The organism is Enterococcus sp. DIV1375a (assembly GCF_051712205.1).
Taxonomy (GTDB): domain Bacteria; phylum Bacillota; class Bacilli; order Lactobacillales; family Enterococcaceae; genus Enterococcus; species Enterococcus faecalis.
This window is the reverse complement of sequence record NZ_JBIOOM010000001.1, coordinates 2,122,991-2,238,333: the sequence shown is the minus strand read 5'-3', so window position 1 is coordinate 2,238,333 and position 115,343 is coordinate 2,122,991. Positions and strand designations below refer to the sequence as shown.

The window sequence follows — 115,343 nt, the reverse complement described above, 5'->3', positions numbered from 1 at the left end:
GAAACAATCGTGAACGATTAAAACTAACCACAAAACCAGAGCCTTACTCTTTCCAAAGGACACTAAACTGGCTATCTCATCAAGTCGCCCCGACCTTAAAGGTTGCTATTACACTTGATGAAATTAACCAGACGCAGGTTGTGAAAGACATTCTCGACCATGCGAAACTGACAGACCGACACAAGCAGATTTTAAAGCAACAGTCGGTAAAAGAACAGGACGTGATAACGAACAAAAAATAACTTAAATACAAATTTACTGAATACAGAAAGGAGAACATTTTTATGAATTTTGGACAAAACCTTTATAACTGGTTTCTATCAAATGCTCAATCACTGGTACTTTTAGCAATCGTTGTAATTGGCTTGTATCTTGGCTTCAAGCGTGAGTTTAGTAAACTGATTGGCTTTCTCATCATTGCGATTATTGCGGTGGGCTTGGTGTTCAACGCTGCTGGAGTAAAAGACATTTTATTAGAGCTATTTAATCGCATTATCGGTGCTTAAATTAAACCGTTATTTTGTGGAATATAAGTGGTTTTCTTATGTTCCGCAAAAGAATGGCACACCAAACGAAGTGCGGTAGGGATTTTTGAATCTCTACACAGAAAGGACGTGAACACATGGACGATATGCAAGTCTATATTGCCAACTTAGGTAAATACAATGAAGGAGAATTAGTCGGTGCTTGGTTTACCTTTCCCATTGATTTTGAAGAAGTCAAAGAGAAAATCGGCTTGAATGATGAATACGAGGAATACGCCATTCACGATTATGAGTTACCCTTTACGGTTGACGAATACACTTCTATTGGCGAACTCAATCGCCTATGGGAAATGGTATCGGAGTTGCCAGAGGAACTACAATCCGAGCTATCTGCTCTGCTCACTCATTTTTCAAGTATTGAGGAACTAAGCGAACATCAAGAGGATATTATTATTCACTCGGATTGTGATGATATGGAAGATGTTGCCCGTTACTACATTGAAGAAACTGGTGCTTTAGGCGAAGTACCAGCCAGTCTTCAAAACTATATTGATTACGAATCCTATGGTCGTGATTTAGAACTTTCGGGAACATTCATTTCTACCAATCATGGGATTTTTGAAATCACTCATTAAGTCTGTCGGTACATTACTACTGGCAGAGTTTCTTGTTTGCGGGGTAGCTTAAACAGCTATCCCTATTTTTATGAAAGGATTGATTCTATGAAGAAAATACGAAGCTATACCAGTATTTGGTCTGTTGAGAAAGTGCTGTACTCCATAAACGATTTTAGACTTCCGTTTCCCATAACCTTTACGCAAATGACGTGGTTTGTCGTGTCACTGTTTGCGGTTATGATACTTGGCAACGTGCCACCTCTTTCCATGATTGAGGGAGCATTTCTCAAATACTTTGGGATTCCTGTCGCTTTCACATGGTTTATGTCTACAAAAACCTTTGATGGTAAAAAGCCTTATGGATTTTTAAAGTCTGTCATTGCTTATGCACTGCGACCAAAGCTGACCTATGCAGGGAAAAAAGTAACCCTTGGCAGAAATCAGCCACAAGAAGCCATTACAGCAGTTAGGAGTGAATTTTATGGCATATCCAATTAAATACATTGAAAATAATCTGGTCTGGAATAAAGATGGCGAATGTTACGCCTATTATGAGCTTGTTCCTTACAATTACTCATTTCTAAGTCCAGAACAGAAAATACAAGTGCATGATTCTTTCAGACAGCTTATCGCACAAAATCGTGATGGCAAGATTCATGCCTTACAAATCAGTACAGAATCCAGCATACGTTCAGCACAAGAGCGTTCTAAAAATGAAGTCACTGGCAAGCTCAAAGCGATTGCCTATGACAAAATCGACCAACAGACAGACGCTTTAATATCCATGATTGGCGAAAATCAAGTGGATTACCGTTTCTTTATCGGCTTTAAGTTGCTTCTCAACGATCAGGAGTTTTCCATGAAAAGTCTTACCGTTGAAGCCAAAAATGCTTTGTCTGATTTTGTCTATGATGTGAACCATAAGTTAATGGGAGATTTTGTCAGCATGAGTAATGATGAAATCCTGCGTTTTCAGAAGATGGAAAAGCTCTTGGAAAATAAAATCTCTCGTCGTTTCAAAATCCGCAGACTGAATAAGGACGACTTCGGCTATCTGATTGAACATCTTTACGGACAGACAGGTACAGCTTATGAAGATTATGAGTATCATCTATCAAAGAAGAAGCTGGATAATGAAACCTTGATTAAATACTATGACCTCATCAAGCCTACTCGCTGTTTAATAGAAGAAAAACAGCGATACTTGAAAATCCAGCAGGAAGATGAAACCGTCTATGTGGCTTATTTTACCATTAACAGTATTGTCGGAGAGCTGGACTTTCCATCAAGTGAAATTTTCTATTACCAGCAACAACAATTTACCTTTCCCATTGACACGTCCATGAATGTGGAAATCGTGGCAAATTGTAAAGCATTAAGCACCGTTCGCAATAAAAAGAAAGAGTTGAAAGATTTAGATAATCACGCATGGCAAAGTGATAATGAAACCAGCTCCAATGTGGCAGAAGCCTTGGATAGTGTAAATGAGCTGGAAACCAATTTAGACCAATCCAAAGAATCTATGTACAAACTCTCTTATGTGGTTCGGGTTTCTGCTAATGATTTGGACGAGTTGAAACGTCGCTGTAATGAAGTGAAAGACTTTTACGACGATTTGTCTGTGAAACTGGTTCGACCTTTTGGCGATATGCTGGGCTTACATGAAGAATTTCTGCCAGCAAGCAAAAGATATATGAATGACTATATTCAATATGTAACTTCTGATTTCCTCGCTGGACTTGGCTTTGGTGCTACGCAAATGCTGGGCGAAAATGAAGGGATTTATGTTGGCTATAGCTTAGATACAGGACGCAATGTGTATCTCAAACCAGCGCTTGCCAGTCAAGGGGTTAAGGGTTCAGTAACCAATGCGTTAGCGTCGGCTTTTGTTGGCTCGCTGGGTGGTGGTAAATCCTTTGCGAATAACCTTATCGTCTATTATGCAGTGCTTTATGGAGCACAAGCAGTGATTGTTGACCCAAAGGCGGAACGTGGCAGATGGAAAGAAACGCTTCCAGAAATCGCTCACGAGATTAACATTGTGAATCTCACTTCTGATGAGAAAAGCAAAGGACTGCTTGACCCTTATGTAATTATGAAAAATCCAAAAGATTCTGAATCACTGGCTATTGATATTCTGACATTCCTTACAGGGATATCCTCACGAGATTCTGAACGTTTTCCCGTACTACGGAAAGCGATTCGTGCAGTAACCAATAGTGAAGTGCGTGGACTTCTTAAAGTCATTGAGGAATTGCGGGTCGAGGGAACACCAACAAGCACCAGTATCGCTGACCATATCGAGAGCTTTACGGATTATGATTTTGCACATCTCTTATTCAGTGATGGCTATGTCGAACAATCTATCAGTCTTGAAAAACAGCTCAACATTATACAGGTGGTGGATTTGGTATTACCTGATAAGGAAACAAGTTTTGAGGAATACACGACAATGGAACTATTATCCGTTGCTATGTTAATTGTCATTAGCACCTTTGCGTTGGATTTTATCCATTCAGACAGAAGCCTTTTCAAGATTGTAGACCTTGACGAAGCATGGAGTTTCTTACAGGTGGCACAAGGTAAAACCTTATCTATGAAGTTAGTAAGAGCTGGACGTGCTATGAATGCAGGTGTCTATTTTGTTACTCAAAATACAGATGACCTTTTAGATGAAAAATTGAAAAATAATCTTGGTTTGAAGTTTGCCTTTCGTTCCACTGATATCAACGAAATTAAAAAGACCTTAGCTTTTTTTGGAGTTGACCCAGAGGACGAAAACAATCAGAAGCGACTTCGTGACTTAGAGAACGGACAATGCCTTATCAGTGATTTATATGGTCGTGTCGGTGTGATACAGTTCCACCCAGTCTTTGAAGAATTACTTCATGCTTTTGATACCAGACCGCCTGTGAGAAAAGAGGTGTAATGATGGTACAGAAATTAAAATCAAACTGGACTCTGAAGCGTCTAAATAAAGTGGCAATGACAGTGGTTTTATCACTCGTGATTGCCATTTTTCTTTTAGCAATGTTGGGAACAGTGGTTCAAGCTGCGGGCTTGGTAGATGATACGGTCAATGTAGCAAATGAATACAGCCGATACCCACTTGAAAACTATCAACTGGATTTTTATGTTGATAATAGCTGGGGCTGGCTACCGTGGAACTGGTCGGACGGGATTGGAAAACAGGTCATGTATGGACTATATGCTATTACCAATTTTATTTGGACAATCAGTCTTTATGTTTCCAATGCGACTGGCTACTTAGTTCAAGAAGCCTATTCCCTCGACTTCATTTCTGCTACAGCAGATTCCATTGGCAAGAATATGCAGACCCTTGCAGGAGTTACGCCTAGCGGACTATCAACAGAGGGATTCTATGTTGGATTCCTCTTACTCTTGATTTTGGTTCTTGGGGTTTATGTTGTCTATACAGGACTGATAAAAAGAGAAACTACAAAAGCGATTCATGCCATTGTGAACTTTGTCATGGTATTTATCCTATCAGCTTCCTTTATTGCCTATGCTCCCGACTACATTAAAAAAATCAATGATTTTTCATCAGACATCAGTCAAGCCAGCTTATCATTAGGAACGAAAATCGTCATGCCCCATTCAGACAGTCAAGGAAATGACAGTGTGGACTTGATACGTGACAGCCTATTTTCCATACAGGTTCAACAACCGTGGCTACTGCTTCAATACAACAGTTCAGACATTGAAAGTATTGGTGCTGACCGTGTGGAAAGTCTACTTTCAACCAGTCCAGACAGTAATAATGGAGAAGACAGAGAAAAAATTGTAGCAGAAGAAATCGAAGACAGAAACAATGTGAACATGACGATTACAAAAACTATTAACCGTTTGGGTACAGTCTTCTTTCTCTTTGTATTCAATATCGGGATTTCTATATTCGTATTCCTACTAACAGGAATCATGATTTTCTCGCAGGTACTTTTTATCATCTATGCCATGTTTCTACCTGTTAGCTTTATTTTAAGCATGATTCCGTCCTTTGATGGTATGTCAAAACGAGCCATTATCAAACTCTTTAATACCATTTTGACACGAGCTGGAATCACGCTGATTATTACGACAGCCTTTAGTATTTCAACCATGCTCTATACCTTATCGGCTGGTTATCCGTTCTTTTTGATTGCCTTTTTACAGATTGTGACCTTTGCAGGAATCTACTTCAAACTGAGCGATTTAATGAGTATGTTTTCGCTTCAAAGCAACGATTCTCAAAGTGTGGGAAGTCGTGTGATGAGAAAACCTCGTATGCTTATGCACGCTCATATGCACCGCCTACAGCGTAAACTTGGACGCTCCATGACAGCTTTAGGTGCTGGCTCTGCCATTGCCAGTGCTACAGGAAAACAAGGACAGTCGGGTAGTTCTGGTAGGACACAAGCAGATCACACCCGTCCAGACGGACAGGAAAAATCAACACTTGGAAAACGTATCGGACAAACAATCGGAGCAGTTGCTGATACCAAAGATAAAATCGTTGATTCTGCTGGTAATCTCAAAGAACAGGTTAAGGATATTCCGACCAATGCAAGATATGCAGTGTATCAAGGAAAATCCAAAGCAAAAGAAAATGTTCGTGACCTAACTTCCAGTATTTCTCAAACCAGAGCAGACAGAGCCAGCGGACGCAAGGAACAGCAGGAACAAAGACGCAAAACCATTGCAGAGCGTCGCTCTGAAATGGAACAGGTCAAACAGAAAAAACAGCCAGCTTCTTCCGTTCATGAAAGACCAGCTACTAAGCAAGAACAATCTCATGATGGACAGACCGCAAAACAATCTTCTATTCAGACTTCACGCATGGAATCTCAACAAGCCAAACAGGAGCGTCCAGCAGTTAAGTCCGATTCTTTAAGTTTAAAAGCGGAACGACAAAACCGTACTACACAAGAAAGAACAGTTCAAAAGCCAGCAACTTCAACTACACCAGCAGACAGAGCTTCACAACGTCCAGTCACAAAAGAGCGTCCGTCTACTGTTCAAAGAGTTCAAAGCCAAAACCTTAGAAATAGACCACCAATAAAATCCGCCACTATCAAGAAAGGCAGTAAGAAACCATGAAACTGAAAGCTTTAGTGATTGGTGGTTCTGGGCTATTCTTGATGGTCTTCTCACTACTTCTGTTTGTTGCCATTTTATTTTCAGATGAACAAGATGGCGGTTTTTCAAACATTCACTATGGCGGTGTGAATGTTTCCGCAGAAGTGCTGGCTCATAAGCCTATGGTAGAAAAATACGCTAGAGAATATGGCATTGAAGAATACGTTAATGTACTGCTTGCTATTATACAGGTGGAATCGGGCGGTACTGCCGAAGATGTTATGCAGTCCTCGGAATCCCTTGGTCTACCACCCAATTCATTGAGTACAGAAGAATCTATCAAGCAAGGTGTGAAGTATTTCAGTGAATTATTAGCCAGTAGAGATAGGCTCGGTGTGGATTTGGAATCGGTTATTCAGTCCTACAATTATGGCGGTGGCTTCTTAGGGTATGTGGCTAATCGTGGAAACAAATATACCTTTGAACTGGCTCAAAGTTTCTCTAAGGAATATTCAGACGGCGAAAAAGTGTCCTATCCCAATCCAATAGCCATACCCATCAATGGGGGCTGGCGATATAACTATGGCAATATGTTTTATGTTCAGCTTGTTACGCAGTATCTTGTCACAACTCAATTTAATGATAATACGGTACAAGCCATCATGGACGAAGCACTGAAATATGAGGGTTGGAAGTATGTCTATGGCGGAGCTTCCCCGACTACTTCATTTGATTGTAGCGGACTGACACAATGGACGTATGGCAAAGCTGGGATTAAATTACCACGAACCGCACAACAACAATATGATGTGACCCAACATATCCCACTATCCGAAGCAAAAGCTGGCGATTTGGTTTTCTTTCATTCTACCTATAACGCTGGCTCTTATATTACTCATATCGGGATTTATTTAGGCGATAATCGAATGTTTCACGCAGGAGACCCTATCGGCTATGCCGACTTAACAAGCTCCTATTGGCAACAGCATTTAGTAGGAGCAGGACGAATCAAACAATGAGAAAGGAAGATTCAATGATGAAATTCAGAAAAAATCAGAATAAAGAAAAACAGATACCAAAGGAAAAGAAACCTCGTATCTACAAAGTCAATCCTCGTAAAAAGGTTGTGATTGGCTTATGGGTGCTTTTAGGGCTTAGTTTCAGCTTTGCAATATTTAAGCACTTTACAGCCGTTGATACCCACACCATTCACGAAACAACCATCATAGAAAAGGAATATGTTGATACTCATAATGTAGAAAATTTTGTAGAGAACTTTGCGAAAGTTTACTATTCATGGGAACTAAACGACCAGTCCATTGATAATCGTATGGAAAACTTAAAAGCCTATCTGACAGAGGAACTTCAAGCTCTCAATATTGATACAGTCCGAAAGGATATTCCTGTATCGTCTTCTGTAAGAGGGGTTCAGATATGGATGGTAAAAGCAGATGGCGAAAACCAGTTTGATGTGACCTATAGTGTAGACCAGTTGATTACAGAGGGGGAAAATATAAAGACCGTCCATTCTGCTTATGAAGTGACAGTCTATGTAGATGGTTCTGGAAATATGGTACTGACTAAAAACCCGACCATTACCAGCATACCTAAGAAATCAGACTATAAACCAAAAGTCATTGAAAGTGATGGTACAGTTGATTCCATTATGACAAATGAAATCATTGAGTTTCTAACGACATTCTTCAAGCTCTATCCTACAGCAACAGCGAGTGAACTTTCTTACTATGTGAATGATGGTATTTTGAAATCTATCGGAAAAGATTATATTTTTCAAGAACTCGTGAATCCTATCTACAATCGTAAAGATAATCAAGTCACGGTATCACTGACAGTAAAGTATCTCGACCAGCAGACCAAAGCAACGCAAGTATCTCAATTTGATTTGGTGCTAGAAAAAGTAGGAAATAACTGGAAGATTATAAAATAACTTTTAGTACATGGTTATAGCTATTTTGTAACCACGTTCTCCTTTGACAAAAAATCGGATATATCTTTACAAATATACTCTTATGTGCTAATGTTAATATAAGTATATAAAAGGAGTTAATAAATATGCGGCAAGGTATTCTTAAATAAACTGTCAATTTGATAGTGGGAACAAATAATTAGATGTCCCTTTTTAGGAGGGGTTAGGAGGGGTTAGTTTTTTGTACCCAGTGATAAGAGTATCTGTCACTGGGATTTTTTATGCCTTTTTGGCTTTTGAATGGAGGAAAATCACATGAAAATTATTAATATAGGTGTTTTAGCTCATGTTGACGCAGGAAAAACTACTTTGACAGAAAGCTTACTATATACTAGTGGAGCGATTGCGGAGTCAGGAAGCGTGGATACAGGCACAACAAGAACGGATACTACATTTTTAGAACGTCAGCGAGGAATTACAATTCAGACAGCAGTAACCTCTTTTCAGTGGAAAGATATTAAGGTAAATATCATAGATACTCCAGGACATATGGATTTTTTAGCAGAAGTATATCGCTCGTTATCAGTTTTAGATGGGGCAATCCTACTAATTTCTGCGAGAGATGGAGTACAAGCACAAACTCGGATATTATTTCATGCACTAAATAAAATGGGTATTCCCACAATCTTTTTTATCAATAAGATTGACCAAAATGGGATTGATTTATCAACGGTTTATCAAGATATTAAAGAGAAACTTTCTATGGAAATTATAATCAAACAGAAAGTAGAGCTGCACCCTAATGTGTGTGTGATGAGCTGTACGGAACCTGAGCAATGGGATGTGGTAATAGAAGGAAATGATTATCTTTTGGAGAAATATACACTTGGGAAATCATTGGAGATATTAGAACTCGAACAAGAGGAAATCAGAAGATTTCAGAATTGCTCCTTGTACCCTGTTTATCATGGAAGCGCAAAAAGCAACATAGGGATTGAGCAGCTTATAGAAGTGATAACGAATAAATTTTATTCATCAACATACAGAAAGAAGTCTGAACTTTGCGGAAATGTCTTCAAAATTGAATATTCGGAAGAAAGACAACGTCTTGCATATGTACGCCTTTATGGCGGAATCCTGCATTTGCGGGATTCGGTTAGAATATCGGAAAAGGAAAAAATAAAAATTACAGAAATGTATACTTCAATAAATGGTGAATTATGTAAAATTGATAAGGCTTATTCCGGGGAAATTGTTATTTTGCAAAATGAGTTTTTGAAGCTAAATAGTGTTCTTGGAGATACAAAGCTATTGCCACAGAGAGAGAGAATTGAAAATCCGCTCCCTCTGCTGCAAACAACTGTTGAACCGAGCAAACCTCAACAAAGGGAAATGTTACTTGATGCACTTTTAGAAATCTCCGACAGTGACCCGCTTCTACAATATTATGTGGATTCTACGACACATGAAATCATACTTTCTTTCTTAGGGAAAGTACAAATGGAAGTGACTTGTGCTCTATTGCAAGAAAAGTATCATGTGGAGGTAAAAATAAAAAAGCCTACAGTCATTTATATGGAAAGACCGTTAAAAAAAGCAGAGTATACCATTCACATCGAAGTGCCACCGAATCCCTTCTGGGCTTCCATTGGTCTTTCTGTAGCACCGCTTCCATTAGGGAGCGGTGCTACAGTATGAGAGCTCGGTTTCTCTTGGATACTTAAATCAATCGTTTCAAAATGCAGTTATGGAAGGGATACGATATGGCTGTGAACAAGGATTGTATGGTTGGAATGTGACGGACTGTAAAATCTGTTTTAAGTATGGCTTATACTATAGCCCTGTTAGTACCCCAGCAGATTTTCGGATGCTTGCTCCTATTGTATTGGAACAAGTTTTAAAAAAAGCTGGAACAGAATTGTTAGAGCCATATCTTAGTTTTAAAATTTATGCACCACAAGAATATCTTTCACGAGCATATAACGATGCTCCTAAATATTGTGCGAACATCGTAGACACTCAACTGAAAAATAATGAGGTCATTCTTAGTGGAGAAATTCCTGCTCGGTGTATTCAAGAATATCGTAATGATTTAACTTTCTTTACAAATGGACGTAGCGTTTGTTTAACAGAGTTAAAAGGGTACTATGTTACTACTGGTGAATCTGTTTGTCAGCCCCGTCGTCCAAATAGTCGGATAGATAAAGTACGATATATGTTCAATAAAATAACTTAGCACATTTTATATTGTTATATAAATGTGGCTTCTTGTTAAACGAAACGAGATGAAATATTCTTTAATACAGATTTGAATTAAATGTAAAGGAGAAGATAATTATTATAAACTGTGAGTGGGTACTGTGTCCCATCTGTGGAAATAAAACACGTTTGAAAATAAGGGAAGATACTGAATTGAAGAACTTTCCTCTCTATTGTCCTAAATGTAGACAGGAAAATTTAGTTGATATAAAGCAGTTCAAGTTAACTGTGATTACAGAGCCAGACGCAAAGACGCAGAGCCGATAATCTGAGATTAGCATTCTCATTTTATCGGCTCTTTCTGTTTTATGTATTGTTATTATGATTAGTTTTTGATGTTTCTTGATTCATTGATACCACTAGCTAAGGCTTCAATCAACGATAGTTCTTTATCTGTGAAGTTATCCAGTAGTTTTTCTACCTGTAATCTTCGGGTACTTTTCGTCAGATCATTATGAGGTAAGAAAAACTCATCAACGGACACATCAAGTAATGATACAAGGTCATAGAGGACTTGTATGCTTGGGTGTTGCCCTTTATTTTCAATATTAGTTAGGTAACGTGGGTCAATCTCAATCAATGCTCCCACTTGTTCACGAGTTAAACCTCGCTTCATTCGAGCTTCTTTGATTGCTAAACCAAAGGCTCTAAAATCGAATTTATCTTCTTTCTTACGCATAATAGACCACCTCTATACATTTTACTGTTCCTGTTGAATTTGAAACAGGTATAGAAAAACGTGTTAAATAGTTTTTCAGTTCCTATTAAATTACATTCTTAAAAGCACTACTCAACTTCAATAAAAAAACCGTTGTTTGGAAATGCTATTCGTGCTGTAAAAATATAAATCTCACTTTCAAATGGCGGTTTAATGGAGATAAACGTCGCCATGAGATATATTACATATAGTCTGATTCCTAGGTTGTTATCAAAAAAAGTTATCCACCAGCAATAGACAAATACGTCTATCGATGTGGTTTTATACATCATATAACAAGAATAATTAAAGCATATAAACAGAGAAATCAATCTGTCTATGTGCTTTTTTTGTATCTCTGGATATTTTTTAATGTTTTTTCAATTCTTAATGCAACAAATCGCCCTTTCACATTGGGAGTAAGAGTGAAAGGAGATAAAAGAGCAAAGCTCACTTCCTTTCCAAAGAAAGGGGGTGAGAAACATGAAACCATCTTCTTTTCAAGAGAGAATTGAACATCAGTTTGATTTTATCTGTATGCGAGCTATGGACGACGAGCGGAAGAATTATTTCCTTTATCTTTCAAGGCTGGCAAAGCGTGAAGTGTCCTTTTCGGATATTGGCGATTATCTCGTCAATCAGTTTGCAACGACAGACAGCTATTCATCTGATTTTCAAATTTTTACGCTCAATGATATTTCTGTTGGTATCGAAAATGATTTATTGAGTGAAGCACTAAAAGAATTGCCAGACAAGAAGCGTGAAATCCTACTGCTGTTCTATTTTATGGACATGAGTGATTCAGAAATAGCGGATTTACTGAAATTGAACCGCTCTACTGTCTATCGACATAGAACCAGTGGACTAGACTTAATCAAGAAGTTTATGGAGGAGGAAAATGAAGAATGAGAAAAGAATATTCCAGAATTCCGTTTCCAATGATTGTAAGGGCTTGTGATGGCGATACAGAAGCGATTAACCAGATTCTTCATCATTACAGAGGGTACATTACAAAACGCTCTCTTAGACTGATGAAAGATGAGTATGGCAATCAAAGTATGGTCGTTGATGAAGTTTTACGTGGACGAATGGAAACCAGACTGATTACAAAAATCCTGTCATTTGAAATTGAGTGACACTGCCCTATTTCTTTGTTCCTTGAAAACTGAATAATAGCAGTCGAATACATTTCGATAAGAAAAGAGCCAGCGGAGCTGACCGCCATGACCTATCCCCTAAAGATAGCGAGCGATTCAGTCAATGATCCAAGAAGCAATCTTTAGCAGGATTGCCAGCGAAGACATTCCTATCGTGATAATGATACTCCTGTACAGTCACAGTCCGAGCGTTCAAAGCGTCGCAGGCAATGAGTACAGTTGGACGAGAACCGTGCAAGGGTGAAATTCCCGTGAGCTTTGCTAAAGCTGTTCGATTGCTTGTAAAACTCCATGCTGTTTCTGTTTTATGTAGAAGCAGTATAACCGTGATTATCTTTGCAACAAAGTGAGGTGAAGCTATGCAAGAGAATAGTCAAAATAAAACTATGTGTATTGATAATACAAAATTTTATGTGATTTCAAAATTTATAGGAGCTGTAACACTTCAACATCTTATAAAGAGATTGATAAAAAATGAGGTAGGACAGGTCGTTAAATGACACTAAAACAGTCAAATAAATAGCTGAAACCCCTATGAGGGCGTGGTATAATGGAATGGATATGAGTTGTTTGTTTGCTGTGGAAAGGAGCTTACATTGTTAAAACAGCAAGCAAATAATAAAGAAAAAGTTGCATTATACTCTCGCCTTTCACGAGATGATGGGTTGGACAAAGAAAGTAATAGCATTGCTAATCAAAGAGAAATGTTGAAGCGATATGCGAAAGAAAACAAGTTTTATGTATATGATGAGTACATTGATGATGGATTCAGCGGAACAACTTTTAACAGACCTGCATTGAATCGAATGTTTGAAGATATTGAAGCAGGAAAAGTTAATGTAGTTCTGGTCAAGGATATGTCACGTCTAGGACGGAACAATGCACTATTCATGTACTATGTGGAAGAAGTTTTTCCAGATTTAGATGTTCGCTTTATCGCTATCAATGATATGGTTGATACTGCACAAGATGATAACGAAATTATGCCCTTCAAATCTGTCTTGAACGAATATTATGCTCGTGATATATCAAAGAAAATCCGTAGTTCAATACGAACAACAGCTTTGACTGGCGGTTTTACAGGTGCATTTGCTCCTTATGGTTATTTAGTTGACCCAGAGAACAAAAAGAAATTGATTGTTGACCCTGAAACAGCGCCGATTGTGAAGCGGATTTTTGAATTATCACAACAAGGTACAAGTACACATCAAATCGCAAGGATACTTTGTAAAGATGGAATTTTAGTTCCTAGAGCCTATCGAGCAAAGAAAAAAGGGATTTTGGAGCAAAGCAAAGGATTTACGTTTCCTACTGATTGGGTTGGAAAGAATGTTAAGATGATTTTGGAAAATCAAGTTTATCTAGGACACATGGTATCTCATAAATCACAAACCAAATCATTCAAGAACAAGAAAATCGTTCCTGTGCCAAAAGAAGATTGGATAGTGGTTGAGAATACTCATGAAGCTATTATCGATAAGGAAACTTTTGAGATAGTACAAAAATTTATTAGTGTAAAGAAACAGCCTAACAAAACAGGGAAACCCAATATCTTTGTGGGATTGGTTAAGTGTCCAGATTGTGGAAGAAATTTAGCGTATTCCAATCCAAACGGAAATGAACCAAGATTCCGTTGCAGAACATACGCAAGAAATACCGAACTTTGCACTACTCACGCAATTTCATACAAAGCTTTATATGAAATTGTTCAAAATGATATTAAAAATCATGTAAATAGTATGGAAGAACTAGGAGACCATTTTATCAAAGAAATGCGAGAGCTAAGTGAAACGAGCGGAAGTCAGAAGATTCATCAATTCAACCAAGAATTAGTTTCCTTAGAGAAACGGATTGATGAAATAGACAGTATTTTTACCAAACTTATAGAGCAAAATGCTTTAGGGAAAATAACTGATGAAAGATTCTCTAAAATGTCTATGAACTATGAAACTGAACAAGCAGAGGTAGTGCAAAGCTATAGAGAATTAAAGTCAAAAATAAAATCCGAAGAGGAGAAAGTACAGGGTACGGATAGATTCCTTGAAACTATTAGTAAATACAAAGATGTTACAGAGTTAAACCGTTCTATGCTGTGTGAGCTGATTGATTCAATTTACGTGTATCAAGCAGAGGGAATCGGTAAAGAACGTACTCAAAAAGTAGAAATCAATTATAGGTTTCTAGCAGTGTCTCATTGATACATTCTCTGAAGTGAAAAGAGAAATTAATGATTTAAAAGAAGCGAGCCTACTCCGTGGCAAAACGTTTCATTTTTGGTCGCCGATGCTTTATGTTAAAACACTGCTCGTTGCTGTTTCTTGGCGAGATAAATATACGGAAGCAATGTCCGCCCATGGCTATGAAGAAGGAGCCACCAGAAGTCGAAAAGAGCATTTTGTGTCAGCAAAAGTCAGTCTTGGGCTTGCTATTTTGATCATCATTTTTACAAATTTGTTTATTTTTCTAACGTAAAGGAGAAACCTATGACATTTACAGAACAAGCCAAAGAACAAGCGCAAGCTTCTTGGCAAGGAAGTTTTCAGCATCCTTTTATCACAGAGTTACATGAAGGAACCTTGAGTCCAACGATTTTTCGCTACTATTTAATTCAAGATCATTACTATTTAAAACACTTTAGTCAACTTTATCGCTTGATTGCGGCACAAACGCAACAACCTCGATTGAAAAAATTACTCTTAACAAATGCGGAAAATCTCGCGTTGGGCGAATTAGCTATTCGTGAAACTTTTTTTGAAGAACTAGCGATTACGGAAGAAGAGGTTGCAGCGACACCGATTGCACCAACCGCGTATCACTATGTTTCTCATATGTATCGCCAACTTATTGAAGGAACGCCTAAGACGGCCGCAGCAAGTATGTTGCCTTGTTCTTGGCTCTATCAAGAAATTGGTGCACAGTTAGTCAAACAACACTCACCAGAGCCACTGTACCAACGTTGGATTGAAACCTATGCTGGGGAGGAAGCGTACCAACACGTCCAAGAGGAACGCCAACTGTTAGACCAATTATATGAAGAAAGTTCACCACAAGAACAAGCAGCTATGATCACCGCTTTTGTTATCAGCAGTGAGATGGAATACGCTTTTTGGGAAATGGCCTATACACACGAAACCTGGATTGGTTAATACAAAAACAAGTCGTTTAGTGCTCGTAACTAACGACTTGTTTTTGTATTAGAAAGCAGTAATTGTCAGTTGCTTTTTTGACAGGGCGTGATAAGATATTCAGTGACGCAAAATCTGTTGTAACTCGCTCAGTAATAACAGAAACGCCTTGCTAAGAAAGGACTGTAGAAGCCTCATGAATTATCCAGAACCGATTGCAAAATTGATTGAAAGTTATATGAAATTACCAGGAATTGGTCAAAAAACAGCGACACGGCTTGCTTTTTATACAATTGATATGAAAGAAGAAGATGCTAATGCTTTTGCAAAAGCGCTAATTAGTGTCAAGAGAGATCTCCATTTCTGTAGTATTTGCGGAAATATTACTGAAGAAGATCCTTGTGAAATTTGCCAAGATAAAAATCGTGATCGTAGTATTATTTTAGTAGTGGAAGAGCCAAAAGACGTTATGGCAATGGAAAAAATGCGTGAATATCAGGGCTTGTATCACGTGCTCCACGGGGTGCTTTCACCGATGGAAGGAACAGGACCAGAAGATATTAATATTGCCTCTTTGATCAAACGATTGCACGATGATGAAGTGAAAGAGGTCATTATAGCAACCAATGCTACCACTGAAGGAGAAGCGACGGCGATGTATTTATCACGGCTCATTAAACCAGCTGGAATCACCGTTACTCGTTTGGCACACGGCTTGTCTGTCGGCAGCGATATTGAATATGCAGACGAAATAACCTTGCTAAAAGCAGTCGAAGGGCGTCGAGAAATTTAAAAGAAACATCGTTGGAAAAAGAGGTTGAAATCGAAGTAGGTCGTTTCTGTGAGAAAATGTCGCAGTTCAAGCTTTTCCGTACTTCTTTTTCAGTTTCTTTTTTTCAGCGGATGTATCACTTTAAATAGGACATAAGGATTTCAATTAGACTGATAGAGCAAGATGAAGTATAATAGATACAAGTAAAAATTGATTGGAGTTTTCGCACGTGCAGGGTATTTTTATCACATTTGAAGGTCCAGATGGCGCTGGCAAAACCAGTGTTTTGAAGGAAGTTTCTGAAAGATTAGCTAAAGAGTCAAAACGAAAAATTGTCACCACAAGAGAACCAGGCGGCATACCGATTGCCGAAAAGATTCGAACAGTTATTTTAGATCCAAGAAATGACAGAATGGATGAGCGAACAGAAGCTTTACTTTACGCAGCTGCTCGTCGTCAACATTTAGTGGAAAAAATCTTGCCAGCTTTGGAAGCGGGTCATTTAGTCCTATGTGATCGTTTTGTTGACAGCTCATTAGCCTACCAAGGCGCTGGGCGTAGAATTGGGATTGCCCCCATTGCTTCAATTAATGCGTTTGCGACAGAAGGTGTCTCACCAGATTTTACAATTTATTTAGACGTTGACTCAGATACTGGCTTACGGCGGATTCAAGAAAATCGAACACAGCAAATTGATCGCTTAGATTCAGAAGGATTAGAATTTCATCAACGTGTTCGTCATGAATATTTGAAATTAGCAGAAGAAAATCCACAACGTATCAAAAAGATTGATGCACGGATGAGTTTAGAACTTGTCGTAGAAGCAACGTATCAGGCGATTATTGAACGTTATCCAGAAAACTTTTAATTATAGGAAGGTGTAGACCATGAAGATTATTTTAGCCATTGTACAAGACAAAGATAGTAACCGATTAGCCAACGAATTTATTGATGCCAATATTCGTGCTACAAAATTATCCTCAACAGGTGGATTCTTAAAAGCGGGAAACAGCACATTTATTATTGGGATTGATGATGAACGTGTCGACGAAACATTAGCTTTAATTAAAGAAACATGTCAATCAAGAAAACAATATGTTTCAACACCTGTGACTTTAGATATCACAATGGATGGCCAAATTCCTTATCCTGTGGAAGTTGAAGTAGGCGGCGCTACTTGCTTCGTCTTACCAGTTGAAGGATTCCATCAATATTAAGATGAATGAAGCGCAACAGCTACAGCAAATGCAACCTTTGCTGTACAAGCAACTCCAAAAAAGTTTTGAGCATGGTCGTCTTGCCCATGCTTATCTTTTTGAAGGAGATACAGGAACTGGAAAACAAGAATTTGGCTTATGGATGGCGAAACATGTCTTTTGTACGAATTTAGTAAATCAACAGCCTTGTAACGAATGCCATAATTGTGTGCGGATTAATGAAAATGAACATCCAGATGTTTTAAGAATTGCGCCAGATGGGCAAACCATCAAAGTGAACCAAATCCGTGAATTAAAAGCGGAGTTTTCTAAAAGTGGGGTCGAGACTGCTAAAAAAGTTTTCTTAATTCAAGAAGCAGATAAAATGAGTACCGGCGCAGCCAATAGTCTCTTAAAACTTTTAGAAGAACCAGAAGGACAAATTTTAGCTATTTTAGAAACCACTTCGCTTTCTCGAATTTTACCAACGATTCAATCACGATGCCAAACCTTACATTTTCAACCATTAGTCAAAAAAACATTAATTGATCGCTTAATCAAACAGGGGATTGGTGAAAAGACTGCAACCCTTTTAGCTGAGCTGACAAATAGTTTTGAGAAAGCAGTTGAAATCTCTCAAGATGAATGGTTTAATGAAGCTAGGGAAATCATTTTGCAATGGTTTAATTATCTAAAAAGTAATGATTTACAGGCATTTATCTACGTTCAGAAGAAAATGGTCAAAGTATTTAAGGAAAAAGAACAACAAGCGCTTAGCTTTGACTTGCTCATGGTTTATTACCGTCAATTATTGGAAGAAAGTGTTGCGACACAGCAAGCCAAAAAAGTAACGGAAGAGCAGGCGGAACGGTTGGCGCTAATTTTGAAAGCACGCCAAAAATGGACTGCCAATGTTAGTTGGCAAAATGTTTGTGAACAATTAGTTATCCAAATGATTCACCCTAAATCATAAAGGAAAAAAGTGCCAAGTGGCATTCAGTTTCATAATATAGTAGGAACTTAGTTGTTTCAGCAAGTTCCTTAACCGATTGAAGCGACGTTCACTTGAACTAGATTAGGAGGAATAAAATGGTAGAAGTAGTAGGAGTTCGCTTCCGTGAAGCCGGTCATATCTATTATTTTGCTCCTGGAAAATCTGAGTATATTTATAATGAGAAAGTACTCGTTGAATCTCAACAGTCAAAACAATTAGCTACTGTTGCTATTCCTAAAAAAACAGTCGATTCAGACGATTTACCAGAGGACCTAAAACCCATTTTAAATAAAGCAACAGCCAATGATTTAGAAAAAGAACAAAAAAATTTGGCTGATGCAGAAGCTGCCAAAAGCATTGCCAATGAAAAAATTCGAGCTCATGACTTAAAAATGAAATTAGTGCGAGTAGAATATACCTTCGATCGTAGCAAAATGATTTTTTACTTTACGGCAGATGGGCGAATTGATTTTCGTGAATTAGTCAAAGACTTAGCGGCTATTTTCCGGACGCGAATTGAGTTACGTCAAATTGGTGTCCGAGATGAAGCGAAAATATTAGGTGGCATTGGCCCTTGTGGCAGACAACTATGTTGCTCAACATTTCTAGGAGATTTTATGCCAGTTTCAATCAAAATGGCTAAAGATCAAGGGTTATCTTTAAATCCTGTCAAAATTTCGGGATTATGTGGCCGCTTAATGTGTTGTTTGAAATACGAAAACGACGAATATGAAGCCGCTAAAAAAGAATTACCAGATTATGGAAAAGAAGTAATAACACCAGATGGCAAAGGCAAAGTCGTCGGGTTGAATCTATTAAGTCGGATTGTCAAAGTTCGTCTGCATGGTCGTGAAATCGCAGCGGATTATGATTACGAAGAAATCAAAGAAGCTACTGCGAAAGTTGCTGCTGAAAAAGGTGATCAAAATGGATAAACGTTCGCTCTATGATGGATTAAATTCGTTGGAAACTGATTTAGACAGTTCAGTGACACAATTAAGAGAAATTAAAGCAGCACTCCATGAGTTGGTAGAAAAAAATACCACGTTGGAAATCGAAAACCAACGCTTACGAGAGCATCTCCAAGAACTGAATAAGTTAGCAGGAAATACAACTGAAACTGAAAAACAAGAGCTATCAAAATCACGTATGAATTTGGAAAAACTTTATGAAGAGGGCTTCCATGTCTGCAATATTTTATATGGTTCAAGACGTGAAAATGATGAAGAATGTGCCTTTTGTCTTGATGTTATTTATGGGGAACGTACGCGTTAAGTCTAGTGGACACTGCAAATAAAAAGGAAAGGTTTGGTTTGACAGTCAATCGATTGTCAAATCAAACCTTTATCTATTTATAGAACGAAAAAGGAAAATGAGGGATGCGCTATGCAAAAACAGAAAAGTTTTGATAAGCAAACAACAAAAGGAAAATTGTATCTTGTCCCAACACCGATCGGCAATTTAGAAGATATGAGTATTCGTTGTTTAAACATATTGAAAGAAGCAACGGTGATTGCTAGTGAGGACACAAGAAACACACAAAAATTGCTAAATCATTTTGAGATTACAACACCACAAATTAGTTTACACGAACATAATTACAAAGAGCGAATTCCTCAACTGATTACACGATTGCTGAATGGTGAAACGATTGCCCAAGTTAGCGATGCAGGTATGCCTTCAATTAGTGATCCTGGCCATGAATTGGTTACAGCATGTCTTGAAGAAGAACTGGCAGTGATTGCCTTGCCAGGACCTACGGCAGGAATGACCGCTTTGATTGCCTCGGGTCTTTTACCACAGCCATTTACGTTTTATGGTTTTTTACCAAGAAAGAAAAAAGAACAGAAAGACGTGTTATCAGCATTAAAAGAAGAACGGCCGACACAGATTTTTTATGAGTCCCCCTATCGGATTGCTAAAACGGTAGCAACGTTTGCTGAAGTCTATGGTCAAGAACGCCCCGCTGTGATTTGTCGGGAATTAACGAAACTTCATGAAGAGTATTTGCGTGGTACCTTAGGAGAACTAACAGAATATTTAGCAGAAAATACGCTAAAAGGCGAGTGTTGTTTATTAGTTAGCGGGTTTACTGGTGAGAAAGAGACAATAGCAGCAATGCCAGCTATTTCCCTCAAGGAACATGTGCAAGTTTTAATGGAGGAAGAGGGACGGAGTTCAAAAGAGGCAATCAAAGAAGTGGCTAAATTGAGAAATGTAAAAAAACAAGAAGTATATAAAGAATATCATTCCATTTAAAAAAGGAGAGAAACATGAGTAATTTATTGCGAGCAGAAGGCGTGTCTTATCAAGTAAATGGTCGTAGCATTCTTTCTGATATTGATTTGTCATTTGAAACAGGCAGCAATACAACAATTGTTGGTCCTTCAGGTAGCGGGAAAAGTACATTTTTAAAAATTTTATCTTCATTATTAAGTCCTACAGAAGGCGAAATTTTTTATCAAGAAGCGCCAATTACTACAATGCCAATCGAAACATACCGCCAAAAGGTTTCTTATTGTTTTCAGCAGCCAACTTTATTTGGTGAAACCGTGTATGATAATTTGTTATTTCCATTTACCGTCAGACAAGAAGCGTTTAATCAGGAAAAAGTCGTGGCATTACTCCAACAAGTGAAATTGCCCGCTGCTTATCTTGAAAAGAAAATAGCCGAACTCTCTGGTGGTGAGCGACAACGGGTTGCTTTGCTACGAAACATTATTTTTGTACCAGATGTTTTATTATTAGACGAAGTTACAACGGGATTAGATGAAGAAAGCAAACAGATTGTCAATCAATTGTTAAACCAATTAAACAAAGAGCAAGGAGTCACGCTGGTTCGTGTCACGCATGATACCGAAGAAATTCAGCAAGCACAGCAAGTGATTCGTATTGTAGCAGGAAAGGTGGCGCCGACAGATGGATTTAGCAGTTAATAATTTATCCTTATTTTTTTCAGCCATGCTAGTGGTGGTCGCATTAATTATTAGTACTAAAGAAAAATTAGGTTTTACCAAAGATATTATTATTAGTGTGATTCGAGCAGTCATTCAATTAGTCGCAGTCGGCTATTTATTAAAATATGTTTTTCAAGTCAATAACCTGATTTTAACGCTCATCATGGTTTTGGTGATTGTTTCCAACGCAGCCTTTAATGCAAAAAAACGCAGCCAGCAATTACAAAAGGGCTTTTTGATTTCTTTCATTGCAATTGGTTGTAGTACAGGAATTACCATTGGTATTTTGATTTTTTCTGGTTCTATTAAATTTATTCCTTCTCAAATCATTCCTATCAGTGGGATGATTGCCAGCAATTCGATGGTGGCAATTGGTTTATGCTATCGCAATTTAGATACTCTTTTTCAAAACCAACGGCAAGCGGTAATGGAGAAACTAGCATTAGGTGCAACTATCAAACTCGCCTCTTTACCAATCATCCAACAAAGTGTGAAAACCGGGATGGCGCCGACGATTGATTCTGCCAAAACTGTCGGAATTGTTAGTTTACCTGGGATGATGTCAGGCTTAATTTTTGCGGGCGTTGATCCTGTCCATGCGATAAAATATCAGATTATGGTGACTTTTATGTTGCTATCAGCAACAAGTATTGGTTCAGTGATTGCAACTTATCTTGCCTATAAAGGCTACTATAATCAACAAAAACAATTGGTCGTTTAATTAAAAAGCTGGAAATCTGTGTTTATAACTTCACGGATTTTCAGCTTTTTCTGGTTGAAATAAAGAAGTTTCAATTTGAAAAAGAACGGACGTTCGTATATAATGGAGGGAGGAGGCGAATCAAAATGATGAGCGAATTACGTTTTCCCTTAAAAAAAGATACGTCGAGAAAAATTATACATATAGATATGGACGCGTTTTTTGCTTCAGTTGAAGAACGAGATCATCCAGAGTTAGTAGGACATCCGTTAGTTATTGCGCGCCATCCAAGTGATACTGGGGGCAAAGGAGTGGTGACCACAGCGAATTATATTGCTCGACAGTACGGTATTCACTCGGCTATGAGTGCTCAAAAGGCGTATGAACTATGTCCAAGTGCCATTTTTAAGCCAGGTAATTATCAGAAATATAGTGAAATTTCTCAAGAAATCCGTGAAATTTTTCGCCGCTATACAGATGTGATTGAACCGGTATCTATTGACGAAGCGTATTTAGATGTAACTGAAAATAAGGTCAACAGTAAGTCGGCTATTAAAATTGCGAAAATGATCCAATATGATATTTGGCATGAATTGCAGTTAACTTGCTCGGCAGGTGTTAGTTACAATAAGTTTTTAGCCAAGTTAGCATCAGATTTTCAGAAACCAAAGGGCCTGACGGTTGTCTTACCAGAAGAGGCCGAAGATTTTTTGAAAGCATTACCGATTGAAGATTTCCACGGAATCGGGAAAAAAACAGTGCCTAAAATGCATGAACTAGGGATTTTTACTGGAGCAGATTTATACAAGCAAGATGAGATGACGTTGATTCGGTTATTCGGTAAAATGGGTTATTCATTGTATCGTAAAGTCCGCGGTATCCATGATGCGCCAGTTCAAGTGACTAGAGATCGTAAGTCGGTAGGCAAGGAACATACTTACGGCACCCCTTTAACGACGGAAGAGCAGGTTACGGCTCAATTGAGACAATTAGCAGCAGGGGTTGAGCGTGCATTGCAACGAGTGCAAAAGCATGGCAAAACAGTAGTCCTGAAAGTTCGTTATACTGACTATACGACGATTACGAAACGTGTGACATTACCTGAATATATTTCTAAAAAAGAAGAACTTTTCTATCAAGCGAATTTAATTTGGGAAGATATTTTAGGTTTAGAACAAGGAATCCGTTTATTAGGCATTACTTTAACGAATTTAGATCCACTAGCGTATGAAAACATTGTTTTACCTTTATGGGAAAAAAGTTAGCCCTTTAGACACATCCTCAAGAGATGGCTAAAGGGCTAACTTTTTTAAATTGATTTTTTGATTTGTTCATAAGACGTTTCGGCGTCATGACATTTTTCCCAAATAACAGCTTTGCCAGCAGCAAGTGATTTGGGTACATCAATAATCCGTTGATTACTACTGCCACGAAATTGTAAATTTAAATTACGTTTTGCCAGTTCAAAGCGCCCATCAACTAAAATGTCAATTGAATGGAGTAGTTCAAGCTTATCAGGCGTTTCTAAAAGTAGTTCTTCAAAGGTATACCCAGACCAAGACCAGATATCTTTGGCTGAGCCAAATGTTTCCCGCACACGTTTGACTACACTAAGACAAACATCTGTATTCAGAAAAGGTTCACCACCCAAAAGAGTCAAACCTTGGACATAGTCATGGGACAAATCTTCAATAATTTGATTCATTAAAGATTCTGTAAACGGCGTACCGTAATTGAAATTTTGGACAGCTTTGTTAAAACAACCTTCACAAGCAAAGAGACAGCCGCTCACATATAAACTATTGCGTACACCTTCGCCATCAACAAAGTTGAACGCTTTGTAATCGGCAATCTTTTTTTGGCTGTAGTCTTCGGTTTTCCATTCTTGTGGTTTCGGATTACGCATCAGCAAAACTTCTTTCTATAGAATAATCGAGTTTAATTTTTTAAATGTTTCACACGAGAGGAAATTTCTTTGTGACGACCATGTACCATTGGGCGAGCTTGCGGGTTACCTAAATAACCACAAGTCCGTTTAACGACATCACAAGTCTTAGGATCATGATTGCCACATTCTGGACATTCAAAGCCACGTTCAGTTGGATGGAAGTCCCCTTCAAAACCACAGGCATAACAATGATCAATTGGCGTATTGGTTCCTAAATAGCCAACTTTGTCATAAGCGTAATCCCAGACAGCTTCAAGTGCTTTGGGATTTTGCTGTAACATGGGGTATTCACAGTAGTGGATAAAACCACCAGAACAATATTTTGGATAATCCTTTTCAAAATCAAGTTTTTCAAAAGGCGTTGGATTTTTGCGTACATCATAATGGAAACTATTTGTGTAATATTCTTTATCTGTAATATTTTCGACGATGCCAAATTTTTCAGTATCTAAACGGCAAAAACGGTCAGTCAAGCTTTCGCTCGGTGTAGAGTAGACACTAAAATGATAGCCGTATTCGTTGCCCCAGTTGTCGGCATTTTTTTTCAGTTCTTTTAAAATATCCAGTGTAAAGTTTTTGGCCTCTTGATTGTCCTCCCAAGCACCGCCGTAAAAGGCAGAAGCCACTTCATACAAGCCAATATAGCCAAGCGAAACCGTGGCACGTTTGTTTTTAAACAGTTCATCTACGGCATCCTGTGTAGCTAAACGTTTTCCAAATGCACCATACATGTATAAAATCGGTGCATTCGCTGGTTTAGCTTCTTTAACACGTTCAACCCGATAAACCAAAGCATCTTTAACGATCGCCAAACGTTCATTTAAAATTTGCCAGAACTTTTCTTGGCTTCCTTGCGCTTCTAAAGCGATTCTTGGTAAGTTCAAGGTCACAACGCCTAAATTCATTCGGCCAACATTTACTTCTTCACCTTGTTCGTCTTTCCAGCCTTGTAAAAAGGAACGACAGCCCATTGGTACCTTAAAACTACCTGTTAGTTCAACGATTTTATCATAGTTTAAAACATCAGGATACATGCGTTTCGTTGCGCATTCCAGTGCCAGTTGTTTAATATCGTAATTTGGATCAGTAGGTTGCGCATTGACGCCGCGTTTAATTGTGAAAATCAGTTTTGGGAAAATAGCTGTTCGTTTTTCAATCCCTAAACCATTAATTCGGATTTGTAAAATCGCCCGTTGAATTTCTCGCTCAAACCAGTTGGTACCTAAACCAAATCCCAGAGAAGTAAAAGGGGTTTGTCCATTGGAAGTAAATAAGGTATTAATTTCATACTCAAGACTTTGCATGGCATCAAAAATATCTTTTTTCGTTTTCTTCCGAGCGAATGCTTTTTGGCGTTCTTCTCCTTCAATCCATTCTTGCGCATCTGCTAAATGTTTTTCATAATTACGTTCCGCAAAAGGCGCTAATAATTCATCAATTCGATCGGCAGAGCAACCACCATATTGACTGGAAGCTACATTGGCAATAATTTGAGAAATTTGTGCAGTGGCCGTTTGAATTGATTTTGGTGATTCGACATCAGCGTTCCCAATTTTAAAGCCATTGTTTAGCATGCCTTTAAAATCAATTAAACAGCAGTTTGTCATGGGAGTATATGGATGATAATCTAAATCGTGGTAATGAATGTCGCCTTTTTGATGGGCATTAGCCACGTGTGAAGGCAACATCTTTAAACCAATTGATTTTCCAACAATCCCAGCGGTTAGATCACGTTGCGTATTAAAAACGTCACTGTCTTTGTTGGCATTTTCGTTCACGACAGTCTGATCTTTATTAATTAATTTGCCGATAGATACATTAATATCAGTCGCTTTACTACGCTCAAAATCACGTTGAGTTCTGTAATGAATGTATTCTTCGGCTAAGGCATATTCGTTGTTGGATAGCAGAGTATGTTCCACAATATTTTGAATTTCATAAATTTTTACGTTATTGGTAAAACGTTCGGCAATTTCTCGATTGACATCGGCAACAATCGATTGGACTTTTTGATGTGTCAAAGGAGTGACTTGGTCATGTATTTTTTGTTCAGCTTTGATCAAAGCGTCGTATATTTTTTGATCATCGAAAGTCACTAAACGACCATCCCGTTTGACGACTTTAATTGTTGAGAGATTAACATCCTCGGCTTTTTCATCAGTAATCTTCATCATTTTATCCAGCTCCTTATATCTCGTTAGTAACTATCCTAATACAAAGGTCGGCTAAATTCAATCGATATATTGCGTATTTTTAGTAAAATATCACTAGACAAACACTATATATTGTGCTTGCGCTGTTTTGAAAAAATATGAAAACAAATGAAGAAAAGGATTGAGCAAATTTTTTTGCGTGAAAAAAATTCTTTGTCCAAATTAAAAAACAGCAAAGATTTTTTTGCCAAATTGCTAAAAGCAACACTAAAAAATAACAATTATTAAATAATAATTGTTTGCGGATTTATTCACGAAATGCCAATTATTCTTTGACTACCGAACGATATTGTAAGATAAAACGATGTTCATTCAGATTTTTTCTTGGTAAAATAAGAGTAATAACAAAACGTTGGAGCGAGAAAAATGAAAAAAATTGTAGAAGTAAACCATGTCAGCAAGACATATGGTCGTTTAAATAATAAAACAGAAGTATTAGATAATATTTCGTTTACCGTTGATGAAGGCGAATTTGTGGGGATTATGGGTCCCAGTGGTGCTGGGAAATCGACACTGTTGAATGTCTTATCCTCGATTATTTTGCCAACCGCAGGAATCGTGCGCATCGCCGGACAAGATATTTTAAAAATGCGAGATAATCAATTAAGTGATTTTCGAAGAAACGAAATGGGGTTTATTTTTCAATCGTTTAACCTAATTGATACGTTAAATGTGAAGGACAATATTCTGTTGCCTTTAGCTGTAGAAAAAGTTTCATTAGAAGAAATGGATAAACGTTTGTTACATGTGACTTCGATTTTGGGGATTCAGGAGCTTTTATCTGCTTATCCACCAGAGATATCTGTGGGACAAAAACAACGGGTAGCAGCTGCTCGTGCTTTGATTACGAACCCTAAAATTATTTTTGCAGATGAACCAACTGGCTCGCTGGATTCAAAATCAGCAACAGAATTGTTGAAATATTTAGCTGAAATTAATCTACATGATGATGCCACAATTTTGATGGTGACACATGACCCGTACACGGCCAGTTTTTGCAATCGCATCTTATTCATTAAAGACGGTGCGATTTTCTCAGAAGTTGTTCGTCAAGGATCACGTAAGGAATTTTTTAATCGTGTGATAGATATGCAAGCAACGATTGGTGGAGGCGGGCGCGCAAATGATTTTTAAACTATCATTAAAAAATTTAAAAGCTCATGTACCTAATTATCTGGTTTATTACATTAGTATGACTTTTGCAGCGGTCGTTTATTATTGTTTCCGTGCGATTGCTTACAACCAGCCTCTTGTCGCAGGTGCAGGCCGTGATATCGAAATTAAGCGATCTTTAGGACTCGGTAGTACCTTAGTCACCATTATTATTTTGGGCTTTATGTTGGCAGCAAATCGTTTTTTTATAGGAAAACGTAGCCAAGAAATTGGCTTGTATCGATTAATTGGCTTGAGAAAGAGCCAAGTTTCACTAATTTTTTTAGTGGAAAATTTAGTTTTAGGCTTTGTTTCACTAATTAATGGGATTATTTTAGGAGTGATTTTCACCAAGTTGTTTTCAATGATTTTAGCCAAAGTTATGTTTTTAGAAGTCCCCAGTTTCTTCTATATTTCTTGGCGTTCCGTTATTGAAACCGGTGTAGCTTTTGCATTTATGATTTTGATTGTCTGCTTAAGAAGTATTTGGATGATTTATCGTTATCCATTGTCGCAGCTTATGCACCAAGAAAAAATTGGTCAAATTAATTATAGTCGTTTAACGAAACGGCGGCAGTTTCTAGGTATTTTAGGACCTATTTGTTTACTGGCTGGTTATTTTATTGCGTTTGATTTTCGGAATTTAGCGACAGGTATTGTGTATAAACAATTAAATGATTCATTGGATATCTCGATTCCGATGATTATTACATTGACGCCTTTTATCATTTTGGGTCTCTGTGTGGTGGGAACTTATTTATTTTTCCGTTATACCATGTATTTTATCATTCGCTTATTTAATCATAGAAAAAAATGGTATTACCAAGATTTACGCATGATTACTTTAGGCAATGCCAAACGCTACTTATTTAAAAGTAGCAAAACACTCACTGGTTTGACCTTGTTAATTGCGACAGCCTTGAGTGGGATTGGCGTGATGGTTTTTGTGTATACGATTAGTATGCACACGGTCAACAGTGATGGCCCCGTGGACTTTTTAGTTTCACAGGAAAGCTATCCTAAATTGAAGAAAGTTCTCGATGAAGCGAAGGACACCAAAATAAAAAATGAAGTGACACTTTCTTATAAAATTACTGGAATTGAACGAAGTTTGCGAATTGGTCAAGCGCAAGAGGAACAAGAAACGATTGAAGCAGTTAATGTTTTATCCTTCTCAAATTACCGCAACTATCAAAAAATTAATCCTTATTTAAACGATTTACATTTAAAAAATGACCAAAGTGTTATCTATATGGATAGCTTTACCAATATTTTAAGTGGTATGTCTCGTTATGAATCGAAACTGCAATTTGTTGAAGGAGAGAAGGCACAACTGCAACAAGTGCTGCCTAACTATCTAGGCAATTTTTTATTGCAATATTCCTTACCAACGATTGTCGTTTCCGATGCCCTTTATCAGAAAGTGACAAAAAATTCCATTCAGTATCAGATTAACGCCGTAAATGTTGACACGAAAAGCCGTGAAAAACTTTATGAAGCCGTAAATAAACAGATTGCCACAGAATGGCAAGCGCCAATTTTGTATAAGTATGAAAAAAATAACCAGCAGTTGAGTGGTTTTGCCAAACAAATGCCTAACGAAGAGGTAAAGAATACGCAAGATGATGTCACAGAAACTTGGCGGCTAAATATGAATGATCGCTACGCCTCTTTACGCTATGAACGAAAAATTAACGGCTTGACTTTATATGTCTCCATGTTTGTGGCAATTTTAGCGTTGTTTATTACGGGCAGTATTTTGATGTTACGACAACTCTTTTCAGCTGTAAGTGAGCGTCAAGATTACGTGACTTTAAAACGGATGGGTGTTTCTAGTAAAGCGATAACTAAGCAAATTTATCGACAGAATAGTTTGATTTTCTTTCCGCCGATGGTCATTGGGATTTTGCATACTACCTTTGCCATTTATTTGCTAAGCCAATTTATTAAGAGTCCAGGATATTTGTTAGTATATCTTTCTTGTGGAATCTTAATAATTGTTTATCTAATTTTTTATATTTTAACATCTGCCATTTATGCGCGGATGATTCGACACATCCATTTTTAAAAAACTGTAAAAGCCGTTGTGAAGCGGTTTTTACAGTTTCTTTATGCGAAAAAATTATGAGAGTTCCGTTTATGAAAATCATGAAAATTTAAGAAGTGACGAAATTGTTAGTTTTTTTATTAAATTGTAAGAAATTTCAATGGACTTTGCTGAAATATAGCATAAAATAATGGATAGCGATTAACCTTAGGAGGTGAATGATAATGAAAACAACTTTTCAGAAAATTCTCAATAACGAAAGTCTTAAATTCATCGGTAAAACGTTATTTTATTCTTTCATTGTCATTGCATTAATTTATCTTTATCATTACAAGAATATCAATGGAGGAACCTTCATTTATAACGAGTTTTAAGGAGGCGGCTATACATGGAAAAAGTAATTAATATGATTCAAACGATTGATGAATGGGCACGTAAAGAACCCCAACGTCCTGTTTATTTAACCGAAGAAAAAGTCTCTACGTATGGAGAGTTAAAAGAAAAGTCAGACAATCTAGCCGCTTATTTAGCTGAGCTGAAAACGGACAAGTCAGCGATTGTCGTATACGGAGAATTAGATTTTGAAATGATTGTGAGTTTTCTAGGCGCATCGAAAGCTGGTTTTAGCTATATCCCCATTGATGCACATACACCAAAAGAACGCATTGAACTAATTCTAAACGTAGCCAAACCAACCGCAGTGATTGCTGTGCATGAATGGCCTGAGTTAGCCACCGAAGTGCCAGTAATTACGGCGGAAGAATTAACAGAAATGATGATGCATGCACCTCGGCATGCGCCTGCGTTAATACCTGTCACAGGAGCAAGTAATTACTATATCATTTTCACTTCAGGGACAACTGGCGTACCAAAGGGTGTGCAAATCAGCCATGATAATTTAGTTAGCTTTACGAATTGGTTGTTGCAAGATTTTGGTTTAGAAGAAGGGGCCCGCTTTTTAGCACAGGCACCTTATTCGTTTGATTTATCGGTGATGTCTATTTATCCCGCATTGGCGTTAGGTGGCTCATTAACTCCGTTACCCAATGAAATCATTAACGATTTTAAACAATTATTTACGCGTTTGCCACAATTAACAATCGACGTCTGGGTTTCAACACCGTCCTTTATTGAATTGTGTCTAATGGAACCAAGCTTCGATGGTGAACATCTACCAGCACTGCGCACGTTTTTATTCTGCGGAGAAGAATTACCAAAACCAACGGCTGAGAAATTAGCCGCTCGTTTCCCAACTGCGCATATTTATAATACGTATGGGCCGACAGAAGCGACTGTAGCGATTAGTGCCATTGAAATCACTCAAGAAGTTTTAAAAAGTGTCCAACGTTTACCAATTGGGTATGTGAAAGAGGATACGCAAATTTATATTATGGAAGGCATGTCAAAATTACCTGCAGGTGAAATTGGTGAAATCGTCATTGCTGGACCAAGTGTTTCCAAAGGATATCTAAATAATCCTGCGAAAACAGCTGAAGCTTTTTTCCAATTAGATGGCGTACCAGCTTATCGCACAGGCGATGCTGGAAAGTTAGTCGATAACCTATTGCAGTATGAGGGACGCTTAGATTTTCAAATTAAATTGCATGGCTACCGCATTGAGTTAGAAGAAGTGGATCATCACTTAACGAATGTTTCCTACGTGAAACAAGCAGTCGTTGTGCCGAAATATCAAGGAAATAAAGTCCAACAATTAATTGCCTATGTCGTTCCGCAAGCACATGAATTTTCAAGTGATTTTCAATTAACTAAGGCAATTAAACAAGAATTAGCCACGTTGACAATGGACTATATGATTCCGCAAAAATTTGTATATGTTGAACAATTACCTTTGACAAGTAATGGCAAAATTGATCGGAAAGGGTTGATGAATGAGGTGAATGCCACATGATGAATTTTCCTCATATGATTCCCTATAATGCACCGTATTACTTTGTTCTGCTAATTGCGGCTCTGTTGCCAATGATTTTAACTTTAGCCATTAAAGGGACACGTTGGCCTTGGTACCAAACACTCGTGACACTGGTCTTTCTATATATCAGTTTTGGTGGCGAATTTTGGCAACAAGGAGTCGCTCTGATTGTATATGTTATTTATCAGACGTTACTAACGTGGGGCTATGCGGCTTATCGAAAAAATAAAAATGCAGGTTGGGTCTTTTATCTGGCTGTCTTTTTAGCTATATTACCGCTTGTTTGGGTGAAAGTTTCTCCCTTCATGACAGGCAAAACAACCTTACTTGGCTTTTTAGGGATTTCTTATTTAACCTTTAAAGCGGTCCAAGTGGTCATGGATTTACGGGATGGCGTAATGAAAGAATATCATCCGTTTCGTTACATTCAGTTTCTCTTGTTTTTCCCGACTATTTCTTCAGGACCCATCGATCGTTATCGGCGCTTTGAAAAAGATTTGAAAAACCCGCCGAGTGCGGAGAAATATTTAGACTTTTTAGAAAAAGGAATTTTCTATTTATTTCTAGGATTTTTATATAAGTTTATTATCAGTCATTATCTTGGTGGTGTCTTTTTACCACATGTGGAAAAAATGGCCTTGGCACAAGGTGGTTTATCCTGGTGGACAGTCGGCTATATGTATAATTACAGTTTGTATCTATTCTTTGATTTCGCAGGCTATAGTTTACTGGCCGTTGGCACAAGTTATTTAATGGGCTATGATACACCAATGAACTTTAACAAACCGTTTCTAAGTTGGAATATTAAAGAATTCTGGAATCGTTGGCACATGACCTTATCTTTTTGGTTCCGTGATTACATTTACATGCGCTTAATGTTTTTCTTAATGAAAAAGAAAGTCTTTAAAAGTCGGATCGTGACTTCTAATATTGGTTACTTTGCGTTGTTCTTAATCATGGGCATTTGGCATGGATTAACGTGGTTCTACATCGCTTATGGGCTCTACCATGCAACACTAATTTGTGTAACAGATGCTTGGCTACGTTTTAAGAAAAAACATAAAGACAAGATACCATCAAACAAATTTACACATGCATTTGCAGTCTTTTTAACTTTCCAAGCGGTTTGTGTCAGCTTCCTGATTTTCTCAGGATTTTTAGACAAACTATGGTTTAAATAAATAAAAATAAAAATATAAAGGGGCAATTTATAATGAACATTCAAGAAACAGTATTAAACATTTTAGAAGATATTACAGGAACAGACGAAGTTGTGAACAATCAAGACATTCAATTATTTGAAGAAGGATTATTGGACTCTTTAGCGACGGTTCAATTATTAGTAGAAATTGAAGGACAATTAGGAATCCAAGTTCCTGTATCAGACTTTGACCGTGAAGTATGGGGAACACCAAAACAAATCATTCAACAAGTGGAAGCTTTACAATAATGTCTAGAAAAAAACGACTAATCAGAATCTTAGGTCCAGTGCTTTGTTCAGCGGTCTTGGTTGCAGTGTTCTTTTTTGCACCGTTCAGAATCAATTTAACTTCCGAAAAAACGTTGAAGGAAGCATCAACGTCAATGGCACCGAACGTTTTAAAAGGCAATGTGATTAAAAACAAAGCAGTGGCTTCTGGTAAATATGTTCCTTTTTTTGGCTCTTCTGAATTAAGTCGATTTAGTGCTTTCCACCCTAGTGTGCTCTCTGAAAAGTATCAACGGAACTATCGACCGTTTTTACTAGGAGAAGCGGGCACACAGTCATTAACCCAAGCAATGGTCATTCATTCGATGGGCGATGCGATTGCCAATAAGAAAGCGGTCTTTATTTTATCTCCGCAATGGTTTGTCAAAAAGGGTGTACCTAATGATAGTTTTGGTGCACACTATTCACAATTACAAACCTATCAATGGTTAGCTAATTTAACCGAATTAACCAGCGGTGACCAATATCTAGCACAACGTTTGACCAAATTTCCAGTTGTTCAAAAAGACAAAGTCTTAATGGAAACTTTGGCAAATCTGCAGGCAGGGCAACTTCCCCAACGCTCTCAACGAGATTATTTTATAATGAATCTCCGTTTCTTGAATCGTGAAGATGAATTGTTTAGCCAAATTGGCATGGTTAGCAGAGAACCAATTGTTGAAAAAGATATGAAACAATTACCTGCTACTTATAATTTTAATGAATTAGATCAGCTAGCTGGAAAAATTGCGGCAAAAGCCATTAATAATAATAAATTTGAAATTAGTAACGGTTTTTATCGCCAACGGATTAAACCAGTTTTACCGAAATTAGCTCATTCACAAAAGAAATGGGATTATCGTTTTTCTCCAGAATATGGTGATTTCCAAGCTGCGTTAGAACAGTTAGCAGAAAAAAATGTCGATGTTTTATTTGTAATCCCACCTGTTAACAAACGTTGGTCGGACTATACGGGCTTGTCACAAGATATGTTGCAACAAGTAGCACGCAAGCTGAAATATCAACTTCAAGAGCAAGGGTTTACTAACATTGCTGACTTCTCAACATGTAGTAATGAACGCTACTTTATGGCGGACACGATTCATTTAGGTTGGCGTGGTTGGCTTGCTGTTGATCGTCAAGTAGATGAATTTATGAAACAATCTGCGTCTAAAAAGTTAGCGTATCAAATTGATGATCGTTTTTATCAGACAGATTGGCAACAACAAAATCCATTGGTCTTACCTCAATTTTAAGAAGGCAAGATGGATCAAGTACCAATTATCTGAAGCGGACTAGAAACGCTTCGTAACAATGAAAATAGCCTGTACCTGCCGTTGAATAACGAGCGTGCAGGCTGTTTTTTCGTTTATTTTTAGTGGAGAACGTTGCTCAATTTATTTTTTGTAAGTATTTTTTTAGTTCGTGGTATAATGGATAAAATTGGTTTTTGAGGGGAGTTATTTTTATGGATGCAAAAGAAGAAAAAATGTTAATTGATTTAACAAGTGCTAAAGGGATTGCTGGGAATGAAGACGAAGTACGTTCGTTATTTAAAAAGTATGCAGCACCGTATGCGGATAAATTTTTATATGATGGCCTTGGCAGTATTATTGCAAAAAATGTTGGTGATAAAGAAGGACCAAAAGTCTACATTTCTGGGCATATGGATGAAGTCGGTTTCATGGTTACCCAAATCACAGAAAAAGGCTTTTTAAAATTTCAAACCGTTGGTGGTTGGTGGGGGCAAGTGATGTTGGCCCAACAAGTTCAGATTAAAACTACGACTGGTAAGGTTTACCATGGTGTCATTGGGTCTAAACCACCGCATGTGTTAACAGCGGAAGTTCGTAACAAACCCTATGAGATTGCAGATATGTTTATTGATATTGGTGCAAGTAGCGATCAACAAGTTGCAGAATGGGGGATTCATCCAGGGGATATGGTGACACCATATATTGACTATCGTCGCATGAATGATACAAAATTTTTATTGGCAAAAGCGTGGGATAACCGAATTGGTACGGCCGTTTCATTAAAAGTTTTAGAAAATTTAGCGACAGAAGGGCACCCCAATATTTTATTTGCAGGCAGTGATGTGCAAGAAGAAGTGGGGCTACGCGGTGCGCAAACAAGTACGCATCTTGTGAATCCAGACATAGCGTTTGCTTTAGACACAGGAACAGCTGGTGACACACCAGGAATGACACCTAAAGAAGCCGACTCTGTTTTAGGTGAAGGGCCACAAATTTTGATTTATGATGCATCAATGATTCCGCATAAAAAATTACGTGATTTTGTTATTCAAGTGGCGGAAGAAAATAACATTCCCTTCCAATATACAGTGATTACAGGGGGAGGTACGGATGCTGGCCGCATGCATTTAACGCGCAACGGGATTCCATCATTAGCCATCACGGTGCCTGTTAGATATCTGCATTCACATACCTCAGTTATTCATGAAGATGATTATTTCAACACAGTCAAATTAGTCACAGAAGTGGTGAAACGTCTAGATAAAGAAACAGTCGCTAAATTGACTAGTTATTAGTTTCAGAAAGGATGGAATGAATGAAAAGTTTAGTAACAAATTCGCAACATCGTGCCAATGCTCGCAGAGCTCTTGATGGGCAATGGGGGATCATGGCTTGGTTAACTTTCTTAGGAGTGGTTTTACAGAGCTTCTTAACATCGATTGTGCAAAATTTATTTTCTGGTGAAAATCAAGTTTTTCAAAGTAGTTTTGCCGCAGTATTACTGCAAATTTTTGTTTTATTCGCGTTAAGTTATGCGCTATATTACGCAGCCTTGAAGGTGTTGCGTGGTGAAAAGGTGCGGGTCAATATTTTAATGAGTGTTTTTCAAGGAAAATATTATGGTCCGCTATTTGTGGTCAACCTACTTCAAAAAGTACTTGAACGTGTAATTGGTTTGTTATTTTTGTTACCAATTTTATTTGGGGCAGGGACAACCTTGTATTTCAAATTGATGTTTAATACAGTTACACCAGAGGAAATCCAAGCCTTTTTCTTAAATGATTTTTCCTTTTTCCTAGCATTTGGCGTTGCCACTATCTTGATCTTTTTAATTGGTTTATTTGTGAGTGGCGTTTTTCAATTTGCTGTGTGGCTACGTTTTGATAATCCAGAACTGCCAATTATGATGGCGTTGAAACAGGCGTTATATTTAATGAAAAATCGTTTTTGGCAATATTTATGTTTACAATTTTCTTTTATTGGTTGGTATATTGTGGGCTTTTTAGCTATTGGTATCGGTCTATTATGGGTGATTCCTTATAACTATGTAGCGTTAGCTAGTTTTTATCAAACTGCCTTAGAAGAAAAAGGTTTAGCCGAAGAATAAAATAGAAGCTTGAATCCTTCGTTATCTCGACAAAGGGTTCAGGTTTTTTCTTTGGTCTTTTTGTGAAAATTTAAGCGTTTTAACCTCGTTTTTCCGTTATTTTATGGTAACATGGAAGTATCGTATTGAAGGAGGTTGTCCACACATGAAATTGACTGTCTTAGGCTGTTTAGGTGCTTATCCATACAAAGGAGAAGGAACGAGTTCCTATTTGTTAGAATCTGAAGGCTTTCATTTGCTTATTGATGCAGGCAGTACGACATTAGTGCGTTTAGAAAACTATCTAGATCCATTGAAATTAGATGCTGTCATTCTGTCGCATTATCATCATGACCATATCGCAGATTTAGGCGTTTTACAATATTATCGTCAGCTTTATCCAACGCTGGAACCGACGCCTATTTTGCCAATATATGGCCATACACAAGATCAAATGCATTTCAAAGAACTAACGCTTCCTAACGTTTCCGAAGGGAAAGAGTATTTTGAAGCAGAAGAGTTGGCAGTAGGACCATTTTTAATTACTTTCATGGAAACGATTCATCCTGTCACTTGTTACGCGATGCGGATTGTTGAAAAAGCGACTGGCAAAGTCTTTGTCTTTACAGGAGACTCTGGTTACTTAGCAAGTTTTGAAGACTTTGCAAAAGACGCTGATTTATTCTTAGCGGATACGTACTTATTTGAAGGTAATGAACGACATCATGCACATTTTACGTCAAGAGAAGCGGGTGAAATTGCCAAAGCCGCACAAGTCAAACAATTGATGTTGACCCATTTACCACAACATGGGTCATTGGAACAACTACGGGAAGAAGCGCAAAACTATGCTGGAACGGAAATTCCAGTGACATTAGCCCAACCAGATTTAACAGTTGAGATTTAAAAAAGTAACTATACCAAGGGAGAGAACCGATTGTGATTTTTGTACCGAATGAAAATAATGACCCACGAGTGAACTTAGCAATTGAAACATATTTGTTAACAGAAATGCCTTTAGATGAGCCCATTCTTTTATTTTACATTAACGAGCCGTCAATCATTATTGGCCGTAACCAAAATACAATTGAAGAAATTAACAAAGAATATGTAGATGAGCACGGCATTCATGTTGTTCGTCGCTTAAGTGGCGGCGGCGCCGTTTATCATGATCATGGTAATTTGAATTTTAGTTTTATTATGCCAGATGACGGCAACTCTTTCCGTGATTTCGCAAAAGTTACCCAACCAATTATCCAAGCATTGCAGGACTTAGGCGTTGAAGGTGCCGAATTAAAAGGGCGCAATGACCTAGTGATTAATGATATGAAGTTTTCAGGAAATGCGATGTACGCTACCAACGGCCGCATGTTTGCGCATGGAACCTTAATGTTTGATAGTGATATTGATGAAGTTGTAAATACATTGAAAGTACGGAAAGATAAAATCGAATCTAAAGGTATCAAGTCTGTTCGTTCACGGGTAACAAACATTAAACCATTTTTATCTGAAGATAAACAAGAGATGACAACGGAAGAATTCCGCCAAGAAATTCTTTTGAAAATTTTCGGCGTAGATTCGATCGACCAAGTTAAAACGTATGAATTAACTGATCAAGACTGGGCGGCTATTAACAAAATTTCAGAGCAATACTATCGCAATTGGGATTGGAATTATGGTAAATCACCTGCATTTAACTTAGAACGTCGCCATCGTTTTCCAATTGGTTCAATTGAAATGAAAATGAATGTGGCGGATGGTGCCATTCAAGAAATTAAAATCTTTGGGGACTTCTTTGGGCTTGGTGAAATTAAAGATGTTGAAGATATTTTAACCGGCGTGAAATATGATAAAGCTTCTTTAGAAGAAGCCATTGATCAAATTGACGTTAAAAAATACTTTGGAAATATCGAAAAAGAAGATTTGCTTGGGTTAATTTATTAAAAAAAAGACAGCCGTTTCAAACGGTTGTCTTTTTTCTAGCTAAAAATAATTTTTAGCTTTTAGAAAGGTAGTGCTATGTGCAAAATCGTCGAAACGATTTTTATCAGGGAACTATCAAATAGCTCGCCTGCATATGTACTTGAACCAAGTCAAGTCCGGGAATTTGGTTATGTGCTTCACTATAAATCACTATCTGTAAAGAGTATACAAGATTTCCTTTCTTTTGTGATATCAAATTTTTACAGACAAAGTAGTAAAATTTGACGTTTCTTATTTTAGCAAGGTTATAGGCTTGTTTTGGGGCTTGAATTAGCAAGAATTAATAGTGATTTAAGGGAAAATATTAACATATGTAGAAATATTTTTATAAGAAATAACGAGAAAAAATCAATAGGTATGTTCTTGAGGGCTACTTTTTGACGTTTTCTGAATAAAACTTAATAAAAAATAGCAGAAACAAAGAAAAAATGTGCTTACAAGAAGTAATCCGCACTTAGCTAGGAAGTTAAGAATGTGCATGTTATTTTCAAACAAATAATAAGAATCCTATTTCAATCCTTTACAGAGGAACAAGGACTTCGTATAATAAAGGGACGAAAAGGAGCGAAAGTGATGAGAAACGAAATGATGCATCGACCAGTCGTTAAACCAGAACTGGTTGAGTATATGCGTACAAAACAAAAGAAACTTCCCGGAGAATTAGGGGCAGTGGAGGCGGAAGCCAATGAAGCAGGGGTGCCGATTATTCCGCACGAAACAGTAGTTTTTCTACAATTTTTGCTAGGACAACTAAAGCCCAAAAATATTTTAGAAATCGGGGCAGCAATTGGTTTTTCTTCAAGCTTGATGGCCCAATTTGTCGGTGAAGATGGTCACGTGACCACGATTGATCGTTTTGACGTAATGATAAAAAAAGCGAAGAAAACTTACCAACGCCTAGACTTAGAAGAAAAGGTCACTCTTTTAGAAGGACAAGCAGCTGAGATTCTACCAACGTTGGAAGGACCTTATGACTTTATTTTTATGGATAGTGCCAAATCAAAATACATTGAATTTTTACCTGAATGTTTACGGTTGCTACCAGTTGGCGGCGTTTTGATGGTGGATGATGTATTTCAAGCTGGGACAATTTTAGACCCTGCTGAGGAAGTACCGAAAAAAAATCGAGCGATTCATCGTAAATTAAACCAATTTTTAGATGTAGTCATGGCGCACCCTGATTTAACTTCTACTTTAGTTCCTCTTGGTGATGGAGTTATTTTAATTACCAAAGAGAAAGAAACGATTATTTTAGATAGTTAAAGAATGTATTCACAAAAAGAAAGCGAATCATTAAAAAGCAAGTTCTTTTAATGATTCGCTTTCTTTTTTATGTTATTTAAAAAGTTATCTCGCTATTTCTAATTGAGAATGATAATCATATAATTCTCAATAGTACAGTATTATACGCTAATAGAACCTCGTTTGTTTATAATTATTCTATTGACGGAATAATTATAAACTGTTATCCTTAAAGAGTAAAAAAACAGAGGAGGAACGACAATGAATTTAATTAATCAAAAACTTTTTGACTTTGAATGTGATGCCTATCACGATGGTGAATTTACACGAGTATCAACAGAAGATATTTTAGGAAAATGGAGTATTTTCTTCTTTTATCCAGCTGATTTTTCTTTCGTGTGTCCTACGGAATTAGGGGATATGCAAGAGCATTATGCGCATTTACAGGAATTAAATTGTGAGGTTTACTCTGTTTCAGAAGATAGTCATTATGTGCATAAAGCATGGGCTGACGCTACAGAAACGATTGGAAAAATTAAATATCCAATGTTAGCCGATCCCAACGGTCAACTTGCTCGTTTCTTTGGCGTTTTAGATGAAGCTTCTGGAATGGCTTACCGTGCTTCATTTATTGTGAGTCCAGAAGGGGACATCAAATCTTATGAAATCAACGACATGGGTATTGGTCGTAATGCTGAAGAACTTGTTCGTAAATTAGAAGCTTCTCAATTTGTAGCAGAACATGGTGATAAAGTTTGTCCAGCCAATTGGCAACCAGGAGAAGAAACAATTGCGCCAAGCTTAGATTTAGTTGGTAAAATTTAAATTCGCTTTGTAAATAGAGGTCAAAGAGTTGGATAAAACAGAGAAAATGTTTTGTTCAGCTCTTTTTCTGAAACACAGAAGAAAGAGGAGAAGCAAGTGACAGAAGAAATCTACGATTTGATTATTATTGGTGGCGGCTCAGCTGCTTTATCTGCAGGTATCTATGCAGGTCGCGCAATGATGGATACCTTAATTATTGAAAAAGACAAAATTGGCGGACAAGTAACGACGACTTCTGAAATTGTGAACTATCCAGCGATTCGTCACACAACAGGTCCAGAACTAATGGAAGAAATGCGCATTCAAGCACAAGACTTCGGTGTAGCTTTTACAAACGACGAGATTATTGATGTTGATTTTAGTCAAACGATAAAAACTGTTCAATCGGCGAGTCAAACCTACCAAGCATATGCAGTATTGATTGCGACAGGAGCTTCTGCTCGTAAAATTGGTTTCCCTGGTGAAAGTGAATTTACAGGACGCGGCGTGGCCTATTGTTCTACTTGTGATGGGGAGTTTTTCCAAGGCCTAGATATTTTTGTGATTGGTGGCGGTTATGCAGCAGCGGAAGAGGCCGTTTATTTGACACGTTACGGTAAATCAGTAACGATGATTATCCGAGAACCTGATTTTACATGTGCAAAATTAACTGCGGAGGCGGCTAAAAATCACCCGAAAATTAAGATTGTTTATAACACAGAAGTGAAAGAAATTATGGGCGATGATTTTGTCCGGAAAGCTGTGTTTGTCAATAACCAGACGGGAGAAGAAACGGTTTATGAAGCACCAAAAGACAGTACATTTGGTCTGTTTGTTTTTGCTGGAAATAAACCAAGTACAGAAATTTTTGAAGGGAAAATTGCCTTAGACCGTGGGTATGTGCCAACAACTGAGAATATGGAAACCAATATTCCCGGAGTTTATGCAGCAGGAGATTTACGAATAAAAGAATTACGTCAAATTGTGACGGCGGTTGCAGACGGTGCAATTGCCGCCACTCATGCGCAACGTTACGTGACAGAACAAAAAACACAGGCGGGCCAACCGATTGTAACGAAGCGAATGACTGAACGATTAGCTAATCAATCTGCCCCTGAAACAAACAGTCAGCAACCAAAAGAAAAACAGCCAGCAAAAGTTACTGGTAAGCATCAGTGGTTCCCAGAAAGTATGCGCCAACAATTAAACGGTATTTTCGCTAAACTAACCAAAAAAGTGACATTACTTCAGTTTTTGGATGCAAGTGATGAAAAATCATTGGAACTTCAGTCATTCTTAACAGAATTTGCAAGTCTGGATCAGAAGATTACTTTAGAAACGATTTTGAAAGATACTGAGCCAGCCAAAGAATTGCTGTATGGGATTGAAAAAATGCCTAGCGTTGTGCTCTTAGATGCGGCAGGAAACTATACAGGAATTAAATTTAGTGGTATTCCTAGTGGCCATGAAGTAAACTCGTTGGTTTTGGCGGTTTATAATGTCGGCAGCGAGGGGCAGCCGTTAGAAGCAAGTCTGCAAAAGAACATACTTGCATTGCCAAAAAGAAAAATAGAAATCTTTGTTTCACTAACATGTCATTTCTGTCCCGATGTCGTGGCGGCTTGCCAACGTATTGCATCAATTAATCCTCATGTGGAAGCAGAAATGGTGGACATTAGTCTATTTCCAGAGTTGAAAAAAGAAAAGAAAATTATGAGCGTTCCAGCAATGCTGATTGATGGCGAACAAATGATTTTTGGTTCAAAAACAATGACCGAAATTATTGAAGCCTTGGCTTAAAAGAGGCGGGAAAAGTAATTAGCCTAAAGAACCTAAGTCATTCAAAAAAGTGAGAAGTACGTCGAGATGACGTATTTCTCACTTTTTTCGCATAGTTAGTCAAGTCTCTCTTTTGATTAGGCGATTGAGTTTCCTAAAAAGAATTAAAAAGACACAACAGCAAATGAACAATAGGCTTCCTGTTAGTGGTAAAAAGATACCTTGCATGTAGCTATCGATATGCATTAAACCAGGTACCTCGCTGAAAAAATCATGGATAAACTGTTGAATGAGCTTATTGGCTAGAAAAGCAGCTAAAGGCAAAATAAAAATCAAATAATAGATGGGTTGTAAGGCATAGTTAATTAAAATTTGTAATTTTGTCGTACCTAAAAGAGCTAAGATCAGTAAGTCGTTTTTTTGCTCTAAAAAAGTTAGGAAGAAAGTTCGGCAAATATAACTAATCAGGAAGAAAAAGAGTGTTCCAGCGCTGATTCCAGCCAAACCTCTGAAAATTTTCAAGGGAGGAATCACTGCATAATTATCAAGAAGAATCATTTGTGAAAGCCATCGAGAAAACAACAAAGTCAATAATAGAGCAGAAAAAGTCAGAAAACTAATAATAAAGATAAGAATCAACGTACTAAATTGGTTTTTTGAGCGCCACGCATTTTTGAGAGAGTCTGTGAATAAGTAAAGAATCGAATACATCATCGCGTCCTTTCTGAAAAATTTTTGTTTTAGGGGAAAAGTTATGTAAAAGAAAAGACGTTATCTCCTGCCAACTAGCCACTGAAAGAGATAACGCCTTCGCTGGAAACAAGAACTGGATTATTTCACCAATACTAATTTTTTTAAAGGTTCAACCCCAAATCGTTGTTCTTGCTGTAAAAGAATTTCGGCACAAGCTCGGCTATCTTCTAAAGCATCATGATGATTATTTAAAGTGATATTGAGGTTTTCACAAACGGTATTTAATTTATGATTAGGAAATTCAGGAAACAGTTTGCGACTCGTTTTGACTGTACATAAAGAAAGGTAATTAGGTTGTTCTAAGCCATAGTAATCTAAACAGCCAGCCAAAACACTACAATCAAAACTTGCATTGTGAGCGACCACTAACCGATTTGGTTGAAAACAATGCTGAATTTGTTGCCAGACTTCAGGGAATTTGGGCGCATTGACAACATCTGATTCATGAATGCCGTGAATTTGCGTATTTCGCCAGAAAAAAGGTGTTTCTGGTTTGATTAACGTGTAAAATTCATCCACAATCCGACTATTTTCTACTTTAACAATTGCAATGGAACAGGCACTATGTTTATCATAACTAGCTGTTTCAAAGTCAAAAGCGTAAAAGTTCATTAAAAAAACTCCTTTCAACGCGTTGAGTAACACTTAAAAATCAAGTACAACTTCCACTGGACAATGATCACTACCAAGAATATCTGTATGGATTTTAGCACTGACTAAACGTTCATTCAAGGATTCTGACACAACGAAATAGTCAATCCGCCAACCTGCGTTATTTTTTCGTGCATTAAAGCGATAACTCCACCATGAGTAGATGCCCTCAGCTTCTGGATAAAAATAACGGAATGTATCAGTGAAACCACTGTCTAATAACTCAGTAAATTTTTGCCGTTCTTCAGGCGTGAACCCCGCATTTTTTTGATTGGTTTTCCAATTTTTTAAATCAATATTTTGATGAGCTACGTTTAAGTCACCGCAAAGAATGACGGGTTTTTCTTGATTTAATTCGTTTAAATAGGCACGAAACGCATCTTCCCATGTCATTCGATAAGCTAAACGCTTTAGTTCAGCTTGTGAGTTTGGTGTGTAGCAAGTGACCATGAAAAATTCTGGATATTCTAAAGTGATCACGCGGCCTTCTTGATCGTGAGCCTCGATACCTAAGCCATAGCGAACACTTAACGCTTCTTCTTTAGCGAAAATTGCTGTGCCAGAATAGCCTTTTTTTTCGGCGTAATTCCAATACTGATGATAGCCAGGAAGTTCTAAATCAATTTGCCCAGCTTGTAATTTTGTTTCTTGTAAACAGAAAAAATCTGCATCTAATTCATTAAAAACATCCATAAAATTCTTTTTAACAACCGCTCGTAAGCCGTTGACATTCCAAGAAATACATTTCATTGTTGAAACTCCTTTCAAATAAGAAACGCTTTTGCTCGTTTCAGTGCAAACCAGAACCAAAGAAAAGGTCGCTTGGTGCTTTCTTCTATTCTAATACTTTTTAAAGAAGTTTTAAATACTTGAAAAGAAAAAGAGAAAATGACTGATTTTTGGAAAGAAGTAGTCTATGATAAAATAGTAAAAAGAGCAGAAATGAGGACAAACGAATGAAAATTGGAGTCATTGGTTTAGGAAATATTGCACAAAAAGCGTATTTGCCAACTTATAGTGAATGCCGCCACTTGGCAGAGTTTGTATTAGCGACTAGGAACCCAGAAACACGACAAAAAATCGCTGATCAGTATGGCTTTACAGAAACCGTTGAGACCGTAGAAGAATTGATTGAAGCGAAGATTGATGCTTGTTTTGTCCATGTAGCCACAAAAGTGCATGGTGCAGTCGTTCGCCAATTATTACAGGCTGGTATTCACGTCTTTGTGGACAAACCTTTAAGTGAAGAGCTTGCTGAAGTCAAAGAATTACAAGCATTGGCAGTAGCAAAAAATCTGCGCCTGATGGTTGGTTTCAATCGTCGTTTTGCCCCTTATACGGAAGTATTGAAAAATATTCCTGAAAAACAAACAATTTTTATTAAAAAGAACCGCATCAATACAACGAGAGAAACAAGTTTTATGATGTATGATTTATTTTTACATGTCGTTGATACCGCCGTTTATTTAGCGGAAGGACCGCTCCACGTGGTGCAGTCAAAATTAGTGGAAGAAAACGGTCATTTAAAACGAGCAATTTTACAATTAGAAACCGAACAGACAACGATTGTTTGTTCCATGGATTTACACTCTGGAGCCAATACAGAAACTTTTGAAGTCACCAGCCCCACAGGTACTTATCGCTTGGAAAATTTAACGCATTTGACCATCCAAACAGAAGAAGAATACCAAGTAAAAGAGATGGGGGATTGGACGCCAACATTGGAAAAAAGAGGTTTTTACCAAATGGTTACTGCTTTCATTCAGGCCATTCAAAAACCGCAAGAGCAAGAGTTAAAACAAGAAAAAGTCTATGAAAGTCATGCGTTATGTGAAGAAATGCTACGCCAACAACAACGGCATGTTCTTTAAAGAGGACTAGCAACTTTCTTTCTATCATGCTAGAATAAGACAGATATTTTGAAAAGAAAGGACTAACTTTCGTGAACACTAAAGCTATGTTAGAAACATTAAACGAAATTACTTTATTAGTAGATGAACCATTAAAAAACGTAACCTTTACCAAAACAGGCGGCCCAGCTGATGTGTTGGCCTTACCCAAAACAAAAAAAGAAGTTGAAGAGATTGTGGCGTATTGCCGAGAACAAGGACTTTCATGGTTAGTATTAGGCAATGCTAGCAACTTGATTGTTCGTGATGGCGGTATTCGCGATGTCGTGATTATGCTAACAGAAATGAAAGAAATCAAAGTAGCCGGTACCACCATGGTTGTGGATGCTGGTGCCAAACTGATTGATACAACCTACGAAGCCTTAGCAGCTGATTTAACTGGTTTTGAATTTGCTTGTGGCATTCCAGGAAGTGTCGGCGGTGCTGTTTATATGAATGCTGGAGCATACGGCGGGGAAATTAAAGATGTTTTCCAGTCTGCAGAAGTGCTGTTGGCAGATGGAACTATCCAAACAATGACGAAAGAAGACCTGAATTTCCGTTATCGTCATAGTGAAATTCAAGAATTACATTGTATTGTCTTGCAAGCAACGTTTGCTTTAGAAAAAGGAAACCATGCAGAAATTAAAGCCCAAATGGATGAATTAACGGAACTTCGTGAACTGAAGCAACCGCTAGAGTATCCCTCTTGTGGCAGTGTCTTTAAACGCCCTGTTGGTCATTTTACAGGGAAATTAATTCAAGACGCTGGCTTACAAGGCTTAAAATGGGGCGGTGCTCAAATTTCCGAAAAGCATGCGGGATTTATTGTTAACATCGATCATGCAACCGCCACGGATTATGTGGAATTAATTGCACATATCCAAGAAGTGATTAAAGAAAAATTTGATGTTGAATTGCAAACGGAAGTTCGAATTATTGGTGAAGAAGTCTAAAAAAATAAGCTAGGGAGGTAAGTCAAATTGGCTTACCTCCCTAGCTTTAAATCCTAAGCTAAAGGTCGTAAATTTTACTCGTCTTCTAAATTTTCCAATTCTACAACTTTAAAGTTTTTCCGCTCTAAATGTTCTACAATGGCTGTACACGTTTCGGCAGTTGTGCCGGCTGGTAAAGTAATAAGTGTGCGACGAACAAATTCTTCACTATCGACATCCAATGTAATACAGCTGGCGATGCTGCTATATTTGGCAATGATTTTTGAAATGGCTGCTAAGTCGCCTTGTTGACCAACTGAAGCAATTGTTAAAACGTAGCTCCCTTGTTTTACATTCCAAGATTGCGCTAAAATATTTAATAAGGTGCTGTGTGTTAAAATGCCGTAAAAATAATTATTTTCATCTAAAACAGCAATGTAAGGCAGTTCTTTAATAGTAAAAAATACCTTGAAAAATGAAGTGTTGACATAAATAAATTTTGTGGCATTTTTTAACAAATAGGTAACAGGTAAACTCATATCGCCACCGTTTGCTTTATGGCGGTAAATATGCATTTTATAAATATTTCCTCGGAAAATTTTTCCAGATTCGTCTAAAATTGGGACACAACGGTAACCTGAGTCTTCTAAAATAGAAAGAGCTTCTTCTAGAGTACAAGATTCATTGACGGTTGTTAAATTATCTTTTTTAATAACTACAGATTTTAATAACATAAACAGGCCTCCTAAGGGTTCATTTTTAATAAATTTATCATATCATAACTTAGCAGAAAACAATAGCTGAGACCTCAGAATAAAAGCAATTTTGTTAAAATAAATAGAAAATAAAGAAAAATCAGATATTTTATAAAAGAAATCAAGCACGTATTCGCGATAAGGGTAAAAAATTACGTAAGAATCGGCACAGCGCTTCTTTAAAAAGTAAAGTAAGTGTCTAGTTTTTACCCAACAGTCATTTTTTTGATTAGAAATTTTTAATGAATAAATTCCTTCTGAAAAATTAAATAACAACACTTTAAAAACTCTGTGTAATTGATTTTATACAGAGTTTTTTTGCGTACTTTTAGGAGGAAATCTAATGATAAAAATTAAAGCAACTGATGTAGTCACACAATTACATTTTCAAATGCCGAAATTATTTTTTATTCAATCATCGAAATATTATACGATGTCTGCACAAGCAAAATATGCGTATAGTTTACTGAATGAGTATTTAGAAGAATCCTTAATTGAAAAACGAATTGATGAGAAGAAACATGTGTATATTTCATATACGAATCAAGAATTAGCCTCATTGCTTGATTTATCAGAAAATGAAATTGAAGAGATCAAAAATGAGCTAGAAGTGTATGGATTGTTAACGATTGAAATGGGAAGGATCTATCTCAATGAATTGATGGCTACAATGGAAGATGTTCGTAGATATCAACACCAAAATTCTTTATTAATAATACAAGATGAGGTGTAATCGATGGCAACAAAGAAATTTACCGCAACACGTAAATATAATGAGTTATACTATCAATTTCCAAAAGTATTTATTACTAGCGAAAAATATCGTGCATTATCTGATAAAGCAAAAATTGCTTACATGATTTTCCGTTCACGATTAGATTTAGCTATTCAACGAAATCAAGTGGATTCAAAAGGTTATGTTTATTTTGAATTTACGGAACAAGAGTTAGCGACTGTCTTAAATTGTTCTAGACGTTCAATTAGCACGATTAAAAACGAATTGAGAGACTATGAATTATTAGAAATTGAGGACAGAGGCTTTGATGAACAATCTGGAAAAAGAAACAAAGCTCGGTTGTATTTAGGAGAATTAGATACAACTGAAAATGATGTGTATTTGCTAGATACGGATCCTAGTGCAGATTTTGCACACGGAGAAGAAGAGGAAGGATTCACTGATAAAGCAAAAGAAATAGGCAATTTTGATGAAAAAAATCCATGTGCAAATTTTGCGCAATTATTAAATAATTCTTCTAACTATTTAGATACAGAAAACATAGATACTACTATCGATACTTCTAATCAACAAAAAGAAGCATGTTCATGGCAAGAAACATTTATTCAACATTACAGCCAAAGTACGTTTGTTTCAAAAGATGTATTGACTTGGATTGCTTATAGTTCAGGTGAATGGCGTGAATCCAAAGAGCAATTAAACATGATTTATGACAGTAAGCGAATTATCGAAAAACGGCAACGAAATTATAACCAACGACATGGACTAGTTGGTAGTGAAGAGTATCGAATTTTAGGAGAAATTTTTACAGAAGATTTGACTAGAATGTATCAACGGTGTATTCAAAACGAAAAAATCGCACGCCATGAGGAAAAAGAAATAAAAAATCGCAAAGGATTTTATTTTAAATCATTATTGAATTTCTGGGAATGCTGTGCAAGAGAATTGAACCGAAACCCACTTGTAAAAAATTTATCTGAAGAGGCAGAGTATAACTTATTACAAGCAAAACGTTTTTGCAGTCATGAAGAGTTAGAAGATCAAATTTATGGGGTATCACAATTGCCTGAAATTTCGCTTCATAACTGGCTAGAGGAGCAAGAGTCATGAAAGTAAAGGCTGAACATTTAAAAGTATTTTGCTGTGAAGTGACACTTTTTAACCGACAACGTTGGCAATTTTTTTCAGATCAAACCGTTCGCAGAATAATTATTGATTCGTCTGGAAAAAAAAGAGTGATTCTAACTAAAAAATTGATAGGAAAAAAAGAACATGAAGCGTTTTTGGCCCAAATAAAATCCATTTATTTTAATGGGAAAATTGTAGCGTGTAGAGGATGTTCTCAACAAGCGTTGATTCTTTCAAATATGGAGTTTGCGAAAATGAAAAAGCGTTTTATATTGTTACGAAAAGCAAATAAAATAGTCTCCAAACAAGGAAATCCAGCGAAGCAAAGAAAAGAGAAAAACAAATGAAATGTATTCTGTTTTATCTTTCATCATGTATTGTACTACCCGTATTTTTGTTTGGTGCAATAGGATTAGAACTACTGATTAAATGTAGTTGTTTTTATCGTAATTATGTTAAGAAATAACGAGGAACTAGCCTCTTTTGTTTGTTAGTTTTACTCACTTGTCTATTTTTAAATGAACAAATGTTAAACTAACAAATTCGAAATATAGTAGCTATATTGAGCTATCGAAAAAAGAAACAAGGAAGCACACGGACACGAAACCCTTTAGGTAAATCTTAAAGATGGCTGGTGGCAGGGAGCTCTTGAACTAGAGAAGTTGGAAAACTTGAGAATAGGAATTCTTTGAACGAAAACGACACACGTCAACTTGTTTGTTTCTTTTGGGAGATCCTTGAAAATTGGATACAAACAGAACTTTCTAAGTTAATCAGCGTGTCTAACAGGGGCTTAGGAAGGATAAACCACCGAAAAGAATGCCGTGATCTGGGACAGTATAAAATCACGGTGTGTAAAGAATAGGTATGACACAGTACAAAAAGGGATTTGCGAGGATCAATTAGTATGAAAATGTAAGCTAACAAGTACAATTATCAACTTACATTTTCAAGAGAGCGAAGATACTTTTTTAGAGTTTGGGGTTGCTGACGCTAGAAACCCTGCGAAAGAAAAAATCTGTTATTTACATGGTTAAAACTAACAAACAAAAGAGGTTAGCTCCTTACGTTTATACCTTATTAAATGAAACATGAAAGGACTTTTGTATGAAAAAACAAACAAATGATCTCAACTCATTATTAAAAAAACGTGTGGTTGTTATAACTACAGACGCTAAAAAGCTAGAAGGAATATTGATTAGAATAACAAAATATGAATTATTTTTAGAACAAATCAAAGACAATGAATGTACTGGATATGTATTTGTTTGTTTCAAACATGCAATAAAGTATATTCGTTACCAGAAATAAATTACTAATACGCACTTATAAATCAATTTTTGGAGGAAAGATGTTTGGTTATACTAATAGGCTTTTTATTACCTATGATACTTAGTTGTCTCATATGTTTTATGAAACAAGTGGCTTATTTTAATTCTGAAATATATTTACAAAAAAAATCAAAAGGAGAAAATGAATATTTTGGAGAATACTTATATTATTTTATTCTCTTACTCTTGTTTATTGTTCTTTTCTTGATCGATGCCATTTAAAAAATTAAAGATAAAAGTGTTAAATTTTCTAAGTTGTATTGATAGTTTATTTATAATGATTTTAGGATTTTTTATTAATCGTAAATTCTTATTATTTAGAATGTGAATACATGATTTTAATAAGTTCAAAGATAAAGGAAATAGATAAATAAAATTAAGTAAGGATTGGAATAAAGAAAGATTTAAGAGATTCTCTCCTAAAATGCTCCAGTTAGAAATAATATTTAAAATAGAGTACACGAGTATAGAATTTGTTAATAGTATAGAAATTGGTTCATAGAATTGAGATTTGTACCATTTAATGATTGAAGAATGTTTTGTTCTTAGGACACAATTTTGAATAATTTGTCTTAAGTAAGTGATGGAGAGAGCAATCCATAATATACCAGAATAAAGATACGAAGTAAGTTCAATTGAATGCTGATCCATTATCTGGATAAAATAAAAAAAGAATAAGCTAATAGTAACGATTTTACTAATACAAATTTCTAACAATTTTAGTAAGGAAAGTGATTTTTTCATAAAAGATACTATTTCTTGTTTATGCTTTAAAAAAGTTAAGTACTCATTTGAAATATTTTTTATAGAAAATGAAGAAAGATAAAGAATTGAAAATAGGTAAAAAAAACAGCGTTGGAAATCATTTAAATTAATTTTGATAAATTTAAAAATAATTTCAAAATTATTTTTAATGAATTCAAAAATTTCATTCATGATTATTTGTTCACTCCTGACTATAGAAAGGAGTGTTGCTTTTTGATCATTATTTTAGGCTATATACTTTTAATTTTAAATTTTACAAGATTGTATATAGTATCTTATAAAACGGTATATAAGTGCAATATTCCATTGTTTAAATTGTTTATTGTAGTAATAAAGAATAGTTTTCATTCTATTTTTGTGATGTATGGTTTTTATTGTGTATATTTAGTGCTTTCAAAGAGTATCAAGTGGTAATTTATTTTATCAAAAATAATATCCTCTAGAAAGGAGCTTTTAATGAAAATTATTTTCTTTTTTCTATTAGTAGGGATAATTGCAAAGAAAATTCTAAGAATGCTGAGCAAGTATAATTTGTCATTAAATGATGAAGATGGAAAATATAAGTATACATTTGTTATTGTAACAAACTACGGAGTTGAACATACGCTCTATTTTTATAGTAATTTTGAGAAATATAGTGTTGATGATTTGCTGAAACATTTGTGGAATCAAACATTTAATGCGTATGTATTTGAAAAATGTAATTCTAAAACAGTATTATGTTCAAAGAATGAATTATACTGTTGCGAATTATTTTTAGAAAGAAATGAATTTTATGAAACAAAAAGATCGCTGTGGCGGATGTAGAGAGACGCAAAGGTGAAGATAGAGTGCACTATTGAGACCTTGTACAAAACTAAAGTGAGTACATGAGTGGTGCAATCCTACTTCAGCGATATTAAGATTGGCCAATCTTAAAAAATAATAAAAAGAAAGGATGTGAACACTGCCTTTCGGTTAGTTTTGATTGCAATAGATGGTTAACAAAAAAAGAACTGAATATCATTTTATTAATGAAAAGTTTTTTGTTTATTTGTTTTTGAGCTAATAAATAGAAAAACAAACTATTTAGTGGGCTTGTGCTAAGCTGCTAAATGTGTAACTGAATGTGCAAAAAAATGTGTTAATGGCGAATTTGATAATTCTGTGCTTATATGTTCAAATTTGTTCTGTGTTTACAATCCTTGCCAGGATATTGTGGAAAATAGCGAATAGTGAAAGGTCGCTCCTTTCGTTGGCGTGTAGTATCTGAGATACAACGAGCGTATAGCGAGATAAGAGGCAGGTTCGATTTCTGCCACGTCAATAAAAAAATATTTAGTGAATTGAGGAGGAAGATTATGATGGCTAGAGTAAGAGTATATGTTTATGATGATTCTGTTGTTATTAAAGACGAGCTTAAAGGTGTTTGCGAGTTTTCTGGTGATATTCGTTTGTTTAAAATGAAGAAGGTACAGGATAAATTTGTGGAGGAACAACAAATGAAATTTTTTGAAATCAGATACCCTTATTTCGCACTAATTAGTGCTGAAGATGAAAAACAATGTTTAGAACTATACAAGGATATTGTTTGCGAAGTCGAAGACGAAAAAGAGTTTTTCGATGATATGAAAACAATTGATAAATACGAAGCGTTCAAAATGCTTGCTAAAAGTCATATTGAAGATGGTGGAGAATTGGGCGCAGAAGAAGCGTTCAATCAGTTAGAAAATCTTGATTCAAACGGCGAAGTATTGTTAATCGATAGTGGATAGATGTCAATAAAGTAGACACAAAAAGAGAAGATACTTAAAGACATTCAAAGTAAAGAGCCTCCTTTTCATTTGGTGTAAGCATATCTAATGTTCCGTGAGGACGTTTGGTGTTATAGAATCCTTCAATGTAAGCGAAACAAGCTAAACGTACTTCTTCGATTGAATGGAATGAACGGCGATTTAATTCTTCTTTTTTCATATATTTAAAAAAAGCTTCGGTAACGGCGTTATCCCACGGATAACCTGGTTTTGAAAGAGAATGGACAATCGGATGATGCTCTATAAACTTTCTAAATTCAAAAGAGGTATATTGAGACCCTTGATCTGTATGAAAAAGAACAGGATTCATTAATTTTCGAGAATGAAGTGCTTTTTCTACTGTTTGAATGGCTAGTTTTGTATCAATCGTTGATCCTACGGTCCAAGCAATTACTTTTCTAGAAAACAAATCTAAAACGACACACAAATACGCAAATGTTTTCTTACCGATGGGGATATAAGAAAAATCACTTGTCCAAACTTGATTTGGTGCAGGTGGATTGAACGCTTGGTTTAGATGATTTGGCCGTGTCAAAGAAACCTTGTTTTTCCTTTTTTTGAAAACAGGCTTTACTGTAGACATTTTTGGGAGGTCCATTGCTTTCATCAAGCGATAAACACGACCAATACTAATCGAAATGCCATAATCACGCAAAAGAATCTGGTGGATTTTTGCAGCGCCAAGACGTTTTTGAGAAGAAGTATAAATTTCTAAAATCACTTTTCTTAGGTGTTGATTTTCTTTTGTTCTTGGGGCTACTTTTCCAGAAAAGCGTTTGTAATAAGTGGAACGATTGACTTTGAGTACACGACAGAGTGTAACAATACTGTGTTCATATCGAAGAATGTGTATGGCTTTTAATCGTTCGTCAAGCGAGGCGTGAATATGGCAATCGCTTTTTTTAGGATTAAATTTTCCTCCTCGAGTTGCGCATTTCGTTTTTGTAGCTGTTTGATTTGACGGGCCGTAAGGATCGTGTCATCGTCAATTTTTACTTCGGAATATTGTTTGACCCAACGAGCAATTGAAGAAAGAGCAATGCCGTACTCCTTAGCTAAAGCATTTTGAGTTTTACCACTTTCGTGAAGTTTTACAATGGATTTTTTAAACTCTTCGTCAAATTTACGTGGTGATTTTCTGTTATTTACCATATTAAAAATTCCTTTCAAAATTTCTGTCTATTTATTTAATAGTATACCAAAAAATGTGTCTACTTTATTAGGATACATGCATAGCAGTTTGCTTTAGGAGGAGGAATCGTTGCTATCTATTCTAAGAGTTTATAAAGAAGGATTTAACGAGAGCATAAAAATTGGTGAATCGCTTGAGCATGCGGGTGATAAATATATTGTTATCCGCATACTTGAATTAAAAAAATTGTATTTTAGTAAGTCCGTTTTTGGAAAAAATAAAGAAAAAGGAGTTTATTGAAAAGATGAGTAAAGAAAAAATTTCTGAAATAGAAAAACAGCTTGAACAACGATTAAAAAAAAGAAAAAATCGCTTAATGACTATTGAAGAATGTGCTGGGTTAGTTAAACTACCAGTTCATGTATTGATAGCAATATCAAAATATTTTTTTAATATAAGACGTATGTATCAATATAACAAGGAAGAAAAGAGTCTTGTCAGTTATTTTTTATGTATTAAATAAAAAAATGTTATTGAAAAATGTTGAAATTTTCGAAGCGTTTTTATAAAATAGTTATGTGACAAAAATAACAAGAGAAATTGTTCTCTTGTTATTCAAGTGAGTAGGCAAAATATTGTTTATTTATTTTTGCAAGACCGAAAGTATCGCCGATTTTTAAAGTATCTGAAGCACCATGTAAATCAGGAATTTTAAATGTATTTTGTTTTGTATTCGTTACTGTGATAGGTAGCTGAATCTTTTCACCTGATTCAGGGGCTAAGAGGGCAATATTTTTGTCTTGGAAAATAACTGTAACAATTTGAGTTTTTCCTAAAACTTGAATATTTGCGCCTTGCCGTGCTTTTAATTGATTTAACGATGGATAACTAGAGTTAGTTGTAGCAACACTAGAAGAAGTGGTTGCAGGATGAGAAGATTCTGTTTTTCTACCTAGAGAAAAAGCAATAATAAGTACAGATATAAGTGAAATACTTAAAAGTAAAGTTATGAGTGATTTTTTCTTCATAAGAATACACGCTCCATAGATAATTGTTTTTTCATATAGCAAAGCAGAAATGACTTAAAGTGATTTCTGCTTTTTTGATTTTAACTGCTTTGCATAGGCTTCTATCTCACTTTTTAGGTATAGACGAACGATAGAGGAGCCAAAGCCTTCTTTGCTTTCATAGAAAGGGCTAATCATATTCGTTCGAACAGACTGTTGAAAAGCTTGAGGGGATTGTCCAGTAATTTTTAAAGCTTCTCTTTTACTAACTAAGTTTTCAGTAATCCATTGCTTTATTTCATTTAGATTGTTTGTATCCATAGGTTTTCTCCTTTTATTAATATGAATAATATACTAGAAGTATTATATACGAAAAAAATAAAAAAATCTAACAAAAATAGTTGTAATGTCATTACATATATAGTATTATATGTATATAATGAAAATAAAACAAAAAGAAAGAAGGAATTAAATCATGAAAATTTTGAAGGTATTGGCTATCGGAGTAACAGTGGGTGGAATTGCGTTAGCAATGAATAGTGAAAAAGCAGACGCAGCAGAATGGACACCACGTACAGCGGAACAGATTAAAGCTGAAATCAAAGGAAACGAATATACAATTGTTTGGGGAGATACACTAAGTGCTATTAGCCAAGCAACAAATATTACAGTGCAAAAATTAGCAGATATGAACAAAATTGCAAATGTTGATTTAATTTATGCAGGAAATAAATTGAGTTTTGCTGGCAATGTAGCGAGTGTGCAAAATAGCGCAGGTGAAACTGTGGCTCAAACAGTGATTCAAGATAAAGACAAAGTAAATCCAAGTCAACCTGTTGGCCAACCTGCACAAGAGGCAACAACTAACAATGCAGTAGTAGGTAACACGCAAACAGGAAATCAAGCAGTTGGAAATACTGAGGTAACACCAAGTGCACCAGAACAAACGCCAGTTCAACCAGATAATAATATTAATCAAGGTGAACAAACAACTCCTTCTACACCAGAAAATAACGGGAATACAGGAGAAAATCAACCATCAAATCCTGGAAATGGTGGAACTACTACGCCAGAGCAACCAAACCAACCTGGTGGAGGTAACACGGATAAACCTTCTACTCCAAGTAATGAATATGATCCAATGACACCAGTTGGCTCAGGTGGATTATTTGGAAGTGAAGCTGAAGCAACAGCTGCTGGTCAAGAAAAAGCTTTAGAATTATCTAAACAAGGACAAGGTGATTTTAGAGTTGTAGTTTGGGAAGTTAAATATACTGATGGCCGTATTGCTGGTTGGACGTATGAATTAGCTGTTTAGAAAATATAATAAAAAGAGTAAAGAAGGCAATGATTGAAATTTTCAATCATTGCCTTCTTTGTTTTTGAGGAGTGGTGAACAATGGTCTTTTCAAGAGACCCACCTTCAAAAAAGTGTAAATGAAAAATAACAACTTAAGGCTATGAAATAATAATTTAAGGTGGGAAAAAAATGAAAGATAGACTAAGTAAAGTGAAAAGTAAGTTTCTTGTTTTATTAGCTATGCTAACTATTGTAGGAGCAAATGTTGTACCTTCAACAATCGCTATGGCTGAAAGCTTAGATAATACTGAACAAGTAGCTTCTTCAAGTGAGAAAGAAGAGAAAAAAGTAGCTGAAGAATCGACAGAATCTTCTAGTAAAGTTAATGAATCAACAACAGCAGAAAGTACACAAAACACTCAGACGGAGTTAGATAAAACAATAGGTGAAAGCATGAATAGTAATGACAGTCCTATTGATTCTACAACTAATTCAAGGGAAGCTACTAATACTGAAGCAACTTCTACAACTGAAGTAACGGAAGAAACACACGAAAAAGCCGAAAGAACAGGAGAAGAATTAGCCAATCGAGATAATCCAACGGACGTACAAGGCTTGACAGATAACGAGATTATCTCATTAGCTAAATATTTGTATGGTGATTATGCAAAAAAAGACTCTTCTTTTGGTATGTCAGTTAAAAATGACAAAGGAGAAAGTATTGAAATTCCTTTTGATCGCCAAACTAGATTTGCTCGTTCTATTGGTGCTGTAGGGAACCCTGTTTATGCTAGATATGATGTAAGTAGAGGTGCATGGACAGCATGGGGAGAGTTTTATCAACCATTGTATATTGATGATAAATTAGCATATTGCGTAGAACCAGGCGTTATTTTTACTCCTGGTGCTGGATTTACTCAACAAACGTCTTTTTCTGGGATTACATCAGCACAGCGTAAAGCAATTAACACTGTTATGAATTTTGGTGCAAAAAAAGGCGATAGTGGTGAATATATTTTTGCTACGAATATGTATATTTGGGAAAAATTAGGTTGGTCAGTTTCAACTTCATTGCCTGGATATGCTAACTACAAACAACAAATTGAAAACAATATTGCCAAATTTAGAATCAAACCTAGTTTTCATCAAAAAACATATAATGTTAAAGTTGGTGAAACACTAAAAATTACAGATACAAATGGTGTATTAAACAATTTTTCAATTAAGAACAATCTTAATGCAAAAGTTGAGAAAAAAGGAAATGTATTAGAAATTACACCAAATGCTAACTCAACAAATGGTAATTTAGATTTATACAGAAATGCATTCTATACAGGTAGCCAATTTTTCTGGGTGAAACCAGGATCTCAATCTGTAACAACAGGTGGATCAAGCGACCCAACTGTGGCATTTGTAAAAATCAACGTAATTAAAAATGGTAAAGCAAAAATCAAAAAAGTGGATGATAACGGAAACCCAGTGGCTGGTGCTAAATTTGAATTGAAAAATCTAGCGGACGGCTCTAAAAAAACAGCTACTACAAACAAAAATGGGGAATTCGAGTCTGTAGAATATCCAGCAGATACGCAATTAGAAATTCGCGAAATTGAAGCACCAATTGGTTATCTATTAGATACAAGTGTTAAAAAAGTTACAATTAAAGCGGCACAAACTACTACCGTGAACTTCACGAATCCTAAAATGACTTTGAAAACAACAGCGGCAGATAAAGAAGATAACGACAAAGTGCTTTCTCCAGAGAAAAATGTCACAATTAAGGATAAAGTACAATACACGAACCTATATACTGACGGCCGCGAATACGTAGTTAAAGGTAAATTGATGGATAAGGCAACAAATAAACCATTGTTAGTGAATGGAAAAGAAGTGACTTCAGAGAAAAAATTCAAACCAACGAGCAAAGATGGTTTTGTTGAAGTAAGTTTCACTTTAGATGCATCAGCTCTTGCAGGGAAAACAGTCGTTGTATTTGAAACATTGTATCAAGACAACAAAGAAATTGTTGTCCATGCAGACATTAACGACGTACCGCAAACAGTCACCTTTGACAATCCTAAAATTTCAACAACTGCTGTAAATAAAGAAAACAATGGAAAAGAATTTGATCCTGAAGAAAAAGTTATTTTAAAAGATACAGTTGCCTATGAAGGCTTACAACCAAATAAATTATACAAATTGAATGGTAAATTGATGGATAAAGCGACAAATAAGCCTTTAGAAATTAACGGAGAAGAAGTGACAAGCGAAGTAACATTTAAGCCTACAACAGCCAAGGGGACAATTGATGTTACTTTTGAATTTGACGCACGCGAATTGAAAGGAAAAGAACTAGTTGTTTTTGAATATCTAAGTCGGCAACGCAGCGATTCAAAAGAATGGCATGACGTTGTTAAACATACAGATATCAATGACAAAGGCCAAACTGTGAAAGTAAATAATCCTGAAATTAAAACAGAAGCACATTTTAAAGAAGACGGTTCAAAAGTTTCTGATCCTTTAGCAGAAGTTACTATTGTTGACGTGGTATCTTTCAAAAATTTAATTGCAGGAAACACCTATGAATTAAAAGGTAAGTTGATGGATAAAGCAACAAACAAACCATTGTTAATCGATGGGGAAGAAGTGACCGCTAGCAAACGTTTTACACCAACAACGTCTGAAGGTGGCGAAACGATTGAATTTAAAGTAAATGCGAAAGATTTACAAGGAAAAACAGTCGTTGTATTTGAAAATCTGTACAAAAATGAAACAGAAATTGCGATCCATGCAGACATTGAAGACGAAGGACAAACCGTTGAATTTACAGAGCCAAAACTAAAAACAACGGCGTTGGACAATGATTCTAACAGTCATTCTGCCGAAGCGTTAAAAGAAGTGACAATCACTGATACTGTTTCTTATTCAGATTTATTAGACGGAAAAGTGTACAACATTTCTGGTGTGGTAATGGATAAGAAAACAAACACTCCGCTATTAATCGACGGAAAAGAAGTACGAAATGAAGTGAATTTCATTGCTCGTGATGGAAAAGCAGAAATCATTGAAGACAAAAACGACGCAACAGATTCTGAACAACCAGGTGAGACGGATAAACCAGCAATGAGAGCTGCTGCTGTACAAATTAACCGTGTTTCAGGAACGGTGGCAGTGACATTCACAATGAATGCTGAACAATTAAAAGGAAAATCAGTTGTTATTTTTGAAACATTAACACGTGAAAACACTGAAATTGCTGTACACCAAGACATTAACGATGAAGGCCAAACTGTTACATTCACTGAACCAAAATTAAAAACAACAGCGATTAACCAAGATTCAGTGGATCATAAAGCAGATGCTTTAGAAAAAGTAACAATCACGGATACTGTTTCTTACACTGATTTAATCGAAGGTAAAACCTATGAATTAGCTGGTGTTTTAATGGATAAAGCGACAAACAAACCATTGTTAGTCAATGGAAAAGAAGTCCGTAATTCATTGAAATTTATTGCACGCAATGGAAAAGCAGAAATTGTCACTACTGAAGCGAAAATGAAAACCGCAGAAAAACAAAAATCACCGTTAGTAAGCGGAACGGTGGATCTGTCATTTGGATTAAATGCGAAAGATTTACAAGGAAAAGAAACTGTTGTTTTTGAAACAGTAACACGTAATGATACAGAAGTTGCTGTACATGCAGACATTAACGATAAAAACCAAACCATTGAATTCAACAAACCTACGCTAAAAACTACCGCTACAATTAATGACGGTAAGTTAGGGGTTTCTGGTGGTCAAATGACTATTAATGATAAAGTAAAATACACAAATTTAACCCCAGGTAAAACCTATACGATTAAAGGGAAATTGATGGATAAAACGACGAATAAACCATTTATTGTTAATGGCAAAGAAGTGGAAGCAGTGAAAACATTTGTGCCAAAAACAGCGAATGGCGAAGTAATTGTTCCATTTACGTTTGATTCGCAAGAAATTACTTCAGAAATTCATGTAGTTGTTTTTGAAGATTTATATCGTGACAATCTAAAATTAACAACACACGCAGACATTAATGATTTAGCACAAACTGTTCGTATTGTACCACCAACAAAATTCCTGCCAAAAACAGGCGAACAAAAAGGAATTCTATTAACAATTTTAGGATTCATTTTATTAGCAGGTGCAGCATATCTTGTAACAACCAAAAGAAAACAGAATAACTAATCACAGACAGGAAAGATTTTCTTTTGTGTCTTTTTTTGTATAATCTAGCGTTGCTTTGTTTGCCGCAAAGTCAAAGAATAATTGAACATGATGTAAATGGCCAAGTTAAAATGTAGAAAAATGGCCAAATAAAAATGTAGGTTTATGCGTCATCTGGTACGCTTTCCTTGTGTTATTTTATTCAAGGAGGAAAGTGTATTGAGAAAAGATATTTATGAAGGAGTGTTACCTTTCATTATGACTCATACAAAACCTAATTATGCTGCTCTAGCTAAACAATACAATTGCGATTATCGTACAGTAAAACGTTATTATGAAGCTGGAATAAGCAATAAATTGCCTTTACTTGCTCAAAAGAATAAAAACAAAAAAACTTTGGTTAGTGATTTTGAAGATATTATCGCTGACAAATTAGCTTTAGGTTGTTCTTCTTCTGCTATTTATCATTTTATTTCTAAACGTGGCTATCGTGGAAGTGCACGAACACTGAGAAGATATTGTCGCAATATCAAAGCAGATAAAATACAAAAAGCAACGATTCGTGTTGAAACAACTCCTGGTTTATCTGCTCAAGTTGATTGGAAAGAAGACCTCAAATTAGTCAATAAATTCGGCGAACTTATTTCTTGTAATATCTTCCTTTACGTTTTAGGATATTCCAGAATTAAGTATTTAGAACTAATTTTTGACCGTTCTCAAACTACTTTATTTCGTTGCTTAACCAATGCTTTTCAATACACCGGAGGTGTTCCTACAGAAATATGGTTTGATAATATGAAAACTGTTGTTGACCGTAGTCGTAGTCAATTTTCTAAAGTTGTTTTTAATGAGCGGTTCCGACAATACGCGAAAGAAGCAGGGTTTCTTCCAATTGCTTGTCGTGCTTTTCGACCTCAAACAAAAGGAAAAGTTGAAGCTCTTGCACGAACAATTGAACGAATTCGTGTATTTAATTATGAATTTGAATCGACTCACGAATTAGAAAAAATTATTCAAACAATCATGGATTCATTAAATACTGAAGAAATTTCTCAAGCAATTCATGAATGTCCTAGTGACCGTTGGTCATACGAGAAAGAACAACTATCTTCTTTTGATGCGAATCAACTTAAAATTTATGCTTCTGTTGAAAAACAAATAAAACGAAAAGTATCTAACGAAGCGATGGTTCAATGGAATCAAAATAAATATTCTGTGCCAGTAAATTACATCGGTAAAATTCTTACACTTCGTGTAAAAGAAGATAAACTTTATATTTACGATGACTCTACTCTTATTCGCACACATACGATTACTCATCAATTGCTTAATTATCATCGAAATGACTATATAGAAATTCTACGTTCTGACGTTTTTAAACATTTAGAAGACGAAGAATTAGAACGTTTTGTTGATGAAAATTTACAAGCGTATGACGAATTATAGAGAGGTGAATCATTATGTCTAATTATTATCATTTACTAAACAAATTAGAAGATTTGAATTTAAAACATACGAGAGAAATTTTACCAGAATATCTCGATACCATTGTTCAAGAAAATCTTAGTTTTGTAGAAGCTTTAAATCATTTAATGACGGAAGAAATAAACGCACGAAATGAACGACAAAAAGAAAATCGTTTAAGAAAGGCGAATTTACCGTTTAAAAAAACAATCAATGACTTTGATTTTGGATTTCAACCAAAGATTAATCGAACAGAGATTTTAGATTTGTGTACCTTACGCTTTATGGATACAAATAATAATATATTGTTTATTGGAAATAGCGGAGTGGGGAAAACTCACTTAGCTATTGCCATTACACTAGAAGCGATAACCAAAGGTTATTCTTGCCATTTTGCTTTAAGCAATGAATTAGTCAATCGACTAAATCGTGCAAATCAACGTGGAAATTTAGATCGATTGTTAAAAAAATATGCTTCTTACGATTTACTAATTATTGATGAAATTGGTTATTTGCCTTTTCCCCCTGACGGGGCAAAGTTATTCTTTCAATTAATTAATCTACGCTATGAAAAAAAATCAACCATTATTACAACGAATATTCCTTTGTCTCAATGGGCTGAAACTTTTCAAGATAAAAAATTAACAAATGCACTAATCGATCGATTAGTGCACCACGCTAAGATTATTCAAATTACTGGAAAGTCTTATCGAATTAAAGATTATAAAGAAAAAAAGTTATCGTATAAGTAACCTTGTTATTTATGGGCCAAAAACCTACATTTTTGAATGGCCATTGACAAACATGACGAATAAGCGATTAGATTTCTTCTAACCGCTTATTCGATTTTGGAAAGAGTGGAATCGTAGACAACAAAAATTAACAGGAAAAGTGAAGCTTAAAAGCTCTTTGCTTTTTTTGTTAGTTAAAGTATGTAGGAGGTAAGCAAATGTTGTTATTGGATAGATGTCAATAAAGTAGACACAAAAAGAGAAGATACTTAAAGACATTCAAAGTAAAGAGCCTCCTTTTCATTTGGTGTAAGCATATCTAATGTTCCGTGAGGACGTTTGGTGTTATAGAATCCTTCAATGTAAGCGAAACAAGCCAAACGTACTTCTTCGATTGAATGGAATGAACGGCGATTTAATTCTTCTTTTTTCATATATTTAAAAAAAGCTTCGGTAACGGCGTTATCCCACGGATAACCTGGTTTTGAAAGAGAATGGACAATCGGATGATGCTCTATAAACTTTCTAAATTCAAAAGAGGTATATTGAGACCCTTGATCTGTATGAAAAAGAACAGGATTCATTAATTTTCGAGAATGAAGTGCTTTTTCTAATGTTTGAATGGCTAGTTTTGTATCAATCGTTGATCCTACGGTCCAAGCAATTACTTTTCTAGAAAACAAATCTAAAACGACACACAAATACGCAAATGTTTTCTTCCCGATGGGGATATAAGAAAAATCACTTGTCCAAACTTGATTTGGTGCAGGTGGATTGAACGCTTGGTTTAGATGATTTGGCCGTGTTAAAGAAACCTTGTTTTTCCTTTTTTTGAAAACAGGCTTTACTGTAGACATTTTTGGGAGGTCCATTGCTTTCATCAAGCGATAAACACGACCAATACTAATCGAAATGCCATAATCACGCAAAAGAATCTGGCGGATTTTTGCAGCGCCAAGACGTTTTTGAGAAGAAGTATAAATTTCTAAAATCACTTTTCTTAGGTGTTGATTTTCTTTTGTTCTTGGGGCTACTTTTCCAGAAAAGCGTTTGTAATAAGTGGAACGATTGACTTTGAGTACACGACAGAGTGTAACAATACTGTGTTCATATCGAAGAATGTGTATGGCTTTTAATCGTTCGTCAAGCGAGGCGTGAATATGGCAATCGCTTTTTTTAGGATTAAATTTTCCTCCTCGAGTTGCGCATTTCGTTTTTGTAGCTGTTTGATTTGACGGGCCGTAAGGATCGTGTCATCGTCAATTTTTACTTCGGAATATTGTTTGACCCAACGAGCAATTGAAGAAAGAGCAATGCCGTACTCCTTAGCTAAAGCATTTTGAGTTTTACCACTTTCGTGAAGTTTTACAATGGATTTTTTAAACTCTTCGTCAAATTTACGTGGTGATTTTCTGTTATTTACCATATTAAAAATTCCTTTCAAAATTTCTGTCTATTTATTTAATAGTATACCAAAAAATGTGTCTACTTTATTAGGATACATGCATGAGAATGTACGCACAGCATTAGATACATTGGAAAGTCATGCGACAAATCAAGAGCAAGAAGAACAGGTTAAACGATTAACTAGTTATTTGAGAAGAAATTGGAAGATAATCAAACCCTACCACATACGAGATTTGAGTGGAGAAAAAGAAGGAATCGGAATCATGGAAAGTTTACACCGAATCTTTACTTTCCGCATGAAGAAAAATAGTAAGTATTGGGGAGTAGGATTAGAACCGATGGCGTGGCTGTTAACAACGAAACGCAATGGTACTTTGAAAGAGATTTTCTTAGAAAAATGGAAGTCAAATTTTGAATTAGATGATCGAATTGTTTCAGAAATTGGCAATCAATATAATCACTTCTTTGAAGACGAGAAAGCAGAAGTTGGTAAAATTCCGACAGGAAGAATCAATTTTAAAAATCAGACCAATCGTATACACGAAATTTTCAAATATTTTAATGGAATATAAAAAAAGTCCCTATAGTTAATTCTATAGGGAGGCAAAATGCACTTGTTTCAATAATCTATTTTAATTTTTCGTGTCTGAAATATAGCATATTTTAGTGAGTTGCGCAACTAAATTTTTAAAATAGAGGCGTACGTTTCTTTCGTGTGTATTTTTTTCTATAACAAAAAATATCTAGTTAGACTTGCAAAAAAATAAAAATATGTTAAATTAAAAGGGAAAAATGAATTAATAAAAAGACGTAAAAAAATTAAATAACAAAAGTTTGAATCTATTATACCAGAGTTTCTCTAATTTTATTTTAATTTTTCGAAGGGAAATTTGTTTTAGGGTAAATTTCAGACACATACAAAGTAAATTAAACTTTGACAACTTTTTCGAATAATGGTACTGTTAAGAAGTAAATTTGTGAATAGAGGAGGTCGAAGAACATGGCAACAAAGAAAGCAGCTCTTGCTTGCTCCGTTTGTGGCTCTCGCAACTATTCTAAATCCGTTAGTGAAGGTAAACGTGGCGAACGCTTAGAAATCAATAAATTCTGTAAATATTGTAATCAATACACGTTACATAAAGAAACGAAATAGATTTAGAGGAGGGTATCAACATGAAATTTTTCCGCAGCGTTGCTGATGAGATGAAGCAAGTAACTTGGCCAACAAAAAAACAATTGCGTAAAGATACATTAGTTGTAATTGAAACATCTATTTTATTTGCAGCATTGTTCTTTATCATGGATACTGTTATCCAAACGGCATTTGGCTGGATTTTAAAATAATTAATTCTAGTATTTCCCGACGAGGGGTGCTATAATAGTATTCGAGAAAAAGCTTCGGGAAACTGAGCTTTTTTTATTTGCTCGAAAAAAATAAACTAAAACATTTAAAGGAGCCGAATCAGTAATGGAAACTTTTGAAAGAAATTGGTACGTATTGCACACCTATTCAGGCTATGAAAATAAAGTAAAAGCAAACATTGAATCACGTGCACAAAGCATGGGGATGGGCGATTATATTTTTCGTGTCGTTGTACCAGAAGAAACAGAAAAAGAAGTCAAAAATGGTAAAGAAAAAGAAATCGTTCATAAAACTTTCCCTGGTTATGTGTTAGTGGAAATGATTATGACCGATGATTCTTGGTATATTGTTCGTAACACGCCAGGCGTAACTGGTTTTGTAGGCTCACATGGTGCTGGTAGTAAACCCGCTCCTTTATTACAAGAAGAAATTAACCACATTTTACGTTCAATTGGCATGAGCACCCGTCAATCAGACTTAGAAGTAGCGCTAGGCGATACAGTGAAAATTATCGAAGGTGCCTTTTCTGGTCTTGAAGGTGTTGTGACAGAAATCGATGAAGAAAAACAAAAATTAAAAGTAAACATCGATATGTTTGGTCGTGAAACAAGTACAGAATTAGACTTTGAACAAGTCGATAACATTGATTAATAAACAAGCTGACAAACTATTGTTCAGCTGATTGATACAGATTGTAGGGTCTGGAAAAGCAGTCAACTGACTTCTTTTCCAAGCCCTTTTTTAGTTCATCGCAGAAAGGAATGAAAAAAATGAAACATGCCCAAAAATATCGTTATTTTTCTTTGCTAATGGGTCTTGTTCTATTATTAAGTGCTTGCCAAATTGGGGCAACTACGAAGGATGACAACCAAGCCGCCACAAAAGAAGCAACTGTTGAGTTAAACCGCACAACAACACCAACGCTTTTTTTTCATGGTTACGCAGGAACTAAAAATTCGTTTGGCTCGTTACTGCATCGCTTGGAGAAACAAGGTGCCACAACTCAAGAATTAGTGCTACTCGTTAAACCTGATGGGACCGTGGTTAAAGAGCGAGGAGCTTTAAGTGGCAAAGCGACGAATCCCAGTGTTCAAGTTCTATTTGAAGATAATAAAAACAATGAATGGAATCAAACAGAATGGATAAAAAACACATTACTCTATTTACAAAAAAATTATCAAGTGAACAAAGCCAATATTGTCGGGCACTCTATGGGTGGTGTTAGTGGTTTACGTTATTTAGGAACCTATGGGCAAGATACATCGTTACCTAAAATTGAAAAATTCGTCAGCATTGGAGCACCTTTCAATGATTTTATTGATACGAGTCAACAGCAAACCATCGAAACGGAACTAGAAAACGGCCCCACAGAAAAAAGTAGCCGCTATTTGGATTATCAAGAGATGATTAATGTTGTTCCAGAAAAACTGCCCATTTTATTAATTGGTGGTCAATTAAGTCCAACAGATTTAAGTGATGGAACGGTGCCGTTATCTAGTGCCTTAGCAGTCAACGCCTTGCTAAGACAGCGAGGAACTCAAGTCACTAGCCAGATTATTAAAGGAGAAAATGCACAACATAGTCAATTACATGAAAATCCTGAAGTAGATCAATTGCTAATCGAATTTCTATGGCCGAGTAAAAAATAGCAAAAAGGCACATGTTCCATAAAAAATGGAACATGTGCCTTTTTCTATACTTTGGCTAGCGAAATAGCTTTTTTCAGCTATAATAAATAAAATTATTTATTTTTATGAGATATTGGAATGGAATCCTCATGATTTAAATAAGCACAAATCAAGGCTTCAAAGGTGATTAATGTTTGGCCAAAAAACATTTGTGGCTGAGCGACACTTGTTGAAAACGGGCTGTAAGAGTCAGTTGAAAAAACGAGATCTGCCAGTCGACCAAGAGTTGAATTTTTGGCGCCAACAAAAGAAATGATAGGATGTTTTTTCTCTTTCGCAAGCAGAGCTGTTTCTTTTAAGTATTTTTCTTCACCAGAATGTGAAAGGATGATAAAAAGAAAATTCTGATTATTTTGACTATTTATCGGATGAGTATAGGCTGTTGTGATGCTGGGGATGCCATGAAAATTGAAAACTTCACTAATGTAAGCCGCCAAATGTCGTGAAAAGTCATGACCTAAAATAACAAATAAATGACTCTTGTGTTTGGCAAGCAGTCGACAAAACTCGTTGGTTGTTTCAAATGAAGGTGCTGTTTCAAAAGGGATTGGCTGAGAAAAATGGGCTTCTTTTAATTTGTAAATAAGTTCATTATAACCTGATAAATTTAATTTTTTGGCTAAACGAATGATGGAACTAGGCGAAGAAAAGCAGTGTTTTGCAACTTCCCGAATACTCAAATCGGCCGCATTCGTACTTTGTTGATCCAAATAATACAAAATCTGACTTTCTGTTTTCGTTAAATGATACGTTTCTTTTAAGTAATCTAAGTTCATGAGCAAACCTCCTTTATCAGATTATAAATAATTTTGTGGGAAAAAGGTATCAAAAAATAAAAAAATGAGGTGTTTTTATGAAAAGGGCAACAAAGCAAAGGCTGTCTTTGGCAGCAATCATGGTTCTACTTCTCTCGGGCTGTGGAAGTGTTGGGAAAGAAACCAAAAAGCAAGAACAACAGGTATTACGGGTCGGGATTGATTCGGAATTATCAACGGCAGACGTGTCGTTGGCAATGGATAATACCGCAGCAGATGTAATGAGCCAAGTAGGGGAGGGACTTTTCTCCTTTGACGAAAAAGGAGAAGCGAAACCAGCATTGGCAACTGAAAAAGTACAGCCCTCCAATGATGGTTTAAGCTATACTTTTACGATTCGAAAAGATGCAAAATGGAGTAACGGCGAGCCAATCACAGCAAATGATTTTGAATACTCTTGGAAGCGCACAGTGGACCCAAAAACAGCTTCCCCGCAAGCGTATTACTTTGAAGGGTTAAAAAATTATCGTGCTATTGTTGACGGTAGCAAATCTAAAGAAGAGTTAGGGGTAACAGCCATTGATGACCATACCTTGGAAGTAGAGCTAAGCTATCCTATGAGTTATTTTCAACAATTATTGGCGGTACCAGCTTTTTATCCTTTAAATGAAGCATTTGTCGAAAAAACGGGCAAAAACTATGGTACATCAGCTGAGTCAACACTTTACAATGGCGCCTTCACATTAGAAGGTTGGGATGGCACGAATAATACTTGGTCCTATGTGAAGAATAAAAATTATTGGGATCAAGCGAATGTTTCGCTAGATAAGGTGGATGTCCAAGTAGTTAAAGAAGTCAATACTGGGAAAAATCTTTTCGAAGGGAAAGAATTAGATGTTGTAAAAATTTCTGGAGAAATTGTTGCACAAGAACAAGGCAATGCAGCTTTGAAAATTCGTGAAATTCCTGGAACGTATTATATCCAATTAAATACGCAAAAAGATCTTTTGGCAAATAAGAATGCACGTCGAGCAATAGCATTATCATTGAATTCTGAGCGTTTAGCTAAAAATGTTTTAAATGATGGCTCAAAAAAAGCACTTGGCTTCGTGCCAACAGGTTTCACTAATCAAGAAACGCAAAAAGATTTTGCAGAGGAATTAGGAGATTTAAATCCTAGTGAACCAGAAAAAGCGAAAGAGTTATGGCAAACGGCTAAAAAAGAATTAGGAATTGAAAAAGCGGAGCTAACGATTTTAAGTTCGGATACAGAAAATGCTAAAAAAATCAGTGAGTATGTTCAAGGAGCTTTAGCAGATAATTTAGAAAATTTAACAGTCAATGTTTCACCAGTTCCTTTTAATAATCGTTTAGAAAAAAGTCGCAGCGGAGATTTCGACATTGTGGTTGGTGGCTGGACGCCAGTATATGCTGATCCAATCGATTTCTTAAACTTACTGCAATCAAAAAATTCCAATAATTTTGGTAAATGGTCTAATAAGACCTTTGATCAGTTGCTTCAAGAAGCAAACGTAACTTATGCAAATAAATATGAAGAACGTTGGAAAACATTACAAAAAGCGGATCAATTGGTTGCGGAAGAAGCCCCCCTAGTTCCTCTTTATCAATTAACAGAAGCACGCTTAGTGGCCGATTCTGTCCAAAATTTAGTCTATGGTCCATTAGGTTCAGGCTATTACAAATCAGTCTCTATCGGCGACAAGTAAAGGTTGGGAAAAAATGAAAAAAAGTCAAGCTGTTCAATTAATTCAGGAACTTTCAAATGCTAATGGTGTTTCAGGCTTTGAAACAGAAGTCGTTAGAATCCTTCAACACGCAACTGCGGATTTTACTATTCAACGGCTAGATTCCATTAAAAATTTATATCTTGAGAAGAAAAATAATCTAAGTGAAGGTCCAGTAGTGCTTTTTGATGCTCATAGTGACGAAGTGGGTTTTATGATTCAAGCAATTAAAGAAAACGGCTTGTTGCGTTTTCTTCCGTTAGGTGGCTGGGTCCCTAATACGATTTCTGCACAAAAAGTTCGGATTCGTAACCGGGAAGGTACCTATCTGCCAGGCGTAGTTACTAGTCGGCCCCCTCATTTTATGACACCAGAGGAACGTCAGCGACCGTTAACCATTGCTGATTTGACGATCGACATTGGTGCTACCTCAAAAGAAGAAGTAATTGAAACTTACAAAATCGATCTTGGTGCACCGGTCATTCCAGATGTGACGTGCTGTTACAACGAACAGACAGATCTTTTTTTAGGAAAAGCTTTTGATTGTCGCATTGGCTGTGCTTGCTTAGTGGATGTCATGGAGGAGTTGAAAGAAGAGACGCTTCCATTCAAGTTAGTTGCGACAGTAACTGCACAAGAAGAAGTTGGCGAAAGAGGAGCACTTATTGCCGCAAAACAAGTCAATCCTGATTTAGCTATTGTTTTCGAAGGCTGCCCGGCTGATGATACGGCAGAAACGCCAGAGATGATTCAATCAGCAATGGGAAAAGGACCGATGTTACGTTATTTTGATGTTTCTATGATTACGAATCCGGAATTTCAAGAGTATGCACTAGAGATTGCTAAAATACACAAAATTCCTGTTCAAGTTTCTGTTCGAAGTGGTGGTGGAACCAATGGCATGGCGATTACACAAGTTCAAGGAGCCCCGACGATTGTTGTAGGAATTCCTGTCCGTTACGCTCACACACCCCATTGCTATGTAGATTTTCAAGATTACCAAGCGGCGAAAGAATTAGTCATTCAATTAATCAAAAATTTAGATGCTGACAAAATTCAAGCACTGGTTCAGCCATTGTCAAAGGAGTGGAACAAATGAAGATTTATGTATCATGCGATATTGAAGGATTAGCAGGTATTGCGACATTTGATATGGAAAAAGAAGACACCGTTTTATTCCGAGAATTATATCACCAACATGTGGCTTGGTTAATTGAAGGGATTCAAAAGAGTGCCAAAAATGAACAAATTACAGAAATTACTATTGCCGATTCGCATAGCCGTGGATTGAATTTAGCTTATGCGCGCTTGGCAGAAATGGATGAACGAATTTCCTTAGTGAGCGGCTTTCCTCGCATGGATTATATGATGAGTGGCTTGGATAGTAGCTATGATGTGGTCTTTTTCTTAGGTTATCATGCCGGTATTGGTAAACAAAAAGGGAATATGGATCATGGGTATAGCGCTAGTGTTGCTTATGATTTAAAAATAAACGACTTAGCGATGAATGAAACGACAATTAATGCAGCTTACGCTAGCGAATTAGGTGTCCCTGTTGGTTTAATTATCGGTGAATCAGGCTTAGAGGAACAACTTTTTCAAGAAAAAATGATGTCCAAAGTTCCCTTTGTTTCCACCAAAGAATCTCTGGGACGTTATGCAATCAAAAATAGACCCATGCAACAAGTTCGGGAAGCTATCGTAGCGACTACAAGTCAAGTGTTAACTTCCTTTGCGTTGTCTGAATTACCCCGATATGCCTTGCAAACACCTGCAACTGTAAAATTGCAATGCGTGACGACAGCACAAGCAGATCGTATTGAAATGTTACCAATGATTAAACGCATTGATGGTAGAACCGTTTCATTTGTGGGTGAAACGATGAAAGATGTCATGAATGGAATTGTCGCTGTGGTTGGTTTAGGCGGAACAAGTTATTAAAGAAGAAGCTTACGGAAAAAACGAATGGACGTTTTTTTCTGTAAGCTTCTTGCTATAGTTATTTCTATTTTTGTTTCTCTAGAATTTCTTTGCTTAAACGTTGTGCAGTTGGTGTCACCGCAAGACCGCCTTCAGCGGTTTCCTTGAAAATTTGTGGCATTTGGCGTCCCACTTGGTACATTGCGTGGATGACTTCATCTGGCGGAATGACACTTCGAATCCCCGCTAAAGCCATGTCAGCTGAGATGAAGGCTTGAGAAGAACCTAATGCGTTTCGCTTCACGCAAGGGACTTCAACAAGTCCCGCAACAGGATCACAAATGAGGCCCATCATATTTTTTATCGTAATGGCCACAGCTTGAGCAGATTGATCAGGCGTACCGCCAGAAGCCGCAACTAAAGCGGCACTTGCCATTGCACTAGCAGAACCGACTTCAGCTTGACAACCACCTTCGGCACCACTGATTGAGGCATTATTGGCAATCACTAAGCCAAAAGCCCCAGCTGTAAATAGAAAATCCAATTGTTGTTGATGCGTTAACTTTAAGCGATCAATAACTGCCAACAAGACGCCAGAAACTACTCCGGCACTGCCTGCGGTTGGTGTAGCACAAATCAAGCCCATTTTTGCATTAACCTCATTAACAGCAATCGCATTTCGCACGGCTTGTAAAATGGTCTCACCGCTTAAAAAGTTGCCTGAATGTATGTAATCATTTAAGCGGGTTGCATCGCCACCAGTTAGCCCTGTTACTGAGGTAACACCAGCGATTCCTTCAGCGACGGATTGTTTCATAACGGCTAGATTTTTTTCCATTGTTTCAATAATTCGTTCACGAGAATACCCGCCATGAGCCATTTCTGTTGCAATCATTAATTCGCTCACAGAAGGGTAATCTTTCGCTTGAGCTACCAAATCTTCAATTGAATAAAACATCGTATTACTCCTTTACGTTCATTTAGTCAAAATAGTTAACGCTATATATATGAGGGATTTCAGCTAATTGCATGACAATGTCACCGACTTCGGCTTGATCAACTTCAATAATCATAATCGCTTTTTCCCCTTTAGATTCTCGGGTAACGGTCATTGTACTAATATTGATATCGCTAGCTGAAAGGATGTTGGTCACCTTAGCAATCATGCCAGGAACATCTTGATGAACAACGATAAATGTTGGCGTGCCCATACTTAAAGACAATTTGAAGCCATTTAATTCAGAAATTTGAATGTTTCCACCACCAATTGAAATTCCTGTCACAGATAGTTTTCGGTCGCCAGAAGAAACCACAATTTTAACGGAATTAGGGTGGTCTGCTTTTTCACTTTTAGGAATAAAACAAACTTCCATTCCTTGTTCATAGGCAATTTCCAAAGAATTGGATAGTTGCTCATCATCTGGTTCCATGCCTAAAAGGCCGCCAACTAAGGCGATATCTGTTCCGTGACCACGATAAGTTTTGGCAAAAGACTCATATAAATAAATGTCAACGCTATCAGGTTGCTGTCCAAAAATACTGCGAACCACTTTTCCAATTCTTGCCGCTCCAGCTGTATGAGAACTGCTTGGACCAATCATAACAGGTCCGATAATATCAAAAACACTATTAAAGCGTAACTCTTCCATTTCAGCACCTTCTTCATTAGAATATGTTTTCATTGGAAGTCTAACACAAAAAATGGCGGGGAACTAGGCAATCGCTTGTGTTTTAGCGAATAATTTAAATTTTTATCAGAATGAAAGCAAGGGGCCTTCGTTGACAAATCAGTGAAGAGATGCTAAATTCTAGATAATAAAAGACGAAAAGAGGGATTCGTGCGTTGAAAATTTAAGTTAATTTTTTAGAGAAACTGTATAACTTTGCCTGAATATAACGGGTGGAGTGTGCGGATTTTCGGAAATTAGCTTAAAGAATTCAACCACGGGTCTTTTTGTATACCTTGGATTGATGCCGCTGATTTCCGTAAAGCTGCATCAATTTTGCTTTATGGAGGTATATTTATGTCGAAAATTGAACTAAAACAACTATCTTTTGCCTATGATAATCAAGAAGCGTTGCTTTTTGATCAGGCAAATATCACGATGGATACCAATTGGAAATTAGGATTGATTGGCCGCAATGGCCGTGGGAAAACAACCTTATTAAGATTGTTACAAAAGCAGTTGGATTACCAAGGAGAGATTCTTCATCAAGTCGATTTCGTCTATTTTCCACAAACAGTTGCAGAAGAACAACAGCTCACTTATTATGTCTTACAAGAGGTGACTTCTTTTGAACAGTGGAAATTAGAACGAGAATTAACGCTTTTAAACGTTGATCCTGAAGTTTTATGGCGTCCCTTTTCTTCTTTATCAGGCGGCGAAAAGACGAAAGTTTTATTAGGTCTTCTTTTTATTGAAGAAAATGCCTTTCCTTTAATTGACGAGCCAACAAATCACTTAGATCTAGCTGGCAGACAACAAGTGGCTGAATATTTGAAGAAAAAGAAACACGGGTTTATTTTAGTCAGCCACGATCGGGCATTTGTTGATGAAGTGGTTGATCATATTTTGGCGATTGAAAAAAGTCAATTGACGCTGTATCAAGGGAATTTTTCTATTTATGAAGAGCAAAAAAAATTAAGAGATGCTTTTGAACTAGCAGAAAATGAAAAAATCAAAAAAGAAGTCAATCGCTTGAAAGAAACCGCTCGTAAAAAAGCGGAATGGTCGATGAACCGTGAAGGTGATAAGTACGGCAACGCTAAGGAAAAAGGGAGCGGGGCGATTTTTGATACAGGAGCCATTGGTGCCCGGGCAGCGCGCGTAATGAAGCGCTCGAAACATATTCAACAACGCGCCGAAACACAATTAGCAGAAAAAGAAAAACTATTAAAAGATCTTGAGTATATTGATTCTTTGTCAATGGATTATCAGCCAACGCATCACAAAACATTATTGACGGTGGAAGAGCTTCGTCTAGGCTACGAGAAAAATTGGCTGTTTGCGCCAATTTCTTTTTCAATAAACGCGGGAGAAATTGTCGGAATAACAGGAAAAAATGGCTCAGGAAAATCGAGCTTGATTCAGTATTTATTGGATAATTTTTCTGGGGATTCAGAAGGCGAAGCCACTTTGGCTCACCAATTAACCATTTCTTATGTGCGCCAAGATTATGAAGACAATCAAGGAACTTTATCCGAATTTGCAGAGAAAAATCAGTTAGATTACACCCAATTTTTAAATAACTTACGAAAACTTGGGATGGAGCGTGCCGTTTTCACTAATCGAATTGAACAAATGAGTATGGGGCAACGGAAAAAAGTCGAAGTAGCCAAATCATTGTCTCAATCAGCAGAGCTTTATATTTGGGATGAACCCCTTAATTACTTGGATGTGTTTAATCATCAACAATTAGAAGCGCTAATCTTATCTGTGAAGCCTGCAATGCTAGTGATTGAGCATGATGCGCATTTCATGAAGAAAATAACGGATAAAAAAATTGTCTTGAAATCATAAAAACATCTTGAAAAAGTAAAGGGAATCCTGTATAGTAATAGGGTATGTTTTAAATGTACGTTGAGTGGGAGGGGAAATCTCAACCCCATTAACCACGCACGAGAACTTAAGGAGGTATTTTCGTGGCTAAAAAAGTAGAAAAAATCGTTAAATTACAAATTCCTGCGGGGAAAGCAACACCAGCTCCACCAGTAGGTCCAGCGTTAGGTCAAGCAGGTATCAACATCATGGGATTCACTAAAGAATTCAATGCTCGTACAGCTGACCAAGCAGGCTTAATTATTCCAGTAGTAATCTCTGTATATGAAGATCGTTCATTTACATTCATTACTAAAACACCACCTGCTGCAGTCTTATTGAAAAAAGCTGCAAAAATCGAAAAAGGTTCAGGTGAACCAAACAAAACTAAAGTTGCAACAGTTTCAAGCGATCAAGTGAAAGAAATCGCTGAACTTAAAATGGCAGACCTAAACGCCGCTGACGTTGAAGCAGCAATGCGCATGGTTGCAGGAACTGCACGAAGCATGGGTATCATCGTAGAATAATTTTTATTCCACACTTACTCAAAGAAGTAGCTTCTCAGTTCGTTTCATATTTAAAGATATGAAAGACGTGGGAGGTACAACCGTTATAACCACAATCAAGGAGGAAACAAAATGGCTAAAAAGAGCAAAAAAATGCAAGAAGCATTGAAAAAAGTTGATGCTACAAAAGCTTACTCAGTTGAAGAAGCAGTAGCTTTAGCAAAAGATACAAACATCGCGAAATTTGACGCAACAGTTGAAGTTGCTTACAAATTGAACGTTGACCCTAAAAAAGCAGACCAACAAATCCGTGGAGCAGTTGTGCTTCCAAACGGAACTGGTAAAACACAAACTGTTTTAGTATTCGCTAAAGGCGAAAAAGCTAAAGAAGCTGAAGCTGCTGGTGCAGATTTCGTAGGCGACGACGACATGGTTGCAAAAATCCAAGGTGGATGGTTCGACTTTGACGTAGTTGTTGCGACTCCTGACATGATGGCTACAGTTGGTAAATTAGGCCGTGTCTTAGGACCAAAAGGTTTAATGCCAAACCCTAAAACGGGTACTGTAACAATGGACGTTACAAAAGCTGTTGAAGAAGTTAAAGCTGGTAAAGTAACTTACCGCGTTGACAAAGCTGGTAACATCCACGTACCAATCGGTAAAGTTTCATTTGATAACGAAAAATTGGTTGAAAACTTCAACACAATTAACGACGTATTATTGAAAGCTAAACCATCAACTGCTAAAGGTCAATACATCAAAAACATTTCAGTAACAACAACATTTGGACCTGGAATCCACGTTGACCAAGCTTCTTTCTAATTTGAAAGAAAATAATTAAAAAATTCTTGACTCACTCACTTACCCTATGGTAAAGTGAGTGAGGTTAATAATTAACTGTACCGAAGACAGTAGGTGACGCAAGTCTTAATTTCCTACCGAGGACAATTGTTGAGTTATATACAATTCGGTCCCTCTATGTCTACGGTGGCATGGAGTTTTGTTGTTTTACACGACTTTTTGAAAAAAAGCCGATGTAAAACAATACTTGGCGAACGAAGTGAGCGAAGTTTCATTTGATTCTTCTACTTTACATAACGTAAACCAAGTCCAACTCCACCATCAAAATCAGGAGGTGAAATAAATGAGTGAAGCAGCAATCGCTAAAAAAGAAACCCTAGTTCAAGCAGCCGCTGAGAAATTTGAATCAGCAGCATCAGTTGTAATCGTGGACTACCGTGGTTTAACAGTTGAAGAAGTCACTAACTTACGTAAACAATTACGTGATGCAGGCGTAGAAATGAAAGTCATCAAAAACTCAATCCTTTCTCGTGCAGCTAAAAAAGTTGGTTTAGACGGCTTAGACGAAGTCTTTACAGGCCCAACTGCTGTCGCATTCAGCAACGACGATGTAGTAGCACCAGCTAAAATCATCGACGAATTTGCTAAAGATGCAAAAGCATTAGAAATCAAAGGTGGCGTCATCGAAGGAAAAGTTTCTTCAGTGGAACAAATTACTGCGTTGGCAAAACTACCAAACCGCGAAGGTTTACTATCTATGCTATTATCTGTATTACAAGCGCCAGTCCGCAACGTGGCTTACGCTGTCAAAGCAGTGGCAGAGAAAAACGAAGAAGTTGCTTAATTGCAGTCTAATTCAAACCAATAAAAAACAAACAATTTTAATTTAAATGGAGGAAATTCAAAATGGCATTAAACATTGAAAACATCGTTGCTGAGTTAGAAACAGCAACTATCTTAGAACTAAGCGAATTAGTTAAAGCTATCGAAGAAAAATTTGACGTATCAGCAGCAGCTCCTGTAGCAGTAGCTGGACCAGCAGCAGGTGGAGCAGCAGAAGAACAAACTGAATTCACTGTTGAATTAACAGCAGCTGGCGATCAAAAAGTTAAAGTTATCAAAGCAGTTCGTGAAGCAACTGGCTTAGGCTTGAAAGAAGCTAAAGCTGTAGTTGATGGCGCTCCTGCACCAGTTAAAGAAGCTGTTTCTAAAGAAGAAGCAGAAGCTTTAAAAGCTGCTTTAGAAGAAGTTGGCGCTTCAGTAACAGTAAAATAATTCATTCAACTTTTGAATGTTCGAGAACCCTTGTGTTGCAAGGGTTCTTTTTTATTAAGCTTTTAAATGGTGGTAAAGTTAGTGAATTGATTGTCAAAATAATCTTTTCGTTTAATAAAGATAAGCATTCCTAGCTAAAGAGAAAATCCAGAGGATCTTAACCTCTGGATTTGATAATTTTCTATAAATTCTCGTTACCAATATTATTTGATAAAAAGCAAATTATTTAAATAGTGACTGAATAGTAGGTCTATTTCTTTTTATTTTTTATAATGAATATACTAACTAAAGATAGTAAGATGATTCCAATGATAGTAAATAAAACTGATTTTTTTTCGCCAGTACTGGGAAATATCCCCTTTTTGTGCTCGGTTGAACTTGATGTAGTAGCTTTCTTCGAACTGCTCGTAGTTGTTTGTAATGTAGATTCTGTATTAGTAGTATCCGAAGAAACACTTTCAGCACTTTGATTAATTGACGTATAATCGTTTGCTTTTATTTTATCTGCCATTGCTGCTAAACCATAATCACCACGGACATCAGATGGGTAATTTTGGTTAGCGTAGTCTACCTTGACTTGATTAATTAAATCGACGAGTGTTTGATCGCTTAAATTATTTACAACATCACTATTTAAATCATATACATAAATTAACGAAAGTCGAATTTGAGGTAAATAATTTTTTAAGTCATCAATCGTTAATGTTGAGTAATCTGTAGAGTAGGAGTCCTCCGGGATAGGTTTCTCACCATATAATTTAGTAATCATTCTCGCTGTTCCACTGATGTCTTGGTTTACAAAATGAAACGAAACTTTTTTTGCGTAGTCCAGTTCGTCATCAGATAAACGATTTATCAAGGTTTCTGTTAAACCATACATACCTACGTAATTAAGAAGTGTTTGACGAAGCGATGGAAGTTCCTCGCTTTCAGCTGTAAGTGCTGTTGAATCAGTTGAAGCATTAATTGTTGTTGCTGAAGTTTCTTGAGTTAAAGAAGTAACTGTTGACTTTTCCACAGAAGCTTCATTAGCCGAATCTTCTGCCCATACATTAGAAACTGATAGTGTGGTAATCGAAACAAAACAAAAGAGTCCTAAAAACATTTTTTTCATTTTAATCATTCCTTTCGTTACCTATTGTAACATTTTTGAAATATTTTTGTAACAATTAAATATTAAGAAAAGCTTAAGAATATATACTAGGTGATAAAAAATATAAATTTTAAACTATTAATCTATCAAAAATACGATCCGTAGAGACTATTACATTAGTGTCAAAATATTTCAAAGGTGTTGGTTAAAGAAGTACTGTATTTGCTTAATGGTAGTTTCGAGTAAATTAGTCATTATATAAAAGATTGACAAGTATGCTGCATAGCGAAAACTTCGTCAATCTTTTAAAAGGATAAAAATACAGATTTAAGAATAATGACAATTTATTTTAAGTCAAAAACTGTTGACGATATTGTCGAGGTGTCATCTCTTTTTTCTGGAAGAAAAATTTTGAAAAATAAGAAGGTGAAGAAAAACCTGCTTCAAAACTGATTTCCGTGATGGTTAAGGAACTTTTTCTTAATAGAGAACAGGCTTTTTGCAATTTTAAGTTTTGTACATAAATACTAGGATTTGTTTGTTCATAACGCTGAAATAGCTTAAATAAATAGCTACGATCAATGTTATACTCAGAAGCTAATTGACTAATTGAAAGATTGTTTGAAAAATTTTCGTGAATAGCCATTTTTATTTGGTTAAATAATTGTTGGCTTTGATTTTCGTGCTGTGTAACGGAATGATGCTCTAGATAATTCAACAATTGAAAGCTTTCACTTAAGCTGCCAAAATGATTATGTTTCTTCGCTTCTTGGTAAATATTTTTAAATAAACTTTCTAATTTCTTATCAACAGTTCCTTTTAAAATACAATTTTCGGTAGTCAGGCCTATTTTTTCTAAATACTGAGACGAAAGATCTCCAACAAAACCGACCCAATGATAGGTCCAAGGATTTTGCCGATTAGGATAATAAATATTGCGACAATTGGCTGGGATCATAAACAAATCGCCAGCGGTAATGTGTTGTTTTTCCATAAAGGGTGTTGAAAAATAGCCTTCACCATCGCTACAATAATGCAAAACCCAATAATTAATGGGGGCAAACTCAGTTGGTTTTGTCGGACGGCATTTTTCATAGCCAGCTTCATAAAGATGAAATTCTTGGCTAATAGGTTGATCATTAATCAGGATGCTGACATTATTTGTAAAAACATTTTGCATGCTATCACCTCTTTATAAGAGTATGTAAAGGCTTTCTAAAAGTCAACATCTTTACAAGAAATAGGCAACATTTTTTATTTTTAAAAAACTGTAAGCGTTTTACAATGTGTGAGTACTAATTAATTTGATAAAGAGAGGATGTAGTAAAATGGCAACACATTCACGGGAACGATTAGGTTCTGTCGCATTGATGCTCATGACTTTTTCAGCGGTTTTTGCCTTTCCCAGCATTGTTAACAACAGTATTCAGATTGGCCTAGCAACTATTCCAGGCTATTTATTCGGCTCTATTTTTTACTTTTTACCATTTATTCTAATGATTGCAGAATTTGCTTCTGCTAATTCTGAAAATGAATCAGGTGTTCACAGTTGGTTGGAATCTGTGCTAGGACCTAAATGGGCATTTTTAGGCGCTTGGTCGTATTTCTTTGTCAACTTGTTTTTCTTCTGTTCATTGCTACCGAATACATTGATTTATGGTTCATACGCTTTTTTAGGTCAAAACGTTTTTCAAGGAAACCATAGCACTAAAATAATTGCAGTGATTTCTATCCTGTTATTTTGGTTAATGACATGGGTTTGTATTAAAGGGGTTTCGTGGATTTCGAAAGTGACTAGCTTAGCGGGTGGTGCTCGTTTATTTATGGGCGTAGCTTTTGTGGTTTTAGCCTTTGTCGTCGTGTTTGGTTTTGGCAATGAGCCAGCACAAGAGTTTACCACGACGTCAATTATGCCAACTTTTAATTGGACTTTTTTCATGACGATGGCGTGGATTTTACAAGCTGTTGGCGGTGGTGAAAGTATCGGTGTATATATTAAGGATGTTAAAGGCGGCAATAAAACGTTTGTCCGCACGATGATTGGTGCAACGATTGCGGTCGGTATCATGTATATTCTTGGTGCCGTTGCTGTAGGTTTGGTAGTGCCAACGGACGTCTTAAAAGGAAATTTTTCAAATGGTATTTTTGATATTTTTAAAATTTTAGGTACGTATTTCCATATTCCCGCAGCAATGATGGTGCGCTTAGTAGGAATTATCTTATTTGTCGGAAGTCTTGGTTCTTTGGCTCTGTGGACGGCAGCACCAGTTAAAGTATTTTTCTCAGAAATTCCTGATGGGGTCTTCGGTAAGTGGCTAGTGAAAACGAACGAAGAGGGAAATCCAACCAATGCTTTGTTAGTTCAAGGAATTATTGTGACGATTTTAGTTGCCATTCCAGCATTAGGAATTGGAAATATGGATAGCTTTTTAGAAACGTTAATTAATATGACAGCTTCTACGTCATTAGTGCCTGTCTTGTTCTTGTTAATCGCCTATATTGGGCTTCGTTGGAAAAAAGAAACAATGCCGAGAAGTTTCCGCTTTGGTAATCGAACCTTTGGCTTAATTGCGGGAATTTTCTTATTAGCCATTTTTATCTTTGTATTCTTTATGTCAACTGTGCCGGATCCAAAATTAATCATGGAAGAAATCAATGGCACGTTACCGAAAGGAACCGCTAGTCCACTGGGCATGTTGGCGTATAACATCATTGGGTTAATTGTCTTTATGGGCTTTGCTTGGATTTGTTGGAAACGATATGAAACAAAAGAAAAAAATGAAGTTGGTAAAGGAGAAATGGATTATGAAGACTTGGGAAAATTATAAAGTAGATAGTATTAATCGGTTGCCTGGACGAGCACACTTTTCGAGCTTTCCTTCGAAAGAAACAGCGTTATTAAATGAAAATAAATATACACAAGCATACAAAAATTTAAACGGATGCTGGCATTTTCTCTTTTTAGAAGCGCCAGAATACAGCCCAGAAAACTTTTTTGCGACGGACTTTGATACAAGCCAAATGGATCAAATCACTGTTCCTGGAAATTGGCAAGTCCAAGGATATGGCAAAATGCATTACTCTGATTTATGGTACAATTTTCCCATTAATCCGCCGTATGTACCAACGGAAAACCCAACAGGTATTTACAAACGGACATTTGCTATAGATGAAACATTTCACGATAAAAAAATCATTTTACGTTTTTGTGGCGTAGATTCAGCTTATCATGTTTGGGTGAACGGCCATGAAGTTGGCTACAGTAAAGGTGCACGAAATGAAGCAGAATTTGACATTACGCCTTACGCTAAAATTGGTGAAACAAATGATTTAACGGTGCGAGTCTATCAATGGTCAGATGGTACGTATTTAGAGGATCAAGATATGTGGTGGTTAAGTGGTATTTTTCGTGATGTTGAATTACTCGGTGTACCAGAAAATGGGCTGGAAGATTTCTTTATTATTTCCGATTTAGATGATTCGTATCAAAATGGGCACTTGGCAATTACGGGTAAATTTTGGCAAGACAAAGGACAACAAGTTCAATTGGAGTTGATGGATCAGCAGGGAAAAACGGTTCTTAAAGAGACTGTCGCAGGAAATCAAGGTACGGTTGAATTTTCAGCAAGTTTGCCGTCTGTCACTGCTTGGTCAGCTGAAAAACCATACTTGTATCAACTATTTATCACTGTTTTTTCTGAAGGGGAAGTCGTCGAAGTTATTCCGCAAAAAATTGGTTTCAGAAATATTCATGTATCTGGTGAGACTTTCTTAGTCAATGGTGTGGCCATTAAACTAAAAGGAATGAATCGTCATGATTATAATCCGAAAAATGGTCGAGTGGTTAGTCGTGAAGAAATTGAAAAAGATATTCGTTTAATGAAACAATTTAATATTAATGCCATTCGAACCAGTCATTATCCAGCATCTGCTTATTTCTATGATTTATGCGATGAATATGGAATGTATGTGATTGATGAAACTGATTTGGAATGTCACGGCTTTGAATTAACCGGAGAATATGATTGGATTAGCAACGATCCAGAATGGGAAACGGCTTATGTTTCTCGGATGGTACGGATGATTCAACGGGATAAAAATCATCCATCAATTCTCTTTTGGTCGTTAGGGAATGAATCTGCGTTTGGTCATAACTTTATTGAAATGGCCCGTATTGCAAAAGAAATGGATCCAACACGTTTGGTTCATTATGAAGGTGATTTTGAGGCAGAGGTCACGGATGTCTATTCTACAATGTATACGTGGTTGGAACACCCAACTAGAGAATTACTGATGAATACGATTATTGAAAATTCAAAAAAACCGCATATTTTATGTGAATATTGTCATGCGATGGGTAATGGCCCTGGGAATTTAAAAGAATACCAAGAGCTATTTTATGCTCATGATAAATTACAAGGTGGCTTTATTTGGGAATGGTTTGACCATGGCATTGAATCTGTAACAGATAACGGTGAAGTTTATTATCGTTATGGCGGCGATTTCGGCGATGATCCAAGTAACAAAGATTTTTGTATTGATGGGATGTTGATGCCTGACCGTACGCCATCTCCTAGCTTGTATGAATACAAAAAAGTCATTGAACCCATTACAACTAGCGCTATTGACGTTCTGTCAGGTGAATTCTCATTATTGAGTCGGTTTGACTTTGAAAACTTGGCTATCTTTAAGCTGGTTTATACAATTACTGAAGATCAAACAGTGATTCAATCAGGGACAGTAGCAGTGCCAGCAATTGCTGCTAGAGCAGAAGGAAGACTGCACTTACCTTATCATTTAGATTTTCCTAAAAAGGCAGGAGCCGCCTATTATTTAACTCTTTCATATCAATTGAAAGAAACGACTGCCTATGCATCTGCTGGTCATGAATTAGCTACCGCACAGTTTGAATTGCCAATTGCAACACCAGGGATTGAGATCACACCAGTTGGCTCGCTAATGGCAAAGGAAATTGGCCCTCATTTATACATTGAAGGACCAAACTTTTCAATTAATTTTGATAAAGTGAAGGGCGCCTTAACGAATGTGACACGAGATGGTAAAAAATTATTGCATAAAGGGCCGAAATTTACATTTTGGCGGGCACCAATCAGTAATGATATGGAAATTATTGATGAAATGAAGAAGAAATATTTCTTACATTTAGAGCATGAAATTGTCCGTTCTTTTGAGTGGAAAAAAGTTGATGATTTTATCCAAGTCATCGTAAAAACAATTAACGGAACGACTAACAGTGCTTGGCATTATCAATGTACCTATCAGTATTTAATTGCACCAAATGGCGAAATTTTCTTCGACTTAAAAGGTAGTCCTGCTGGTAAAATTGAAAATGCGCCAGATATGTTACCACGTTTGGGTGTGACTCTCCATTTAGACAAGTCTCTATCAGAAGTAAAATATTTCGGTAAAGGGCCGAGAGAAAACTATGTAGATTCACAAGAAGCTGGTTTACTTGGCGTTTATGATGCTACAGTGGCGGAAATGTTCACTAATTATGTTGTTCCACAAGCCAATGGTAACCACATGGCGACTAAATGGTCCGCATTCACGGATGATCGCGGCCAAGGGGTAGTAGCAACAGCGGCTGATTCATATAATTTTAGTGTTTCTTATTTTGAAGAACAAGCGCTAGATGTTGCTAAGCATACCAATGAATTACAAGAAAGTGAGTATGTTGTTTTAAATATCGATTACAAACAAAACGCCCTAGGTAGCTACTCTTGCGGCCAGTGGCAATTAGAAAAATACCGAACTACGTTTGAAGAATTCCAATTGGCATTCCGCTTAACACCTTTTAATAATAAAGAGATTCAAGCAGCGGATGTCGCACATGAACGAGTAAAACGACCAACAATTTCTTAAATAAAAGCTCAGAACAGTGCACTTCGGTCTCCTGTTCTGAGTTTTTTTAATGAAATTATCAGAAATTATTGCTTTTTTTTCATGGAAATAAGCAAACTATTTTGTTATCTAATAAAAATAGTTCATAATAGTAACATAGCGAATTATTCGCTAGATAAAGCATTTAGGAGGAATTATTTTATGCATACTTTATGGGTTTTAATCGTTGGTGCTGTTATCGGTGCTATCGCTGGCGCGCTTACAAGCAAAGGTCAATCAATGGGTTGGATTGCGAATATCGTTGCCGGTTTAGTTGGTTCATTTATCGGAGAAAAAATCTTAGGTAGCTGGGGTCCTCACGTAGCAGGTATGGCAATTGTGCCATCAATTATTGGGGCAGTAATTTTAGTTGCTGTGGTTTCATTCTTCTTCGGACGAAAAAATAGCTAATTAAGTAAATAATTGTTTAATTAGTTAAAGGAGGTCGGGACAGAACCGTTTAGCTCCGAGAAATAAGAAGAAATTTCCGAAAATTGCTTTTTAATTTTTGGATAATTTCGGCTTATTTCCGAAGGAGTTGGTTCTGTTCCCGCCGTTTATCAGTTTTTGAGCGTGGAGCAAAAATCCAAAGTGATTTTTGTCCCACGCTCCTTTTTTTATTTTCTCGTTAATTTTACGACAACTTCACAACGAGCGGTTTGTGGAAACATATCAACAGATTGTAAATAGTCTACTTGATATACTTTGGCTAATTGAACTAAATCACGTGCTAACGTGGATACATTACAAGAAATATACACCATTTTCTTAGGTGGTTGTTTCAAAAGGGCCGTTAATAATTTACGATCCAAACCAGTCCGTGGGGGATCAACTACAATGGCATCAGGTTTAAAGCCTTCTTTGAACCATTTAGGTAATAAGTCTTCAGCTGTTCCAACAGCATAATGTGTGTTCGTAACACCAAGTCGTTTTGCATTGAATCTAGCATCGTCAATTGCGGCGGGAATGGTATCCATACCACGAACTTGATGCGCTTGTTTCGCTAAACTTAAGCCAATGGTCCCGACGCCACAATAAGCATCAACAACAGTTTCATTTGGTTGTAAATCTAAGGCCTTGATTCCTTCATTATATAAAACTTCCGTTTGTTCTGGATTCAATTGGAAAAATGCTCGCGGCGATAAATCAAAGACAACGTCGTTAATGTGTTCTTCAATGCTTTCTTTGCCCCATAAGTGAAGGGTATCATCACCCATTACTAGAGAGGTTTTTTTATTTTGGACATTTTGCATAATAGAAACAACTTCTGGTAATTGTTCATTAATTGCGCGAACCATTTTTTCTTTTTGTGGAAATTTCTGCGATTGTGTAATGAACACTACTTGGACTTCGCCAGTTTGGATGCCCACTCGAACCATTAATGTTCGAAAGATACCACTATTTTTACGTTCATCATAAATTGGTAATTGAAAGTCATTCAATAAATCAACTAATGTATTCATCACCTTGGTTGTCGCAGGCTGTTGGACCAAACAGTTATCAATCGGTACTAATTGATGTGAATCAGCTTGATAGAGACCAGCTTCTACTTGTCCATCGATTTGGCGTAATTGGAATTGGGCTTTATTTCGATAATTCCAAGGATTCTCCATCCCAATTGTTTTTCGTAGTTCATAGTTTTGATAATTGGCTGGTTTAAATTTGTTAAGCGCCTGCTTTAATAAATCTTTTTTAAAGTCTAATTGTGCTTTGTAGGCTAAATGTTGTAGTTGGCAGCCGCCACATGTTTCATAGACAGGACAAGGAGGGACCACGCGATCTTTAGCAGCTTTTTTGACAGATTGAAGGGTTCCTTCAGCAAATTTTGGTGTAACATTTGTGATCGTGGCAGTCACTTCTTCTTTCGGTAGCGCCCCAGGAACGAAAATAATTAATTTTTTATAATAGCCGATACCTTCGCCATTAATTCCTAATCGTTTAATTTTTAAAGAAATTTGTTGGCCTTTTTTTACTAGTTGTTGGGTCATATTCTTTCATCCTTTAGTCATCTCACATTTTTCACTTCCTCCCATTTTAGCACATTTTTATTTATTTGGCTTCCAAGGATTCTATGGTATAGTAGAATATATGTTCTGATTTAGAGGGGCAGGAGAATAAGATGACAACAATCACACGAATTAGTAAAGATAAAGGTGAATTTTATCTACTTTGGCTATCTTCAGGCGAAAAACTGCGTGTCTCGGAAGATATTTTAGTACGGCAGCGTCTGCTAAAAGGCCAAGAGTTATCAGATACTTTAATAGAAGAAATAAAAAAAGCCAGTTCTTATGATGTCGGGTTACAAATGGCGATGAATTATTTAAGCTATCAATTACGTTCAAAGAAAGAGATTTTTACTTATTTAAAAGAGAAAGAAATTGTACCTGAAGATCGAGTAAAAATCGTTCAACGTTTAGAAGAGCTGCGGTTGTTGGATGATGCAATTTTTAGTGAAAGTTACGTACGGACAGCTATGCGAACCAGTGATAAAGGACCACGAAATGTGGCACAACAATTAAAGCAAAAAGGCATTAGTGAAGAAGATATTCAGCATGGCTTGACCTTTTATACGTTAGATGAACAGCTTAATGTTGCCATAGCAACTGCAGAAAAGGCCATGAAACGCTATCGAACTAAAAGTTTTAAAGATGCACTACAGAAAACGCGTCTGCATCTGATGCAAAAGGGCTTTACAAATGAAATCATTGATCTAGCTTTGGAATCTTTAGCTTTTGAAAAGGACGAAGAACAAGAACAACAAGCGTTAAACAAGGAAGGCGAACGTTTATGGCGTGCCAATCAGCGATTTGATTTTTCTAAAAAAGTCCAAAAAGTCAAACAAAGCTTATTCCAAAAAGGGTTTGACTATGATTTGATTCAGCAATTTATTAGCGAAAAGGAAGTAGAACATGACGAATAAAGAGCCTTGGGAGGCGTGGAGTCCCGAAAAAGTTAGTTCATTCCAGGAAGATTTTTTAGCTTGGTATGAACGAGAAAAACGCAATTTACCTTGGCGAGCGAATACAGATGCATATCGTATTTGGATTTCTGAAATTATGCTACAACAAACTCGCGTAGATACAGTCATTGATTATTTTTATCGATTTATGGAATGGTTTCCGACGATTCAAGATTTAGCGGAAGCGCCAGATGATAAGTTGTTGAAAGCTTGGGAAGGGTTAGGCTACTATTCACGAGCGCGTAATTTAAAAGTGGCAGCGCAACAGATTGTTTCAGAATTTGGTGGGAAAATGCCTGACACAATCGAAGATATTCGGAGTTTAAAAGGAATCGGCCCCTATACGGCTGGTGCGATTGGCAGTATTGCCTTTAATCTCCCCGAACCAGCAATTGACGGTAACGTCATGCGGGTAGTGAGCCGTTTATTTGAAATTGATGCAGATATTGCAAAAGCGAGTAGTCGTAAAGTATTTGAAGCGGCGATGCTTAAAATCATCGATCGTGAGCGTCCAGGGGATTTTAATCAAGCCTTAATGGATCTAGGCTCAGCCGTCTGCACCCCAACTTCACCTAAGTGTGAAAGCTGTCCGCTTCAGCAATATTGTGCGGCCTATCAGGCAGATAAAATGACCGCTTATCCAGTCAAATCAAAAAAAGTTAAGCCGAAAGATGTGTATTATGTCGGCACTATTATTGAAAATAAAAAGCAAGAATTTTTATTAGAACAACGCCCTGAAACCGGTTTGTTAGCCAATATGTGGCTGTTTCCGATTGAAGAAATTAGCAAAAAACAATTTCAACAATTGCAAAAACTGGCGCAACCAGCAGAAACGGAAAAACAATTAACTTTAGAGTTAGATCCTGTAACAGAGCCTTTGGTTGCTGAAGAACCTGTCAATGTTTTTGCTGACTATGACACAGTTGTCTGGCAAAAACGTGCCTTAGGCGAAGTCGTTCATATTTTCAGTCATTTAAAATGGCATATCTTAGTCTTTTATGGCCGAAATACAGGCGAATTAGCCACACTAGAGTCGCAGCGATGGGTGGCAGCACAACAATTTTCAGAGTATGTTTTTCCAAAACCACAGCAAAAAATGGTGGAATTGTTCAAAAAAGAACACAAAAATAAATAACAAAAAAGAGAGGCTTTTAAACAAACAAGCCCCTCTTTTTTGTTTCCTCTAGGTTATACCCCTATATAAATTCTGCTATGTTTAGTTTTGAAGGGGACTGGTAAGATAGACTTGTCTCTTGTCTGCTTAGAGGAGTAGTAATGATGGTGGAGACTTTTCAAGAGAGAGGAAGTACAGCCAATGAGTAGGAAGCGAAAAATCAGCTTAATTAGTTTAGTCATCATTTTGTTTTTTGTCACAGTCGGCTCAGCATACTTTGCTGTAGCGGGTAGCTATTTAAAGAAAACGATTGATAAAGGCTATGTCCCCATAAAAAATGATTATACTGAAGCGCAAAATAAAGATAGTCAATCGTTTTTGGTCATGGGTCTAGACAATACAATTGAACGGAAATTAGGCACAACTAGGACTGATGCTATGATGGTGATTACCGTGAATAACAAGACGAAGAAAATAACCTATTTAAGTTTGCCACGGGATAGTTTTGTTCAAATTGATGCGAAAAATTACCAAGGGATGCAGCGAATTGAAGCCGCCTATACCTACGATGGACCAACAGCTTCTGTTAACACAGTTGAGAAATTATTGAATATTCCAATCAATCATTACGTTGTGTTTAACTTTTTATCTTTTATTAAGTTAATTGATGCGGTTGGTGGCATAGATGTCAATGTCAAGCAGGCGTTTGATGGTGTCACCAAAGACGGGCCAGGATCCATTCATTTTGATGCAGGGAAACAGCATTTAGATGGTACGAAAGCTTTATCTTATGCCCGTGAAAGACATAGCGATAACGATATTATGCGTGGATTCCGACAACAAGAAATTATTCAAGCAGTTGAAGACAAGTTGAAATCTGGTCAATCAATCATGAAAATAATGGACATTATTGATTCGTTAAATGGAAACATTCAAACTGATGTGGATTCCAATGAATTGACTCATTTAGTCAAAGAAGGTTTGACTTGGACCAATTATGATAAACAACAGCTTTCTTTTGACTGGCGCACTTTTAGTAATGAAGGGCGCAGTATGGTTGAACTATATCCAGATAGTATTGAAAATGTCCGTCATCAATTACGTGTGTCTTTAAATTTAGAAAAGCCAGATGAACGAGATCAAGACGGCTATGTCTTCCATACGAACGGTGAATTTTTATATCAAAGTGATTATACCGTTCAAGATGAAGCAGCTGAGGAAAACGAAATGACTTCCATCAACGGCAATACGTATATTGGTGTTCCTGGCAATACACAGACTGGCCCGTTGCCATCAGTTAAAACGGAAAATGGCTTTATAAAATAATTTATTTTCCAAGTATAGAAAATCCGAACATAACAGATTAAGTAATCCACTTACTTATTATTCTTCTAAGGAAAAAACGAAGGATTTTAGCAAGGAAACAGCGTATCATTTGATATAAACCCAACATTCCCTTTATAATGAAAGTAACAAGCAAATTTTTGTTACTTAGAAGGGGAAGGGAGCAAGGAGTTATGTTTAGTTATACAGATACCATTTTGTCAATTATGCAAAGAATTGAAGTATACAACGAAATTTTCAAAGCCATCTCTAAAGAAGTTCAAGAATACGGTTGTAATCAGGCTGCACATCGGAGAGGCCGTGACACTTATATGTTTTGCCGAAATAATGTGAATCGTTTTTTTACAGAAGAAATGATGTTTCGCAAAAATTTAGAGCCGTATTATGATAAAGAAGCAACGAAAATCTTGCTAGAAGGATTAGATACGTATAAAGAAGGAGTATTTTTCTGGTTAGAGGCATTAAGTGAATCTTGCCAAGTGACAGATGAATTGAAATATCAATTAGGAATCCGCCAAAAAGAATCCTCTTATTTATTAATTAATCAAGCTTGTAAAGAAGCCTGTGAGGGCATTCAAAGCGCTCATAGTGTTCATAAGATGTAAAAAGTTAGGGATAGCTGTCAATCTGGCAGTTATCCCTAACTTTTTTATTTCAATATCATCTGATAAGCATAACGTTCGCCATCGTTAACATCTAAAATCACGTCACCTTGATAAACAAAGCCAGCTTTTTTAATCAGGTACTGCATAGCGAGATTTTGTGGATGTGTATCGATTCGAATATCAGTAGCACCTTGCAAACGAGTGGCTGTAACCAGTGAGCGCAAAAGCACCAAGGCCAGTCCTTGACCTTGAAAGGAACTTTTTAGAGCAACACGATGAATTGCCGTATACGTAGTTTGAGAATGAGGTTGCCAAGAACCATTAAAAATCGCTTCATAAGCAGGATCAATCTCCGAACATAAAACACCAACGCCTGCCAAGGCATCCTCAACCATTAAAATATAGCAAGTTTGCTGGTCGATATCTTTTGCTAAAATTTCTTGATTCGGGCCATCGCCGTTTTGCCATTGGGGAATGCCACTTTTTTGTAAGGTGCGGCGTCCATCTTCAATGATACCAAGGATGTCAGGCAAATCAGAAGGTTCTGCTTTTCTTAAGTAAACAGTCAAAAAATATTCCCTCCTCTTAGAACCCTGTCGTTGTTTTCAATTGGTAAATTTTTGAAGGGCGGCCAATGCCAACGGGACGTTCACCTAACTCTTCAAAATATTGTGTCATGGCTTTTTTAAAATTTGAATGGTCAATGCTGCGATAATCAACGCCGAGGAACTTCGCAAAAACTTTACGGGCTTCCGTAATGGTGAAATCTTTTCCTAAGACTTGAAGCACTTGCGGTTCATGTTCCATCTTATCAACAACACGATTAAACGCCTTAATTATAATTTCACTATGGTCGAAAGCTAATGTATCTTTACCAAGAGAGGCCGCTGTTTTCAAGTCTAAAGTAATTTCCACATCTTCATGAGATAATGTGATGTGTTGACCATGCCGTTCAAGATTGAACCAGTGGACTTCTTTGGCATCGTCGCCAGCAATTAAAGGTTCTTCACCAATAAAGGCTAAATAGCTGACTGTCACGACCCAACCACGAGGATCTCGATCTGGGCGACTAAAGCTGTGTAATTGTTCAATATTTTCTTGAGAAATCACCACATCAGTTTCCTCTTTTGTTTCTCTTAAAACACTATCTTCAGTAGATTCGTTACGATTAACAAAACCGCCAGGAAGCGCCCATGAGTTTCTAAAGGGGTGACCTTTACGTTGAATCAGTAAGACTTTTAATTGATCAGCTTCCTTGTTGTAACAAAGAAGAACCATATCAACGGTTAAAGAGGGTTTTTCATATTCAGGTAATTCTTGTTGATGATACCAAGTTAAAAACTCTGCTAAGCTGGCTTGGCGTTCATAATAATTTTTTTCTTCGGCTTTAGAAGCAAATTGTGGCACAATTGCTCCTCCTTTCAAAAAGAAACATGGTTTTCTTTTATTGTATCATTAAGTGGCTGAAATACAATATTCAAGCGTAAAAAGAAAAGCAAGCCTGGGACAAAAATCACTTTGGATTTTTGTCCCAGGCTTGTACTATAAGAAGTTTGTTCTAGACGTTATTTATTGTGTTAATTCTAATAATTTATTTTTCAAATCTTCTTCCATATGGCCAAGTTCGATTTCGGCAGCTTGGCGTTTTTCTTTTCCTTCTTGTTGAATACGTAATGTTTCTTGGATAGTTTCAATTAAATCATTTTGTGTTTTTTGTAATGTTTCAATATCGACTAGGCCACGTTCGTTTTCTTTTGCTGTTTCAATTGCAGAAATTTTTAGCATTTCTGAATTTTTCTTCAGTAAGTCATTGGTGGTTTCAGAGACTTGACGTTGAGCAGTCACAGCATCTTTTTGACGGAGTAAGGTCAAGGCGATGACTACTTGGTTTTTCCATAACGGAATCGCTGTATTCACCGATGATTGAATTTTCTCAGCCAAAGCTTGGTTAGTATTTTGAATTAAACGAATTTGTGGGGCTTGTTGAATCGTAATTTGACGAGCCAAGCGTAAATCATGGGTTCTTTTTTCTAAACGGTCTAGGAATTGGTTATAATCATTAACAATTTGGACATCCATTTGATCTCCAGATTCTTCCGCTTTTTTCATGGCTTCAGGAATAATTTGCGTCCGTAGTTCTTCTGCTTTTAATTCCCCAGCGGCAATATAGATGTTTAAGGCATCAAAATAATCTTTATTTTTTTGATACAATTGATCTAACATGGCATTATCTTTTAAAAGACCATCTTTTTCATGGGTTAATTTGACAGCAATTTTGTCAATTTGCGCACCAATTTTTTGATATTTGGCGGTAATTTCGTAAACGGATTGTTTGACTTTACCTAACATTTTTTGAATAAAGTTGCCTTCGCCAGCACGTAATTCATTGGGATTGGCTTCATTTAAACGAAACATTAAATCGGTCAGTGAATCACCAACAGGACCAATGTCTTGTGCTTGAACGTGGTTTAACATCGCTTGCGAAAATTCGCCGAGTTTGATTTGGGCATTTGAACCATAGGTAATTACTGCTTGTGAATCTTGGACATCAATTTTTGAAGCTAATTCTTTTGCTTGGGCTTGACGTTCTTGTGGTAATTTATCAATTAAACGAGGAGCTGCTTGCTGTTCTTTTAACTCAGATAGTTCATTTTGTTGCGTTGGTGTTAGTTCATCCATTGATGAAAATGGATTACTTAATAAATCGTCCAATGTATTGGTTACAGATGTTGTTTCTTTGGGTTGTTGCTCAGTCATTTTTTTTCCTCCCTAATGATTATTGCTGGTCTTCGTTTACTTGAGGTGATTCCTCAGTTGCAGCTTTTTGCGACAAGCTGCTTTTAGCGATCGACATTTCGACATCTAAATCGTCTAAGTCATCGGAAACGATTTCCTCATAATCATTTTTAACTAATTTTGACAATTGGTCAATGATTTGTGCGCTTTCTTCTAATTTTTCATACGTTTGTTTGTTTTTTACTTCATGTTGTTCGATTTCTAAATGTTTACTTGTTAAGTCAACGATATTTGGTAAATGTGTATAGAGAAAGTGATTGGCTAAGTGTAACTTTTTAGGTTCTTTCACTAACTCTTTAAACAGAGCTTTAGAAACCTTCGTTGTATCATTACGTAAGTCAATCGCCCGTAATTTAGTTGAACGATTCATGTTTTCTTGTAATTGTATGATTTGTTTTTTGGCTGTGCTCATTGTACTTCTGAAAAAATCAATTTCTTGTGGAGATAACCCCAACTCACGATAATGGGCTTCTTTATCTTTCGTTAAGTAAGGCATTTGATCGCTCTTGTCGGCGGCATTTTTCTTTTTTCGATAGAGAACGAATACTAAAAAGCCTACCAGAATCACAAAAGCGAAGAAGCCATATTCTCTAGCGACAGCAATGATTAAGGCTCCTAAAAGAATATAGCCAATCAGTAATTTTGTATTTAATTTGTTCATTTATATAGTTCCTCCTATCTATCTAATCCTCGAAAGAGTCAGCTCTCGTTACAATAGTTATTTTAGCATACTCTGTGAGAGAAAAGACATACAGCGGAAGATGTATTTTATGATTTAGTGAAATCCTAAGAAAAAAGTATAAAACGCAAAAAAAGACCCGTCCTAATTGGGGGTAGGACGGGAAAGGAGTTAAAAATGAAAAAGTGTTTTGTTAGGGTTGTTTGTTGGTATGCTTAAATAATACAAGGAAGTTGTGAATTTTTTATGTCTATTTTTTTTCGAAAATGTAATTTTTTTCTAAAGCAATAAATTTTTTTCTTTGAAAAGGGTTTAACTAGAGAAGAAGGGGTGCGATTTTTATCATTTTAGGGTATGATAAACAAGAAAGGTTGGTGAAAGATATGTTAAATTATGAGGACTTCGAAGAAAAAACACTTCAACGTCGAGAAATTTTTAAAGGAAAGATTATTGATGTTTTTTTGGATGACGTGGCTTTACCGACAGGCGGCACAGCTAAACGCGAATTGGTTTTTCATTCAGGCGCAGTAGCTATGATTCCGTTAACCGCAGAAGGAAAAATCGTCTTAGTTAAACAATTTAGAAAACCCTTGGAACAAGTGATTTTAGAAATTCCAGCGGGAAAAATTGATCCTGGAGAAGAAAATCAACTGGAAATGACGGCTATGCGGGAATTAGAAGAAGAAACTGGGTATCGTGCAGGTCAGCTCACCTACATAAATTCAATGTATCTGTCACCAGGATTTGCTAATGAAAAATTGGCTCTCTATTTGGCAACGGATTTGCAGAAAGTCGAAAATCCGCGTCCTCAAGATGAAGATGAAATCTTGGAACTTTACGAGCTAACAATAGCTGAAGCCAAAGCAGAGGTGGCAAAAGGCACGATTTGTGATGCCAAAACACTTTTTGCTATACAATACTGGGAATTGTATTTACTGCAGAGACAGTTTAAGGAGGACACGCAATGAGCAAAGGTCCGTTAGTCACTCGGACAGAGCTTCGCAAACGCAGAGAAGCAGAAGAAAAAGAAGCGGAACGTCGTCAGCAAGAAGAGCAGAAGCTGGCGGAAAAAGCGTATAAGCGAAAAGAAAAAGAAATTTCGACGTTTTATCGTAAAGAAAAGAAAAAACAAAAACCGATCAACAAGTCACGAGTAGGAGAATACTCGAAGCGTCGAGAACGGAGTACTTGGTTAAACAAGGCAATTATTATTGTAGCGATTTTATTAGCCGTTGTGGCATATATCGTTTTGAATTTATAGAAAAGAGGAATCACTATGAAAATTGGAATTATTGGAGCAATGGATCAAGAGGTCAAAATTCTAAAAGAAAAATTGACAGACACGATGTCATGGGAACGAGCAGGCGCTTTATTTGTTTCTGGTTCGTTAGGAAGACACGAGGTGATTGTGGTTCGTTCAGGAATTGGTAAAGTGGCCTCAGCTGTGACCACGACTTTATTGATTCATCAATATGGCGTAAATATGGTGATTAATACAGGTTCTGCTGGTGGTATCGGTGAAGGACTAAAAGTTGGCGATTTAGTCATTGCAGACAAATTAGCTTATTTTGATGTTGATGTCACTGGTTTTGGTTATGCCTATGGACAATTGCCTGGTGGTGTGCCTTTGTATTTTGAAACAAGTGAATACTTGCGGATGGAAATTGCGAAAGCTGCTGAAAAAACTGGTTTAGCTATTCGTAAAGGATTGATTGTTACTGGAGATACTTTTGTGGATAGCGCTGAGAAAATCGCCAAAATTAAGAAAGAGTTTCCTGAAGCCTTAGCTTGCGAAATGGAAGGCGCAGCAATTGGCCAAGCGGCTTCACAGTTCAATATTCCATTCTTAGTTGTACGGGCAATGAGTGATACAGCAGATGGCGAAGCAACTCAAAGCTTTGACGAATTCATCGATGAAGCTGGGAAAAAATCAGCCGAAATGGTTATTCATTTTGTCGAAAACTTAGTTTAAAAAGAGAAAGAAACAGCCCTCATTTCATCAATGAAATGAGGGCTGTTTCTTTTTGCTTGTTGTCACTTAATGGAAAGTTTTTAAATACTGTTCTTTTTGTTTACGCGTTAATTTTTTAAAGGCGGCTTCGGCTTTGGTGGCCTCGCTACGTGTTTCAAATTTCTCTGTATGAATCATTATGACTGGGCGACGTTTGGCTAACCGTGTATATTTTGCACCAGTTCCGCTATTATGTTCGGTTAATCGACGTTCTGGCTCAGTTGTATAGCCACCGTAAAAGGAACCATCTTGGCAAAGTAAAACATAAAAATAATGGGATTTCTTATTCTCCATACAGCATAGCCTTCATTTCTGCTTCGTATTCGTTCTTTTCATTGTATGTAAAAAGAGGTGGTAACACACGAAAACCGTCTTTTTTGCCTTGTTTAATGCCTTCAATTAGTAAAACATTGGCTTCTTTGCCTGGCTTCGGATAAACAAACCGAGCTTTTTTCGGCGCAATATTGGCGTTTTCCATGGCATGTAAAATATCCAGGAAACGATCAGGACGATGAACCATTGCGAGGCGACCATTTGTTTTTAATAAATCCGCCGACACAGTGACCACTTCTTGAAGAGACGTGTGAATTTCATGACGGGCAATCGCTAAGTGCGGGTTTGGATTTTTTTGGCTAGTTGGTCGTTCTTTAAAGTATGGGGGATTACATAGTACTAAATCCACAGAATCTTTTTTGATGACTTCTGTCGCTTGTTTTAAATCACGTTCATACATCGTTACTTGTTTTTCCAATTTATTTAATAGAATACTTCGTTGACCCATATCTGCCAAACGAGGTTGTAATTCGATTTGGTCGATCTTTGCAGCTGTTTTCCGACTAACGAAGAGGCCGACCGCGCCATTGCCAGCACACAAATCGACAATCTTGCCTTTTTTTGGTAGTTGCGGAAAATTAGCCAATAAGACTGCATCAATGGAAAAAGAAAAGACTTCTTTGCTTTGAATAATTTGAATATCATCCGCATATAATTGATCAATCCGTTCGCCGGATAATAACATAGATTAAGAACCTCCAACTTTTCATCTGATTGTTCATGTATTATACTACTTTTAAACCCGTATGACAAAATCTGTTCCCTAGATTAGTAGGAACATGTTATTTCTCTGATTGATAGACGTAAAAAAAGCTTGTCAAAAGGTAGAGCTTTCGGCATACTAGAAAGCGGAGAGAAGAAAGGAAGAAAATTATGTTTTTTACATTTATGCGTGGCGTGGTTCGCGTCATTTTATTTGTGATTAATGGAAATGCACATTATGAAAATAAAGAAAAATTACCAAAAGACCAAAACTATGTCTTAGTTGCGCCGCATCGAACATGGTGGGAACCGCTGTATTTAGCTGTTGCTGGCAGTCCTAAGAAGTTTAGTTTTATGGCAAAAAAAGAGTTGTTTAAAAATCCTGTTTTACGTTTCATTTTAAAACATGCGAATGCGTTTCCAGTGGATCGTGAGAAGCCCGGTCCCAGCGCGATTAAAACACCTGTCAAAATTTTAAAAAATTCTGATTTAAGTTTGATTATGTTCCCTAGTGGCACGCGTCATTCCTCAGAATTAAAAGGCGGGGTAGCCTTGATTGCTAAAATGGGGCGAGTACCTATCGTGCCATCTGTTTATCAAGGTCCATTAACTTTAAAAGAGTTGTTTAAACGTAAAAAAGTAACGGTTCGTTTTGGGGAGCCAATCGATATTAGCGATATTAAAAAAATGGATAAAGACGGTTTAGCTGAAGTGGAACGTCGGATGCAAGAAGCATTTGATCAGTTAGATAAAGAAATTGATCCAACTTTTAAATATGAATCAACAGAAAAAGAATAAAACAAACCGCTACAAAATAGGAATGTTACTGGCAGGTAGTCTCATCAAAAGATGATGCTCCCTGTCTTTTTTCTTGCGTTAAGAAAAAAGTTTGTTAAAAATCTAATTCTTCTGTCCGATTTTCTTAAAAAATACCAGAAATTTGTTATAATAATAAGAAGGACTTTTTTAGGCGGTGAAAAAATGAAATTTTTACATACAGCAGATTGGCATATTGGCAAAAAATTACATGGTTTTGATTTATTGGCAGAACAAAGGGAAGCCTTTGAACAAATCTTAGCAATTGCGAAAGAAGAGCAAGTGGATGCTGTTGTGATCGCTGGAGATTTGTATGATCGCTCTGTTCCAGCAGTTGAAGCAGTCGAGATTTTTAATGAAATGATGATTCAAATGAATCTCAAAGAGCATTTCCCCGTGTTAGCTATTTCGGGAAACCATGATAGCAGCACGCGTTTAGAAACAGGAGGCCCTTGGTTTAACCAAACGCAATTTCATTTGAATACGCGTTTAGAACAAGCCTTTCAACCAATTGAAATCGACAATACCCAATTTTATTTGTTGCCTTATTTTGAACCGATTGCGGCTCGCTTATATTTTGAAGATGAAACGATTCGAACGATTCAGGCGGCGATGGAAAAAGTTGTCGCGAAAATGCAGGAATCTTTTCTCCCCAATAAAAAACAGGTGTTAGTTAGTCATTTTTTTGTCGCTGGCAGTGAAAAAACTGATTCTGAAACAAAATTAACAGTGGGTGGTTTGGATGTTGTACCGACGGCTTTGTTAGAGCCTTTTGATTATGTCGCGTTGGGCCACTTACATGGAAAAAATGCGTTGCAGGCACCTAATGCTCGATACAGTGGCTCGCCTGTAAAATTTTCTTTATCAGAAATGACACAAGAAAAGGGTGTTTGGCTTGTTGAAACAGAAGCTGAAGTTCATTTTCAATTCCGTGCTTTGAAACCATTGCGAGACATTCAACAATTGACGGGCTCGTTTCAGCAGTTAACGGATCCCGCTTTTTATCAAGAAGTGAATCGGGAAAATTATTTACATGTCCAATTAACCGACCGAGCGATCATTCCCAACATGATGAATCAATTGCGAAAAATTTACCCCAAAATTATTGGGTTGGAACGTTTGAATGGTCGAGAAACAAGCAGCGGAAATCAGAAAAAAGTGGTACAAATAGAACAACGTTCACCAGAAGAACATCTGCATGACTTTTTTAACGATGTGACAGGAGAGGCCTTGACAGAACAACAAGCACAATGGGTCCAAGAAGAACTGAGTACACTTAATCAATTAGAAAGAGGGAAGTAATAGGATGAAACCATTATCTTTAACATTGAAAAACTTCGGACCGTATATTAATGAAACCATTGATTTTACGAAGTTTGAAGATTCTTCACTTTTTCTAATTAGTGGAAAAACAGGGTCTGGGAAAACAACGATTTTTGATGGAATGAGCTATGCTTTGTTTGGTGAAAGTTCTGGGAAATTACGTTTAGGCAAAGAAATGCGTTCCACATTTGCTGACCCCTCAGAAGCCACTGAAGTTACTTTGCTTTTTAAACATAACGAGTATCTCTATGAACTGAACCGCCTTCCCGAACAAGAACTTTTTAAAAAACGTGGCACAGGAGTCCGTAAACAAAGTGCCAAAATTTCTTTAATTGTCAAAGATGCTCAAGGGAAAGAACTACGAGCCTATTCTAAAAGACGCGAAGTGGACGAACTCATTCAAGAATTATTGCATTTGAATGCCAATCAATTTGCTCAAATTGTATTGTTACCACAAGGAGAGTTTCGGACTTTTTTAATTGCTAAAAGTGATGAAAAAGAAAAGGTTTTGCGTAATTTATTCGGAACAGAATTGTATCAGTTGTTCAGCGAAAATTTAAAAGAACGCTTAAAAATTGCCAATCAAGAGATTCAAGAAACCCAGCAAAAAATTGAACTGAAAACAGAACAGTTGCATTGGTCAGAAGAACCTGAACCGACAATGACACTTTTTGAAAAACTTCAATTATTAGAAAGCCAACAACAAGAGGCTCAGCAACAACTATTAGTTGAAAGAGAACAAATTGCAACCTTAAAACAAGCCAAACAAGCAAAAGAGCAAGTTCGTTATGCCATTGAAGAACGGCAAAACTTGCAACAGCAAAAAGAAGAATTACTGGAAAAGAAAGCAAAACAAGCTGAACAGGAAACCGTCATTGAGCGGCTAAAGGAACAGATTCAGCAATTAAAATGGAGCCAAAAACAGCAATCTTTAGCTGAAAAAGTCTTTGAAAAACGAAGCGAAAAACAACAAAAAGAGCAAGAAACAAAGTCCAAACAACAAGCTCTTATGGAAACGCAACAAGCATTGACAGATTGGCAAGCAATCATGAGTGAGTTGGAAGAACAACAACCATTGATTGCTGAAAAACAAGAACGTCTTCAAACGATTCAACGTCAATTACCACAATACCAAGAATATGAACAGTTAGCCCAACAACAAATAGCAGAACAAGCCAATTATCAAGCCATTCAAAAAGAGTATGAATCTTGCCAACAGGAAAAAATAACATTAGCGGATAAAGTGGCGACAGCCAAACAATTTATTGAACAAGAAGGAACACTTGAAAAAGCAAATTTTGAATGTTCTAGTGTAGCAGATCATTGGCAAAATTTTGTAGAACGTTGGCAAAAAAATCAAAAAGCTTGGCAAAAAATTAGTCAAAACCAAGGGGAATTGCACGAGTTGACACAACGGTTTGCTGTTGAACAGCAACAAAAAAGCGCCGAAGAAGCGAAGTTGCAGACAAAGAAAAGTCAATGGGCCTCTTTACAAATCCAACGATTAAGCTTGTTACTTGAAGAGGGGGAACCTTGCCCAGTTTGTGGCTCTTTAGAACATCCAAAACAACAAACTCATCAAGAAGTTTCCTTAGAAGAGATTGATCAAGCGGAACGGGAATTAACGGAAGTTGAAAAAACGGTTCAACGATTTACTGAAACGCTCTCTGCATTAGGGGCGGAAAAGCAACAGAAAGAAAGCCAATTACAAGAACAGGAAGCTGCGTATACTGAGGAACAAGAACAATTAGCAGCGCAGTTTGCTGACTTGCAGTTGCCGTTAACAGGACTAACTTTTTCACAAGTAACACCTGCAGAAATTGCGGAAGTTGAGTCGCAATTAGCTAAAGAAAAACAACAAATAGCACAAAAACTAACGGAAATTTCAGTCGAAAAGGACCATCTAGCGGAACTAGAAGAACAAGTAGCTGAAAATTCCCAACGCTTTGAAGTGCTCCGACAACAAGTAGAAACAATGCAACAAAGTCTGGAAAGAATCACTATCCAGCAGCAAATGATTGCTAGCCAATTATTGGATGCAACCGTCACATACGAAGAAATGACCAAACAACAAACTTTGCTTCAAGAAGAACTCTCTGCATTTGAACGTCAAAAAGAAAACGTGACGACACAAGGAGAAACCTTGAAGAAAGAAGAAATGATCCTTGAAAGTACGTTGACGCATTTGGAGAAAGAACAACAAACACTTCAACAAACAGTCGCACAACTTGAGAGTCAGTTAAACGCAGTTTTAACGGAACAAGGAGTGACAGAGGACCAATTGACGGAGTGGTTGAAAGAGGTACCGACACTAGAAAGTCAGCAAGAACAAATTGCTTTATTTGAACAAGAGCAAACCCAACTGACTATCCAACTCGCTGAAATTGAGAAAAAATTATCTAGTGATACGTTCCCAGAATTATCTTTAATCACCACAGAAATTGAACAAATAACACAACAAATTGAAGAACAAGAAAAAAAATACTATCAACTGCATGAAAAAATGCAAAATAACCAACAGTTGGTTCAAGAAATTAATGCGCAAAGAACAACAATTGAAGACAAGTTTGAGGAAGTTGCTGCACTACAGCAGTTGGCAGATACGGTGAATGGCAATAATCCTAAAAAAATTAGTTTTGAACGGTATATGTTACAAACGTATTTAGAAAGAGTGCTGACAGTCGCTAATCAGCGTTTAGACCGCCTGACCAATAGTCGTTATCAATTTGAATTGAATCACGAAGCAGGCAGTTATCGGAATCAAACGGGGCTAGAAATCAATATTTATGATGACAATTCAGGGACGGTACGCAGCGCTCACACGTTATCAGGCGGGGAAAGTTTTATAGCAGCGTTAGCTTTGGCACTTTCTTTAGCAGAAGTGATTCAAGAACAAGCAGGCGGAGTCTTAATTGATGCGTTGTTTATTGATGAAGGCTTTGGTTCCTTAGATGAAGAAGCATTGGAAATGGCAATGGAGGCGTTAGAAACGATTGAAAATGAAGGCCGCATGATTGGGATTATTAGTCATATTGGCGAATTAAAAGCACGAATTCCACAACAATTACAAATAAAAAGCAATGGGAATGGTCAAAGTACCGTTCACTATCAGCTAGCTTAGTAGAAGAGGAGGTGAGTCGATGAAATGGAGTATTCCAGAGCGAATCGTTGAACAAGGACGCGAATATATGCAAGAAGGCCGGGTCTTATCTATCGTTCAAAATCCAGAAAAAAGGATCTGGTTGTCTGAGGTTTTAGGGGAAGAACTTTATCTTGTTGAATTGGATGGTACCGCCAAAGAACAAGATGTTTGTGAATGTCAATATTGGATGGAACATGGCTATTGCAAACATACAGTGGCAGTTGAACTGGCACTGAAACAACGAGGCGTGTCAAGAATTATTCAAGCGAATCAAACAGTCAGTTTTGAGAAAACAAATCGATCAACAGCTGAAATGTTTACCAAAGGCTTTGCCAAATTAAGCAAAGCTTCTGCCGAAGTTCCCTTGCAGCCTTTACGTTTAGAATTTCATTTAGATGTGATCGAAACGAATAATTACTATCCAGAATTATCAACGATTGGTCTTTCTTTAAAAATTGGTTTGGAAGGCACCAAACCTAAAACATATATTGTGAAAAATATTGGTGATTTTTTACAAGCATATGAAAAGGAAATGACTTTTATGGTGAATAAACAACACCAATTTACTTTGCTACATGATTCTTTTTCAATGGAGATTCAAGAAATTTTAACAGAACTTGCGGCAATTTATCATACCAGCCAATTATTAGGTGCAAACGGTATTCAAGTTAAAGGGAAAATCGACAAACGTTATCTATTATTACCAATTGATCGCAGTCAATCGTTAGTTGAAAAAATGAATCGAACGGGTCAGTTTATATTGACCAATCAAACTCATAAGTATCGCTATCTAACGTTCAAAGAAACCAGTTTGCCACTTACGTTTACAGTGCAAAAAACCGAGGAACAAAGCTTCAAATTAACTATTCAGAATCCTATTACAACGTTTCTAGCCCACTATCACTGGGCGATTGCGGATCAAACGGTTTATTTACTAACAGAAGAGCAGGAAGCCATCTACACCACGTTACTTCAATTAATGAAACGCTTGGAAGAGCCGTCCATTATTTATGAAAAAGAAACAGTTTCTGATTTATTTAGTGAAGTGTTACCATTATTGGAAAAAATTGGTCGAGTGTCTGTTGAAGAATCAGTTGAAGAATTAGTCGTCCATCATCCTTTAAAAGCAGTCTTTATTTTTAAGAAAATTAAAGGTCGGATTAATGCTCGAATTGACTATCACTATGGAGAAGTCATTTTCTCGACAAACCCGAAATATGCTCAATTACCTGAAGTCAATCAAGAAATCGTTCGAGATAAAGCAAAAGAAACAGCAATTAAGCAGCAATTTCAACAGTTTGCCTATCAGCAAACAACCACAGGCTTTGAAAAAGTCTTACCTGCTGGAGAGTCCTTGTATTATTTCTTTAAAGCCGAAGTTCCAGCTTTCCGTCAATTAGGAGAAGTTCGGATGGGACGGAAATTACGGGAATTGTATTTAGATGCCCAGCATCATCAACCAACGATTGAAGTTGCGGAAGGGGATTCTTGGTTGGATATTCGGTTTGATGTCACTGGCATTGATGAAACCGAAATCGATGCAGTATTGACTAGTCTGCTACGTAATGATGCTTTTTATACGTTAAAAAGTGGTGAAATTCTTGCTTTTGACTCAGAGGAATTTTTCCATACAAGTGCAATTTTAACGAAGCTGCGAAAAAATATGCATCAAGAAGACAATGTCATTCATGTGCCCAAAAACCAAGGCCTCATGATCGAAAGTTTATTAGAAGACAACGAGCGGGCACATTTTTCAGATTCCTTTAAAAAAATGGTCACGGATTTAACACATCCAGAAAACTTTGAAGCGCAAGTCCCCAAAACCTTACAAGCAACGTTACGCCATTACCAAGAAACAGGGTATAAATGGCTGAAAATGCTTAGCCATTATCAATTTGGCGGTATTTTAGCTGATGAAATGGGTTTAGGGAAGACACTACAAACCATTACCTATTTACTTTCGGAAAAAGAAGAAGAGCGCTTGAAAGGGACAGCTTTGATTGTCGCTCCTGCAAGTTTAACCTATAACTGGTTAGCCGAAGTCAAACGTTTTGCGCCAACCTTAAATGTTCAAGTGGTTTCTGGCAATCGCCAAGAACGAGCAGCGCTTTTACAAAATAGCACCGAAGATATTCTGATTACTTCTTATGCAAGTATGCGACAAGATGTTCAGCTTTATCAGGAAATGCGTGTCGGCTATTTGATTCTAGATGAGGCCCAAATGGTTAAAAATAGTGGGACTAAAACGGCGCAAGCCTTAAAAAGTTTAAAAGTACCCCAACGTTTTGCATTAAGTGGCACACCAATTGAAAATAATTTAGATGAACTGTGGTCAATTTTTCAAATGATCTTACCGGGATTGTTCCCAGGCAAAAAAGCCTTTCGAGAAATTAAGCCGGAAGAAATTGCCAAAATGATTCAACCATTTATTTTGCGACGAGACAAGAAAACGGTGCTTGCAGACTTACCAGAAAAAATTGAAAATAATATGTACAGTGTCTTAACAGAAGAACAAAAAACGGTTTATTTGGCCTATCTAAAACAAATGCAAGCAGATGTCAGTCAAATGGATCAGGCGACCTTCAAGAAAAATCGCATGAGTATTTTAGCAGGCTTGACCCGTTTACGACAAATCTGTTGCGATCCGCGTTTGTTTATTGAGGATTACACGGGAGGTTCTGGCAAAGTGGAACAAGTCAAAGACTTTTTAGTGGCTGCCAAAGAAAACAATCGTCGTGTCCTATTATTTTCTCAGTTCACAAGTATGCTTTCTATCTTAGAAAAAGAATTGAATGAATTAGGCTTAGAGACGTTTTATTTACGAGGAAGTACGAAGCCTCAAGATCGGTTAACAATGGCGAATGCCTTCAATGAAGGAGAAAAAGATGTCTTCTTAATTTCATTGAAAGCAGGGGGAACCGGACTAAATTTAACTGGTGCAGATACAGTTATTTTATACGATTTATGGTGGAATCCCGCAGTCGAAGAACAAGCGGCTGGTCGGGCACACCGCATGGGACAAAAAAAAGTTGTTGAAGTGTGGCGGATGATTGCAGAAGGAACGGTTGAAGAAAAAATGAATTCCTTACAGCAAGAGAAACGCGAGCTGTTCCAAAAAGTGATTCAAGGAAATGAAGAGCAATTAGCGAAAATGACGGAAGAAGATATTCGCACAATTTTAAGCATTGGAGAATAGCCGTTCAACTTAGTTGCTATCTTATTTAAAGAGAAATGGAGTAATTCGTTTGAAACAAAAAGAATATATGGAATATCGGCCGCTAGGTGAAGAAATTGAACGGATTCGTAAAGGAAAAAATATTCCTCTGCGTGTCTTTGATGAAAATGGTGTTTCTAGTCGAAGTTATCAACGCTTTGTCCAAGGAAATAGTGAATTGCGTATTTCGGATTTAGCCATTATTGTCGAAATCTTGTCTATTTCGCCGATGGAAATGACAGAAAAATTAACGCCAATGTCCAAAACAGTTTTAGCTAAGGAGCAGTTTAATCAAGCAATCTTTAGTAAAAATTTTCAAGAAAGTAGTCGAATCGTTGCAGATTATCGAGCGTATTATGATAAATCGTCTTTTGCTTTAGGAAAGCAAGAAGTAATGTATTCGATGTTGGCGTTGGAATATCTTTTTAACCCTCAAACGGTTGTGACAAAAGAGGAAATTATTGCATTAGAAAATCAGATTCTGGAACGATTAATTAATGCCGATGTGTATACTATTTTTAATTTGAAATTTTTAGCATTACAAAAAAACGTTGGCTTGCAGCCGTTTCCAACTTCGTTACTTTTTCGTGTGCTACAATCTGTCAATGAGCGGGAAATTATTGATATTCGCTCGCTAGAAATTATCGAGCAAGTAATTATTGATTTTTTATTTGCGGCGATTGTCAGCCAAAATGTTCCCCATATTCTTCATGTATTAGGCATGTTTAAAGAATATGAAGTGGGTGAAAATAACTGGCGAATGATCCTCTGGAAAAAAATAGCAGAAAAAATAGAAATGATTTTAACCAATGAAGAAATATTCGCAGATTGGTCAATCTTTAAAGAACAAATCCTCTTATCTATCACATTGTTTTTACCAAAAGCCAAACAAGAATTTTTTGCTGGGCAATTGGAAAAAATAGAGGATAGTTTAAAAGAAATAAAAGAAAACTAGGCATAATTGAGAATTTGTCATAATACATTCTGGTTGTCTTGTCTATACAAATTAATTTGGACAGTTTGTCGTAATTGAACCCATTTTCAGTTGATATTCACTATAATTAAGAAAATATCAGGAGGTGAAGTTTATGAAAAAAATGTGCATCTCCGCAGTTAGTGCCTTACTTTTGGCTAATAGTTTGCTACTTCCTGTAACAACTTTCGCCGAAACGACCGAAACAATCGCATCCTCCAGTGAAGAAAATGTTTCATCTGTTTCAGAAGAAAAGATTCCAGAAACTTCATCAGCAGAAGAGCAAAATTCAGCAACCAGTAGTTCGGAGATTCCCCAATCAGAAGAGTTAACGACTGTTGAAACAAGTGAAGAGCCGCCAAATGAAGCACTAGCGATAACGGAAGCACAACTGATGATGCCCCAATTATACGCAGGTGCTGTCTTAGATAAAGCGACGCCTATCAGTACACTATTTCCTGATCCAGCCTTTGCGGAAAATATCAGAAAACAGTTAAGCAAATCTCGGACCTCTAATACTGTCACCCAAGCAGAATTGGATAAACTGAATAAAGTTATTTTAGAAAATGTCGTTGTTTCTAATGTGGAAGGAGTTCAATACCTAAGAAACTTAGAAGAATTATCTTTTCAAGATTCGCTCAATGTAACAGATTTGAGTCCTTTTGCTAAAGGTGAATTTAAGCTATTACGTTTTTTATATATGAGAAATAATAAAATAGCTGATCTTAGTCCGTTAGGTCAAGCAGGATTAATTAGTTTAGAAGGCTTGTATGTTGAGAACAATCAATTAACGACATTAAATGGACTTGAAGGAATGGCTGCTTTAAAAAATTTAAGTATCCAAAATACGACAGATCATCCGTCAAAAATCACGCCGAATAATCGAGTGACTTCCTTCGACCCGCTTCGTTCTCTTCGTAATTTAGAAACCATTTGGGCTGCCAATAATCAGATTGCTACTTTAGATGGGCTTACGGAAGCAAATAACCTACTCCGTCTTTATGTGGAAAATAATCAATTAAAAACAATTGCGCCCTTGGCGAATAAGCCACGTCTAGAAGAGTTGAGTATTATGAATCAAACGATTGCTAGTCTGGAAGCTTTAAGCACTGTTCCTAATCTGCGTGTACTGTATGCAAGAAACAATCAAATTTCTTCCTTGGCACCGTTAGAGAAAACACTCAATCTAACAGTTTTAGATGTGGGAGAAAATCAAATTTCAGATATCAGTCCGTTAAAAGGCTTAACGGCCATTACAGGGCTAGATGTATCTAATCAAATGATTATCTTATCTTCTGTCGATTATATTGCTGGGAAACCACTGCAATTAAAAAATAAGGTGGTATCTCGTGATGGTCAACTATTTCCACCGCTGACGATTAGCCCTTATGGAAGTTACGATGCCACAAAAGGACTGTTTGAATGGAATTTACCCAAAGCTCATGAAGGCGTTTCTTATATCTGGGAATCAACAGATAAAGCATACTTAGGGAACTTTTCTGGAACAGTCGTCCAACCTGTCAAAGAAGTTTTCTTAAGTGAAACGAAACTATCTTGGTCAAAAGAGCGTATAGAAAAGTCGATGGAAAAAACAATCGATATTGATGACTTTCAAAAAACAGCCCTGCCTTTTTATTGGCAAGATGTCGATGCTGGGAATAGATTACAATTTATTGTCAAAAAAGAGGGTCAAGAAATCCAGAAATTAGCAGATGAAACAACCACTAATTCTAAAACATTTAAGGAAAAAGCCTTGTTATTACCAGAACTAACTTATGGAAAACAGCAGTTGGTCGTGGAAGTCTATGATAAAGGCTACAAGATTGATGAATTAGCGCTAACAGTCACTGTGGTTGGCTCTGTCAGGTTCAAAACGGTACCCACAGCGATTTCCTTTGGGAATGAGCTGCAAATCGCTAGTAGCACGACCCAATATCCAATTGTTTCCATGGATCAACCATTAGTGATACGGGATACTCGTCAAACAGGGAATAATTGGTCGCTTGCACTAACCGTTACTTCTGATTTCAAATCTGAATCAGGTGCTACGTTGCCGAATATTTTAAAATTTAGAACCAACCATCGCTTACAGGACATTCCAGAAGGCCAATCGATTCTTGTTCACAACCAAGTCAATGGACATCAAGAAACAAATATTTCTGATCAATGGAAAGAAAATGACCAAGAGTTGTTATTATCTGTTCCTGGAGGGACGGCCAAAGCAGAAGAATACGAAGCAAAACTAACTTGGCACTTGATGGACGTACCTGATGGCAGTGCAAAATAGGGGGTGAGTCTTATCGAAAAAATAGTTAGCGGTGTATTGCTATTAGGATTGATTTCATCAGTTGATGTATTTGCTGAAACAAATGCCTATCCGACAAATGCAGAAGTTTCTTTTTATGGCGAGTATGAACCACCAGCCAACAAAGAAAAACCAGATGGTAAGATACCACAGCGTTTCCCCAAGCAGTCGGAAGCAATACCAGCAGTGAGTGGAGAATCATTGAAGCATTCAACAAGTAAAACGGTTGATCAAAAAGGCTCAGGCTTCTTACCTCGAACTGGTACTAAACAGCAACAAATGTTTAATTATCTCGGAATAATAGTCATCTTTATGGCTAGTTTTATTTTAAAAAAAAGAAAGAAGGAACAATAAAATGAAAAAAATTATCTTATCAACAATCCCCGCTATCACTTTAGGCGTGGCTATTGCACCAGAAGTGAATGCAGAAGAAAAAAACTATGAATCAAATGCCATCGTAGAATTTACACCGGATGCCTCTATCAACAAACCTGTCGATCCAGTGAATCCAGATACCGAAAAACCTGTTGAACCCTTTGATCCAACGACACCAGACACAGGCAATAAGCCAAATGAAGGAACAACTGGTCCACTAAGTATCGATTATGCTTCTAGTTTAGACTTTGGCAAAAATAAAATTTCAAATAAAGATGAAAAATATTATGCAAATCCACAATACTTTTTCTTGGCAGACGGTTCTGGTCCTGATTTGACTAATCCTAAACCAAATTATGTACAAATTTCCGACAAACGCGGAACGAATGCCGGTTGGGCCTTAACAGTTAAACAAGAAACACAATTAACAGCGACAAAAGAAACATTAAATAAAGTTTTAGACGGTTCAGAAATTAAATTAAGTCAAAACAAAGCAGTGTCTAATTCCAAAGCAGTCACACCAACTGCGCATGAAGTAACTTTAGTAGCTGGCGATTCATCAAATGTGATGTCTGCCGCTGAAGGTCAAGGTTCTGGAACTTGGCTTAGTGCGTTCGGTGGGATTGAAAAAGTGGAAGTTGACGGTGAAAGCGTAGATAAAAATACAGCGATCACATTAACTGTACCAGGAGCAACACCAAAAGATGCTGTTCAATACAAAACTGTTTTAACATGGACAATCGCTGATTTACCAAGCGTATAATTATTGAAACTATAACAATAGAAGAGAAGGAGCACTAACATGAAAAAAATGACCATCGCAAGCAGCTTAATTTTAGCAACCATCGCGGTAGGCACACTACCAGTTCAAGCAGAGGAAGTGGCTAATCGCGACACAGATGCTATTGTAAAATTTAAAGCACCAGATGAAAAAGATCCTAACAGCAAAAATCCTGTAGTGGATCCAGAAGACAAAGACGGCAAAGATCCTGTGACACCTATCGACCCAGTAAATCCTGACAAACCAGTTGATGAAGGTTCTACAGGCCCCTTAACCTTGGACTATGCTTCAAGTTTAAACTTTGGTGAAAATATCATCAGCACAAAAGATGAAATCTATTTTGCATCAGCACAAGTTTTAAAAGATAAAAATAATGTTGAAAAAACGGGTCCATTATTTGCTCAAATTACAGATAATCGTGGAACTTTAGAAGGCTGGACTTTATCTGCAAAACAAAATTCTGCATTTACTTCTGCTACAAAAGATCAGACACTTGAAGGAACTGAAATTGTCTTTCAAAATGCTTCAGCTGTGACAGCAGGACAAAGCGCTGCACCAACAAGTTTAGCGAGCGTAACTTTTGGTACAGTGGGTGAAAGTCATAACGTGATGGTAGCCGCAACAGATCAAGGTGCTGGGAAATGGTCATACTTATACGGCAATGCTAGTTCAATTGCTGAAGTTGACGGCCGTCAAGTAATGAAAGATGTTCAATTAAAAGTGCCAGGTAAATCAGTTAAATTAAACGATGCCTACAAAACAACAATTACTTGGACATTAGCTAATACGCCAGCATAAAAAGAACCTTTTTGGAGAAAGGAAGAGGGGAACTCAGCCTTTCTCCTTTACATAGAAATGGAGTGTAGAGCGAAATGAAAAATAGATATTTTATTCTGATGATCCTAAGTTTTTATTTCTTTGCTTTTGGGATTGAAACCTCAGCAGCAGAATTACGATTTAGTGTTGAAACAGAAATTCCAGAAAACCAAATAGATAAAACAAAAACATATTTTGATTTAATGATGAAACCAGACCAAGAACAAATTTTGAAAGTTCGAGCGGCCAATAGTACAGATGAAAATTTAGTGATTGATGTTAGTGTGAAGTCGGCCACAACAAACAGCAACGGAGTGATTGAATATGGCGAGTCGTTGACAGCATTAGATAAATCTGCACCAGCAGATTTATCAGAAATCATTCAACTGAAAGACGGCGGTGAGAGTGTTGAATTGCCTGCTAAAAGTGAAAAAGTAGTTGAATTGCGAGTGAAGATGCCTAAAGAAGAGTTTTCAGGGCAACTAGCGGGCGGGATCACGTTTAGTGAAAAAGTCGATGAAACGAAAGACAAGCAAAAAGAAAATACAAACGGCTTAGCAATTGAAAATCGCTATGCCTATACAGTAGCTGTTTTACTTCGAGAAAATGAAACAGTTGTACAACCAGAATTGTCTTTAGAGAAAGTTGAACCGACGCAAAGAAATGCGCGCAGTGTTATTTCTTCAACACTGCTAAACCATGAAGCAGCCTATCTTCAATCAATGAAAGTAACGGCAAATGTTAAAAATAAGAAAACAAATAACGTTATTTTAGAGAAAGAACAAGAAGATATGCAAATGGCGCCCAATTCAATTTTTAATTTCCCTATTCCTTATGAAGAAAATGAAATGGAAGCTGGGACGTATGTATTGGCAATGACTGTGGAAGGCTCAGGAAAAAATGGCAATTTACGAAAGAATTTACGATCTCAAAAGAGGAAGCAAAAACATTTAATGAGAAAGATGTAACCGTCAAAAAAACGGAATCTAAACTTATTTATCTCTTAATCGGTTTATTGATCCTTTTACTGATAATCTGCCTGTTCATCATTTTACGTCTGAAAAAACAAAAAAATAAATAAAAAAAAGCCGTTCTTCAATTTGAAGAGCGGCTTTTTTTTAAAGATTAAATAATTTCTCCACAGTCGGACAAAGTTCGGTGAAACAAGTGACTTCTGCAAGGTGTGATGCAGGTTGGCAACTTGGTAGTTCACGAGAGCGGTGGTTAAACCAAAGAGAATGCCAGCCACCATTACGTGCGCCTACAATATCATTGTCATAACTATCACCAACATATAAAGTATGTTCAGGTTCCATACAAAATTGATTACAGGCTAAATCAAAAATTTCCTTTTCAGGTTTTTGAAAACCCGTACTTTGAGAAATAATGATATTTTGGCTTGGAACCCATTTTTCAAGATTCAATTGTTTAACTTTTTTAAATTGATGGTCTGTTGGACCATTTGTAATAATCCCCATCGGAATTTCTTTCTCTTGTAAAGTATCAAGAAGCTTAGTAACTTCTGGATGCATCGTAATATTATCCAATTCTTCTTCATAAACTTGTTGGAAAATTTTTCCTTCTTCTTGTGAAATTCCTGGATAGTTTAGATCCTTTAATGTTTCATTCATCCGGAAAAACCGCATGAAATCTAGGGACCATTCATTGGCTAAAACTTTCGGAAACGTTTCATCGCTGTGGTGTCTAAAACGAAGATACAATTCATGCATATCCTCTGTCGCAACGTTTGGGAAAATTTTAGTCATCGCATTTCGAAAGGGTTGTTGCTGATCGTACAGCGTGTCATCAACATCAAAAACAATGGTTCTCATTTAACAAGTGCACCTCTTAACTTTTTTACAAAACTTTTCATATGTTATATTGTAGCCGATATTTTCACAAATAAATAGAGTATTTTTCACTGTATTTCAAGGTTTTGTACAGAAATCAAAGCCTTGTGGGAAAAGACAATTATAGTTATTTTTACCGAAAAAATGGAAACGATAAATGAAAAAATATTCTGATAATGAAAAGTTTGTGAAAATGATTTTGAGTCAAAGTTACTTAAATAACACGTGTTCTGATAGAAGTTAGAATTTTGCAAGAGACAGTCTTTTTCCGTATAATGAATGAGAATGAAGGGGGAGAGTTAGGGAGTTATGTTAAAGCGTTTTTTTGGGTATTATCGGCCTTATCGTCGATTATTTATTTTGGATTTTGGGTGTGCCGTTTTTGCGGGGCTGTTAGAGTTGGCTTTTCCAGTAGCAGTCAACCAAGTAATTGATAAGATTATGCCAAAAGGAGATTTTCGCCTCATTGCATTAGCTAGTGCGGGCTTATTTGCATTTTATATAATCAATACGTTTTTACAATTTATTGTGGTTTATTTTGGTCATATGTTAGGCGTGAATATTGAAACAGATATGCGTGAAGAATTATATCAACATCTTCAAACACAACCGTTTGAGTATTATGATAATCAAAAAACAGGGAAATTAATGAGCCGTTTGACCACTGATCTTTTTGAAATTTCGGAAGTGGCGCATCATGGTCCAGAAGACGTCTTTATTACGATTATGACGTTAGCAGGTTCTTTTTTATTAATGTTAACCATTCACGTGAAATTAGCCATCGCTACGTTTATTTTATTGCCATTTATCACGATTGCGCTAGGCTATTTTAATAAAAAAATGACAAAAGCGAATACGGATATTTACGATAATTTAGGTGAATTTAATGCTGGGATTGAAGCGTCAGTAAGTGGGATACGTGTCACGCAATCTTTTGCAAATGAACCATTTGAACGAAAACAGTTTAATTATTTAAATCAAATGTATCGAAAATCGAAATTATATTTTTATAAGGTGATGGGTGTCAGTTCCGCCTATAATTACTTATTAATTCGTCTGATAAATTTATTTTCATTAATTTTTGGTGCGTATTATACAATTAAAGGAGAAATTACAGAAGGACAGTTTGTAGGATTTATTTTATTAGCCAATATTTTTATTCGGCCGATTGAAAAAGTCAACAATATGATTGAAAGCTATCCCAAAGGATTTGCTGGCTTTAAACGTTTTACGGAAGAAATGGACAAACAACCGTCCATCAAAGATTTGCCAGGAGCTGTTGCTGTTCCGCATTTAGAAGGAACGATTGCCTATAAAGATGTTTCATTTGCTTATGAAGATGGCACAAAAGTTTTAGACCATATCAATTTAAAAATTCAACCTGGTGAAACCGTTGCTTTCGTTGGCCAAAGTGGTTCAGGAAAAACGACCTTGTGCAATCTGTTGCCTCGTTTTTATGAAGTCAGTAGTGGTGAAATTACGATTGACGGTAGAAATATCCAGAAAATGACCTTGGCTTCATTACGTAAGCAGATTGGAATTGTTCAACAAGATGTGTTTTTATTCCCTGGAACATTACGAGAAAATATTGCTTATGGGAATTTAAATGCTACAGAAATAGACATTCAACAAGCGGTGAAATTAGCACATTTAGAACATGTAATTCAGCTAATGCCAGATGGCTTGGACACAATTATTGGCGAACGTGGCGTGAAATTATCGGGCGGTCAAAAGCAGCGAGTGGCAATTGCGCGAATGTTCTTGAAGAACCCGCCGATTTTAATTCTAGATGAAGCGACTTCTGCATTAGATACAGAAACAGAGCAAGTGATTCAAGAGTCATTAAACTCGTTAGCTGACGGGCGAACAACATTAATTATTGCCCACAGACTGGCAACGATTAAACATGCTGATCGAATAATCGTAGTGAGTGACCAAGGAATTTTAGAAGATGGGACACATGAAACTTTGTACGCGCAAAGAGGCCACTATCGTCGACTGTACGATGCTCAATTTAGAACATAAAAAAACCCGCGAATAAAACTTCGCGGGTTTTTATTATGTTTAGTTAGCGTCGAACTTTTCTTCCCAAACCAACAGCATTTTTCATTCGTTGAAGTGTTTTGTTGGCTACCTGGCGAGCGTTTTCTGCACCCTCATCTAAAATCATATCTAATTCTTCTGAAGCTAGAAGCTCTTGGTAGCGCACTTGAATAGGTTCTAATAAGGCAACTACTGCTTCTGCTAAATCTGCTTTGAAGTCTCCATAGCCTTTGCCTTCGTAAGCTTGAACAAGTTCCTCAACAGTTTGACCTGTCGCAGCAGAATAAATATTTAGTAAGTTAGTAATGCCAGGCTTTTCTTCTTTATTATATTCAATTACACCAGTTGAATCAGTTACAGCAGAGCGGATTTTTTTGCGAATCACTGCTGGCTCATCAAGCATTGAAATAAAGCCCTTCACATTTGTATCAGACTTACTCATCTTTTTCGTTGGTTCTTGTAAGCTCATAATTCGACTACCTTGCTCAGCGATTTTTACTTCAGGCATCGTTAAAATTTCTTGATTTTTTTGGGCATAACGTTTATTGAAGCGTTCCACAAAATCACGTGTTAATTCTAAATGTTGTTTTTGATCATCTCCGACTGGCACTAAGTCAGCGTTGTACAACACGATATCACCAACCATTAACGGAGGGTATGTTAAAAGACCAGCGCTTACGCCAGCACGACCATTTTTTTGTGATTTATCTTTAAATTGTGTCATTC

110 protein-coding genes, 3 pseudogenes and 1 other annotated feature (2 of these 114 running past the window's edge) are annotated in these 115,343 nt (G+C 36.7%); of the genes and pseudogenes, 87 read left to right on the top strand and 26 right to left on the bottom strand.

Features of this window, described 5'->3' with window-relative positions; all coding sequences use genetic code 11:
- The 10 genes and pseudogenes from mobT to IGJ63_RS10835 form a co-directional block, all read left to right on the top strand.
- Positions 1-242, top strand: partial view of a MobT family relaxase gene (gene mobT, locus IGJ63_RS10880; RefSeq protein ID WP_025186485.1) — the end only. It extends 964 nt beyond the left edge of the window; the window shows 242 of its 1,206 coding nt (coding positions 965-1,206); its start codon lies beyond the left edge, outside the window; its stop codon occupies positions 240-242.
- Between the two features lie 42 nt (positions 243-284).
- On the top strand, positions 285-506 hold the full coding sequence (locus tag IGJ63_RS10875; protein ID WP_001009056.1) for a hypothetical protein: 222 nt from the start codon (positions 285-287) through the stop codon (positions 504-506).
- Between the two features lie 116 nt (positions 507-622).
- Positions 623-1,120 carry an antirestriction protein ArdA gene (locus tag IGJ63_RS10870; RefSeq protein ID WP_002324555.1) on the top strand — a complete coding sequence of 166 codons (498 nt, stop codon included), beginning with the start codon at positions 623-625 and terminating at the stop codon, positions 1,118-1,120.
- A gap of 87 nt (positions 1,121-1,207) precedes the next feature.
- On the top strand, positions 1,208-1,600 hold the full coding sequence (locus tag IGJ63_RS10865; protein WP_002324554.1) for a conjugal transfer protein: 393 nt from the start codon (positions 1,208-1,210) through the stop codon (positions 1,598-1,600).
- Positions 1,584-4,031 carry an ATP-binding protein gene (locus IGJ63_RS10860; RefSeq protein ID WP_002324553.1) on the top strand — a complete coding sequence of 816 codons (2,448 nt, stop codon included), beginning with the start codon at positions 1,584-1,586 and terminating at the stop codon, positions 4,029-4,031. The genes IGJ63_RS10865 and IGJ63_RS10860 overlap by 17 nt, the downstream gene beginning before the upstream one ends.
- The gene (locus tag IGJ63_RS10855) at positions 4,031-6,199 is read left to right on the top strand and encodes a CD3337/EF1877 family mobilome membrane protein (RefSeq protein WP_011860840.1); all 2,169 of its coding nucleotides are present in this window, start codon (positions 4,031-4,033) and stop codon (positions 6,197-6,199) included. Before IGJ63_RS10860 ends, IGJ63_RS10855 begins: the two co-directional genes overlap by 1 nt.
- Entirely contained in the window at positions 6,196-7,197 is a 1,002-nt protein-coding gene (locus IGJ63_RS10850; protein ID WP_002324551.1) for a bifunctional lytic transglycosylase/C40 family peptidase, read from the top strand. Before IGJ63_RS10855 ends, IGJ63_RS10850 begins: the two co-directional genes overlap by 4 nt.
- Complete coding sequence (locus tag IGJ63_RS10845) at positions 7,194-8,126, top strand: conjugal transfer protein (protein ID WP_002324550.1); 933 nt, start codon at positions 7,194-7,196, stop codon at positions 8,124-8,126. The genes IGJ63_RS10850 and IGJ63_RS10845 overlap by 4 nt, the downstream gene beginning before the upstream one ends.
- Before the next feature lie 294 nt (positions 8,127-8,420).
- Positions 8,421-10,341, top strand: a pseudogene (gene tet(M), locus IGJ63_RS10840) (tetracycline resistance ribosomal protection protein Tet(M)).
- Between the two features lie 101 nt (positions 10,342-10,442).
- Positions 10,443-10,631: a cysteine-rich KTR domain-containing protein gene (locus IGJ63_RS10835; protein ID WP_425268173.1), complete on the top strand. Its 189-nt coding sequence runs from the start codon at positions 10,443-10,445 to the stop codon at positions 10,629-10,631.
- 58 nt (positions 10,632-10,689) lie between these two features.
- On the opposite strand, the gene IGJ63_RS10830 is transcribed toward IGJ63_RS10835, so the two are convergent.
- A complete protein-coding gene (locus IGJ63_RS10830; protein WP_002324548.1) occupies positions 10,690-11,043 on the bottom strand; it encodes a helix-turn-helix domain-containing protein in 354 nt (117 codons plus the stop codon).
- Between the two features lie 501 nt (positions 11,044-11,544).
- Here IGJ63_RS10830 and IGJ63_RS10825 point away from each other — a divergent pair.
- From IGJ63_RS10825 to dinB, 15 genes and pseudogenes are all read left to right on the top strand, one after another.
- On the top strand, positions 11,545-11,970 hold the full coding sequence (locus IGJ63_RS10825) for an RNA polymerase sigma factor (protein WP_002324547.1): 426 nt from the start codon (positions 11,545-11,547) through the stop codon (positions 11,968-11,970).
- Positions 11,967-12,197, top strand: a complete 231-nt coding sequence (locus IGJ63_RS10820; protein WP_002334012.1) for a helix-turn-helix domain-containing protein — start codon at positions 11,967-11,969, stop codon at positions 12,195-12,197. The genes IGJ63_RS10825 and IGJ63_RS10820 overlap by 4 nt, the downstream gene beginning before the upstream one ends.
- A gap of 617 nt (positions 12,198-12,814) precedes the next feature.
- Positions 12,815-14,416, top strand: coding sequence for a site-specific resolvase TndX (tndX, locus tag IGJ63_RS10815; RefSeq protein WP_002324544.1), 1,602 nt, complete (start codon positions 12,815-12,817; stop codon positions 14,414-14,416).
- 7 nt (positions 14,417-14,423) lie between these two features.
- Positions 14,424-14,690, top strand: a pseudogene (locus tag IGJ63_RS10810) (cobalt ABC transporter permease); the annotation flags it as partial.
- Positions 14,691-14,701: 11 nt separating this feature from the next.
- Positions 14,702-15,364: a thiaminase II gene (gene tenA / locus IGJ63_RS10805; RefSeq protein ID WP_002362330.1), complete on the top strand. Its 663-nt coding sequence runs from the start codon at positions 14,702-14,704 to the stop codon at positions 15,362-15,364.
- A gap of 175 nt (positions 15,365-15,539) precedes the next feature.
- Positions 15,540-16,136 (top strand): recombination mediator RecR, encoded by a 597-nt coding sequence (gene recR / locus IGJ63_RS10800; protein ID WP_002356363.1) that lies wholly within the window; start codon positions 15,540-15,542, stop codon positions 16,134-16,136.
- Positions 16,137-16,344: 208 nt separating this feature from the next.
- Complete coding sequence (tmk, locus tag IGJ63_RS10795) at positions 16,345-16,983, top strand: dTMP kinase (protein WP_002356366.1); 639 nt, start codon at positions 16,345-16,347, stop codon at positions 16,981-16,983.
- 19 nt (positions 16,984-17,002) lie between these two features.
- Positions 17,003-17,332 carry a cyclic-di-AMP receptor gene (locus IGJ63_RS10790; protein WP_002356367.1) on the top strand — a complete coding sequence of 110 codons (330 nt, stop codon included), beginning with the start codon at positions 17,003-17,005 and terminating at the stop codon, positions 17,330-17,332.
- A gap of 1 nt (position 17,333) precedes the next feature.
- Positions 17,334-18,284: a DNA polymerase III subunit delta' gene (gene holB, locus IGJ63_RS10785; RefSeq protein WP_438746464.1), complete on the top strand. Its 951-nt coding sequence runs from the start codon at positions 17,334-17,336 to the stop codon at positions 18,282-18,284.
- A gap of 116 nt (positions 18,285-18,400) precedes the next feature.
- The gene (locus tag IGJ63_RS10780) at positions 18,401-19,240 is read left to right on the top strand and encodes a PSP1 domain-containing protein (RefSeq protein WP_002356371.1); all 840 of its coding nucleotides are present in this window, start codon (positions 18,401-18,403) and stop codon (positions 19,238-19,240) included.
- The gene (locus IGJ63_RS10775) at positions 19,233-19,580 is read left to right on the top strand and encodes a DNA replication initiation control protein YabA (RefSeq protein ID WP_002356372.1); all 348 of its coding nucleotides are present in this window, start codon (positions 19,233-19,235) and stop codon (positions 19,578-19,580) included. The genes IGJ63_RS10780 and IGJ63_RS10775 overlap by 8 nt, the downstream gene beginning before the upstream one ends.
- Positions 19,581-19,691: 111 nt before the next feature.
- On the top strand, positions 19,692-20,564 hold the full coding sequence (rsmI, locus tag IGJ63_RS10770) for a 16S rRNA (cytidine(1402)-2'-O)-methyltransferase (protein ID WP_002359438.1): 873 nt from the start codon (positions 19,692-19,694) through the stop codon (positions 20,562-20,564).
- Between the two features lie 14 nt (positions 20,565-20,578).
- Positions 20,579-21,241, top strand: coding sequence for an ABC transporter ATP-binding protein (locus IGJ63_RS10765; RefSeq protein WP_002356375.1), 663 nt, complete (start codon positions 20,579-20,581; stop codon positions 21,239-21,241).
- Positions 21,225-21,983: an ABC transporter permease gene (locus tag IGJ63_RS10760; RefSeq protein ID WP_002356377.1), complete on the top strand. Its 759-nt coding sequence runs from the start codon at positions 21,225-21,227 to the stop codon at positions 21,981-21,983. Before IGJ63_RS10765 ends, IGJ63_RS10760 begins: the two co-directional genes overlap by 17 nt.
- A 128-nt stretch (positions 21,984-22,111) precedes the next feature.
- Positions 22,112-23,227, top strand: a complete 1,116-nt coding sequence (gene dinB / locus IGJ63_RS10755; RefSeq protein WP_023894966.1) for a DNA polymerase IV — start codon at positions 22,112-22,114, stop codon at positions 23,225-23,227.
- Positions 23,228-23,271: 44 nt separating this feature from the next.
- Here dinB and nrdG read toward each other — a convergent pair whose 3' ends face one another.
- The gene (nrdG, locus tag IGJ63_RS10750; protein WP_002356379.1) at positions 23,272-23,868 is read right to left on the bottom strand and encodes an anaerobic ribonucleoside-triphosphate reductase activating protein; all 597 of its coding nucleotides are present in this window, start codon (positions 23,866-23,868) and stop codon (positions 23,272-23,274) included.
- A 32-nt stretch (positions 23,869-23,900) separates the two neighbouring features.
- On the bottom strand, positions 23,901-26,084 hold the full coding sequence (gene nrdD / locus IGJ63_RS10745) for an anaerobic ribonucleoside-triphosphate reductase (RefSeq protein ID WP_002385686.1): 2,184 nt from the start codon (positions 26,082-26,084) through the stop codon (positions 23,901-23,903).
- Between the two features lie 405 nt (positions 26,085-26,489).
- On the opposite strand from nrdD, the gene IGJ63_RS10740 reads away from it, so the two are divergent.
- The 14 genes from IGJ63_RS10740 to IGJ63_RS10675 all read left to right on the top strand — a co-directional run bounded on the left by IGJ63_RS10740 (position 26,490) and on the right by IGJ63_RS10675 (position 41,891).
- Positions 26,490-27,257, top strand: coding sequence for an ABC transporter ATP-binding protein (locus tag IGJ63_RS10740; protein WP_002356382.1), 768 nt, complete (start codon positions 26,490-26,492; stop codon positions 27,255-27,257).
- Entirely contained in the window at positions 27,247-29,343 is a 2,097-nt protein-coding gene (locus IGJ63_RS10735; RefSeq protein ID WP_002384061.1) for an ABC transporter permease, read from the top strand. The genes IGJ63_RS10740 and IGJ63_RS10735 overlap by 11 nt, the downstream gene beginning before the upstream one ends.
- A 203-nt stretch (positions 29,344-29,546) precedes the next feature.
- Positions 29,547-29,696 (top strand): teichoic acid D-Ala incorporation-associated protein DltX, encoded by a 150-nt coding sequence (locus tag IGJ63_RS10730; RefSeq protein WP_002356384.1) that lies wholly within the window; start codon positions 29,547-29,549, stop codon positions 29,694-29,696.
- 14 nt (positions 29,697-29,710) lie between these two features.
- A complete protein-coding gene (gene dltA / locus IGJ63_RS10725; RefSeq protein WP_002359445.1) occupies positions 29,711-31,231 on the top strand; it encodes a D-alanine--poly(phosphoribitol) ligase subunit DltA in 1,521 nt (506 codons plus the stop codon).
- Positions 31,228-32,433 carry a D-alanyl-lipoteichoic acid biosynthesis protein DltB gene (gene dltB, locus IGJ63_RS10720; protein ID WP_002382500.1) on the top strand — a complete coding sequence of 402 codons (1,206 nt, stop codon included), beginning with the start codon at positions 31,228-31,230 and terminating at the stop codon, positions 32,431-32,433. Before dltA ends, dltB begins: the two co-directional genes overlap by 4 nt.
- A gap of 32 nt (positions 32,434-32,465) precedes the next feature.
- On the top strand, positions 32,466-32,702 hold the full coding sequence (gene dltC, locus IGJ63_RS10715; RefSeq protein WP_002356389.1) for a D-alanine--poly(phosphoribitol) ligase subunit DltC: 237 nt from the start codon (positions 32,466-32,468) through the stop codon (positions 32,700-32,702).
- The gene (gene dltD, locus IGJ63_RS10710) at positions 32,702-33,976 is read left to right on the top strand and encodes a D-alanyl-lipoteichoic acid biosynthesis protein DltD (protein ID WP_002379772.1); all 1,275 of its coding nucleotides are present in this window, start codon (positions 32,702-32,704) and stop codon (positions 33,974-33,976) included. Before dltC ends, dltD begins: the two co-directional genes overlap by 1 nt.
- Positions 33,977-34,188: 212 nt before the next feature.
- Complete coding sequence (locus IGJ63_RS10705) at positions 34,189-35,271, top strand: M42 family metallopeptidase (protein WP_002367214.1); 1,083 nt, start codon at positions 34,189-34,191, stop codon at positions 35,269-35,271.
- 20 nt (positions 35,272-35,291) lie between these two features.
- Positions 35,292-36,083 carry a DUF975 family protein gene (locus IGJ63_RS10700; RefSeq protein WP_002365061.1) on the top strand — a complete coding sequence of 264 codons (792 nt, stop codon included), beginning with the start codon at positions 35,292-35,294 and terminating at the stop codon, positions 36,081-36,083.
- A 145-nt stretch (positions 36,084-36,228) separates the two neighbouring features.
- Positions 36,229-36,969, top strand: coding sequence for an MBL fold metallo-hydrolase (locus tag IGJ63_RS10695; RefSeq protein ID WP_002356393.1), 741 nt, complete (start codon positions 36,229-36,231; stop codon positions 36,967-36,969).
- A 32-nt stretch (positions 36,970-37,001) separates the two neighbouring features.
- Positions 37,002-38,006 carry a lipoate--protein ligase gene (locus tag IGJ63_RS10690; protein ID WP_002368809.1) on the top strand — a complete coding sequence of 335 codons (1,005 nt, stop codon included), beginning with the start codon at positions 37,002-37,004 and terminating at the stop codon, positions 38,004-38,006.
- 612 nt (positions 38,007-38,618) lie between these two features.
- On the top strand, positions 38,619-39,308 hold the full coding sequence (locus IGJ63_RS10685) for an O-methyltransferase (protein WP_002381418.1): 690 nt from the start codon (positions 38,619-38,621) through the stop codon (positions 39,306-39,308).
- Positions 39,309-39,548: 240 nt separating this feature from the next.
- Positions 39,549-40,112, top strand: coding sequence for an alkyl hydroperoxide reductase subunit C (gene ahpC / locus IGJ63_RS10680; RefSeq protein WP_002367212.1), 564 nt, complete (start codon positions 39,549-39,551; stop codon positions 40,110-40,112).
- A 96-nt stretch (positions 40,113-40,208) separates the two neighbouring features.
- On the top strand, positions 40,209-41,891 hold the full coding sequence (locus IGJ63_RS10675; protein WP_033627541.1) for an FAD-dependent oxidoreductase: 1,683 nt from the start codon (positions 40,209-40,211) through the stop codon (positions 41,889-41,891).
- A 99-nt stretch (positions 41,892-41,990) separates the two neighbouring features.
- Here the strand turns inward: IGJ63_RS10675 and IGJ63_RS10670 are convergent, their stop codons facing one another.
- The 3 genes from IGJ63_RS10670 to IGJ63_RS10660 all read right to left on the bottom strand — a co-directional run bounded on the left by IGJ63_RS10670 (position 41,991) and on the right by IGJ63_RS10660 (position 44,024).
- Positions 41,991-42,581 (bottom strand): hypothetical protein, encoded by a 591-nt coding sequence (locus IGJ63_RS10670; RefSeq protein ID WP_025193825.1) that lies wholly within the window; start codon positions 42,579-42,581, stop codon positions 41,991-41,993.
- Between the two features lie 120 nt (positions 42,582-42,701).
- Complete coding sequence (locus IGJ63_RS10665; protein WP_002356400.1) at positions 42,702-43,235, bottom strand: 3'-5' exonuclease; 534 nt, start codon at positions 43,233-43,235, stop codon at positions 42,702-42,704.
- A gap of 33 nt (positions 43,236-43,268) precedes the next feature.
- The gene (locus IGJ63_RS10660; RefSeq protein WP_002365059.1) at positions 43,269-44,024 is read right to left on the bottom strand and encodes an exodeoxyribonuclease III; all 756 of its coding nucleotides are present in this window, start codon (positions 44,022-44,024) and stop codon (positions 43,269-43,271) included.
- Between the two features lie 206 nt (positions 44,025-44,230).
- Here IGJ63_RS10660 and IGJ63_RS10655 point away from each other — a divergent pair, with 206 nt between their 5' ends.
- The gene (locus tag IGJ63_RS10655; RefSeq protein ID WP_002397883.1) at positions 44,231-45,145 is read left to right on the top strand and encodes a Gfo/Idh/MocA family protein; all 915 of its coding nucleotides are present in this window, start codon (positions 44,231-44,233) and stop codon (positions 45,143-45,145) included.
- A gap of 86 nt (positions 45,146-45,231) precedes the next feature.
- Entirely contained in the window at positions 45,232-46,119 is an 888-nt protein-coding gene (gene murB, locus IGJ63_RS10650; RefSeq protein ID WP_153854350.1) for a UDP-N-acetylmuramate dehydrogenase, read from the top strand.
- A gap of 74 nt (positions 46,120-46,193) precedes the next feature.
- Here murB and cbpA read toward each other — a convergent pair whose 3' ends face one another.
- Entirely contained in the window at positions 46,194-46,832 is a 639-nt protein-coding gene (cbpA, locus tag IGJ63_RS10645; protein WP_002365057.1) for a cyclic di-AMP binding protein CbpA, read from the bottom strand.
- A 364-nt stretch (positions 46,833-47,196) separates the two neighbouring features.
- Here cbpA and IGJ63_RS10640 point away from each other — a divergent pair, with 364 nt between their 5' ends.
- From IGJ63_RS10640 to IGJ63_RS10625, 4 genes are all read left to right on the top strand, one after another.
- Positions 47,197-47,586 carry a replication initiator protein A gene (locus tag IGJ63_RS10640; protein ID WP_101732295.1) on the top strand — a complete coding sequence of 130 codons (390 nt, stop codon included), beginning with the start codon at positions 47,197-47,199 and terminating at the stop codon, positions 47,584-47,586.
- A gap of 3 nt (positions 47,587-47,589) precedes the next feature.
- A complete protein-coding gene (locus IGJ63_RS10635) occupies positions 47,590-48,699 on the top strand; it encodes a replication initiator protein A (RefSeq protein WP_263307229.1) in 1,110 nt (369 codons plus the stop codon).
- Positions 48,696-49,064, top strand: coding sequence for a type III secretion system protein PrgR (locus IGJ63_RS10630; protein WP_263307230.1), 369 nt, complete (start codon positions 48,696-48,698; stop codon positions 49,062-49,064). Before IGJ63_RS10635 ends, IGJ63_RS10630 begins: the two co-directional genes overlap by 4 nt.
- 760 nt (positions 49,065-49,824) lie before the next feature.
- The gene (locus tag IGJ63_RS10625) at positions 49,825-50,028 is read left to right on the top strand and encodes a hypothetical protein (RefSeq protein WP_101732298.1); all 204 of its coding nucleotides are present in this window, start codon (positions 49,825-49,827) and stop codon (positions 50,026-50,028) included.
- Positions 50,029-50,228: 200 nt separating this feature from the next.
- On the opposite strand, the gene IGJ63_RS10620 is transcribed toward IGJ63_RS10625, so the two are convergent.
- On the bottom strand, positions 50,229-50,984 hold the full coding sequence (locus IGJ63_RS10620) for a hypothetical protein (RefSeq protein ID WP_438746460.1): 756 nt from the start codon (positions 50,982-50,984) through the stop codon (positions 50,229-50,231).
- A gap of 285 nt (positions 50,985-51,269) precedes the next feature.
- Between IGJ63_RS10620 and IGJ63_RS10615 the strand changes: the two genes are divergently transcribed.
- Both IGJ63_RS10615 and IGJ63_RS10610 read left to right on the top strand, forming a co-directional pair.
- Positions 51,270-51,620, top strand: coding sequence for a hypothetical protein (locus IGJ63_RS10615; RefSeq protein ID WP_438746458.1), 351 nt, complete (start codon positions 51,270-51,272; stop codon positions 51,618-51,620).
- Between the two features lie 533 nt (positions 51,621-52,153).
- The gene (locus IGJ63_RS10610; protein WP_263307187.1) at positions 52,154-52,567 is read left to right on the top strand and encodes a hypothetical protein; all 414 of its coding nucleotides are present in this window, start codon (positions 52,154-52,156) and stop codon (positions 52,565-52,567) included.
- A 34-nt stretch (positions 52,568-52,601) separates the two neighbouring features.
- Here the strand turns inward: IGJ63_RS10610 and IGJ63_RS10605 are convergent.
- A protein-coding gene (locus IGJ63_RS10605; RefSeq protein WP_438746456.1) for an IS3 family transposase occupies positions 52,602-53,758 on the bottom strand; the annotation gives its coding sequence in 2 pieces (ribosomal slippage) (positions 52,602-53,500 and positions 53,500-53,758; 1,158 coding nt in all).
- A gap of 109 nt (positions 53,759-53,867) precedes the next feature.
- Between IGJ63_RS10605 and IGJ63_RS10600 the strand changes: the two genes are divergently transcribed.
- Together IGJ63_RS10600 and IGJ63_RS10595 are read left to right on the top strand one after the other, a co-directional pair.
- On the top strand, positions 53,868-54,038 hold the full coding sequence (locus tag IGJ63_RS10600) for a hypothetical protein (protein ID WP_263307185.1): 171 nt from the start codon (positions 53,868-53,870) through the stop codon (positions 54,036-54,038).
- 4 nt (positions 54,039-54,042) lie between these two features.
- Positions 54,043-54,261 carry a hypothetical protein gene (locus IGJ63_RS10595; protein WP_226062271.1) on the top strand — a complete coding sequence of 73 codons (219 nt, stop codon included), beginning with the start codon at positions 54,043-54,045 and terminating at the stop codon, positions 54,259-54,261.
- Positions 54,262-54,349: 88 nt separating this feature from the next.
- Here IGJ63_RS10595 and IGJ63_RS10590 read toward each other — a convergent pair whose 3' ends face one another.
- Both IGJ63_RS10590 and IGJ63_RS10585 read right to left on the bottom strand, forming a co-directional pair.
- Positions 54,350-54,766 (bottom strand): hypothetical protein, encoded by a 417-nt coding sequence (locus IGJ63_RS10590; protein WP_226062270.1) that lies wholly within the window; start codon positions 54,764-54,766, stop codon positions 54,350-54,352.
- A gap of 54 nt (positions 54,767-54,820) precedes the next feature.
- A complete protein-coding gene (locus tag IGJ63_RS10585; protein WP_226062269.1) occupies positions 54,821-55,066 on the bottom strand; it encodes a hypothetical protein in 246 nt (81 codons plus the stop codon).
- Between the two features lie 154 nt (positions 55,067-55,220).
- Between IGJ63_RS10585 and IGJ63_RS10580 the strand changes: the two genes are divergently transcribed.
- The 4 genes from IGJ63_RS10580 to istB all read left to right on the top strand — a co-directional run bounded on the left by IGJ63_RS10580 (position 55,221) and on the right by istB (position 62,464).
- Positions 55,221-56,063, top strand: a complete 843-nt coding sequence (locus tag IGJ63_RS10580) for a LysM peptidoglycan-binding domain-containing protein (RefSeq protein WP_263307184.1) — start codon at positions 55,221-55,223, stop codon at positions 56,061-56,063.
- 171 nt (positions 56,064-56,234) lie between these two features.
- On the top strand, positions 56,235-60,269 hold the full coding sequence (locus IGJ63_RS10575) for a VaFE repeat-containing surface-anchored protein (protein WP_263307183.1): 4,035 nt from the start codon (positions 56,235-56,237) through the stop codon (positions 60,267-60,269).
- Between the two features lie 198 nt (positions 60,270-60,467).
- A complete protein-coding gene (gene istA, locus IGJ63_RS10570) occupies positions 60,468-61,694 on the top strand; it encodes an IS21 family transposase (RefSeq protein ID WP_263307182.1) in 1,227 nt (408 codons plus the stop codon).
- 14 nt (positions 61,695-61,708) lie between these two features.
- On the top strand, positions 61,709-62,464 hold the full coding sequence (gene istB, locus IGJ63_RS10565; RefSeq protein WP_438746452.1) for an IS21-like element helper ATPase IstB: 756 nt from the start codon (positions 61,709-61,711) through the stop codon (positions 62,462-62,464).
- 248 nt (positions 62,465-62,712) lie between these two features.
- Here istB and IGJ63_RS10560 read toward each other — a convergent pair.
- A protein-coding gene (locus IGJ63_RS10560) for an IS3 family transposase (protein ID WP_438745968.1) occupies positions 62,713-63,869 on the bottom strand; the annotation gives its coding sequence in 2 pieces (ribosomal slippage) (positions 62,713-63,611 and positions 63,611-63,869; 1,158 coding nt in all).
- Between the two features lie 76 nt (positions 63,870-63,945).
- Here IGJ63_RS10560 and IGJ63_RS10555 point away from each other — a divergent pair.
- The 5 genes from IGJ63_RS10555 (at position 63,946) to IGJ63_RS10535 (ending at position 66,862) form a co-directional block, all read left to right on the top strand.
- Positions 63,946-64,422, top strand: a complete 477-nt coding sequence (locus IGJ63_RS10555; protein WP_438746450.1) for a UPF0236 family transposase-like protein — start codon at positions 63,946-63,948, stop codon at positions 64,420-64,422.
- 428 nt (positions 64,423-64,850) lie between these two features.
- Positions 64,851-65,003: a 50S ribosomal protein L33 gene (rpmG, locus tag IGJ63_RS10550; protein WP_002356408.1), complete on the top strand. Its 153-nt coding sequence runs from the start codon at positions 64,851-64,853 to the stop codon at positions 65,001-65,003.
- Positions 65,004-65,023: 20 nt separating this feature from the next.
- Entirely contained in the window at positions 65,024-65,194 is a 171-nt protein-coding gene (secE, locus tag IGJ63_RS10545; RefSeq protein ID WP_002356409.1) for a preprotein translocase subunit SecE, read from the top strand.
- A gap of 124 nt (positions 65,195-65,318) precedes the next feature.
- Complete coding sequence (gene nusG / locus IGJ63_RS10540; RefSeq protein ID WP_002384070.1) at positions 65,319-65,864, top strand: transcription termination/antitermination protein NusG; 546 nt, start codon at positions 65,319-65,321, stop codon at positions 65,862-65,864.
- Positions 65,865-65,974: 110 nt separating this feature from the next.
- On the top strand, positions 65,975-66,862 hold the full coding sequence (locus tag IGJ63_RS10535) for an alpha/beta hydrolase (protein WP_016626150.1): 888 nt from the start codon (positions 65,975-65,977) through the stop codon (positions 66,860-66,862).
- A gap of 92 nt (positions 66,863-66,954) precedes the next feature.
- On the opposite strand, the gene IGJ63_RS10530 is transcribed toward IGJ63_RS10535, so the two are convergent.
- Complete coding sequence (locus IGJ63_RS10530) at positions 66,955-67,677, bottom strand: MurR/RpiR family transcriptional regulator (RefSeq protein WP_438746448.1); 723 nt, start codon at positions 67,675-67,677, stop codon at positions 66,955-66,957.
- A 77-nt stretch (positions 67,678-67,754) separates the two neighbouring features.
- Here IGJ63_RS10530 and IGJ63_RS10525 point away from each other — a divergent pair, with 77 nt between their 5' ends.
- From IGJ63_RS10525 to IGJ63_RS10515, 3 genes are read left to right on the top strand one after another with little or no spacing between them, the layout of a single operon-like run.
- Complete coding sequence (locus tag IGJ63_RS10525; RefSeq protein ID WP_002387190.1) at positions 67,755-69,383, top strand: peptide ABC transporter substrate-binding protein; 1,629 nt, start codon at positions 67,755-67,757, stop codon at positions 69,381-69,383.
- 13 nt (positions 69,384-69,396) lie between these two features.
- Positions 69,397-70,500 carry a M42 family metallopeptidase gene (locus IGJ63_RS10520; RefSeq protein WP_002397881.1) on the top strand — a complete coding sequence of 368 codons (1,104 nt, stop codon included), beginning with the start codon at positions 69,397-69,399 and terminating at the stop codon, positions 70,498-70,500.
- Complete coding sequence (locus tag IGJ63_RS10515) at positions 70,497-71,342, top strand: M55 family metallopeptidase (RefSeq protein WP_002362310.1); 846 nt, start codon at positions 70,497-70,499, stop codon at positions 71,340-71,342. The genes IGJ63_RS10520 and IGJ63_RS10515 overlap by 4 nt, the downstream gene beginning before the upstream one ends.
- Positions 71,343-71,406: 64 nt before the next feature.
- On the opposite strand, the gene sdaAA is transcribed toward IGJ63_RS10515, so the two are convergent.
- Together sdaAA and sdaAB are read right to left on the bottom strand one after the other, a co-directional pair.
- Positions 71,407-72,279: an L-serine ammonia-lyase, iron-sulfur-dependent, subunit alpha gene (gene sdaAA / locus IGJ63_RS10510; protein WP_002362308.1), complete on the bottom strand. Its 873-nt coding sequence runs from the start codon at positions 72,277-72,279 to the stop codon at positions 71,407-71,409.
- Between the two features lie 22 nt (positions 72,280-72,301).
- Positions 72,302-72,970 (bottom strand): L-serine ammonia-lyase, iron-sulfur-dependent subunit beta, encoded by a 669-nt coding sequence (gene sdaAB / locus IGJ63_RS10505; RefSeq protein ID WP_010706830.1) that lies wholly within the window; start codon positions 72,968-72,970, stop codon positions 72,302-72,304.
- A gap of 375 nt (positions 72,971-73,345) precedes the next feature.
- Here sdaAB and lsa(A) point away from each other — a divergent pair, with 375 nt between their 5' ends.
- From lsa(A) to rplL, 5 genes are all read left to right on the top strand, one after another.
- Positions 73,346-74,842: an ABC-F type ribosomal protection protein Lsa(A) gene (gene lsa(A) / locus IGJ63_RS10500; RefSeq protein WP_002387187.1), complete on the top strand. Its 1,497-nt coding sequence runs from the start codon at positions 73,346-73,348 to the stop codon at positions 74,840-74,842.
- 122 nt (positions 74,843-74,964) lie between these two features.
- Positions 74,965-75,387 carry a 50S ribosomal protein L11 gene (gene rplK, locus IGJ63_RS10495; RefSeq protein WP_002356424.1) on the top strand — a complete coding sequence of 141 codons (423 nt, stop codon included), beginning with the start codon at positions 74,965-74,967 and terminating at the stop codon, positions 75,385-75,387.
- Positions 75,388-75,498: 111 nt separating this feature from the next.
- Entirely contained in the window at positions 75,499-76,188 is a 690-nt protein-coding gene (gene rplA, locus IGJ63_RS10490; protein WP_002356425.1) for a 50S ribosomal protein L1, read from the top strand.
- A 62-nt stretch (positions 76,189-76,250) separates the two neighbouring features.
- Positions 76,251-76,380: a sequence feature (ribosomal protein L10 leader region), on the top strand.
- Between the two features lie 130 nt (positions 76,381-76,510).
- Complete coding sequence (rplJ, locus tag IGJ63_RS10485; protein ID WP_002356426.1) at positions 76,511-77,011, top strand: 50S ribosomal protein L10; 501 nt, start codon at positions 76,511-76,513, stop codon at positions 77,009-77,011.
- A gap of 62 nt (positions 77,012-77,073) precedes the next feature.
- A complete protein-coding gene (rplL, locus tag IGJ63_RS10480; RefSeq protein ID WP_002356427.1) occupies positions 77,074-77,442 on the top strand; it encodes a 50S ribosomal protein L7/L12 in 369 nt (122 codons plus the stop codon).
- A gap of 250 nt (positions 77,443-77,692) precedes the next feature.
- Here rplL and IGJ63_RS10475 read toward each other — a convergent pair whose 3' ends face one another.
- On the bottom strand, positions 77,693-78,565 hold the full coding sequence (locus IGJ63_RS10475; protein WP_002379759.1) for an LPXTG cell wall anchor domain-containing protein: 873 nt from the start codon (positions 78,563-78,565) through the stop codon (positions 77,693-77,695).
- Positions 78,566-78,884: 319 nt separating this feature from the next.
- Positions 78,885-79,715, bottom strand: coding sequence for an AraC family transcriptional regulator (locus tag IGJ63_RS10470; protein ID WP_002356429.1), 831 nt, complete (start codon positions 79,713-79,715; stop codon positions 78,885-78,887).
- A gap of 148 nt (positions 79,716-79,863) precedes the next feature.
- On the opposite strand from IGJ63_RS10470, the gene IGJ63_RS10465 reads away from it, so the two are divergent.
- From IGJ63_RS10465 to IGJ63_RS10455, 3 genes are all read left to right on the top strand, one after another.
- Positions 79,864-81,363, top strand: a complete 1,500-nt coding sequence (locus tag IGJ63_RS10465) for an amino acid permease (RefSeq protein WP_002359464.1) — start codon at positions 79,864-79,866, stop codon at positions 81,361-81,363.
- Complete coding sequence (gene ebgA / locus IGJ63_RS10460) at positions 81,296-84,418, top strand: beta-galactosidase subunit alpha (protein ID WP_438746444.1); 3,123 nt, start codon at positions 81,296-81,298, stop codon at positions 84,416-84,418. The genes IGJ63_RS10465 and ebgA overlap by 68 nt, the downstream gene beginning before the upstream one ends.
- A 180-nt stretch (positions 84,419-84,598) precedes the next feature.
- Positions 84,599-84,847 carry a GlsB/YeaQ/YmgE family stress response membrane protein gene (locus tag IGJ63_RS10455; RefSeq protein ID WP_002356434.1) on the top strand — a complete coding sequence of 83 codons (249 nt, stop codon included), beginning with the start codon at positions 84,599-84,601 and terminating at the stop codon, positions 84,845-84,847.
- A gap of 206 nt (positions 84,848-85,053) precedes the next feature.
- On the opposite strand, the gene rlmD is transcribed toward IGJ63_RS10455, so the two are convergent.
- Positions 85,054-86,424: a 23S rRNA (uracil(1939)-C(5))-methyltransferase RlmD gene (gene rlmD / locus IGJ63_RS10450; RefSeq protein ID WP_002359466.1), complete on the bottom strand. Its 1,371-nt coding sequence runs from the start codon at positions 86,422-86,424 to the stop codon at positions 85,054-85,056.
- Positions 86,425-86,555: 131 nt separating this feature from the next.
- Between rlmD and recX the strand changes: the two genes are divergently transcribed.
- The 4 genes from recX to IGJ63_RS10430 all read left to right on the top strand — a co-directional run bounded on the left by recX (position 86,556) and on the right by IGJ63_RS10430 (position 90,458).
- Positions 86,556-87,356 (top strand): recombination regulator RecX, encoded by an 801-nt coding sequence (recX, locus tag IGJ63_RS10445; protein WP_010713146.1) that lies wholly within the window; start codon positions 86,556-86,558, stop codon positions 87,354-87,356.
- The gene (gene mutY, locus IGJ63_RS10440; RefSeq protein ID WP_010713147.1) at positions 87,346-88,530 is read left to right on the top strand and encodes an A/G-specific adenine glycosylase; all 1,185 of its coding nucleotides are present in this window, start codon (positions 87,346-87,348) and stop codon (positions 88,528-88,530) included. Before recX ends, mutY begins: the two co-directional genes overlap by 11 nt.
- A 180-nt stretch (positions 88,531-88,710) precedes the next feature.
- A complete protein-coding gene (locus tag IGJ63_RS10435) occupies positions 88,711-89,835 on the top strand; it encodes an LCP family protein (protein WP_002368824.1) in 1,125 nt (374 codons plus the stop codon).
- Between the two features lie 137 nt (positions 89,836-89,972).
- Positions 89,973-90,458, top strand: a complete 486-nt coding sequence (locus tag IGJ63_RS10430) for a hypothetical protein (protein WP_002356444.1) — start codon at positions 89,973-89,975, stop codon at positions 90,456-90,458.
- 44 nt (positions 90,459-90,502) lie between these two features.
- On the opposite strand, the gene IGJ63_RS10425 is transcribed toward IGJ63_RS10430, so the two are convergent.
- The 4 genes from IGJ63_RS10425 to IGJ63_RS10410 form a co-directional block, all read right to left on the bottom strand.
- Positions 90,503-91,027, bottom strand: a complete 525-nt coding sequence (locus IGJ63_RS10425; protein ID WP_438746441.1) for a GNAT family N-acetyltransferase — start codon at positions 91,025-91,027, stop codon at positions 90,503-90,505.
- Between the two features lie 16 nt (positions 91,028-91,043).
- Positions 91,044-91,883, bottom strand: coding sequence for an NUDIX domain-containing protein (locus IGJ63_RS10420; RefSeq protein WP_438746439.1), 840 nt, complete (start codon positions 91,881-91,883; stop codon positions 91,044-91,046).
- A gap of 144 nt (positions 91,884-92,027) precedes the next feature.
- Complete coding sequence (locus IGJ63_RS10415; RefSeq protein WP_002356447.1) at positions 92,028-93,215, bottom strand: toxic anion resistance protein; 1,188 nt, start codon at positions 93,213-93,215, stop codon at positions 92,028-92,030.
- 19 nt (positions 93,216-93,234) lie between these two features.
- Positions 93,235-93,915, bottom strand: coding sequence for a 5-bromo-4-chloroindolyl phosphate hydrolysis family protein (locus IGJ63_RS10410; protein ID WP_002356448.1), 681 nt, complete (start codon positions 93,913-93,915; stop codon positions 93,235-93,237).
- 401 nt (positions 93,916-94,316) lie between these two features.
- On the opposite strand from IGJ63_RS10410, the gene IGJ63_RS10405 reads away from it, so the two are divergent.
- Genes IGJ63_RS10405 through IGJ63_RS10395 form a run of 3 tightly spaced genes read left to right on the top strand, consistent with a single transcriptional unit; the run spans position 94,317 to position 95,905 of the window.
- Positions 94,317-94,901, top strand: a complete 585-nt coding sequence (locus IGJ63_RS10405; RefSeq protein ID WP_002367189.1) for an NUDIX domain-containing protein — start codon at positions 94,317-94,319, stop codon at positions 94,899-94,901.
- Positions 94,898-95,194, top strand: a complete 297-nt coding sequence (gene macP, locus IGJ63_RS10400) for a cell wall synthase accessory phosphoprotein MacP (protein ID WP_002356451.1) — start codon at positions 94,898-94,900, stop codon at positions 95,192-95,194. Before IGJ63_RS10405 ends, macP begins: the two co-directional genes overlap by 4 nt.
- A gap of 15 nt (positions 95,195-95,209) precedes the next feature.
- On the top strand, positions 95,210-95,905 hold the full coding sequence (locus IGJ63_RS10395) for a 5'-methylthioadenosine/adenosylhomocysteine nucleosidase (protein WP_002356454.1): 696 nt from the start codon (positions 95,210-95,212) through the stop codon (positions 95,903-95,905).
- 66 nt (positions 95,906-95,971) lie between these two features.
- Here the strand turns inward: IGJ63_RS10395 and IGJ63_RS10390 are convergent, their stop codons facing one another.
- Both IGJ63_RS10390 and IGJ63_RS10385 read right to left on the bottom strand, forming a co-directional pair.
- A complete protein-coding gene (locus IGJ63_RS10390) occupies positions 95,972-96,238 on the bottom strand; it encodes a GIY-YIG nuclease family protein (protein ID WP_002379749.1) in 267 nt (88 codons plus the stop codon).
- Positions 96,228-96,962, bottom strand: coding sequence for a tRNA1(Val) (adenine(37)-N6)-methyltransferase (locus IGJ63_RS10385; protein WP_002356457.1), 735 nt, complete (start codon positions 96,960-96,962; stop codon positions 96,228-96,230). Before IGJ63_RS10385 ends, IGJ63_RS10390 begins: the two co-directional genes overlap by 11 nt.
- Positions 96,963-97,150: 188 nt before the next feature.
- Between IGJ63_RS10385 and IGJ63_RS10380 the strand changes: the two genes are divergently transcribed.
- From IGJ63_RS10380 to elrE, 10 genes and pseudogenes are all read left to right on the top strand, one after another.
- The gene (locus IGJ63_RS10380) at positions 97,151-97,777 is read left to right on the top strand and encodes a lysophospholipid acyltransferase family protein (RefSeq protein ID WP_002356461.1); all 627 of its coding nucleotides are present in this window, start codon (positions 97,151-97,153) and stop codon (positions 97,775-97,777) included.
- 51 nt (positions 97,778-97,828) lie between these two features.
- Entirely contained in the window at positions 97,829-99,097 is a 1,269-nt protein-coding gene (locus tag IGJ63_RS10375; RefSeq protein ID WP_002387178.1) for an exonuclease SbcCD subunit D, read from the top strand.
- Positions 99,098-99,101: 4 nt separating this feature from the next.
- Complete coding sequence (locus IGJ63_RS10370; RefSeq protein WP_173968762.1) at positions 99,102-102,239, top strand: SbcC/MukB-like Walker B domain-containing protein; 3,138 nt, start codon at positions 99,102-99,104, stop codon at positions 102,237-102,239.
- 19 nt (positions 102,240-102,258) lie between these two features.
- On the top strand, positions 102,259-105,456 hold the full coding sequence (locus IGJ63_RS10365) for a DEAD/DEAH box helicase (RefSeq protein WP_002362298.1): 3,198 nt from the start codon (positions 102,259-102,261) through the stop codon (positions 105,454-105,456).
- Between the two features lie 67 nt (positions 105,457-105,523).
- Positions 105,524-106,429 carry an Rgg family transcriptional regulator ElrR gene (gene elrR, locus IGJ63_RS10360; RefSeq protein WP_016618104.1) on the top strand — a complete coding sequence of 302 codons (906 nt, stop codon included), beginning with the start codon at positions 105,524-105,526 and terminating at the stop codon, positions 106,427-106,429.
- Positions 106,430-106,562: 133 nt separating this feature from the next.
- Entirely contained in the window at positions 106,563-108,734 is a 2,172-nt protein-coding gene (elrA, locus tag IGJ63_RS10355; RefSeq protein ID WP_010713154.1) for an enterococcal leucine-rich protein ElrA, read from the top strand.
- Between the two features lie 3 nt (positions 108,735-108,737).
- Positions 108,738-109,106, top strand: coding sequence for an LPXTG anchor domain-containing protein ElrB (gene elrB, locus IGJ63_RS10350; RefSeq protein ID WP_438746436.1), 369 nt, complete (start codon positions 108,738-108,740; stop codon positions 109,104-109,106).
- 1 nt (position 109,107) lies between these two features.
- Positions 109,108-109,890: a WxL domain-containing protein ElrC gene (elrC, locus tag IGJ63_RS10345; protein ID WP_002384097.1), complete on the top strand. Its 783-nt coding sequence runs from the start codon at positions 109,108-109,110 to the stop codon at positions 109,888-109,890.
- Positions 109,891-109,929: 39 nt separating this feature from the next.
- A complete protein-coding gene (gene elrD / locus IGJ63_RS10340) occupies positions 109,930-110,706 on the top strand; it encodes a WxL domain-containing protein ElrD (RefSeq protein WP_002379742.1) in 777 nt (258 codons plus the stop codon).
- Between the two features lie 74 nt (positions 110,707-110,780).
- Positions 110,781-111,805 (top strand): annotated as a pseudogene (elrE, locus tag IGJ63_RS10335) (transmembrane protein ElrE).
- Between the two features lie 37 nt (positions 111,806-111,842).
- On the opposite strand, the gene IGJ63_RS10330 reads toward elrE, so the two are convergent.
- Positions 111,843-112,556 (bottom strand): HAD family hydrolase, encoded by a 714-nt coding sequence (locus tag IGJ63_RS10330; protein ID WP_002356474.1) that lies wholly within the window; start codon positions 112,554-112,556, stop codon positions 111,843-111,845.
- A 327-nt stretch (positions 112,557-112,883) separates the two neighbouring features.
- Between IGJ63_RS10330 and IGJ63_RS10325 the strand changes: the two genes are divergently transcribed.
- The gene (locus tag IGJ63_RS10325; RefSeq protein ID WP_016633777.1) at positions 112,884-114,599 is read left to right on the top strand and encodes an ABC transporter ATP-binding protein; all 1,716 of its coding nucleotides are present in this window, start codon (positions 112,884-112,886) and stop codon (positions 114,597-114,599) included.
- 43 nt (positions 114,600-114,642) lie between these two features.
- Here the strand turns inward: IGJ63_RS10325 and trpS are convergent, their stop codons facing one another.
- On the bottom strand, positions 114,643-115,343 hold the 3' portion of the coding sequence (trpS, locus tag IGJ63_RS10320; protein WP_002359559.1) for a tryptophan--tRNA ligase. Its footprint extends 310 nt past the window's final position; the window shows 701 of its 1,011 coding nt (coding positions 311-1,011); its start codon lies beyond the right edge, outside the window; it ends in the stop codon at positions 114,643-114,645.

Coding starts and splice junctions, on each gene's coding strand:
- IGJ63_RS10735 (WP_002384061.1), top strand. CDS start 27,247: ATGATTTTTAAACTATCATTAAAAAATTTAAAAGCTCATGTACCTAAT.
- rlmD (WP_002359466.1), bottom strand. CDS start 86,424: ATGACCCAACAACTAGTAAAAAAAGGCCAACAAATTTCTTTAAAAATT.
- IGJ63_RS10575 (WP_263307183.1), top strand. CDS start 56,235: ATGAAAGATAGACTAAGTAAAGTGAAAAGTAAGTTTCTTGTTTTATTA.
- elrA (WP_010713154.1), top strand. CDS start 106,563: ATGAAAAAAATGTGCATCTCCGCAGTTAGTGCCTTACTTTTGGCTAAT.
- IGJ63_RS10780 (WP_002356371.1), top strand. CDS start 18,401: ATGGTAGAAGTAGTAGGAGTTCGCTTCCGTGAAGCCGGTCATATCTAT.
- IGJ63_RS10375 (WP_002387178.1), top strand. CDS start 97,829: ATGATGCTCCCTGTCTTTTTTCTTGCGTTAAGAAAAAAGTTTGTTAAA.
- nusG (WP_002384070.1), top strand. CDS start 65,319: ATGGAAACTTTTGAAAGAAATTGGTACGTATTGCACACCTATTCAGGC.
- IGJ63_RS10760 (WP_002356377.1), top strand. CDS start 21,225: ATGGATTTAGCAGTTAATAATTTATCCTTATTTTTTTCAGCCATGCTA.
- IGJ63_RS10820 (WP_002334012.1), top strand. CDS start 11,967: ATGAGAAAAGAATATTCCAGAATTCCGTTTCCAATGATTGTAAGGGCT.
- IGJ63_RS10875 (WP_001009056.1), top strand. CDS start 285: ATGAATTTTGGACAAAACCTTTATAACTGGTTTCTATCAAATGCTCAA.
- IGJ63_RS10730 (WP_002356384.1), top strand. CDS start 29,547: ATGAAAACAACTTTTCAGAAAATTCTCAATAACGAAAGTCTTAAATTC.
- rplJ (WP_002356426.1), top strand. CDS start 76,511: ATGAGTGAAGCAGCAATCGCTAAAAAAGAAACCCTAGTTCAAGCAGCC.
- IGJ63_RS10590 (WP_226062270.1), bottom strand. CDS start 54,766: ATGAAGAAAAAATCACTCATAACTTTACTTTTAAGTATTTCACTTATA.
- IGJ63_RS10790 (WP_002356367.1), top strand. CDS start 17,003: ATGAAGATTATTTTAGCCATTGTACAAGACAAAGATAGTAACCGATTA.
- IGJ63_RS10610 (WP_263307187.1), top strand. CDS start 52,154: ATGATGGCTAGAGTAAGAGTATATGTTTATGATGATTCTGTTGTTATT.
- dltB (WP_002382500.1), top strand. CDS start 31,228: ATGATGAATTTTCCTCATATGATTCCCTATAATGCACCGTATTACTTT.
- elrC (WP_002384097.1), top strand. CDS start 109,108: ATGAAAAAAATTATCTTATCAACAATCCCCGCTATCACTTTAGGCGTG.
- recX (WP_010713146.1), top strand. CDS start 86,556: ATGACAACAATCACACGAATTAGTAAAGATAAAGGTGAATTTTATCTA.
- rplA (WP_002356425.1), top strand. CDS start 75,499: ATGGCTAAAAAGAGCAAAAAAATGCAAGAAGCATTGAAAAAAGTTGAT.
- IGJ63_RS10625 (WP_101732298.1), top strand. CDS start 49,825: ATGAAAAAACAAACAAATGATCTCAACTCATTATTAAAAAAACGTGTG.
- IGJ63_RS10465 (WP_002359464.1), top strand. CDS start 79,864: ATGGCAACACATTCACGGGAACGATTAGGTTCTGTCGCATTGATGCTC.
- dltC (WP_002356389.1), top strand. CDS start 32,466: ATGAACATTCAAGAAACAGTATTAAACATTTTAGAAGATATTACAGGA.
- ahpC (WP_002367212.1), top strand. CDS start 39,549: ATGAATTTAATTAATCAAAAACTTTTTGACTTTGAATGTGATGCCTAT.
- IGJ63_RS10585 (WP_226062269.1), bottom strand. CDS start 55,066: ATGGATACAAACAATCTAAATGAAATAAAGCAATGGATTACTGAAAAC.
- IGJ63_RS10530 (WP_438746448.1), bottom strand. CDS start 67,677: ATGAACTTAGATTACTTAAAAGAAACGTATCATTTAACGAAAACAGAA.
- IGJ63_RS10695 (WP_002356393.1), top strand. CDS start 36,229: ATGAAATTGACTGTCTTAGGCTGTTTAGGTGCTTATCCATACAAAGGA.
- IGJ63_RS10555 (WP_438746450.1), top strand. CDS start 63,946: ATGCATGAGAATGTACGCACAGCATTAGATACATTGGAAAGTCATGCG.
- IGJ63_RS10705 (WP_002367214.1), top strand. CDS start 34,189: ATGGATGCAAAAGAAGAAAAAATGTTAATTGATTTAACAAGTGCTAAA.
- IGJ63_RS10620 (WP_438746460.1), bottom strand. CDS start 50,984: ATGAATGAAATTTTTGAATTCATTAAAAATAATTTTGAAATTATTTTT.
- istB (WP_438746452.1), top strand. CDS start 61,709: ATGTCTAATTATTATCATTTACTAAACAAATTAGAAGATTTGAATTTA.
- IGJ63_RS10395 (WP_002356454.1), top strand. CDS start 95,210: ATGAAAATTGGAATTATTGGAGCAATGGATCAAGAGGTCAAAATTCTA.
- IGJ63_RS10405 (WP_002367189.1), top strand. CDS start 94,317: ATGTTAAATTATGAGGACTTCGAAGAAAAAACACTTCAACGTCGAGAA.
- IGJ63_RS10370 (WP_173968762.1), top strand. CDS start 99,102: ATGAAACCATTATCTTTAACATTGAAAAACTTCGGACCGTATATTAAT.
- recR (WP_002356363.1), top strand. CDS start 15,540: ATGAATTATCCAGAACCGATTGCAAAATTGATTGAAAGTTATATGAAA.
- nrdG (WP_002356379.1), bottom strand. CDS start 23,868: ATGCGTAATCCGAAACCACAAGAATGGAAAACCGAAGACTACAGCCAA.
- IGJ63_RS10845 (WP_002324550.1), top strand. CDS start 7,194: ATGAGAAAGGAAGATTCAATGATGAAATTCAGAAAAAATCAGAATAAA.
- IGJ63_RS10455 (WP_002356434.1), top strand. CDS start 84,599: ATGCATACTTTATGGGTTTTAATCGTTGGTGCTGTTATCGGTGCTATC.
- IGJ63_RS10525 (WP_002387190.1), top strand. CDS start 67,755: ATGAAAAGGGCAACAAAGCAAAGGCTGTCTTTGGCAGCAATCATGGTT.
- IGJ63_RS10520 (WP_002397881.1), top strand. CDS start 69,397: ATGAAAAAAAGTCAAGCTGTTCAATTAATTCAGGAACTTTCAAATGCT.
- sdaAB (WP_010706830.1), bottom strand. CDS start 72,970: ATGGAAGAGTTACGCTTTAATAGTGTTTTTGATATTATCGGACCTGTT.
- IGJ63_RS10685 (WP_002381418.1), top strand. CDS start 38,619: ATGAGAAACGAAATGATGCATCGACCAGTCGTTAAACCAGAACTGGTT.
- dltD (WP_002379772.1), top strand. CDS start 32,702: ATGTCTAGAAAAAAACGACTAATCAGAATCTTAGGTCCAGTGCTTTGT.
- IGJ63_RS10515 (WP_002362310.1), top strand. CDS start 70,497: ATGAAGATTTATGTATCATGCGATATTGAAGGATTAGCAGGTATTGCG.
- IGJ63_RS10330 (WP_002356474.1), bottom strand. CDS start 112,556: ATGAGAACCATTGTTTTTGATGTTGATGACACGCTGTACGATCAGCAA.
- holB (WP_438746464.1), top strand. CDS start 17,334: ATGAATGAAGCGCAACAGCTACAGCAAATGCAACCTTTGCTGTACAAG.
- IGJ63_RS10475 (WP_002379759.1), bottom strand. CDS start 78,565: ATGATTAAAATGAAAAAAATGTTTTTAGGACTCTTTTGTTTTGTTTCG.
- rsmI (WP_002359438.1), top strand. CDS start 19,692: ATGCAAAAACAGAAAAGTTTTGATAAGCAAACAACAAAAGGAAAATTG.
- IGJ63_RS10580 (WP_263307184.1), top strand. CDS start 55,221: ATGAAAATTTTGAAGGTATTGGCTATCGGAGTAACAGTGGGTGGAATT.
- macP (WP_002356451.1), top strand. CDS start 94,898: ATGAGCAAAGGTCCGTTAGTCACTCGGACAGAGCTTCGCAAACGCAGA.
- IGJ63_RS10870 (WP_002324555.1), top strand. CDS start 623: ATGGACGATATGCAAGTCTATATTGCCAACTTAGGTAAATACAATGAA.
- IGJ63_RS10325 (WP_016633777.1), top strand. CDS start 112,884: ATGTTAAAGCGTTTTTTTGGGTATTATCGGCCTTATCGTCGATTATTT.
- nrdD (WP_002385686.1), bottom strand. CDS start 26,084: ATGATGAAGATTACTGATGAAAAAGCCGAGGATGTTAATCTCTCAACA.
- IGJ63_RS10410 (WP_002356448.1), bottom strand. CDS start 93,915: ATGAACAAATTAAATACAAAATTACTGATTGGCTATATTCTTTTAGGA.
- IGJ63_RS10850 (WP_002324551.1), top strand. CDS start 6,196: ATGAAACTGAAAGCTTTAGTGATTGGTGGTTCTGGGCTATTCTTGATG.
- IGJ63_RS10365 (WP_002362298.1), top strand. CDS start 102,259: ATGAAATGGAGTATTCCAGAGCGAATCGTTGAACAAGGACGCGAATAT.
- IGJ63_RS10765 (WP_002356375.1), top strand. CDS start 20,579: ATGAGTAATTTATTGCGAGCAGAAGGCGTGTCTTATCAAGTAAATGGT.
- IGJ63_RS10655 (WP_002397883.1), top strand. CDS start 44,231: ATGAAAATTGGAGTCATTGGTTTAGGAAATATTGCACAAAAAGCGTAT.
- IGJ63_RS10825 (WP_002324547.1), top strand. CDS start 11,545: ATGAAACCATCTTCTTTTCAAGAGAGAATTGAACATCAGTTTGATTTT.
- mutY (WP_010713147.1), top strand. CDS start 87,346: ATGACGAATAAAGAGCCTTGGGAGGCGTGGAGTCCCGAAAAAGTTAGT.
- elrD (WP_002379742.1), top strand. CDS start 109,930: ATGAAAAAAATGACCATCGCAAGCAGCTTAATTTTAGCAACCATCGCG.
- IGJ63_RS10700 (WP_002365061.1), top strand. CDS start 35,292: ATGAAAAGTTTAGTAACAAATTCGCAACATCGTGCCAATGCTCGCAGA.
- IGJ63_RS10630 (WP_263307230.1), top strand. CDS start 48,696: ATGAAAGTAAAGGCTGAACATTTAAAAGTATTTTGCTGTGAAGTGACA.
- IGJ63_RS10435 (WP_002368824.1), top strand. CDS start 88,711: ATGAGTAGGAAGCGAAAAATCAGCTTAATTAGTTTAGTCATCATTTTG.
- IGJ63_RS10635 (WP_263307229.1), top strand. CDS start 47,590: ATGGCAACAAAGAAATTTACCGCAACACGTAAATATAATGAGTTATAC.
- IGJ63_RS10855 (WP_011860840.1), top strand. CDS start 4,031: ATGATGGTACAGAAATTAAAATCAAACTGGACTCTGAAGCGTCTAAAT.
- IGJ63_RS10665 (WP_002356400.1), bottom strand. CDS start 43,235: ATGAACTTTTACGCTTTTGACTTTGAAACAGCTAGTTATGATAAACAT.
- rpmG (WP_002356408.1), top strand. CDS start 64,851: ATGGCAACAAAGAAAGCAGCTCTTGCTTGCTCCGTTTGTGGCTCTCGC.
- IGJ63_RS10385 (WP_002356457.1), bottom strand. CDS start 96,962: ATGTTATTATCCGGCGAACGGATTGATCAATTATATGCGGATGATATT.
- IGJ63_RS10830 (WP_002324548.1), bottom strand. CDS start 11,043: ATGCGTAAGAAAGAAGATAAATTCGATTTTAGAGCCTTTGGTTTAGCA.
- IGJ63_RS10865 (WP_002324554.1), top strand. CDS start 1,208: ATGAAGAAAATACGAAGCTATACCAGTATTTGGTCTGTTGAGAAAGTG.
- IGJ63_RS10615 (WP_438746458.1), top strand. CDS start 51,270: ATGAAAATTATTTTCTTTTTTCTATTAGTAGGGATAATTGCAAAGAAA.
- IGJ63_RS10415 (WP_002356447.1), bottom strand. CDS start 93,215: ATGACTGAGCAACAACCCAAAGAAACAACATCTGTAACCAATACATTG.
- cbpA (WP_002365057.1), bottom strand. CDS start 46,832: ATGTTATTAAAATCTGTAGTTATTAAAAAAGATAATTTAACAACCGTC.
- rplL (WP_002356427.1), top strand. CDS start 77,074: ATGGCATTAAACATTGAAAACATCGTTGCTGAGTTAGAAACAGCAACT.
- tenA (WP_002362330.1), top strand. CDS start 14,702: ATGACATTTACAGAACAAGCCAAAGAACAAGCGCAAGCTTCTTGGCAA.
- dinB (WP_023894966.1), top strand. CDS start 22,112: ATGAGCGAATTACGTTTTCCCTTAAAAAAAGATACGTCGAGAAAAATT.
- IGJ63_RS10430 (WP_002356444.1), top strand. CDS start 89,973: ATGAAAGTAACAAGCAAATTTTTGTTACTTAGAAGGGGAAGGGAGCAA.
- IGJ63_RS10670 (WP_025193825.1), bottom strand. CDS start 42,581: ATGTATTCGATTCTTTACTTATTCACAGACTCTCTCAAAAATGCGTGG.
- secE (WP_002356409.1), top strand. CDS start 65,024: ATGAAATTTTTCCGCAGCGTTGCTGATGAGATGAAGCAAGTAACTTGG.
- sdaAA (WP_002362308.1), bottom strand. CDS start 72,279: ATGTTTTATTCAATTGAAGATTTGGTAGCTCAAGCGAAAGATTACCCT.
- murB (WP_153854350.1), top strand. CDS start 45,232: ATGTTAGAAACATTAAACGAAATTACTTTATTAGTAGATGAACCATTA.
- IGJ63_RS10860 (WP_002324553.1), top strand. CDS start 1,584: ATGGCATATCCAATTAAATACATTGAAAATAATCTGGTCTGGAATAAA.
- IGJ63_RS10595 (WP_226062271.1), top strand. CDS start 54,043: ATGAGTAAAGAAAAAATTTCTGAAATAGAAAAACAGCTTGAACAACGA.
- IGJ63_RS10535 (WP_016626150.1), top strand. CDS start 65,975: ATGAAAAAAATGAAACATGCCCAAAAATATCGTTATTTTTCTTTGCTA.
- dltA (WP_002359445.1), top strand. CDS start 29,711: ATGGAAAAAGTAATTAATATGATTCAAACGATTGATGAATGGGCACGT.
- IGJ63_RS10740 (WP_002356382.1), top strand. CDS start 26,490: ATGAAAAAAATTGTAGAAGTAAACCATGTCAGCAAGACATATGGTCGT.
- IGJ63_RS10470 (WP_002356429.1), bottom strand. CDS start 79,715: ATGCAAAATGTTTTTACAAATAATGTCAGCATCCTGATTAATGATCAA.
- ebgA (WP_438746444.1), top strand. CDS start 81,296: ATGAAACAAAAGAAAAAAATGAAGTTGGTAAAGGAGAAATGGATTATG.
- elrR (WP_016618104.1), top strand. CDS start 105,524: ATGGAATATCGGCCGCTAGGTGAAGAAATTGAACGGATTCGTAAAGGA.
- IGJ63_RS10660 (WP_002365059.1), bottom strand. CDS start 44,024: ATGAAATGTATTTCTTGGAATGTCAACGGCTTACGAGCGGTTGTTAAA.
- IGJ63_RS10380 (WP_002356461.1), top strand. CDS start 97,151: ATGTTTTTTACATTTATGCGTGGCGTGGTTCGCGTCATTTTATTTGTG.
- IGJ63_RS10390 (WP_002379749.1), bottom strand. CDS start 96,238: ATGGAGAATAAGAAATCCCATTATTTTTATGTTTTACTTTGCCAAGAT.
- IGJ63_RS10640 (WP_101732295.1), top strand. CDS start 47,197: ATGATAAAAATTAAAGCAACTGATGTAGTCACACAATTACATTTTCAA.
- IGJ63_RS10775 (WP_002356372.1), top strand. CDS start 19,233: ATGGATAAACGTTCGCTCTATGATGGATTAAATTCGTTGGAAACTGAT.